119 protein-coding genes, 1 pseudogene and 1 riboswitch (2 of these 121 running past the window's edge) are annotated in these 109,587 nt (G+C 67.9%); of the genes and pseudogenes, 73 read left to right on the top strand and 47 right to left on the bottom strand.

Translation table 11 applies throughout. The features are described from left to right. The 4 genes in view from ABD648_RS11735 to manD are tightly spaced (at most 12 nt apart) and all read right to left on the bottom strand, a layout consistent with a single transcriptional unit that may run on beyond the window. Window positions 1–200 carry the beginning of an SDR family NAD(P)-dependent oxidoreductase gene (locus tag ABD648_RS11735; protein WP_282215140.1) on the bottom strand. Its footprint begins 658 nt before the window's first position, so 200 of the gene's 858 nt are visible here — the first part of the coding sequence; the start codon lies at window positions 198–200; its stop codon lies beyond the left edge, outside the window. Next, a complete protein-coding gene (locus ABD648_RS11730) occupies window positions 197–1,027 on the bottom strand; it encodes a hypothetical protein (protein ID WP_282215139.1) in 831 nt (276 codons plus the stop codon). Before ABD648_RS11730 ends, ABD648_RS11735 begins: the two co-directional genes overlap by 4 nt. Before the next feature lie 12 nt (window positions 1,028–1,039). Then, window positions 1,040–1,567, bottom strand: a complete 528-nt coding sequence (locus ABD648_RS11725) for a gluconokinase (protein ID WP_282215138.1) — start codon at window positions 1,565–1,567, stop codon at window positions 1,040–1,042. A gap of 11 nt (window positions 1,568–1,578) precedes the next feature. Further along, a complete protein-coding gene (gene manD, locus ABD648_RS11720; protein ID WP_282215137.1) occupies window positions 1,579–2,817 on the bottom strand; it encodes a D-mannonate dehydratase ManD in 1,239 nt (412 codons plus the stop codon). A gap of 97 nt (window positions 2,818–2,914) precedes the next feature. On the opposite strand from manD, the gene ABD648_RS11715 reads away from it, so the two are divergent. The 4 genes from ABD648_RS11715 to ABD648_RS11700 all read left to right on the top strand — a co-directional run bounded on the left by ABD648_RS11715 (window position 2,915) and on the right by ABD648_RS11700 (window position 6,277). Next, window positions 2,915–3,613 carry a GntR family transcriptional regulator gene (locus ABD648_RS11715; RefSeq protein WP_282215136.1) on the top strand — a complete coding sequence of 233 codons (699 nt, stop codon included), beginning with the start codon at window positions 2,915–2,917 and terminating at the stop codon, window positions 3,611–3,613. A gap of 37 nt (window positions 3,614–3,650) precedes the next feature. Continuing rightward, the gene (locus ABD648_RS11710; RefSeq protein ID WP_282215135.1) at window positions 3,651–4,178 is read left to right on the top strand and encodes a hypothetical protein; all 528 of its coding nucleotides are present in this window, start codon (window positions 3,651–3,653) and stop codon (window positions 4,176–4,178) included. A gap of 132 nt (window positions 4,179–4,310) precedes the next feature. After that, on the top strand, window positions 4,311–5,186 hold the full coding sequence (locus tag ABD648_RS11705) for an alpha/beta hydrolase (protein ID WP_282215134.1): 876 nt from the start codon (window positions 4,311–4,313) through the stop codon (window positions 5,184–5,186). Beyond that, complete coding sequence (locus ABD648_RS11700; protein WP_282215133.1) at window positions 5,183–6,277, top strand: M20 family metallopeptidase; 1,095 nt, start codon at window positions 5,183–5,185, stop codon at window positions 6,275–6,277. The genes ABD648_RS11705 and ABD648_RS11700 overlap by 4 nt, the downstream gene beginning before the upstream one ends. A 168-nt stretch (window positions 6,278–6,445) precedes the next feature. On the opposite strand, the gene ABD648_RS11695 is transcribed toward ABD648_RS11700, so the two are convergent. After that, entirely contained in the window at window positions 6,446–7,162 is a 717-nt protein-coding gene (locus ABD648_RS11695) for a TetR/AcrR family transcriptional regulator (protein WP_282215132.1), read from the bottom strand. A gap of 168 nt (window positions 7,163–7,330) precedes the next feature. Between ABD648_RS11695 and ABD648_RS11690 the strand changes: the two genes are divergently transcribed. From ABD648_RS11690 to ABD648_RS11660, 7 genes are all read left to right on the top strand, one after another. Next, window positions 7,331–9,190, top strand: a complete 1,860-nt coding sequence (locus ABD648_RS11690; protein WP_282215131.1) for a S9 family peptidase — start codon at window positions 7,331–7,333, stop codon at window positions 9,188–9,190. Window positions 9,191–9,297: 107 nt separating this feature from the next. Next, complete coding sequence (locus tag ABD648_RS11685; protein ID WP_282215130.1) at window positions 9,298–11,010, top strand: ABC transporter family substrate-binding protein; 1,713 nt, start codon at window positions 9,298–9,300, stop codon at window positions 11,008–11,010. Between the two features lie 46 nt (window positions 11,011–11,056). After that, entirely contained in the window at window positions 11,057–12,022 is a 966-nt protein-coding gene (locus ABD648_RS11680) for an ABC transporter permease (RefSeq protein WP_282215129.1), read from the top strand. Then, on the top strand, window positions 12,019–12,921 hold the full coding sequence (locus ABD648_RS11675; protein ID WP_282215128.1) for an ABC transporter permease: 903 nt from the start codon (window positions 12,019–12,021) through the stop codon (window positions 12,919–12,921). The genes ABD648_RS11680 and ABD648_RS11675 overlap by 4 nt, the downstream gene beginning before the upstream one ends. Further along, complete coding sequence (locus tag ABD648_RS11670; RefSeq protein WP_282215127.1) at window positions 12,918–13,979, top strand: ABC transporter ATP-binding protein; 1,062 nt, start codon at window positions 12,918–12,920, stop codon at window positions 13,977–13,979. The genes ABD648_RS11675 and ABD648_RS11670 overlap by 4 nt, the downstream gene beginning before the upstream one ends. Next, window positions 13,976–14,953: an ABC transporter ATP-binding protein gene (locus ABD648_RS11665; protein ID WP_282215126.1), complete on the top strand. Its 978-nt coding sequence runs from the start codon at window positions 13,976–13,978 to the stop codon at window positions 14,951–14,953. The genes ABD648_RS11670 and ABD648_RS11665 overlap by 4 nt, the downstream gene beginning before the upstream one ends. A gap of 132 nt (window positions 14,954–15,085) precedes the next feature. Further along, window positions 15,086–16,168, top strand: a complete 1,083-nt coding sequence (locus tag ABD648_RS11660) for a tartrate dehydrogenase (protein ID WP_282215125.1) — start codon at window positions 15,086–15,088, stop codon at window positions 16,166–16,168. A 40-nt stretch (window positions 16,169–16,208) separates the two neighbouring features. Here ABD648_RS11660 and ABD648_RS11655 read toward each other — a convergent pair whose 3' ends face one another. The 10 genes from ABD648_RS11655 to ABD648_RS11610 form a co-directional block, all read right to left on the bottom strand. Further along, on the bottom strand, window positions 16,209–16,832 hold the full coding sequence (locus ABD648_RS11655) for a hypothetical protein (RefSeq protein ID WP_282215124.1): 624 nt from the start codon (window positions 16,830–16,832) through the stop codon (window positions 16,209–16,211). A 90-nt stretch (window positions 16,833–16,922) separates the two neighbouring features. Further along, on the bottom strand, window positions 16,923–17,360 hold the full coding sequence (locus ABD648_RS11650; protein ID WP_282215123.1) for a VOC family protein: 438 nt from the start codon (window positions 17,358–17,360) through the stop codon (window positions 16,923–16,925). Continuing rightward, window positions 17,255–17,656 (bottom strand): cupin domain-containing protein, encoded by a 402-nt coding sequence (locus tag ABD648_RS11645; protein ID WP_282217541.1) that lies wholly within the window; start codon window positions 17,654–17,656, stop codon window positions 17,255–17,257. The genes ABD648_RS11650 and ABD648_RS11645 overlap by 106 nt, the downstream gene beginning before the upstream one ends. 114 nt (window positions 17,657–17,770) lie before the next feature. Beyond that, the gene (locus tag ABD648_RS11640; protein WP_282215122.1) at window positions 17,771–18,121 is read right to left on the bottom strand and encodes a TraR/DksA family transcriptional regulator; all 351 of its coding nucleotides are present in this window, start codon (window positions 18,119–18,121) and stop codon (window positions 17,771–17,773) included. A gap of 71 nt (window positions 18,122–18,192) precedes the next feature. Further along, window positions 18,193–18,915: a DUF2786 domain-containing protein gene (locus tag ABD648_RS11635; protein ID WP_282215121.1), complete on the bottom strand. Its 723-nt coding sequence runs from the start codon at window positions 18,913–18,915 to the stop codon at window positions 18,193–18,195. Between the two features lie 144 nt (window positions 18,916–19,059). After that, window positions 19,060–19,206: a hypothetical protein gene (locus ABD648_RS11630; RefSeq protein ID WP_282215120.1), complete on the bottom strand. Its 147-nt coding sequence runs from the start codon at window positions 19,204–19,206 to the stop codon at window positions 19,060–19,062. After that, window positions 19,203–21,533 (bottom strand): phosphoribosylformylglycinamidine synthase subunit PurL, encoded by a 2,331-nt coding sequence (purL, locus tag ABD648_RS11625; protein ID WP_282215119.1) that lies wholly within the window; start codon window positions 21,531–21,533, stop codon window positions 19,203–19,205. The genes ABD648_RS11630 and purL overlap by 4 nt, the downstream gene beginning before the upstream one ends. Before the next feature lie 81 nt (window positions 21,534–21,614). Next, the gene (locus ABD648_RS11620; protein ID WP_282215118.1) at window positions 21,615–22,043 is read right to left on the bottom strand and encodes a type II toxin-antitoxin system RelE/ParE family toxin; all 429 of its coding nucleotides are present in this window, start codon (window positions 22,041–22,043) and stop codon (window positions 21,615–21,617) included. Then, window positions 22,043–22,285, bottom strand: coding sequence for a type II toxin-antitoxin system ParD family antitoxin (locus ABD648_RS11615; protein WP_282215117.1), 243 nt, complete (start codon window positions 22,283–22,285; stop codon window positions 22,043–22,045). The genes ABD648_RS11620 and ABD648_RS11615 overlap by 1 nt, the downstream gene beginning before the upstream one ends. Window positions 22,286–22,408: 123 nt before the next feature. Next, window positions 22,409–23,368 carry a helix-turn-helix transcriptional regulator gene (locus ABD648_RS11610; RefSeq protein WP_282215116.1) on the bottom strand — a complete coding sequence of 320 codons (960 nt, stop codon included), beginning with the start codon at window positions 23,366–23,368 and terminating at the stop codon, window positions 22,409–22,411. A 100-nt stretch (window positions 23,369–23,468) separates the two neighbouring features. Here ABD648_RS11610 and ABD648_RS11605 point away from each other — a divergent pair, with 100 nt between their 5' ends. Beyond that, on the top strand, window positions 23,469–23,924 hold the full coding sequence (locus ABD648_RS11605; RefSeq protein WP_282215115.1) for a VOC family protein: 456 nt from the start codon (window positions 23,469–23,471) through the stop codon (window positions 23,922–23,924). Between the two features lie 125 nt (window positions 23,925–24,049). Here the strand turns inward: ABD648_RS11605 and ABD648_RS11600 are convergent, their stop codons facing one another. Genes ABD648_RS11600 through ABD648_RS11590 form a run of 3 tightly spaced genes read right to left on the bottom strand, consistent with a single transcriptional unit; the run spans window position 24,050 to window position 26,743 of the window. Continuing rightward, window positions 24,050–24,667: a hypothetical protein gene (locus ABD648_RS11600; protein WP_282215114.1), complete on the bottom strand. Its 618-nt coding sequence runs from the start codon at window positions 24,665–24,667 to the stop codon at window positions 24,050–24,052. Beyond that, the gene (locus ABD648_RS11595; protein WP_282215113.1) at window positions 24,664–25,608 is read right to left on the bottom strand and encodes a CPBP family intramembrane glutamic endopeptidase; all 945 of its coding nucleotides are present in this window, start codon (window positions 25,606–25,608) and stop codon (window positions 24,664–24,666) included. Before ABD648_RS11595 ends, ABD648_RS11600 begins: the two co-directional genes overlap by 4 nt. A 1-nt stretch (window position 25,609) precedes the next feature. Continuing rightward, on the bottom strand, window positions 25,610–26,743 hold the full coding sequence (locus ABD648_RS11590) for a PrsW family intramembrane metalloprotease (protein WP_282215112.1): 1,134 nt from the start codon (window positions 26,741–26,743) through the stop codon (window positions 25,610–25,612). A 116-nt stretch (window positions 26,744–26,859) separates the two neighbouring features. On the opposite strand from ABD648_RS11590, the gene ABD648_RS11585 reads away from it, so the two are divergent. From ABD648_RS11585 to ABD648_RS11560, 6 genes are read left to right on the top strand one after another with little or no spacing between them, the layout of a single operon-like run. Next, complete coding sequence (locus tag ABD648_RS11585; RefSeq protein WP_282215111.1) at window positions 26,860–27,600, top strand: helix-turn-helix domain-containing protein; 741 nt, start codon at window positions 26,860–26,862, stop codon at window positions 27,598–27,600. Window positions 27,601–27,609: 9 nt separating this feature from the next. Beyond that, complete coding sequence (locus ABD648_RS11580) at window positions 27,610–28,323, top strand: response regulator transcription factor (protein ID WP_282215110.1); 714 nt, start codon at window positions 27,610–27,612, stop codon at window positions 28,321–28,323. A 5-nt stretch (window positions 28,324–28,328) separates the two neighbouring features. Next, on the top strand, window positions 28,329–29,798 hold the full coding sequence (locus ABD648_RS11575) for a sensor histidine kinase (protein WP_282215109.1): 1,470 nt from the start codon (window positions 28,329–28,331) through the stop codon (window positions 29,796–29,798). A 35-nt stretch (window positions 29,799–29,833) separates the two neighbouring features. Beyond that, window positions 29,834–31,036: an efflux RND transporter periplasmic adaptor subunit gene (locus ABD648_RS11570; RefSeq protein WP_282215108.1), complete on the top strand. Its 1,203-nt coding sequence runs from the start codon at window positions 29,834–29,836 to the stop codon at window positions 31,034–31,036. Then, window positions 31,033–31,731: an ABC transporter ATP-binding protein gene (locus tag ABD648_RS11565; protein ID WP_282215107.1), complete on the top strand. Its 699-nt coding sequence runs from the start codon at window positions 31,033–31,035 to the stop codon at window positions 31,729–31,731. The genes ABD648_RS11570 and ABD648_RS11565 overlap by 4 nt, the downstream gene beginning before the upstream one ends. After that, a complete protein-coding gene (locus ABD648_RS11560) occupies window positions 31,728–32,921 on the top strand; it encodes an ABC transporter permease (protein ID WP_282215106.1) in 1,194 nt (397 codons plus the stop codon). Before ABD648_RS11565 ends, ABD648_RS11560 begins: the two co-directional genes overlap by 4 nt. 57 nt (window positions 32,922–32,978) lie before the next feature. On the opposite strand, the gene ABD648_RS11555 is transcribed toward ABD648_RS11560, so the two are convergent. Next, window positions 32,979–33,851, bottom strand: a complete 873-nt coding sequence (locus tag ABD648_RS11555; RefSeq protein WP_282215105.1) for a serine/threonine-protein kinase — start codon at window positions 33,849–33,851, stop codon at window positions 32,979–32,981. Between the two features lie 201 nt (window positions 33,852–34,052). Here ABD648_RS11555 and gnd point away from each other — a divergent pair, with 201 nt between their 5' ends. The 7 genes from gnd (at window position 34,053) to ABD648_RS11520 (ending at window position 39,179) form a co-directional block, all read left to right on the top strand. Beyond that, window positions 34,053–35,117 (top strand): phosphogluconate dehydrogenase (NAD(+)-dependent, decarboxylating), encoded by a 1,065-nt coding sequence (gnd, locus tag ABD648_RS11550; RefSeq protein WP_282215104.1) that lies wholly within the window; start codon window positions 34,053–34,055, stop codon window positions 35,115–35,117. Between the two features lie 82 nt (window positions 35,118–35,199). Beyond that, window positions 35,200–36,387 (top strand): MalY/PatB family protein, encoded by a 1,188-nt coding sequence (locus ABD648_RS11545; RefSeq protein ID WP_282215103.1) that lies wholly within the window; start codon window positions 35,200–35,202, stop codon window positions 36,385–36,387. A 91-nt stretch (window positions 36,388–36,478) separates the two neighbouring features. After that, complete coding sequence (locus ABD648_RS11540; RefSeq protein WP_282215102.1) at window positions 36,479–36,706, top strand: hypothetical protein; 228 nt, start codon at window positions 36,479–36,481, stop codon at window positions 36,704–36,706. A gap of 3 nt (window positions 36,707–36,709) precedes the next feature. Next, on the top strand, window positions 36,710–37,483 hold the full coding sequence (locus tag ABD648_RS11535) for a 3-keto-5-aminohexanoate cleavage protein (protein ID WP_282215101.1): 774 nt from the start codon (window positions 36,710–36,712) through the stop codon (window positions 37,481–37,483). A gap of 37 nt (window positions 37,484–37,520) precedes the next feature. Beyond that, window positions 37,521–37,856: an ArsR/SmtB family transcription factor gene (locus ABD648_RS11530; RefSeq protein WP_282215100.1), complete on the top strand. Its 336-nt coding sequence runs from the start codon at window positions 37,521–37,523 to the stop codon at window positions 37,854–37,856. After that, window positions 37,853–38,344: an SRPBCC domain-containing protein gene (locus ABD648_RS11525; protein ID WP_282215099.1), complete on the top strand. Its 492-nt coding sequence runs from the start codon at window positions 37,853–37,855 to the stop codon at window positions 38,342–38,344. The genes ABD648_RS11530 and ABD648_RS11525 overlap by 4 nt, the downstream gene beginning before the upstream one ends. A 400-nt stretch (window positions 38,345–38,744) precedes the next feature. Next, entirely contained in the window at window positions 38,745–39,179 is a 435-nt protein-coding gene (locus tag ABD648_RS11520; protein ID WP_282215098.1) for a hemerythrin domain-containing protein, read from the top strand. Window positions 39,180–39,182: 3 nt separating this feature from the next. Here the strand turns inward: ABD648_RS11520 and ABD648_RS11515 are convergent, their stop codons facing one another. The 4 genes from ABD648_RS11515 to ABD648_RS11500 all read right to left on the bottom strand — a co-directional run bounded on the left by ABD648_RS11515 (window position 39,183) and on the right by ABD648_RS11500 (window position 42,565). After that, complete coding sequence (locus tag ABD648_RS11515) at window positions 39,183–39,569, bottom strand: VOC family protein (RefSeq protein ID WP_282215097.1); 387 nt, start codon at window positions 39,567–39,569, stop codon at window positions 39,183–39,185. A gap of 66 nt (window positions 39,570–39,635) precedes the next feature. Then, a complete protein-coding gene (locus tag ABD648_RS11510) occupies window positions 39,636–40,415 on the bottom strand; it encodes a hypothetical protein (RefSeq protein WP_344709115.1) in 780 nt (259 codons plus the stop codon). 16 nt (window positions 40,416–40,431) lie between these two features. Continuing rightward, window positions 40,432–41,451 carry a type IV toxin-antitoxin system AbiEi family antitoxin gene (locus ABD648_RS11505; RefSeq protein ID WP_282215095.1) on the bottom strand — a complete coding sequence of 340 codons (1,020 nt, stop codon included), beginning with the start codon at window positions 41,449–41,451 and terminating at the stop codon, window positions 40,432–40,434. 112 nt (window positions 41,452–41,563) lie between these two features. Further along, a complete protein-coding gene (locus ABD648_RS11500; RefSeq protein ID WP_282215094.1) occupies window positions 41,564–42,565 on the bottom strand; it encodes an SDR family NAD(P)-dependent oxidoreductase in 1,002 nt (333 codons plus the stop codon). 75 nt (window positions 42,566–42,640) lie between these two features. Here ABD648_RS11500 and ABD648_RS11495 point away from each other — a divergent pair, with 75 nt between their 5' ends. Beyond that, window positions 42,641–43,219, top strand: a complete 579-nt coding sequence (locus ABD648_RS11495; RefSeq protein WP_282215093.1) for a TetR/AcrR family transcriptional regulator — start codon at window positions 42,641–42,643, stop codon at window positions 43,217–43,219. A 77-nt stretch (window positions 43,220–43,296) separates the two neighbouring features. Beyond that, complete coding sequence (locus ABD648_RS11490) at window positions 43,297–43,587, top strand: hypothetical protein (RefSeq protein WP_282215092.1); 291 nt, start codon at window positions 43,297–43,299, stop codon at window positions 43,585–43,587. 51 nt (window positions 43,588–43,638) lie between these two features. Here the strand turns inward: ABD648_RS11490 and ABD648_RS11485 are convergent, their stop codons facing one another. The 5 genes from ABD648_RS11485 to ABD648_RS11465 form a co-directional block, all read right to left on the bottom strand. After that, window positions 43,639–44,067 carry a phosphatase domain-containing protein gene (locus ABD648_RS11485; RefSeq protein ID WP_282215091.1) on the bottom strand — a complete coding sequence of 143 codons (429 nt, stop codon included), beginning with the start codon at window positions 44,065–44,067 and terminating at the stop codon, window positions 43,639–43,641. A 42-nt stretch (window positions 44,068–44,109) separates the two neighbouring features. Beyond that, on the bottom strand, window positions 44,110–44,394 hold the full coding sequence (locus ABD648_RS11480) for a hypothetical protein (RefSeq protein ID WP_282215090.1): 285 nt from the start codon (window positions 44,392–44,394) through the stop codon (window positions 44,110–44,112). A gap of 12 nt (window positions 44,395–44,406) precedes the next feature. Next, complete coding sequence (locus tag ABD648_RS11475) at window positions 44,407–45,564, bottom strand: Cmx/CmrA family chloramphenicol efflux MFS transporter (RefSeq protein WP_282215089.1); 1,158 nt, start codon at window positions 45,562–45,564, stop codon at window positions 44,407–44,409. 182 nt (window positions 45,565–45,746) lie between these two features. After that, entirely contained in the window at window positions 45,747–45,977 is a 231-nt protein-coding gene (locus ABD648_RS11470) for a hypothetical protein (protein ID WP_282215088.1), read from the bottom strand. Between the two features lie 23 nt (window positions 45,978–46,000). Then, window positions 46,001–46,237 carry a hypothetical protein gene (locus tag ABD648_RS11465; RefSeq protein WP_282215087.1) on the bottom strand — a complete coding sequence of 79 codons (237 nt, stop codon included), beginning with the start codon at window positions 46,235–46,237 and terminating at the stop codon, window positions 46,001–46,003. A gap of 533 nt (window positions 46,238–46,770) precedes the next feature. Between ABD648_RS11465 and ABD648_RS11460 the strand changes: the two genes are divergently transcribed. From ABD648_RS11460 to ABD648_RS11445, 4 genes are read left to right on the top strand one after another with little or no spacing between them, the layout of a single operon-like run. Beyond that, window positions 46,771–47,040, top strand: coding sequence for a ubiquitin family protein (locus tag ABD648_RS11460; RefSeq protein WP_282215086.1), 270 nt, complete (start codon window positions 46,771–46,773; stop codon window positions 47,038–47,040). Between the two features lie 60 nt (window positions 47,041–47,100). Beyond that, window positions 47,101–47,862 (top strand): HesA/MoeB/ThiF family protein, encoded by a 762-nt coding sequence (locus tag ABD648_RS11455; RefSeq protein WP_282215085.1) that lies wholly within the window; start codon window positions 47,101–47,103, stop codon window positions 47,860–47,862. After that, complete coding sequence (locus ABD648_RS11450; RefSeq protein WP_344709109.1) at window positions 47,850–49,070, top strand: MFS transporter; 1,221 nt, start codon at window positions 47,850–47,852, stop codon at window positions 49,068–49,070. Before ABD648_RS11455 ends, ABD648_RS11450 begins: the two co-directional genes overlap by 13 nt. Further along, window positions 49,060–49,728, top strand: a complete 669-nt coding sequence (locus ABD648_RS11445) for a class I SAM-dependent methyltransferase (protein ID WP_282215083.1) — start codon at window positions 49,060–49,062, stop codon at window positions 49,726–49,728. The genes ABD648_RS11450 and ABD648_RS11445 overlap by 11 nt, the downstream gene beginning before the upstream one ends. 63 nt (window positions 49,729–49,791) lie before the next feature. Here the strand turns inward: ABD648_RS11445 and ABD648_RS11440 are convergent, their stop codons facing one another. Further along, on the bottom strand, window positions 49,792–51,063 hold the full coding sequence (locus ABD648_RS11440) for an MFS transporter (protein ID WP_282215082.1): 1,272 nt from the start codon (window positions 51,061–51,063) through the stop codon (window positions 49,792–49,794). Continuing rightward, window positions 51,057–51,164: riboswitch (TPP riboswitch) on the bottom strand. (Overlaps the previous gene by 7 nt.) 6 nt (window positions 51,165–51,170) lie before the next feature. Next, entirely contained in the window at window positions 51,171–51,701 is a 531-nt protein-coding gene (locus tag ABD648_RS11435; protein WP_282215081.1) for a DUF4188 domain-containing protein, read from the bottom strand. A gap of 72 nt (window positions 51,702–51,773) precedes the next feature. Here ABD648_RS11435 and ABD648_RS11430 point away from each other — a divergent pair, with 72 nt between their 5' ends. Next, complete coding sequence (locus ABD648_RS11430; RefSeq protein ID WP_282215080.1) at window positions 51,774–52,391, top strand: MerR family transcriptional regulator; 618 nt, start codon at window positions 51,774–51,776, stop codon at window positions 52,389–52,391. Between the two features lie 8 nt (window positions 52,392–52,399). Here ABD648_RS11430 and ABD648_RS11425 read toward each other — a convergent pair whose 3' ends face one another. After that, window positions 52,400–52,636 carry a hypothetical protein gene (locus tag ABD648_RS11425; RefSeq protein WP_282215079.1) on the bottom strand — a complete coding sequence of 79 codons (237 nt, stop codon included), beginning with the start codon at window positions 52,634–52,636 and terminating at the stop codon, window positions 52,400–52,402. A gap of 274 nt (window positions 52,637–52,910) precedes the next feature. On the opposite strand from ABD648_RS11425, the gene ABD648_RS11420 reads away from it, so the two are divergent. From ABD648_RS11420 to ABD648_RS11390, 7 genes are all read left to right on the top strand, one after another. Beyond that, window positions 52,911–54,059, top strand: coding sequence for a DNA cytosine methyltransferase (locus tag ABD648_RS11420; RefSeq protein ID WP_344709104.1), 1,149 nt, complete (start codon window positions 52,911–52,913; stop codon window positions 54,057–54,059). 134 nt (window positions 54,060–54,193) lie between these two features. Further along, a complete protein-coding gene (locus ABD648_RS11415; protein ID WP_282215077.1) occupies window positions 54,194–56,953 on the top strand; it encodes a Z1 domain-containing protein in 2,760 nt (919 codons plus the stop codon). A gap of 17 nt (window positions 56,954–56,970) precedes the next feature. Next, entirely contained in the window at window positions 56,971–57,921 is a 951-nt protein-coding gene (locus ABD648_RS11410) for a PD-(D/E)XK motif protein (RefSeq protein ID WP_282215076.1), read from the top strand. Then, window positions 57,918–59,825: a hypothetical protein gene (locus ABD648_RS11405; RefSeq protein ID WP_282215075.1), complete on the top strand. Its 1,908-nt coding sequence runs from the start codon at window positions 57,918–57,920 to the stop codon at window positions 59,823–59,825. The genes ABD648_RS11410 and ABD648_RS11405 overlap by 4 nt, the downstream gene beginning before the upstream one ends. Before the next feature lie 55 nt (window positions 59,826–59,880). Then, window positions 59,881–60,708: a hypothetical protein gene (locus ABD648_RS11400; RefSeq protein ID WP_282215074.1), complete on the top strand. Its 828-nt coding sequence runs from the start codon at window positions 59,881–59,883 to the stop codon at window positions 60,706–60,708. A gap of 2 nt (window positions 60,709–60,710) precedes the next feature. After that, window positions 60,711–61,451 (top strand): DUF6339 family protein, encoded by a 741-nt coding sequence (locus ABD648_RS11395; RefSeq protein ID WP_282215073.1) that lies wholly within the window; start codon window positions 60,711–60,713, stop codon window positions 61,449–61,451. Window positions 61,452–61,477: 26 nt separating this feature from the next. Next, window positions 61,478–61,921, top strand: a complete 444-nt coding sequence (locus ABD648_RS11390) for a very short patch repair endonuclease (RefSeq protein ID WP_282215072.1) — start codon at window positions 61,478–61,480, stop codon at window positions 61,919–61,921. 340 nt (window positions 61,922–62,261) lie between these two features. Here the strand turns inward: ABD648_RS11390 and ABD648_RS11385 are convergent, their stop codons facing one another. From ABD648_RS11385 to ABD648_RS11375, 3 genes are all read right to left on the bottom strand, one after another. Beyond that, window positions 62,262–62,762: an HNH endonuclease gene (locus ABD648_RS11385; protein WP_282215071.1), complete on the bottom strand. Its 501-nt coding sequence runs from the start codon at window positions 62,760–62,762 to the stop codon at window positions 62,262–62,264. A gap of 134 nt (window positions 62,763–62,896) precedes the next feature. Then, the gene (locus ABD648_RS11380; protein ID WP_282215070.1) at window positions 62,897–64,141 is read right to left on the bottom strand and encodes an AAA family ATPase; all 1,245 of its coding nucleotides are present in this window, start codon (window positions 64,139–64,141) and stop codon (window positions 62,897–62,899) included. A 369-nt stretch (window positions 64,142–64,510) separates the two neighbouring features. Then, window positions 64,511–66,013: a SulP family inorganic anion transporter gene (locus ABD648_RS11375; RefSeq protein ID WP_282215069.1), complete on the bottom strand. Its 1,503-nt coding sequence runs from the start codon at window positions 66,011–66,013 to the stop codon at window positions 64,511–64,513. Window positions 66,014–66,285: 272 nt separating this feature from the next. Between ABD648_RS11375 and ABD648_RS11370 the strand changes: the two genes are divergently transcribed. Then, complete coding sequence (locus ABD648_RS11370; RefSeq protein ID WP_282215068.1) at window positions 66,286–67,200, top strand: DUF2510 domain-containing protein; 915 nt, start codon at window positions 66,286–66,288, stop codon at window positions 67,198–67,200. Between the two features lie 243 nt (window positions 67,201–67,443). Here ABD648_RS11370 and ABD648_RS11365 read toward each other — a convergent pair whose 3' ends face one another. After that, window positions 67,444–67,629: a hypothetical protein gene (locus tag ABD648_RS11365; protein ID WP_282215067.1), complete on the bottom strand. Its 186-nt coding sequence runs from the start codon at window positions 67,627–67,629 to the stop codon at window positions 67,444–67,446. Between the two features lie 135 nt (window positions 67,630–67,764). On the opposite strand from ABD648_RS11365, the gene ABD648_RS11360 reads away from it, so the two are divergent. From ABD648_RS11360 to ABD648_RS11350, 3 genes are all read left to right on the top strand, one after another. Then, complete coding sequence (locus ABD648_RS11360; RefSeq protein WP_282215066.1) at window positions 67,765–68,274, top strand: hypothetical protein; 510 nt, start codon at window positions 67,765–67,767, stop codon at window positions 68,272–68,274. A 155-nt stretch (window positions 68,275–68,429) separates the two neighbouring features. Next, window positions 68,430–68,939: a hypothetical protein gene (locus ABD648_RS11355; RefSeq protein ID WP_282215065.1), complete on the top strand. Its 510-nt coding sequence runs from the start codon at window positions 68,430–68,432 to the stop codon at window positions 68,937–68,939. 3 nt (window positions 68,940–68,942) lie between these two features. Continuing rightward, window positions 68,943–69,539 carry an HAD family hydrolase gene (locus tag ABD648_RS11350; RefSeq protein ID WP_282215064.1) on the top strand — a complete coding sequence of 199 codons (597 nt, stop codon included), beginning with the start codon at window positions 68,943–68,945 and terminating at the stop codon, window positions 69,537–69,539. A gap of 174 nt (window positions 69,540–69,713) precedes the next feature. Here ABD648_RS11350 and ABD648_RS11345 read toward each other — a convergent pair whose 3' ends face one another. The 4 genes from ABD648_RS11345 to ABD648_RS11330 all read right to left on the bottom strand — a co-directional run bounded on the left by ABD648_RS11345 (window position 69,714) and on the right by ABD648_RS11330 (window position 72,411). Continuing rightward, a complete protein-coding gene (locus tag ABD648_RS11345) occupies window positions 69,714–70,283 on the bottom strand; it encodes a dihydrofolate reductase family protein (RefSeq protein ID WP_282215063.1) in 570 nt (189 codons plus the stop codon). 140 nt (window positions 70,284–70,423) lie between these two features. Then, on the bottom strand, window positions 70,424–71,104 hold the full coding sequence (locus tag ABD648_RS11340) for a hypothetical protein (RefSeq protein WP_282215062.1): 681 nt from the start codon (window positions 71,102–71,104) through the stop codon (window positions 70,424–70,426). A gap of 13 nt (window positions 71,105–71,117) precedes the next feature. Beyond that, a complete protein-coding gene (locus ABD648_RS11335) occupies window positions 71,118–71,780 on the bottom strand; it encodes a stage II sporulation protein M (protein WP_282215061.1) in 663 nt (220 codons plus the stop codon). A 73-nt stretch (window positions 71,781–71,853) separates the two neighbouring features. Beyond that, a complete protein-coding gene (locus ABD648_RS11330) occupies window positions 71,854–72,411 on the bottom strand; it encodes a MarR family winged helix-turn-helix transcriptional regulator (RefSeq protein WP_282215060.1) in 558 nt (185 codons plus the stop codon). A gap of 90 nt (window positions 72,412–72,501) precedes the next feature. Between ABD648_RS11330 and ABD648_RS11325 the strand changes: the two genes are divergently transcribed. After that, window positions 72,502–73,431 (top strand): NADP-dependent oxidoreductase, encoded by a 930-nt coding sequence (locus tag ABD648_RS11325; RefSeq protein WP_282215059.1) that lies wholly within the window; start codon window positions 72,502–72,504, stop codon window positions 73,429–73,431. A 165-nt stretch (window positions 73,432–73,596) separates the two neighbouring features. Here the strand turns inward: ABD648_RS11325 and ABD648_RS11320 are convergent. Continuing rightward, window positions 73,597–74,152: pseudogene (locus ABD648_RS11320) on the bottom strand (dihydrofolate reductase family protein). 265 nt (window positions 74,153–74,417) lie between these two features. Here ABD648_RS11320 and ABD648_RS11315 point away from each other — a divergent pair. From ABD648_RS11315 to ABD648_RS11240, 16 genes are all read left to right on the top strand, one after another. Continuing rightward, window positions 74,418–76,118, top strand: a complete 1,701-nt coding sequence (locus ABD648_RS11315) for an ABC transporter substrate-binding protein (protein ID WP_282215058.1) — start codon at window positions 74,418–74,420, stop codon at window positions 76,116–76,118. A 2-nt stretch (window positions 76,119–76,120) separates the two neighbouring features. Next, window positions 76,121–77,101, top strand: coding sequence for an ABC transporter permease (locus ABD648_RS11310; RefSeq protein ID WP_282215057.1), 981 nt, complete (start codon window positions 76,121–76,123; stop codon window positions 77,099–77,101). Then, complete coding sequence (locus ABD648_RS11305) at window positions 77,098–78,096, top strand: ABC transporter permease (protein ID WP_282215056.1); 999 nt, start codon at window positions 77,098–77,100, stop codon at window positions 78,094–78,096. Before ABD648_RS11310 ends, ABD648_RS11305 begins: the two co-directional genes overlap by 4 nt. 8 nt (window positions 78,097–78,104) lie before the next feature. Then, complete coding sequence (locus tag ABD648_RS11300; protein WP_282215055.1) at window positions 78,105–78,989, top strand: ABC transporter ATP-binding protein; 885 nt, start codon at window positions 78,105–78,107, stop codon at window positions 78,987–78,989. After that, on the top strand, window positions 78,986–79,879 hold the full coding sequence (locus tag ABD648_RS11295; RefSeq protein WP_282215054.1) for an ATP-binding cassette domain-containing protein: 894 nt from the start codon (window positions 78,986–78,988) through the stop codon (window positions 79,877–79,879). Before ABD648_RS11300 ends, ABD648_RS11295 begins: the two co-directional genes overlap by 4 nt. Continuing rightward, window positions 79,876–81,183 carry an alpha/beta fold hydrolase gene (locus tag ABD648_RS11290; protein WP_282215053.1) on the top strand — a complete coding sequence of 436 codons (1,308 nt, stop codon included), beginning with the start codon at window positions 79,876–79,878 and terminating at the stop codon, window positions 81,181–81,183. Before ABD648_RS11295 ends, ABD648_RS11290 begins: the two co-directional genes overlap by 4 nt. Next, window positions 81,180–82,637 carry an aminopeptidase P family protein gene (locus ABD648_RS11285; RefSeq protein WP_282215052.1) on the top strand — a complete coding sequence of 486 codons (1,458 nt, stop codon included), beginning with the start codon at window positions 81,180–81,182 and terminating at the stop codon, window positions 82,635–82,637. Before ABD648_RS11290 ends, ABD648_RS11285 begins: the two co-directional genes overlap by 4 nt. Further along, window positions 82,634–85,417, top strand: a complete 2,784-nt coding sequence (locus ABD648_RS11280) for a beta-L-arabinofuranosidase domain-containing protein (protein WP_282215051.1) — start codon at window positions 82,634–82,636, stop codon at window positions 85,415–85,417. The genes ABD648_RS11285 and ABD648_RS11280 overlap by 4 nt, the downstream gene beginning before the upstream one ends. Before the next feature lie 87 nt (window positions 85,418–85,504). Then, complete coding sequence (locus ABD648_RS11275; RefSeq protein ID WP_282215050.1) at window positions 85,505–86,413, top strand: dihydrodipicolinate synthase family protein; 909 nt, start codon at window positions 85,505–85,507, stop codon at window positions 86,411–86,413. Window positions 86,414–86,426: 13 nt separating this feature from the next. Continuing rightward, a complete protein-coding gene (locus ABD648_RS11270; protein ID WP_282215049.1) occupies window positions 86,427–87,428 on the top strand; it encodes a proline racemase family protein in 1,002 nt (333 codons plus the stop codon). After that, entirely contained in the window at window positions 87,425–88,420 is a 996-nt protein-coding gene (locus ABD648_RS11265; protein ID WP_282215048.1) for an ornithine cyclodeaminase family protein, read from the top strand. The genes ABD648_RS11270 and ABD648_RS11265 overlap by 4 nt, the downstream gene beginning before the upstream one ends. Continuing rightward, window positions 88,407–89,114: a GntR family transcriptional regulator gene (locus tag ABD648_RS11260; protein WP_282215047.1), complete on the top strand. Its 708-nt coding sequence runs from the start codon at window positions 88,407–88,409 to the stop codon at window positions 89,112–89,114. Before ABD648_RS11265 ends, ABD648_RS11260 begins: the two co-directional genes overlap by 14 nt. Then, a complete protein-coding gene (locus tag ABD648_RS11255) occupies window positions 89,111–90,277 on the top strand; it encodes an NAD(P)/FAD-dependent oxidoreductase (RefSeq protein WP_282215046.1) in 1,167 nt (388 codons plus the stop codon). The genes ABD648_RS11260 and ABD648_RS11255 overlap by 4 nt, the downstream gene beginning before the upstream one ends. Further along, entirely contained in the window at window positions 90,274–90,588 is a 315-nt protein-coding gene (locus ABD648_RS11250) for a (2Fe-2S)-binding protein (protein WP_282215045.1), read from the top strand. The genes ABD648_RS11255 and ABD648_RS11250 overlap by 4 nt, the downstream gene beginning before the upstream one ends. Further along, window positions 90,581–92,068, top strand: a complete 1,488-nt coding sequence (locus tag ABD648_RS11245) for an NAD(P)/FAD-dependent oxidoreductase (RefSeq protein ID WP_282215044.1) — start codon at window positions 90,581–90,583, stop codon at window positions 92,066–92,068. The genes ABD648_RS11250 and ABD648_RS11245 overlap by 8 nt, the downstream gene beginning before the upstream one ends. After that, window positions 92,065–93,522: an aldehyde dehydrogenase (NADP(+)) gene (locus ABD648_RS11240; protein WP_282215043.1), complete on the top strand. Its 1,458-nt coding sequence runs from the start codon at window positions 92,065–92,067 to the stop codon at window positions 93,520–93,522. Before ABD648_RS11245 ends, ABD648_RS11240 begins: the two co-directional genes overlap by 4 nt. 124 nt (window positions 93,523–93,646) lie before the next feature. On the opposite strand, the gene ABD648_RS11235 is transcribed toward ABD648_RS11240, so the two are convergent. After that, the gene (locus ABD648_RS11235) at window positions 93,647–95,542 is read right to left on the bottom strand and encodes a glycoside hydrolase family 127 protein (RefSeq protein ID WP_282215042.1); all 1,896 of its coding nucleotides are present in this window, start codon (window positions 95,540–95,542) and stop codon (window positions 93,647–93,649) included. Between the two features lie 151 nt (window positions 95,543–95,693). Between ABD648_RS11235 and ABD648_RS11230 the strand changes: the two genes are divergently transcribed. The 6 genes from ABD648_RS11230 to panB all read left to right on the top strand — a co-directional run bounded on the left by ABD648_RS11230 (window position 95,694) and on the right by panB (window position 99,796). Beyond that, window positions 95,694–96,374: a DUF433 domain-containing protein gene (locus tag ABD648_RS11230; RefSeq protein WP_282215041.1), complete on the top strand. Its 681-nt coding sequence runs from the start codon at window positions 95,694–95,696 to the stop codon at window positions 96,372–96,374. Then, a complete protein-coding gene (locus tag ABD648_RS11225) occupies window positions 96,374–96,787 on the top strand; it encodes a PIN-like domain-containing protein (RefSeq protein WP_282215040.1) in 414 nt (137 codons plus the stop codon). Before ABD648_RS11230 ends, ABD648_RS11225 begins: the two co-directional genes overlap by 1 nt. Before the next feature lie 159 nt (window positions 96,788–96,946). Next, a complete protein-coding gene (locus ABD648_RS11220; protein ID WP_282215039.1) occupies window positions 96,947–97,684 on the top strand; it encodes a Rossmann-like and DUF2520 domain-containing protein in 738 nt (245 codons plus the stop codon). Further along, window positions 97,681–98,538 (top strand): pantoate--beta-alanine ligase, encoded by an 858-nt coding sequence (gene panC / locus ABD648_RS11215; protein ID WP_282215038.1) that lies wholly within the window; start codon window positions 97,681–97,683, stop codon window positions 98,536–98,538. Before ABD648_RS11220 ends, panC begins: the two co-directional genes overlap by 4 nt. Continuing rightward, a complete protein-coding gene (gene panD, locus ABD648_RS11210; protein ID WP_282215037.1) occupies window positions 98,538–98,930 on the top strand; it encodes an aspartate 1-decarboxylase in 393 nt (130 codons plus the stop codon). Before panC ends, panD begins: the two co-directional genes overlap by 1 nt. Beyond that, a complete protein-coding gene (gene panB / locus ABD648_RS11205) occupies window positions 98,927–99,796 on the top strand; it encodes a 3-methyl-2-oxobutanoate hydroxymethyltransferase (protein ID WP_282215036.1) in 870 nt (289 codons plus the stop codon). The genes panD and panB overlap by 4 nt, the downstream gene beginning before the upstream one ends. A gap of 149 nt (window positions 99,797–99,945) precedes the next feature. On the opposite strand, the gene ABD648_RS11200 is transcribed toward panB, so the two are convergent. Then, a complete protein-coding gene (locus tag ABD648_RS11200; protein WP_282215035.1) occupies window positions 99,946–100,161 on the bottom strand; it encodes a helix-turn-helix domain-containing protein in 216 nt (71 codons plus the stop codon). After that, complete coding sequence (locus tag ABD648_RS11195; protein ID WP_282215034.1) at window positions 100,161–100,649, bottom strand: DUF2975 domain-containing protein; 489 nt, start codon at window positions 100,647–100,649, stop codon at window positions 100,161–100,163. Before ABD648_RS11195 ends, ABD648_RS11200 begins: the two co-directional genes overlap by 1 nt. 181 nt (window positions 100,650–100,830) lie before the next feature. Here ABD648_RS11195 and ABD648_RS11190 point away from each other — a divergent pair, with 181 nt between their 5' ends. Both ABD648_RS11190 and ABD648_RS11185 read left to right on the top strand, forming a co-directional pair. After that, window positions 100,831–101,397, top strand: a complete 567-nt coding sequence (locus ABD648_RS11190; protein ID WP_282215033.1) for a TetR/AcrR family transcriptional regulator — start codon at window positions 100,831–100,833, stop codon at window positions 101,395–101,397. 80 nt (window positions 101,398–101,477) lie between these two features. Next, on the top strand, window positions 101,478–102,899 hold the full coding sequence (locus tag ABD648_RS11185; RefSeq protein ID WP_282215032.1) for an MFS transporter: 1,422 nt from the start codon (window positions 101,478–101,480) through the stop codon (window positions 102,897–102,899). 132 nt (window positions 102,900–103,031) lie between these two features. Here the strand turns inward: ABD648_RS11185 and ABD648_RS11180 are convergent, their stop codons facing one another. Beyond that, window positions 103,032–104,273 (bottom strand): MFS transporter, encoded by a 1,242-nt coding sequence (locus ABD648_RS11180; RefSeq protein WP_282215031.1) that lies wholly within the window; start codon window positions 104,271–104,273, stop codon window positions 103,032–103,034. Between the two features lie 80 nt (window positions 104,274–104,353). On the opposite strand from ABD648_RS11180, the gene ABD648_RS11175 reads away from it, so the two are divergent. Next, window positions 104,354–104,659 carry an ArsR/SmtB family transcription factor gene (locus ABD648_RS11175; RefSeq protein WP_282215030.1) on the top strand — a complete coding sequence of 102 codons (306 nt, stop codon included), beginning with the start codon at window positions 104,354–104,356 and terminating at the stop codon, window positions 104,657–104,659. Window positions 104,660–104,700: 41 nt separating this feature from the next. Here the strand turns inward: ABD648_RS11175 and ABD648_RS11170 are convergent, their stop codons facing one another. The 3 genes from ABD648_RS11170 to ABD648_RS11160 form a co-directional block, all read right to left on the bottom strand. Beyond that, entirely contained in the window at window positions 104,701–105,093 is a 393-nt protein-coding gene (locus tag ABD648_RS11170; RefSeq protein ID WP_282215029.1) for a type II toxin-antitoxin system VapC family toxin, read from the bottom strand. Beyond that, window positions 105,090–105,323, bottom strand: a complete 234-nt coding sequence (locus tag ABD648_RS11165; protein ID WP_282215028.1) for a FitA-like ribbon-helix-helix domain-containing protein — start codon at window positions 105,321–105,323, stop codon at window positions 105,090–105,092. Before ABD648_RS11165 ends, ABD648_RS11170 begins: the two co-directional genes overlap by 4 nt. Before the next feature lie 139 nt (window positions 105,324–105,462). Further along, entirely contained in the window at window positions 105,463–105,744 is a 282-nt protein-coding gene (locus ABD648_RS11160) for a helix-turn-helix domain-containing protein (RefSeq protein ID WP_282217540.1), read from the bottom strand. 65 nt (window positions 105,745–105,809) lie between these two features. Between ABD648_RS11160 and map the strand changes: the two genes are divergently transcribed. The 4 genes from map to ABD648_RS11140 all read left to right on the top strand — a co-directional run. Continuing rightward, window positions 105,810–106,583 carry a type I methionyl aminopeptidase gene (gene map, locus ABD648_RS11155; protein ID WP_282215027.1) on the top strand — a complete coding sequence of 258 codons (774 nt, stop codon included), beginning with the start codon at window positions 105,810–105,812 and terminating at the stop codon, window positions 106,581–106,583. Between the two features lie 68 nt (window positions 106,584–106,651). After that, a complete protein-coding gene (locus ABD648_RS11150; RefSeq protein WP_282215026.1) occupies window positions 106,652–107,140 on the top strand; it encodes a hypothetical protein in 489 nt (162 codons plus the stop codon). A gap of 80 nt (window positions 107,141–107,220) precedes the next feature. Next, entirely contained in the window at window positions 107,221–107,841 is a 621-nt protein-coding gene (locus ABD648_RS11145; RefSeq protein ID WP_282215025.1) for a PadR family transcriptional regulator, read from the top strand. A gap of 27 nt (window positions 107,842–107,868) precedes the next feature. Then, on the top strand, window positions 107,869–109,587 hold the 5' portion of the coding sequence (locus tag ABD648_RS11140; protein ID WP_282215024.1) for an ABC1 kinase family protein. It continues 63 nt past the right edge of the window; only the first 1,719 of its 1,782 coding nucleotides appear in the window; the start codon lies at window positions 107,869–107,871; its stop codon lies off the right edge, out of view.

Below are 109,587 nucleotides of genomic sequence, written 5' to 3'. Positions count from 1 at the left end.
TCGTCGAGACGGGCGAAGTCGGCGGTGAGGTGCTCGGCGCCCGTCTCCCGCGCGATCGCCGCGGTCTTCTCCGGCGATCGGCCGACGAGCAGCAGGCGATCATCGGATGCCGCGAGCTGTCGCGCGGCAGCGGCTCCGATCCCGTCGGATGCCCCGGTGATGACGATCGTCCGGCGGCGCGCAGCGCCGTCGGGTGTCATGCGCCCTCTCGGTGCGCGGGCGGAGCGGGGCGCAGCGGCTCGGCGACCGGCATCCGCTCGGGCTCGGGCTCCGGCACGGGCGCAGGCGCCGGTTGCACGACCGGCGCGGCGATCTCCCGCGCGACCTGCTTCTCGAGCACCGTGACGGCGTCGTCGGAGAGCAGGATGAGTCCGTCGAGCTCTTCGCGCACCCGCTTGTAGGCGACGTTGCGCTCGGCCTGCGTGGCCGACTCGTCGACCGCGACCTTGAGCAGCTGCTGTGCGCGATCGAGGCGCTTGCGCTCCGGCTCGGTGAAGGTCGAGTCGCGCAGGCGCCGGGCGTCCTTCTCCGCGATCTCGAACGCGACCGCGTAGTCGCCGACGGCCTGCAGGTACTCGGCGACCTGATGCTCGGTGACCTTGCCTTCGGCGGATGCCGGGCGCAGAGCATCCGCGGTCTTCTTGGCCCGCAGGAATGCGGCGGTCAGCGGCTGACGGCCATCGCTCATCGCGGGGAACGCGATCAGCTTCGCGACGTCGAGCTCGTAGTCCAGCCAGCGCGCGGTGATCTCGTCGTGCTCGGCGAACAGGCGCACGAGCAGATCGTTCGGAGCGACGGATGCCGTGGTGTCGACGATCGACGGCCCGCGGCGCTTGGCCTGCTGGGTCAGGGCACGGGCCTCGATCTCGGCCGTCTTCAGCTGGGCCTTGATCTTGAGGGTCTCGAGGCGCCGCTCATGACGGCGTCGAGCGCTCCGCTCCCACGCCTTGGCGACGCCACCGGCCATCCCGAAGAGGGGGAAGATGAGCCACCAGTAGCTGCCCGCCCACTGCCAGAACTCTTGCATGATGGGATCAGCCTACTTCTCGGACCGCTCCCGCTCACCTGCCAGAAGACCCAGGATGCGATCGACGAGGTCATCGGGGCCTGCATCCACGATGACTGTGATGCCCGGCTCGTCCTCGTCGAGCGGCTCGAGCGTGGCGATCTGCGACCGCAGCAGCGCCGGCGGCATGAAGTGGTCCTCGCGTGCGGCCGCCTGTGCCGCCACTCTCTCGGGCGCCGCGGCGAGGTGCACGAACAGGGTCGCAGGCGCGTTCGCCCGCAGGCGGTCGCGGTAGACCCGCCGCAGCGCCGAGCACGCCATGACGACCCCGGGCTCCGCCGCGAGCACAGCGCCGACGCGATCCAGCCAGGGCCAGCGATCGTCGTCGACCAGCGGGATGCCCGCGCTCATCTTGGCGATGTTCTCCGGTCCGTGGAGGTCGTCGGCGTCGACGAAGCGAGTGCCCTGCCGGCGAGCCAGCTCCTGGCCGATGGTCGTCTTGCCGACGCCGGAGACGCCCATCACGACGAGGGGCGGTGCGGAGTGGGATGCGGCGTTCACCCCTCCATCCTTCACCAGTCGTGGACCGTGCCGTCGAGGAGACGGTTGTAGGGCAGGTACGCCTGCTCGTACGGGTATCTGCCGGCTTCGTCGACGTCGAGCTCGACACCGAGGCCGGGCTTGTCGCCGGGGTGCAGGTAGCCGTCGGTCCAGGTGAACGACTGCTGGAAGACCTGGTCGGTGCGGGATCCGTGCTGCATGTACTCCTGGATGCCGAAGTTGTGGATCGCGAGACCGAGGTGCATCGCGGCGGCCATGCCGACCGGCGAGATGTCGGTCGGCCCGTGCATGCCCGACTTGATCTGGTACATCGCGGCGTAGTCGAGGGTCTTCTTCAAGGCGCTGATACCGCCCATGTGGGTGACGGCCCCGCGGACGTAGTCGATGAGCTGGTCGCGGATGATGTCCTTGAAGTCCCAGACCGTGTTGAAGATCTCCCCGATCGCGAGTGGGGTGGTGGTGTGCTGGCGCACCAGGCGCAGCGCCTCCTGGTTCTCGGCCGGGGTGCAGTCCTCCAGCCAGAACAGGTCGTACGGCTCGAGGTCCTTGCCCAGGCGTGCGGCCTGGATGGGCGTCATCCGGTGGTGGCCGTCGTGGAGCAGGGGGATGTCGGGGCCGAACTCGTTGCGCACCGCCTCGAAGACACCGGGGAGGTGGTTCAGATACGCGCGGGTGTCCCAGTCCTCCTCCACCGGCTTCGCCCCACGGCGGGCCGGCTCGTGGTCGTAGCGGGCCTCGCCGCCCCCGGTGTCGGCGGACTGCGACGCGATGCCGTAGATCGCCTTCAGGGTCGGGACGCCGGTCTGCACCCGGATCGCCCGGTACCCCTGCGCCTGGTGCGCGCGGATCGAGTCGAACAGCTCGGGCAGCTCCTTGCCCGACGCGTGTCCGTACGCCATCAGTCCGTTCCGGGACGCGCCGCCGAGCAGCTGGTACACGGGGAGACCCGCGACCTTGCCCTTGATGTCCCACAGCGCCATGTCGACCGCGGCGATCGCCGCCATCGTGACCGGACCCCGCCGCCAGTACGCCGACCGGTACAGGAACTGCCAGGTGTCCTCGATGCGCGACTCGTCCGCCCCGATCAGCAGCGGCACCACGTGCTCGGACAGGTACGCGACCACCGCGAGCTCGCGCCCGTTGAGGGTGGCATCCCCCAAGCCGGTCACTCCGTCGGCGGTCGTGATCTTCAGCGTGACGAAGTTGCGATCGGGACTGGTCACGATGACCTCTGCCCTGTCGATGGTCATCGGATGCTCCTCGGGTGCAGGGCGACAGTGGGGATCACCTCGCCGACACCTCCATGGAATCACTGCCATACAAGTTGTGTCAAGCTATCGTGACGGTATGCCCGCCCCCGTCGCCCGCACCTCCGCGCGTGAACTCGCGTACGGACGCGTGCGCGACGACATCATCGGCGGTCGATTCGCCCCGGGCGCACTGCTCTCCGAGAACGAGCTCGCCGTGTCGCTCGGACTCAGCCGGCAGCCCGTGCGCGAGGCGCTGCTGCTCATCGCGCAGGAGGGGCTCGTCGAGGTGCGGCCGCAGAGCGGAACCTACGTCACGCGCATCGATCCCGACCGCGTGTGTGAGGCGCAGTTCATCCGCGAAGCCATCGAGCTCGCGTCCCTCGGGGCCTGCGCGCAGCCGTCGGCCGACGAGGAGCGGATGCTGCGCGACCTCATCCGCCGGCAGCGCGGCGCCCGCGACCGCGACGCCTTCTATCCACTGGACGAGGAGTTCCACCGCGCGCTCCTCGGCCTGGCAGGACACGCGAACGCCTGGGCCGCGGTGAGCGCCGCGAAGGGGCACCTCGACCGGGCGCGCTACGTCGGCATGAGCGCCACCCGTGCCGTGCAGGACTACGTCGACGACCATGAGCGCGTGGTCGACGCCCTCGCGGGCGGAGATTCGGATGCCGCCATCGCCGCGCTCCGCGCGCACCTCCGGTTCGTGTTCGCCGATCTCGAGGCTGTGCAGGCGCAGCATCCGGAGCTCTTCGCGGGTCCGGCGCCGGCGCGCACCGGGCGGGCATCCCGGCGTTGAGCGCCGTCGTGGCCCCGGCGCTTGATACCGTCGGAACATGATCCCCGCCTTCGTGCTGAAGATCGTCCTCTTCGCCGCGGCGCTGGTCTTCGTGGTGGTGCTCGTGCGCTCGTTCTTCGGCCGCTCGAACCGCGCGAAGACCCGGGATCCCCGTGTCCGCCTGCCGCGGTCCGTCGCCATCGCCGCCGCGGTGCTGCTCGCCCTCGCTGTCGTGGCGTCGCTCCTGGGGTTCGGCAGCGGTGACATGCGCGACCCGGTGCCGTTCCGCATCGCGTCGGCGGTGCTGCTCGTGGTCGGCCTGCTCGTCCTGCTCGCCTATCGCAATCGGTACGTGCTGCCCGGTGCCGACGCGGTCGTGTTCCGGACGATCTTCGGCGCGGAGCGCAGCATCCGCTATCGCGACATCGTCTCGCATCGCACGATCGACCGGCGGGGAAGACGGATGCTGGTGGTGCGCTCGTCCGACGGCACGACCCTGCGCGTGCACACGTCGGCGCCCGGGATGTCGCGGTTGGTCGCCGCCGCGGCTGCCTCTTCTGCGACCGCTGTTCGGGCGCCCGACTAGCCTGCGCCGCCGCGGGGTTCGCCGCACTCTGACGCCGGGTTCGTCGGATCCCGGGCTATCCCGGCGCACTGGTCATTGCTATAGTCAACGGGATTGACTTGTTGACTGGACTTCTTCGAGAGTGGGACGACGATGACCACACCCCGCACGCAGGTAGCGGTGGGCTGCGACGGCATCAGGATCGCGGCCGAGGTGCGCGGATCCGGATCCCCGGTGCTGCTGCTCCACGGGTATCCCGAGACCAAGGCCATGTGGGACGACGTCGCCGAGGCGCTCGCCGCGGACCACACGGTCGTCGCCGCCGACCTGCGCGGCTACGGCGACTCGGCGAAGCCGCGCGGTGACCACTACGCCAAGCGCGAGATGGTGCGCGACCAGGTGACGCTGATGCGCGAGCTCGGCTTCCCTCGCTTCGCCGTGGCCGGCCATGATCGCGGCGGGCGCGTCGCTCATCGGATGGCGCTGGATCATGCGGATGCCGTGTCGGCGCTGGCCGTGCTCGACATCGTGCCCACTCTGCACATGTTCGAGAACGTCGACCGGGCGATGGCGACCGCGTACTTCCACTGGTTCTTCCTCGCACGGGACGACGGGATGCCGGAGGCGCTGATCGGCGCGGATCGGGAGACCTGGCTGCGCAGCAGGTTCACCGGCCGGCGCCATGACGGCGATCGACTGCCGGACGCATACGATGAGTACCGGCGCTGCTTCGACATCGACACCGTGTTCGCCTCGGGGGCCGACTACCGCGCCGCGGCGACCGTCGACCTCGATCATGATCGCGCGGACCGGGAGGCCGGACGCACGGTCGCCTGCCCGACCGTCGCGCTCTGGGGTGCGCACAGCTACGTGGGCCGCAACTTCGATGTGCTCGCGACGTGGGCACCGTATGCCCCGGGTGTCACAGGGGCGCCGATCGAGGCGGACCACTACCTGGCGGAAGAGGCGCCGGAGGCGACCGCCGCCGCGTTGCGGGAATTCTTCGCGGCGACCGAGGTCGCCGCATGAGCGCGCGATCGCTCGCGGTCGAGCGTCTCGCCGAGCTCGTGTCCATCGAGACGCCCACGGGCGACGCCGCAGGTCTCGAGGCCGCGCAGCAGCTGGTGCGCTCGTGGCTCGAGCCGATCATCGGCGAGCCGGGGATCATCGAGACCGTCGACGGCATCGCGCATCTGCGCTGGACCGGCGGCGATGCGCCGGCCGTGCTGCTGATCGGCCACCTCGACACGGTCTTCCCGAAGGGCACGATCGTCGACCGTCCGTTCCGCATCGACGGCGACAGGGCGACGGGCCCCGGGGTCTTCGACATGAAGGCCGGCATCGTGATCATGGCGGCAGCCCTCGCCCGGATCGCGCGGCCCGGTGAGGTCGCCGTGCTGCTGACCAGCGACGAGGAGGTCGGCTCACTGACCTCGCGCGCGCTCATCGAGCGGGAGGCCCGGCGCGCCGGCACCGTGCTGGTGCTCGAGCCCAGCCTCGACGGAGCGCTCAAGATCGCCCGTCGCGGCGGCAGCATCTATCGGATCGCCTTCACCGGGCGCGCGGCGCACGCGGGCCTCGAGCCGTGGAAGGGGCGGAGCGCCCTGGCCGAGCTCGCGCATCACGTGCTCGCGCTGCCCGAACTCGCCGACGACGCGGCCGGCACGACCGTGAGTCCGACCGTCGCGCAGGCGGGGACCGTAACCAACGTGATCCCCGAGCATGCGGAGGTGCGGGTCGACGTGCGGGCCTGGACGCTCGGCGAGCTCGAACGCGTCGACGAGCGGATGCAGGGGCTGAGCGCGCACACCGAAGGAGTCTCCGTCGACGTCACGGGCGGTATCAACCGCCCGCCGATGGAGGAGAGCTCCTCCGCCGAACTTCTCGACTGCGCCCGTCGGGTGGCCGCGCGCCTCCGGCATCCGGAGATCGAGGCGGTGTCCGCCGGCGGAGCATCCGATGGCAACTTCACCGCCGCTGTCGGCGCCCGCACACTCGACGGCCTCGGGCCGCGCGGCGCGGGCGCGCACGCCGACCACGAGTGGGTGTCGATCGACTCGATGATGGAGCGGATCGACCTGCTCGCAGGGATGCTCGACGACCTCACGGCGCGCGGTTGATCGCAGCGCACGTCGTGAAGGAGATCTCACGCAATGAAGGAGGTTTGAGGCCGGATGCTCCTTCGAAGCGTGAGATCTCCTTCGTAGTGCGTGCTCACAACGTGTGCCTGCTCAGAACGGGGTGCCAGATCGCGGCGGCTGCCCGACCACAGGCCAGCCCCGCAAGCCTCAGGCGCCGGGCGCGTGCCGCTCGATGCTCTCCAGCAGCAGGTCGAGCGCGGACTCCCAGGCCCGCGGGTCGCGCACGCCGGGAAGGCTGTCGCCGGCCCAGACGATGTTCGGGAACTCGTCGGGGTCGAGCCGTCGGTAGTCCATCTGCCAGGTGAGCTCGTCGGAGTCCTGCACGTCGGCGGGCAGCGCCGTGAGTGCGGCCTGGATGCTGGATGCCGAGCGGATCAGCTGCCCGAGCGCGCGGGCGTACAGCGCCGCCTGCTCCTTGTCGTAGCCTCCGCGTCGGAGGGCGCCGATCGAGAACTCCATCGAGGAGAAGTCCGTGGGGCGGCGCAGCGCCATCTGCAGCGCGAACTCGGGGTAGCGCATGTAGTGGTCGTGGATCAGGTGCGCCTGGGTGCGCAGGTCGGCGAGCCAGTCGTCGGTCGCGACCATGCCGCCGCTGTAGGAGCGGGCGCGAAGGGTGTCGATCAGGGCGAGAAGAAGCTCGTCCTTGTCGCGGAAGTGCCGGTAGATCGATGTCGGGTGCGCGCCGAGCTCCTCGCCGATGGCCTGGAACGTCAGCCGGTCCAGCCCTTCGCGTTCCACGACGCGGTCTGCGGCGGCGACGATGATGTCGCGGCTGAGCGAGTCGCGTGCGCGGCGGGGGCGTGCAGTGTTCCCGCTCGTGCGGGCCGGCGCCTTCGCCTGACCTGCGGCCTTCCGAGTCGCCATCGAGTCACTCCTTCGCTGTCGTCACCGTGCGTCGGTCACGCAGAGATCACGGTACCCCACCATGATCACGGCTCCTGTCATGCCCGTCGACAATGCCGGAATCCCTGGCCCGATCAGCATAGCCAATGCTATAGTCAACGGCATTGGCGATGACGAGGAGAAGCAAGGATGCTGCACACCCCGGAAGACGCGACGACAGCGATGATCGACCAGCGCTTCGCCGTTCCGTACCTCATGACAGTGCGCCCCGCCGCGGGTGCGGCCGATCGCGCGCTCGTGATCGAGAACCACCCCGAGGGTGCGCGTGCACGACTGTGGCAGGCGCCGAACGCCCCCGAGGGTCTTCTCCCGTTCGATGTGAGCACGGGCGCGATCGTCACGCCGGACGGCCGCTGGATCGTCGACCTCGACGACGGCGGCGGCTCGGAGGTGGGCGCCCTCGTCGCGATCTCCCTCGACGGCTCCGAGCGCGTAGCCCTCACCCCCGGTCGCGAGCCCTACGTCCTGCGCGGGCTGGTGTTCTCGTTCGACGGCTCCACGCTCATCGCCACGGTCGTCGACGAGGAGGGCTTCCACGTACTGGCGATCCCGGCAGCCCCCTGGGGCGAGCCGAGAGTCGTGTACTCGAACCCGATCGAGGCCTGGTTCGGGATGCCGTCGGCCGACGCGACGCTGGTCTCGATCGACACGACCGACCACAATCCCGGCATCCGTCGTCCTCGCATCACGGTCGTGGATAGCGCGAGCGGCGCGACCGTCGCGACGCTCGACGACCTCCCCGACGGGCCGGTTCGTGCCGTGCGGTTCTCCTCCATCGCGGGGGACGACCGCCTGCTCCTCAACACCGAGCGCAGCGGATTCTCGCGCCCGGCGATCTGGAATCCGCGCACCGGGGAGCGGCACGACTTCGACCTGCCCGACATCGCCGGAGAGGTGATCGCGCTCGACTGGCACGCCCCGAGCGGCCGCATCCTCGCGCTGCACGTCGACGGCGGCATCCATCGTCTGCTCGAGATCGAGGAGGCGGACGGCGGGGTGCGGACTGTGCTCGACGGCGGCAGCTTCGCTGAGCCCGACATCGCCAACCTGCATCCGTTCTACTGGACGTCGTACTACGCGCCGGACGGCGCCGTCCGGGCGATGCGCTCGACCTGGGACGTTCCCCTGCGCGTCACGGAGGTCGCCGCCGACGGCGCCGAGAAGACGCTGATCGCCCCCGCAGCCGTGCCGCCGGGGCAGCCGCTGACCTCGACCCTGGTCACGAGCGCCGACGGCACCAGGGTGCAGCTGTGGTCGGGCCGCCCGGCCGATCGTGAGCCGCTCGGCACGATCCTCGAGATCCACGGCGGGCCGATGCTCGTGGCAGTGGATCACTACAACCCCTCCGCCCAGTCCTGGCTCGATGCCGGTTTCGCGTACGCCTCCCTGAACTACCGGGGGTCCGTGACGTTCGGACGCGCGTTCCGCGAGGGATTCTGGAACGTCGGCGGCGACCGCGAGATCGAAGACGTCTCCGCGGCGATCGACTGGTTGCGCGCGCAGGGCCTCGCCGACCCGGCATCCACCTTCGTCACCGGAGCGTCCTACGGCGGGCACATGACCCTGCTCAGTGTGGGGCGACTCCCTGAGCTGTTCGCCGGAGGCTTCGCGCACGTCGCCGTGGCCGACTGGTCGGTGACGATCGACGCGATGAACCCCGCGGTCCGGAGCGTCTGGAGCTCGTGGGTTCCGCCGGAGCTCGTCGAGCGCTTCTCGGCCATCTCGTACCTCGACGACGTCACGGCATCCGTCTGGATCAATCAAGGCTCGATCGACACCCGCACACCGGTCGTCGGTGTGCAGGGCTACGTCGACCGGCTGCGCGCTCGCGGCGGCGACGCCGTGCTCGAGATCTTCGAGGGCGGACACGAGCCCACGGGCCTCCGCGGGGCCGCTCACGACCAGCGCCGCATGCAGGAACTGGCCCTCCGAACGCTCGCAGGAGACCGCTGGGACGCTCCCGGCATCGCCCCTAGTCAGGAACATTGACTAAAACACTTGCTATCTTTTCCACTCGGTTCTAGAGTCGGACCACCACCCGCATCACAGCACCTCTTGCACTGTTCCTTCGTCGCACGCTCACTGGAGATCCGTCCATGTCGAAATCACTGCTTCGCACCGCTGTACCCTCTTCCCGACTGTCCCGACGCGGCATCCTCGCGGCTCTCACCGCCGCCGCGCTCATCGGCTCGCTCGCAGCCTGCACCCCGTCGCCCACCCCCGCGGAGACGAACGAGGAGGTCGCCGTCGTCGACGGCGGCGAGCTCGTCATCGGCGCCGAGCAGGAGCCCGACTGCGCCGACTGGATCGCCACCTGCGGCGGCTCCATCTGGGGCACCTACGTGATGCAGATCCCCACCATGCCGAGCGTGTTCCAGACCCGCCTCGTCGATGACGAGTGGGTGCCGGTGCCGTCGGATCTCGTCACGGGAGAGCCGACCGCCGAGGTCGCCGAGGACGGCACCCAGACGGTCACCTACGAGATCAACCCGGATGCCGTGTGGTCGGACGGCGAGCCCATCACCTCAGCCGACTTCGCCTACACCGCCCTGCAGATCCGCGACGGCGACGACATCTTCGACAAGACCGGATACGACCGGATCACCGCCGTCGACGTCAGCGACCCGCAGAAGGCCGTCGTCACCCTCGACTCCGCGTTCGCCGGATGGCGCACGCTGTTCAGCGTCTACGGCATCATGCCGGCGCACATCCTCGAGGGTCAGGACCGCAACGCCATGATGGCCGACGGCTACGACTTCAGCGGCGGACCGTGGAAGATCGAGAAGTGGACCCGCGGCACGTCGGTCACGCTCGTGCCGAACGAGAACTACTGGGGAGAGAAGCCGCACCTCGACAAGGTGACGTTCCTCTTCCTGCCCGACACGACGGCCGCGTTCCAGGCGCTCAAGAGCGGCCAGGTCAGCGTGCTCGCACCCACACCGCAGCTCGACGCGCTCTCGCAGATCGAGGCCGGGCTCCCCGGGGTGAAGTCGCAGGTCGATGCCCGCAGCGGCAACCTCGAGGCGATCTGGCTGAACAACGCCGTCGCCCCCTTCGACTCGGTCGCGGTCCGTCAGGCGCTCGCCTACTCGATCGACCGCGACGCCATCGTGAAGCGCCTCTTCGGCAGCCTCGGCATCGACAAGGCGCAGCAGAGCTTCAACTCGCCGATGGTCGCTCCGTTCGCCTCCGACGACTTCTCGCAGTACACGCTCGACCTCGACAAGGTCGACGAGCTGATGGAGGGCGACGGCTGGAAGAAGAACGGCGACGGCGTCTGGGCCAAGGGCGGCGAGACCGCGACCTTCTCGATCAAGACGCTGGCCGGCAACAAGCGCCGCGACCTCACCGTGCAGGTGCTGCAGTCGCAGCTGGCGGATGCCGGATTCGAGATGACCATCGACCAGGTCACCCCCGCCGACCTGTTCGGCACGATCGCGCCGGAAGGCGACTTCCAGGCCGGTATCTGGGCGCTCGTCGACACGTTCCCGGACCCCACGCTCAGCGCGACGTTCTCCTCGGTGAACATCCCGAGCGACGCCAACGGGTTCTCGGGCATCAACTTCTACCGGGCGAACATCCCCGGCCTCGACGACCTGCTCACCCAGGTCGACAGCGAGATCGACACGGATGCGCGCATCGCGGCATCCCACGAGGGCGATGCGCTGATCGCCGAGAACGTCCCGTCGCTCCCGCTCGACGCCGTGCCGAACGTGCTGCTGTGGAGCGAGAAGGTCGGCGGTCCGCTGCAGATCAACCCGATCGAGGGTCCGTTCTGGAACCTCGCCGAGTGGGGTCTCGCGGGCTGACGCCCGCGGGTGCGGCCAGGAATTCGCAGAGGAAGGAGGCGACGACATGATCACGTTCATCACACGACGGGTGCTGTACTCGATCCCGGTGATCCTCGTCGCCTCCTTCGTGCTGTTCTGGGCGGTGCGTGCGACGTTCGATCCGCTCGCGAAGCTCCGGCTGGCACAGGACCCGACGGCGCTCGCCCGCGAGGTGGAGCGGCTCGGGCTCGACCGTTCCGTACCCGAGCAGTACTTCCTCTGGCTGCGCTCCATGGTGGTCGGCGACTGGGGTCTGAGCACCCGCACCGGCACCCCGGTGCTGCCGCTGATCGGCGAAGCGCTGTGGCCGACGCTGCAGCTGGCGTTCTGGGGGCTGCTGATCGCGATCCTCATCGCCGGCGGCATCAGCGTCTACTCGGCCGTGCGGCAGTACTCCCTGGGCGACAACCTGCTCACGGGGGCCTCGTACCTCGGCATCGCGATGCCGGCTTTCTGGTTCGGCCTCATCCTCATCCAGACGTTCGCGGTGTGGCCGAAGGAGGCGTTCGGGCTCAGCGAGCCGCCGCTGTACTTCATCGGTCTGAACTCGCCGGGGCAGACCGGCGTGCTCGACTACATCCGTCACCTGATCCTGCCCGTGGCCGCGCTCATGATCGCCCTCATCGCGTCCTGGAGCCGGTTCGGCCGCGCCGCCATGCTCGACGCGCTGTCGAGCGACTACGTGCGCACCGCCCGCGCGAAGGGCGTGCCGCGCCGGCAGGTCATCTGGCGGCATGCGGTGCGCAACTCGCTCGCGCCGTTCGTCACGGTCGTCGCGCTGGACGCGGCGATCCTCATCGGCGGCCTCGTGGTCACCGAGCAGATCTTCGCGATCCCCGGCATGGGGCGTCTGTTCCTGCAGTCGCTCGTGGCCGGCGACGTGTTCGTGCTGCTGCCCTGGATGATCGTGGTCGCCGTCGCGGTCGTGATCTGCAACCTGATCGCCGACATCGCCTACGCGGTGCTCGACCCGAGAGTGAGACTGTCATGAGCGGTGCCGGCATCGCGGGGCGCGAGGAGCTGCTCGCCGAGCAGGAGCCGCAGAAGGCGCCCACCCGTCAGCTGCTGAAGGGGTTCCTGCGGCACCGACTGGGCGTGGTGAGTCTGATCGTGCTGGTGATCCTGCTGATCGCCTGCTTCGGCGCGGGCTGGATCGCGCCTTACCCGCAGGGACAGCAGGACCTCCTCACCGGACCGACCCCGCCCTCGGGTGCGCACTGGCTCGGGACCGACGAGCTGGGTCGCGACTACCTCAGCGAGATCCTCTTCTCCGGACAGATCTCGCTCGCGATCGGACTCGCCGTCGCCCTGCTCGCGACGGTCGTCGGCACCGCCCTCGGCGCGATCTCGGGCTACGTCGGCGGCTGGATCGGCGAGCTCATCATGCGCATCACCGATCTCTTCCTCATCGTCCCGGCGATCGCGCTGCTGGCCGTGATCCTGCAGGGCCTCGGTCCCTCGCCGACCACGATCGTCCTGGCGCTCACCGCCCTCGGCTGGACCTACATCGCCCGGGTCGTGCGGGCGCAGGTGCTGTCGCTCCGGGAGAAGGACTTCATCGACGCGGCGCGCGGCATCGGAGCATCCGGATTCCGCATCGTCGTCTCGCACCTGCTGCCGAACCTCGCGGGCGTGATCGTGGTCGCGATGAGCCTGGCCGTGGCCTCTTCGATCATCGCCGAGTCGACGCTGAGCTTCCTCGGGTTCGGCGTGCAGCCGCCGCAGACCAGCTGGGGCTCGATGCTCAGCCAGGCCGCCGGCTACGTCGGCACTCCGCAGGTGTACCTGCTGTACTTCCCCGGACTGTTCATCCTCGTCACGGTGCTGTGCGTGAACTTCATCGGCGACGGCCTGCGCGACGCGCTCGACCCGCAGGGGAAGAACCTGTGAGCGGCGCGGTGCTTCTCGAGGTCTCGGATCTGTCGGTCAGCTTCCCGACGGATGCCGGACTCGCCCGGGCGATCGAGGGCGTCTCGTTCGTGCTGCGCGAGGGGGAGACGGTCGGGATCGTCGGGGAGTCGGGCTCGGGCAAGTCGTTGACCGCGATGGCGATCATGGGGCTGCTGCCGAAGAAGGCCGTCGTCACCGGCTCGATCAGGTTCCGCGGCCAGGAGCTCGTCGGGATGTCGGATGCCGCGCTGCGCGAGATCCGCGGCAAGGACATCGCCGTGGTCTTCCAGGACGCGTTGACCGCCCTCAACCCGGTGATGCGCGTCGGCGAGCAGCTGATCGAGGCCGTGCGCGTGCACCGCCCGGACACCACGACGGCCGAGCGGAAAGCGCGAGCGATCGAGCTGCTCGACGTGGTCGGCATCCCCTCGCCCGAACTGCGCGTGGACCGCTATCCGCACGAGTTCTCGGGAGGCATGCGCCAGCGCGTGATGATCGCGATGAGCATCGCCAACGAGCCCGACCTGCTGATCGCCGACGAGCCGACGACCGCGCTCGACGTGACCGTGCAGGCGCAGGTGCTCGAGGTGCTGCGCGAGGTGCAGCGCCGTACCGGCACGACCGTGCTGCTCATCACGCACGACCTCGGCGTGGTCGCCGGCACCGCCGACCGCGTCCTGGTGATGTACGCGGGCGGGGTGGTCGAGACGGCCGACGTCGATCCGCTCTTCTACGAGACCGCGCACCCCTACACGGCAGGGCTCCTGGCGTCGCTGCCGCGGATCGACCGGCGGGCGTCGCGCGACGAGCGGCTGTACCAGATCGCGGGTCAGCCGCCGGTGGCGACCGCGTGGCCGAGCGGATGCCGGTTCGCCCCGCGCTGCGCGCATGCGGTCGCCGGGCTGTGCGATGCGGCGGTTCCGCCCGCGGTGCCGGTGGGAGTCGGGGCCGGTGCTGCAGATGGCGGTGCTGCAGATGTCGATGGGCCGACGGCATCCGGCATCCACACCGCCGCGTGCGTGCGGCTCGACGAATGGCAGAAGGAGGCGGCGTCATGAGCACGAGCCTGACCGTGCAGAACCTCGTCAAGGAGTACAAGGTCGGCGGTGGTCTCTTCGGCCGGACCCGCGACGTCGTGCAGGCCGTGTCGGACGTCAGCCTCTCGATCGACGGCGGACAGACCTTCGGGCTGGTGGGCGAGAGCGGATGCGGCAAGTCCTCGCTCGGCCGCAGCGTCGCCCGACTGCAGTCCAGTGACGGCGGCTCGATCCGACTGGACGGCGACGACATCACCGGCGTCGAGGGCGGCCGGCTGCGGGCGCTGCGCCGGCGGGTGCAGTTCGTGTTCCAGGATCCGTACGCCTCGCTCAATCCGCGCAAGTCCGTGCGGGCGACGCTGACCGAACCCCTCGTGATCCACGGGCTGCATCGGGGGAACCACGAGCGCCGGGTCGAAGAGCTGCTCGCCCAGGTCGGGCTGAACCCCGCGCACGCCGACCGCTTCCCGCACGAGTTCTCCGGCGGTCAGCGGCAGCGGCTCGGCATCGCGCGGGCGCTCGCCGTGGAGCCCGAGGTCATCGTGCTCGATGAGCCGGTCAGTGCTCTCGATGTGAGCGTGCAGGCCGGGGTGCTCAATCTGCTCGACGACCTGCAGCGCGACCTCGGACTCACGTACCTGTTCATCGCGCACGACCTTTCCGTGGTGCGGCACCTGAGCGACCGCGTCGGAGTCATGTACCTCGGCAAGCTCGTCGAGGAAGGGCCCGTCGACGAACTGTACGAGCGGCCACGGCATCCGTACACCCAGGCGCTGCTGTCGGCGATCCCGGTACCCGATCCTCGGGCCGAGCGGGCGCGCGAGCGCATCGTGCTCACCGGCGATGTGCCGAGCCCCGTCTCGCCGCCCAGCGGATGTCGTTTCCGCACACGTTGCTGGAAGGCCACCGAGATCTGCGCCGAGGTGGTTCCCGAGCTCGAAGACCACGGTGGCGCGCATCGCGTCGCCTGCCATCACCCCGTCGAGCTCGACTGACCGCCGCCCGCGTTCCGGTCGCACTTTCGGCCGCTGGAGCGCGCGGCAGGCGGCAGATACTGCGACCGGAACGGCCACGAACAACACGAAGTGCGACCGGAACGCCCACCGCAACGGAAGGAACCTCCCCCCATGACGACCACCCACCGCATCGCCGTGATCGCCGGAGACGGCATCGGCACCGAGGTCATGCCTGAGGGGCTGCGCGTGCTGCGCGCCGCGGCATCCCGCTTCGACATCTCGCTCGAGTTCACCGAGTTCGACTTCGCGAGCGCGACGTACTGGCAGCAGCACGGGCGGATGCTGCCGGACGACTGGTTCGAGACGCTGCGCGGGTTCGACGCGATCTACTTCGGAGCGGTCGGCTGGCCCGACGTCGTGCCCGACCACGTGAGTCTGTGGGGGAGCCTCATCCAGTTCCGGCGGGCGTTCGACCAGTACGTGAACCTGCGGCCGGTGCGGCTGATGCCCGGCGTGGTCTCACCGCTCGCCGGTCGTGAGCCCGGCGACATCGACTTCTACGTCATGCGCGAGAACACCGAGGGAGAGTACTCCTCGATCGGCGGCCGGATGTTCGAGGGCACCGATCGCGAGTTCGTGTTGCAGGAGACCGTGATGACCCGCACCGGCGTCGACCGGGTGCTGCGCTACGCGTACGATCTGGCGCAGCGCCGCGAGGCCAAGCACTTGACGTCGGCGACCAAGAGCAACGGCATCTCGATCTCGATGCCCTACTGGGACGAGCGGGTCGCGGCCGTCGGCGCCGACTACCCCGACGTGCGGCAGGACCAGTTCCACATCGACATCCTCACCGCGAACTTCGTGCTGCACCCCGACTGGTTCGACGTGGTCGTGGCGAGCAACCTGTTCGGCGACATCCTCTCCGACCTGGGCCCGGCCTGCACCGGTACGATCGGCATCGCGCCCAGCGCCAACATCAACCCCGAGGGGGCGTTCCCCAGCCTGTTCGAGCCCGTGCACGGCTCGGCGCCCGACATCGCCGGCCGCGGCATCGCGAACCCGATCGGCCAGATCTGGTGCGGGGCCATGATGCTCGAGCACCTCGGACACCCGGATGCCGGAGCCGCCGTCCTCACCGCGATCGAGGACGTGCTCGCCCGAGGAGCGGATGCCGCGCCCTTCACCCCCGACCTCGGGGGCACGGCCACGACGGTCGAGCTCGGCGCCGCGATCGCGGAGGCCGTCGCGGGGTAGGGGCTCGACTCCTCCCGACGATGCGTACGGCTGACGGCGATCAGCGCAGCTGCGGCACTGCCGTGCTCGGGTCGTTCACGATCGCCTCGAGGTCCGCGCGCAGAGCGGTCGCGCGCTCGGGCACGCTCGGAAGGGCGACCTCGGCGCAGCGACGGGCGAGCTCGAGGTCACCGGCCAGCGCCGAGACCCGCGCCCAGGTGAGCAGGTGGGCCGGATGCGGAGGATCGATCACTGCCGCGCGAGCCGCCTCGTGGAAGTCCTGCGGCCAGGTGGCGAGCCGACCGAAGAACGCGCTCGACTGCCGGTCCCACTCCGAGACGAGGAACGACACCGACTCCTGTGCTTCCTCGGCGGTCGAGCCGTAGACGAAATCGGGGTCGTGGTCGTTGCGGAACCCGGGGATGATCGACGACCGCCAGGCGCAGTCCGCTTCGCGGATCTTCGTCGGATCGATGACGTGGCCGGAGACGTCGCCCAGCAGCGTCAGATGCACGCCGAGGTCGATGCGGAAGACACCGCGCCGTGGCTGGTGCACGACCTCGACGACGTGCACGACCGGGTCGTCGGCGCGGCGCAGCACGTCCCCGTTGCGCGCGAACCCCTGCGCCTTCAGGGGCGGGAAGAAGTGCTCGCGGAGGAGCGCGGTCGTCGTCTGCTTGTCCACACGGGAATCGTAGCCAGACCGCGGCGTCATCCGCCGTTCATGGAGCTGTCCATTCGGACTGCGCGATCGAGGTGATCTGGCGCGGGATGGTCAGCTCTTCGTGAGGTCCTGCGCGAACATCACGAGGATGCCGCTGGGCCCGCGGAGGTACGTGAGCTTGTAGACGCCCTGGTAGTCCGCGACGCCGCGCAGCGGGTGGCAGCCGTGGCGCGCGGCGATCGCCAACGACTCGTCGATGTCGTCGACGGCGAAGGCGATGCGGTGCATCCCGATCTCGTTGGGGAGTGTGGGTTCGGTCTCGATCGCGTCGGGGTGGATGTACTCGAAGAGCTCGATCTGCCCCTGGCCGTCGGGCGTCTGGAGCACCGCGATCTTGGCGTGGTTCCCGTCGAGACCCACCGCCGTGTCCGCCCATTCGCCGCTCACCTCATCGCGTCCGAGCACGGTGAGCCCGAGGTCGGAGAAGAAGGAGATCGTCGCCTCCAAGTCGCGCACCGCGATGCCGACGTTCTCGAGTCTGATAGCCATGAGGTGGATGCTACTCGCAGGCGCCGACGTCGGGTTCGGGCCGAGCTACTCGAGCCACTCCGTGATGAAGCGGTCGCTCGCATGCACGTGGGTCGCCTCGTAGGTGCCGCCGTCGAGAGAACCTCGAAGCGATGGTCGACGAGCGAGGGGACGACGAGGATCTGCCCTCCCACGCCCACGACCTGCTCCTCCCCGACCGTGAACAGCGCCCGGCCGTGGTGGATCACGAACGTCTCGGCGTACGGATGCCGGTGCAGCCGCGGCCCGCGCCCCGGAGTGGCGATGTACTCGCGCATGATGCTCACGGGCGACCCGAGCAGACGACCCTCGATGTCTTCGTCCCGGCCGACGTCTCTGGGCAGGATGGTCATGGTTCCTCCGTTCTCGCCCTCAGGGTACGCCGACCGGATTCAGCGACCGAGCTTCTCGGCGCAGCTCACACAGTGGACGGCGAACGGACGCACCTCGAGACGGCCGGCGGGGATCGGTCGACCGCAGTTCGCGCAGATGCCGTAGGTGCCGGCATCCATCCGCGCGATCGCCTCGTCGACCTGTCGGAGTTCGGATGCCGCTGCCTCCGCGAGTCCGGTCAGGCGTGACCATTCGGATGACAGCGTCACCCCCTCGGGGTCGTGTTCGTCGTCGTCGTTCGACCCCTCCCGGTCATGAGTGAGCTGGTCGAGGGTCGCGGCCGTGGCGTCCACGCGCGCGACCGCCTGCGCGCGCAGGTCTTCCAGGAGTTCGCGCAGGTCGGTGGCCATGCCCTCACACTAGACAGCAGCCCCGACATCACGGAGACGCCGCGGTCACTCCCGGCTGCGGAGGATGGCATTCATCGCGCGCCGCCGCTGCCCGGGGTCACGGTACGTTCACCGGTTCGCGCTTCGCGACCCGAGCGGTGCCCATGGACGTAGGCCCCGGCATCCGCCCTCTGACGCCCACGGGCTCTGCGCGTCGCCATCCGGTCGATCACGGCGTCCACGCGGTCGCGGCGCGACGCCAGAACGAGATCGGTTCCGCTCGCGGCCTCCTCGATGATCCGGCGCCGGCTGTCGTCGATGCGCTCGGCCGCGCCGGCGGCGAACCCACGGATGAATCCGCTACGCGCGCGCCGGCGGTCTCCCTCCGTGCACCACCGGTAGCTCTCGCGCTGGGCGGCCCACCACGCCCGCATGGCCACCATCGCCTGCACCTCGAGGCTCGCGGTGAGCACGCGCGCCTGCTGCGCGTCAGACGCGTAGCCCACGAAGTACAGGAGCGAACCGGCCGCATGGTCGGCGTGCAGCGGACGCACCGTGTCGAGCGCCAGCGCCACCCGCGTGCCGAGCTCACGCATGTCGCGCGCGTAGACGCCGGTGAAGATGATCCGCTCCTGGACGATCTCTTCGCCGGCCTGTCCTGATCGCGCCCGGCGCTCGTCGAGGCGCGCCTGCTCGATGCCATATTTCACCATCAGCCGCTCGGCGTGCTCGGTGAGCGCCTCGGCCTCCTCGGGCGTCGTGCTCTCCGCCTTCGCCAGCAGCTTGGCGATCAGGTCCAGCTTCGCTTCGGTCATGGAATCCCCTTTGCTCGTGATGCTCTGCATCCTCCGAGGGGGTTCTCCCATTCCGACGCCCTTTTCCGGGGTCGGTGGAGAAGGTCGTTCAGCGGTTCGCTGTGCACGACAAGTCGCGGGCTATCACGGCCCGGCGAGCCCGTCCTAGCCGAAGATCAGCGTCAGCACGGTCGCGCCGCCGCCGCCGAGGATCAGCGCGACGATGACCGTCCAGGCGATGATCCGGATGCGGCGGTTGTGGGGTTCGCCCAGGTCGCCGTAGTCGTCGTCGGGCCTGCTCAGTTCGCTCATGCGTCGGTCGGCTCCGTGACGGTCGGGCCGAAGTACGACGGCAGGGTGGCGTTCGAGCGCTCGCGCAGCTCGGCGACCGAGACCGTGAAGACGTCCTGCACCTCGAGCTGCGGTTCGCTGTCGGTCACGCCGACGCGCAGCACCGGGTAGTTGCGACCCTCGCACAGGCCGCGGAACTTCACGTCGTCCTCGCGCGGCACGGTCACGATGACGCGACCGGTCGACTCCGAGAACAGAGCGGATGCCGCATCCACGCCGTCGCGCTCGATGATCTCGTTCAGCCACACGCGGGCCCCGACGCCGAAGCGCGAGACGCCCTCGGCGAGTGCCTGGCCCAGGCCGCCCTCGGACAGGTCGTGCGCCGAGGAGATCAGCCACTCGTCGCGTGCCGCCGAGAGCAGACCCGCGAGGCGCTTCTCGCCCGCGAGGTCGACCTTGGGGGGCAGTCCGCCGAGGTGCTGGTGCACGACGTCGGCCCACGCCGAGCCGGAGAGCTCGGTGGAGGTGGTGCCGAGCAGATAGATGTTCTGGCCGATGTCCTGCCATCCCGAGGGGATGCGGCGCGAGACGTCGTCGATGATGCCGAGCACGCCGACGAGCGGGGTCGGGTGGATCGGCACGTCACCCGTCTGGTTGTAGAACGAGACGTTGCCGCCGGTGACCGGGGTGCCCAGTTCGTAGCATCCGTCGGCCAGGCCGTCGACCGTCTGCCCGAACTGCCACATGACCTCGGGGTTCTCGGGGGAGCCGAAGTTCAGGCAGTCGGTGATCGCGGTGGGCACAGCACCCGTGACGGCGACGTTGCGGTACGCCTCGGCCAGGGCGAGCTGCGCACCCGCGTAGGGGTCGAGCTGGCAGTAGCGGCCGTTGGCGTCGGTGGAGATCGCGAAGCCGAGGCCGGACTCCTCGTCGACGCGGATCATGCCGGCGTCGTCGGGGAAGCTCAGCGCGGTGTTGCCGAGCACGTAGTAGTCGTACTGGTTGGTGATCCAGCTCGTGTCGGCCAGGTTCGGCGAGGCGACCAGGTCGAGGAACTGCTGGCGCAGCACGTCGGGCTCGTTGGAGCGGGGCAGCTTCTCGGCGGCATCCGCCTGCAGCGCGTCGATCCACGTCGGGTATGCGACCGGGCGGTCGTAGACCGGGCCGTCGACCGCGACGGTCGAGGGGTCGACGTCGACGATGCGCTCGCCCTGCCAGTCGATGATGAGGCGTCCGTCGCCGGTGACCTCGCCGAGCACGGAGGTCTCGACCTCCCACTTGTTCACGACGGCCAGGAACGCGTCGAGCTTCTCGGGAGCCACGATCGCCATCATGCGCTCCTGCGATTCCGACATGAGGATCTCCTCAGCCGTCAGCGTGGGGTCGCGCAGCAGCACGTTGTCGAGCGAGACCTTCATGCCGCTGTTGCCGTTGGCCGCGAGCTCGCTGGTCGCGCAGGAGATGCCGGCGGCACCGAGGTCCTGGATCGCCTCGACGAGCTCGCCGCGATACAGCTCGAGGCAGCACTCGATGAGCACCTTCTCGGCGAAGGGGTCGCCGACCTGCACGGCGGGGCGCTTGGTCGGGCCGGTCGAGTCGAAGGAATCGGATGCCAGGATGCTGGCGCCGCCGATGCCGTCGCCGCCCGTGCGCGCTCCGAAGAGCACGACCTTGTTGCCGACCCCGGTCGCGTTGGCGAGCTTGAGGTCTTCGTGGCGCAGCACGCCCACCGCGAGCGCGTTCACGAGCGGGTTCGCCTGGTAGACGGAGTCGAAGACGGTCTCGCCGCCGATGTTCGGCAGGCCGAGGCAGTTGCCGTAGAAGCTGATGCCGCTCGTCACACCGTGCACGACGCGGGCGGTGTCGGGGTGGTCGATCGCGCCGAAGCGCAGGGCGTCCATGACCGCGACGGGGCGAGCGCCCATCGAGATGATGTCGCGGACGATGCCGCCGACGCCGGTCGCCGCACCCTGGAACGGCTCGATGAAGCTGGGGTGGTTGTGCGACTCGGCCTTGAAGGTGACGGCCCAGCCCTCGCCGACGTCGATGACGCCCGCATTCTGGCCCATGCCGACCATGAGGCGTTCCTTCATCTCGTCGGAGACCTTCTGGCCGAAGCGGCGCAGGTAGTTCTTCGACGACTTGTAGGAGCAGTGCTCCGACCACATGACGGAGTACATCGCCAGCTCGCCCGAGGTGGGGCGGCGGCCGAGGATCTCCTTGATGCGCGCGTACTCGTCGTCCTTGAGGCCGAGGGCGCCGTACGGCTGCTCCTTCTCGGGCGTCGCGGTCGCGTTCTCGACGGAGTCGGGGACGTGCTTGTGGACAGGTGCAGGGGCGGTGGTCACGCGCACTCCAAAGGAAGGGGCCGGCGGGGCGCTTCCAGTCTACCGGCGGTCGCGTGAGCGCGGATTCGGGGTGTGTGGCCTTCAGAGCCGGTCTCGCCGGAGATCGTCCAGGATGTCGGTGGTCGACTCGATCTCGGTCACCGGCGGGTACTTGAGGGCTCCGATGCGCGCAGGCGGCGAGATTCGGCTGGCAGCGGTGGCGGCGAGCTCAGCCGGAATGTCTCTGCTCGTATGCAGGAATCGGTGGATGCGGACGGCATCCGGATCATCGGTGTGGATCAGTACATAGGGGTGGTGTCGCAAGGGGAGGGTTCGGAGGTCAGGGATACCGATGAGCGCCTCCCATCGTGCGGAACCGATGGACGGATGCCCGACAAGGAGCTTGAGTGCGGCGGCGAGTGCATCGACGATCGCTTCAGCGACCGCATGTTCCCCGGCCAGTACGTAGTACTCGACCGCGAGATCGATGTCTTCATCCGCTCGTCGGGTGGTGACGACGCGTCTCGTCATCAGGCGTCCGGAGCGGCAGCTCGGATACGGTCGCGAAGGCGCTCGAAGTAGTGCTCGTCGACCTCGGAGCCTCGACCCGATGTCATCCCATCCACGATCATCGCGCGCAGCTGCGAGCGCGATTGCTCATGGCGGATCAGATCGCGAACGAACTCACTGCTGTTGCCGTAGCCCCGTTCGGACACCTGCGTCTCAACGAATTCCTTCAGGGCATCGGGAAGGGAGATGTTCATGGTCGCCATCTCCTCACGGTAACGCTGTTGGCAAAGTTTGTCATCGGTCCAGACAACCACGATCGCCGTCCCGGCTCTGTTCGATGCGAGGATCCGCCCGGAAACTGGGGACAACTCGTGGAGTAGGCCCGATCAGGAGGAGGAGGAGTCATCCACGGCCGCGGCGAAGCGCCCTGCCAACACCCCCGTGGCCTCTCGCAACTCCTCCGGCCCGACGACCTCGAACGGTGCATCGAAGCGCGCGACCGAGGCCACCACACCGACCCAGGACCACGAGCCCACAGTGATCCGGCACGACTCCTCGTCGAGCTCCTCGAGCGTGCCGTCGCCGATGAAGGGTGCGACCTCCCGCGCCGGCATCCGGATGATCACCTCTCCCACGCACGGCCAGCGGTCCTCCGAGACGGAACCCTTCGACCGCGCCGCGAGGTACGTCGCGGCGTCCTTCGCCGGCAACTCGCGCGGCGTGAACGTCGGACCGGTCGGGATGCGCGGCTGCATCCGGTCGAGCCGGAACGTCCGCCAGTCGTCGACCTCGAGGTCCCACGCGATCAGGTACCACCGCCCCTCGCGGGCGACGACGGCATGCGGCTCGGTCCGGCGGGCCGGCCGATCCGCAGAAGAGCCGTAGTCGAAGCGCAGCATCCGCTTCTCCCGCACCGCAGCGCTCACCGCCTCGAGCACGGCCGGATCGACCCTCGTCGTGCTCTCCGTGCCCGAGAAGCGGATGCCGTCCACGCGGTGCCGCAGCCGCGACGGCATCACCTGCCGGACTGTGGCGAGGGCCCGGCTCGCGGCCTCCTCGATGTCGATGCCGCTCGAAGCGACGCTCTGCAGGGCGACCGCGATCGCCACGGCCTGGTCGTCGTCGAACAGGAGAGGTGGCAGCTCCGATCCGGCGGCGAGGCGGTAGCCGCCATCCGGTCCCTTGATCGCGCCGATGCGATAGCCGAGCTCCCGCAGCCGGTCGACGTCGCGGCGCACGGTGCGCGGACTCACCTCGAGGCGCTCGGCGAGCACGTGGCCGGGCCAGTCGCGCGGAGTCTGCAGCAGCGACAGGAGTGCGAGCATGCGCGAGGAGCTTCCGGACATGCCTCCATTGTGCGCCGAGAAGAGGACTGAAACTGACCTCTTCTGCTGTGATCGTTGGTCCCGACGGCGTCACCGGGCGCCGGGAATCCAGGAGAACGACATGACCCTCACGACCACCACGCACCTCAACTTCCGCGGGACCGCACGCCACGCGCTCGACTTCTACCGGTCGGTCTTCGGCGGCGAGGTCACGCTCGCGACCTACAGCGACTTCGGCATGCCGGCCGGCGTCCCCGGCGCCGACAAGGTCGTGTTCGGACGGATCGAGAGTCCCGCCGGCATCCGCCTGATGGCCTACGACATCCCCGGTCAGGACGACCCGGATGCCGCCGCCACCGCCGGCTCGACCCGCCGCGAGAACGGCACCACGGTCACCGATCGCACGTTCTTCCAGTCGCTGCAGGCGGAGTCGCTCGACGAACTCACGCGTTACTGGGATGGCCTCGCCGATGGCGCCGTGATCGTCGAGCCGCTCGCGGCCTCGGCATGGTCCGCCGGTTTCGGCATGCTGACCGACCGCTTCGGCGTGACCTGGGTGCTCGACGTGCAGGAGTGACCGACGCGGCGCGTGCACAACTCCGCAAGAACACCTCGCATCCGCCCCGAACCAGGTGTTCTGGGACGTGCGGCGCATGTTCTTGCTGAGTTGTGCACGCCCCTGGCCGCGCCCCTGCCCCAGGATCACCCCAGGATCACGATGAACTCGATCGCTTCGTATATCGCTCCCGCGACCAGCACGACGAGAGCCGGAACATACAGCCACGCGCTCTCGACGAGACCGCGGACGTACCCCGCCCGGCGGGTCGCAAAGCCGTGAGCGCGCGGGCGAAGCCAGTACCGCGCGAGGATCACCGACCCGAGCAGCACGAGGATGTAGCCCTGCAGCTCGAGCACGAGGGTCGGCAGATGAGCCCAGAAGACGACCCATCCGTCGGAGTCCTGCGGTGCGTACGTCAGGCCGAGCAGGAACGCGAACGCGACGTGCACGAACACGCCGGCGCAGGGGACGAGCAACGAGGGGATCGTCGCCATGCCCAGCGCCCCGAACACGATCGTCGAGACCAGGATGACGCCCGTCAAGGCCAGGATGCTGCTCTCCGGCGCGCTCTCGACCTGCTCGCCCAGCGGGCTCGTCGAGGCGAACGCCGTCATCACCCCGAGGCCGGCCTCGGCGAGGCGGGGGAAGGCAACGCCCAGGATGAACGCCAGGAAGAGCGACCCGTAGATCACGACGTTCACCGCCGCGTAGGTGCGGACATTCGCCCTGATGATCCCCAGCGGACGTCGGATGACGATCATCGGAGCTGACTCCCTTCGACCGCCGCTGCGGGCGTCACGGCCGGCCCACGGCGTCGCGTGATGATCCACACGACGGCTCCCACGGCGAGCGTCACGACCGTCGGCAGGAGCATGACCGGACCGGTGGAACCTGCCGATCGATCGAAGCTCGCACCGAAGTCGTCGTGCAGCACGATGAGATAGATGAACGCGATCGTGTTGTTCACGGCGTGCGCGACGATCGAGACCTCGAGGCCGCCCGTGCGCCAGGTGATCACGGCCCAGCTCACCCCGAGCGCGAGGTAGTACTGGATCAGCCAGACATCTCCGGCACCGTGCACCGCGGCGAAGGCGATGGCCGACACCACGATTCCGATGATCAGGCGCGTCACCGGGCGGCGACCCCAGCTCGCTGCGGCGCGGAAGACCACGCCGCGGAAGCCGAACTCCTCGGCGGCAGACTGCAGAGGTGCGACCACGATCGTGATCGCGACCATCAGAAGCAGATCGAGACGCGACCAGGTACCCGTGGCGCGATCGAGCGTCACGAAGATCAGGAGCACGGCGTAGATCGGCGCGAGGAGCACCAGGGCGCGGCCGATCACGTCCATGCGGAGGCGGCCGGCCACCGAGAACAGCGAACGCATCGAGACGCCGAACGCCCAGCGCTGCACGAGCATGCTCCACGGGATGAGGAGGGCGACGCCGAGCAGCCCGGACAGGTGCGAGATCGGGGTGAAGCCGACTTCGCCGGCCTTCAGCAGCCCGAGCGCGTCGTTCGCGATCGCCCCGACCGTCTGCAGGACGATTCCGATTCCGAACAGGCCGATGAGGATCAGGACGATGGCGAGGACGCCGCGCCACCAGGACGGGCGCGTCGCCGCGAGTACCTGCTGGTATTCGAGGCCGGCGGGAATCGCGGCCAGCGAACCGCGGCGTGGGTCGTGTCTCGACGCGACCATGTCACACTCCTCTCTCAGCAGCGATCAGCATCCGCTGTCGTGCGATCTCGAGTTCTCTGCGCTGGGCCTCGACGTCGCTCGCGTCGTCATTCCGCTCCTGCATCAGCGCGAGAGCGCTGACCTCGGCCTGGTATCGCCCGAGCAGCTTCGCCGCCGTGCGGCCTCGGGCGCGACGGTGATCAGCGCGCCACCGACGACGCCGGTGCAGACTGTCGAGGCTCGATGCCTCTTCGTAGGCGATCCGTCCTTCGGCGGCGAGCAGCGGCAGTCGGCGTACGATCGCCCGACCTTCCCGACGACGCAGCACGATCGCGAGGACTGCCATGGCGATCATCAGCGGCAGGATCACGACACCGAAGAATTTGAAGACGGCGAACCCGTCGGAGGTGCGCCCGACGATGGCGGCCCAGTCGTACACACCATGAAGGATCAGCGAGGCGACGAGTCCGGATGACGCGACGAGCACCCGGGAGGCGCCGGGAGGCCGGCGGGTCGACAGCGCGATCGTGAGTCCGAACAATGCGACCCAGAACGGATGCAGGAACGGCGCCATGAAGCCGCGGAGCACGAAGGTGCCGATGAACTCGACCATCATCGCGGGGTCGGTCGGGGCTGCCGTGAACTTCACGAAGGCCCGACCGAAGTAGAAGATGTTCTCGGAGAAGGCGAAGCCGGCGCCCGCGAGCCCGCCGAACACGATGCCGTTCAGCAGTCCGCGGATGCGCTGGCGGTGGAAGCGGAACAGCCAGATCAGGAACAGCCCCTTCAACACCTCCTCGGTGATCGGGGTCACGATGAGCGCACTGGCCCACTCCTGGAAGGCAGGTCCAGCGAGAGCGATCGCGAGCTTCTCGAACCCCGCCTGGAAGACGATCGCTCCGAGTCCGGCGAAGGACGCGCCCCAGACGAAGGCGGACAGCAACAGGGAAGGCCGTTCCCGCTCCCAGCGGTCGAGCCACAGGAATGTTCCTCCCGTGACGACGGCGAGGACCACCGCGGGACCGAGGCCGACGACGAAGCCCACGGGTCCGATCTGCGAGAGGCTCCAGGTGTTCGTCAGGATGAGAGCGAACAGGGCGGCCGGGGGCCAGACCCGGTTCCATGGAATCCTGCGCGATGAATGAGGGGTGGTCATGTCTTCCTTCCCGCATCTCGCCGGCGGCAGCGATGCGACATAGAGTGTGTGCGACCAGCAGACACTGTGCCGTCGCGGCATACTCAAATCGGCTGCGTCGGGAGGGGATGGCGACGATGGCCTGGAGCACACGAGAACTCGCCGAACTCGGGGGGACGAGCCTGCGGGCGGTGCGCCACTATCACGAGCAGGGTCTGCTCGAGGAGCCGGAGCGGCTGACCAACGGGTACAAGGTCTACAGGACCGAGCACCTCGTGCGGCTCGTGCAGATCCGTCGCCTCAGCGCGCTGGGGCTGTCGCTCAAGCAGATCGCGGCGATCAACGAGGGCCTCCCCGAAGACAACGAGGCGGCGCTCGACCTGGCCGATGACGAGCTCCGCGCGGCGATCGCCAGACTGGAGAAGGCTCGGGCCGAACTCGCGGACTTCCGACGCCTGCTGGTGCCGGCTGACATGCCGCCGCGCCTGTCTGCGGCGGCGAACACGGCCAAGATCTCTCCGCAGGACCGCGCGCTCTACTCCGTGCTCGCGCAACTCTACGGTGACGAGAGCGCCGACTACTGGCAGCAGATCATGGAGACCTCGACGCGCGATGCGACGGCTCAGGAGTTCGACGCTCTCTCCGCGGATGCGAGCGAGTCGACCCGCGAACGGATCGCCACGCACTTCGCCGAGCAGGCGTCCACGCTCAGCCGCGAGCTCGTCCACCCGGAATCGGTGTCATCTCCCGCCCGCCCCGGAGCGGCGGCGGCCGTCATCGATGTGCTCGTCGACGTCTACACGCCCGTGCAGCTGGATGTCCTGGAGCGCATGTGGAGGAAGATGGCTGCCACGGGAGAGAAGCCGGGGCGCGTCTAGGATGACGGGATGATCGAGGCGACCGGCGACGTACGTGTCCTCGTCGTCGACGATGAGCAGGGCATCCGTGATCTGCTCGCGACGGTGCTCGGTGCACAGGGCTGGGCCGTGCGCACGGCGGGCACGGGGCGTGCCGCCATCGATGAGGCCCTCGCCTTCCGGCCGGAACTGGTCGTGCTCGACATCGTGCTGCCCGATCTCGACGGGCTCAGCGTGCTCCAGCGCATCCGCGCTGTCCTCCCGAGTGTGCGGGTGCTGTTCCTCACGGCGAACGACGCGGTCGAAGACCGGATCGCGGGGATCACGGCCGGCGGCGACGACTACGTGACCAAGCCGTTCAGCGTGGAGGAGGTCGTCGCGCGCCTGCGTGGTCTGCTCCGCCGCGTCGACTGGGACTCCGTTCCCGAGGACGAGGTGCTTCGCGTCGGTGACCTCGAGCTCGTGCCCGGCGGCCACGCGGTGCGACGCGACGACGTGGACATCCGGCTCACCGCGCGCGAGTTCGAGCTGCTGCAGTACCTGATGGCGAACGCCGAACGGGTGCTGTCGAAGGAGCAGATCCTCGAACGGATCTGGGGCTACGACTACGGGCGCGAGTCGAACATCGTCGAGCTCTACATCTCCTACCTCCGCCGGAAGATCGACGACGGCCGCCCGCCGATGATCCACACCATCCGCCGGGTCGGCTACGTGCTCCGCCCGCCTGTCTCCGTGCGGGCGTAGCCGTGATGTCCGATCGCCCGGGGCGTTCGCTCCGCGTCCGCCTCGTCGCCGTCATCGCGGGGCTCATCCTCGTCGCCACGGCGATCGTCGTCACGACCCTGACGTTCATCCTGACCGCCAGCCTCAATCGCCAGCTCGATCGCAGCATCGAGACGGCCTTGAACGCCAGCCTGACGACGATCTACGCCGCGGGCGACGCCTCCGTGAACCTCGCCGAATACAGCGTCGAGAACATCTTCCCCTCATCGGCAGGCAGCTTCCAGGCGATCGTGGTCGACGGAGCCGTGACATCGGCGATGGTGCTCGATCAGGACTACGTCTACCGCCCGCTGAACGACGGCGAGCAGCAGCGACTCCTCGAGGCGCTCGACCGTGACGACGGCGACTACTTCGTGCTGTCGTTCGGCGACGATCGCTACCGTTCGCTCGCGATCACCATCGAGGAAGGCGACGGCACCACCGCGCTCTTCGTCACGGGTGAGCAGGAGAATCCGATCGACTCGACGATCACGGTGTTCCTCCTCTCCGCGGGGGCGGTGACGTTGCTCGTCGCCGCCGGGGCGGTACTGATCGGCTCTCGCATCGTGCGGCGTGCCCTGCTCCCGCTCGATCGCGTCGTGGAGATCTCGGATCAGGTCGCGGACATGCGGCTCTCGGAGGGCGCGATCGTGCTCGACCGGCGCGTGCTCGGTGCCGACGTCGACGAAGGCACCGAGGCCGGTCGCGTGGGACTCGCGCTCAACAGACTGCTCGACAACGTCGAGCAGTCGCTCGACGCCCGCCATCGAACAGAAGAGGCGATGCGCCGCTTCGTGGCAGAGGCCAGTCATGAACTGCGCAATCCGCTCGCGTCGATCCGGGGCTATGCCGAGCACTACGCCGCGACATCCGGAGTGCCGGACGACGCCCGCGGCGGCTTCGAACGCGTCGCCGCCGAGTCCGAGCGCCTGGGCGCCCTCGTCGATGAACTGCTGACCCTCGCGAAGCTCGACGCCGGGCGAGTCCTCCGCCGAGACACCATCGACCTCTCTCTGCTCGTGATGGAGACGGTGGCCGATGCGCGCATGGCGATGCCCGACCACGAGTGGCGGATCGTGCTCCCCGACGAACCGGTCCTCGCCGACGCCGACGAGGCCGCGGTCCGCCAGGTCCTCGTCAACCTCTGCGCCAACGCGGGCGCACACACTCCGCCCGGCACCACGGTCACCGTGTCAGCCCGCACCGAAGACCGCAGCGCTGTGATCGAGGTCAGCGACACCGGCCCCGGCATCCCGCCGGAGACGCTCCCCATCATCTTCGACCGCTTCAGCCAGGGCGACCCCTCTGTCTCGCTGCGCTCACGGAAGTCAGGCTCCATCGGACTCGGGCTCGCGATCGTCGCCGCGATCGCGAAAGCATCCGACGGGGAGATCACGGCGCGAAGCGTTCCGGGTGTGACGGTCTTCCGGTTCACCGTCCCGGCTCACGACGCTTAAGTTGGGCTTAGCTTGGCCGCCTATGGTCTGGCGACATGAGCAAGAAGACATGGATCATCAGCGGATCGTGCCTCACCGCGGTCGTGGTCGCCGCCGTGATCATCGCCTTCACGAACCCGTTCGCTGCGCCGCCCGTCGCCAAGGCGGCAACGGTGACGGCCGAGGTCGGCACCGTCACGACAGTCGTCAGCGGCAAGGGGGCGATCGCCGCGGCGGCGACGTCGAACGCGTCCTTCGTGAAGCCCGGGACCATCACGGGCATCGCTGTCACCGTCGGGCAGACCGTCGCGGTCGGTCAGGACCTGGCCACGACCGATCCGGCCGACGCCGACCGTGAGCTGAACAAGGCGCAGAGTGCGCTCTCCGCCGCAGAGAGTGCACTCGAGAACGCTCGCAGCTCCTATTGGACCGCCTCGAAAGCGCTCGACTCCGCCCGCGCTGCATTCGCCGCCGCCCCCGCGGATGCACCGGAACGCGCGACCCTGGGCGATGCCGTCCGCGAGCAGGAGATATCGCTCCCGTCCAGGGACACGGAGGTGGTCGCCGCCGCGAAGACCCGCGATGATGCCGCGGCCGAAGTCGCAGCGGCGCAGGCGGCACGCGACCAGACCGTGCTGAAGGCGCCGATGGCCGGTGTCGTCACGGCGATCAACGGCACGGTCGGCTCTGTCGCCTCGGGCGGCGGCAGCTCCAGCGACTCCGCTGGCTCCGGATCCGAGAAGCCGCCGGCCGGCCTCATCACGATCTCCGACGTCTCCGCGCTGCGCGTGACGGCGTCGATTCCCGAGGCCGACATCGCGAAGGTGGTGCTCCAGCAGACGGCCGTCGTCGCGCTCGCGGCCTCGGGCGACGCACCGATCAGCGGGACGGTGATATCCGTCGCGCCGACCCCGCAGACGACGACGGAGGGCGTGGTCACCTACGCGGTCACGATTCAGCTCATCGATCCGCCCGCGGGGATCAAACTCGGCCAGACCGGGTTCGTGAGCATCGCGACGGCGGAGGCGGCCGATGTGGTCACACTCCCGAGCGAAGCGGTCAAGCTCACCGCACCGGGTGAGGGCACCGTGCAGCTCGTGGTGAAGAAGGGGGCGCCGGCGAAGACCGTGAAGGTCAAGACCGGTCTCACCGGCAACGGGCTCGCCGAGATCACCGACGGAGTCTCTGCGGGCGATGTCGTCGAGATCGGTTCGGCGACTCCGAGCGAGGATCCCGGGACGGAGGAGCCCGTCTCATGAGCATCGCCATCGAACTCACCGACGTCCGCCGCAGCTATGGCAGCGGCACCGGTGTCGTGCATGCCCTCGACGGCGTCGACCTCGTCGTGCCCGACGGAGAGTTCCTCGCCATCGTCGGACGCTCCGGCGCCGGGAAGTCGAGCCTCCTGAACATCCTCGGCTGTCTCGACAGGCCGAGCTCCGGTTCGCTCGCCATCGCGGGGCAGCGGGTGTCCGAGCTGCCCGAGAGAGAGGTCGCGCGCATCCGGAACATGCAGATCGGGTTCGTCTTCCAGTCTTTCAATCTCATCCCGGCTCTGACGGCCGTCGGCAACGTCGAGCTGCCCATGGCGTATGCCGGCGTCGGACGGGCGGAGCGGCGCGAGCGCGCCCTCGAAGCGCTCGCCCGGGTGGGGCTCGACGGCCGCGAGCATCATCGGCCCAACCAGCTCTCCGGAGGGCAGCAGCAGCGCGTCGCGGTGGCTCGTTCGCTCGTCAACCGCCCCGCGTTCATCCTTGCCGACGAGCCGACCGGCAACCTCGACTCCCGTGCGACCGACGATGTGCTCGGAATCTTCGAGGAGCTCCACCGCGACGGTGCGACCGTCGTCATCATCACGCACGAGGATGATGTCGCGGCCCGCGCCGAGCGCGTGATCGTGATGCGCGACGGGCGCATCGAGAGCAGTCGCACCAACGAGGAGGCGGCCGCATGAACATCCTCGAAACCGTCGTCGTCGCCTCGCGGGGGATCGCCGGCAACCTCACCCGCTCCATCCTCACCGTGCTCATGGTCGTCATCGGCGTCGGCTCCGTCATCACGCTGGTCGCGGTCGGCAACGGCACGACGAAACAGGTGAACGATCAGATCGCCTCCCTCGGTGCGTCGGCCGTCGACGCCTATCCGGGCTTCGATCCGCAAGGCTTCATGCCGGCACCGCTCACACAGGAGGATGCCGATGCCCTCGCGAAGAGTCCGCTCGGGCCGGACATCACTCTCGTCGCCCCCATCTCGGCCGCCACCGCCAAGGTCGTCGCCGGTGACAAGTCGAGTTCGGCCTACGCCACGGGGACGACCCCGGACTACTTCACGATCAAGAACTCCCGAGTCGTCGAGGGGCGGGTGTTCTCCCCGTCAGACGTCTTCGGCGGCGAGGCGGTCGCCGTCATCGACGGGACGCTCGCGAAGATCCTGTTCCCCGACCAGCCCTCGGTCGTCGGCAAGACGATCCTCGTCGCGGGCAGCCCGATGAAGGTGATCGGTGTGCTCGCGCCCACGGCTGTCGACAAGAAGTTCGGCACGGGGGGATCCGAAGGCAACCTGTTCGCTCCCATCGATCGTGTGCGGGCGACCATCAGCGGCTTCGGACCGCTCGCGGGTGTCGTCTTCAGCGCGAAGTCGCCGGAGACCGTGGATGCCGCGAAACAGCAGGCGACGGCCATCCTCACGGCACGCGGGTCGACGGAACCGAGCTTCTACTCCTCGGATGAGCTGCGCGAGACGCTCGGCGGCGCACAGGAGAGTCTGAACGGCATGCTCGCGAGCGTGGCGGGCATCAGCCTGCTCGTCGGCGGTATCGGCGTCACGAACGTCATGCTGCTCACGGTGCGCGAGCGCACGCGGGAGATCGGCATCCGCAAGGCGCTCGGTGCGCAACCGGGCTCCATCGCGGGGCAGTTCGTGCTCGAGGCGACCGTGCTGAGCGTCGTCGGCGGCGGGCTCGGTGTGCTGCTTGCACTCGTCGTGGCGTTGTTCCCGATCAACGGGGTGCAACCGCTCATCGACGGACCGACGGTGCTGCTGGCCGCAGGGCTCTCGGTCATCATCGGAGTGTTCTTCGGAACGTATCCGGCAGTGCGCGCGGCGCGGATGAATCCGGTCGAGGCGCTGCGGGTCGGTACCTGAGGCGCGCGTGGCCGGCTGCCGGTTCGCCGGAGGTGGCGGAGGCGTACGGACGCGACGTCAGGCGGCGCTGAGCTCCACGCGCCGGTCGCCGCGCACGAGGTCACGCGCAGCGCGGACGACCTCGACGGCCGTCGGCCGCTCACGCGGGTCGAGGCGCGTCATGTGCTCCAGCAGTCGTCGCCAGTCGCCGTCGACGGATGCCGGGATGAACGGCTTCGTGCTCAGGCGCCTGATCGCGGCCGCGCGGCCCGTGCCGAGAGCGGCGTATCCGGCCTCGCCGGTGAGGGCTTCGAGCATGACCAGGCCGAGCGCGAAGACATCGACCGCGGTGCCGGGGTCGGCGTCGCGCAGCTGCTCCGGCGCCATGTAGGTGAGGGTGCCCAGGACATGGCCCGACGAGGTCATCCGCGCATCGTCGAGCGCGCAGGCGATGCCGAAGTCGGCGAGCTTCGCGGCCCATTGCCCTCCGCGGCGTGTGCGACGCGGCGCCAGCAGCACGTTCGACGGCTTCACGTCGCGATGGACGATGCCGGCGGCGTGCACGGCGGCGAGACCCTCGGCGAGATCGCGGGTCAGGTGGGCGAGCTGCCGTGGCGGGATCGGTCCCGCGGTCATGCGCTCGGCGAGCGTCGGCCCGTCGACGAATTCCATGACCAGGTACTGGGGCCGGCGACGCCGCAGCTGCGCGTCGAACAGCGCGACCAGCGAGGGGTGGCTCAGCGAGGCGAGGAGGGCCTCCTCCGTGCGCGCGTTATCCGCCGATCGAAGCGCGCCTTCGCCGCGGTGGAGCATCTTGATCGCGACGGTGCGCCCCAGGTGCGTGTCCTCGGCGCGGTAGACGGTGGCGGTGCCGCCCTGGCCGACCCGGTCCTGCAGGACGTAGCGTCCGTCGAGCAGAGCGGACGTCGGAGAGAGAACCTCCAGCGTCATCACGCACTCCTCGTTCGCGGCATCCGGGTCTTGCCGTCCATGACAGTATCCCGCGCCATCCTGGGCGTAACCTGCCTTGACGCGCCGCCGAATCGGTGGATGAGAGGCCGATCGACGCCGAATGCGACACCGCGGAGGCGTACCATCGCCACCAGGCGCGCACGTCGCGCAGAGGTCGCACACGTACTCGGAGGGAATCCCATGCAGCTGGCGATGATCGGACTCGGACGGATGGGTGCGAACATCGTTCGCAGACTGATGCGGCAGGGGCATGACTGCGTCGTCTACGACGTGAACGCGGAGGCCGTGCAGGCGCTGGTCGCCGAGGGTGCGGTCGGCGCCGACAGCATCCCGGATCTGGTCTCGAAGCTGCAGGTGCCGCGCGCCGTCTGGATGATGGTGCCCGCCTCGCTCACCGGCCAGGTCGCCGACGAGGTAGCTGCCGTGTTGGAGCCCGGCGACGCGCTCATCGACGGCGGCAACTCGAACTACCGCGACGACGTCCGCCGCGCGGCCGTGTTCCGCGAGAGCGGCATCGACTACCTCGACGTCGGCACCAGCGGCGGCGTCTTCGGGCTGGAGCGCGGCTACTGCCTGATGGTCGGCGGACCGGATGCCGCGGTGCAGCGCCTCGAGCCGATCTTCCGCACGATCGCGCCGGGTCCCGGTGAGATCGAGCGCACGCCCGGACGCAGCGGCGACTTCGCTCCCGAGGAGCAGGGCTTCCTGCACTGCGGTCCCTCGGGTGCCGGGCACTTCGTGAAGATGGTGCACAACGGCATCGAGTACGGGATCATGGCGGCGCTCGCCGAGGGTCTCAACCTGCTCGAGAACGCGGATGCCGGCATCCGCGAGGCCCAGCACTCCGCCGAGATCGCCCCGCTCGAGGAGCCGGAGTTCTACCAGTTCCCGATCGACACCGCCAAGGTCTCGGAGCTCTGGCGGCGCGGATCCGTCGTCTCGTCATGGCTGCTCGACCTCACCGCGGCGGCGCTGAACCAGAACCCGACCCTCGACGGCCTGGCCGGGCGCGTGTCGGATTCCGGCGAAGGACGTTGGACGGTCAAGGCGGCCGTCGACGTGGGCGTGCCGGTGCCGGTGCTCGCGGCATCCCTCTTCGAGCGCTTCGCGTCGCGCGACGAGGATCGCTTCGCCAACCAGGTGCTGTCGGCCATGCGGCTGCAGTTCGGCGGGCACCAGGAGCTCCCGTCCGGCGACGTGCTGGAAGCTGGGAGCCGCCGGTCGGAGTCCGGCAAGGGCAGCTGAGCGGCACGAGTTCGATCCGCGTTCGCGTCATGCGCGGAAACGCGGCATGCATCGAACCCGGTTCGTCCGTATGTTGGGGCAGATGAGCGAGGACTGTCCGCCCCTCCCGTCGCATCCGTTCGACGCGCGTACGCGCCTGCACCTCGACCGGCCGCACAGCCGCAAGTGGAGCCTGCATCCCGGCCGGATCGGCGCCTGGGTGGCGGAGATGGACTTCGGGATCGCCCCCGAGATCGCCGCGGCGATGCATCGGGCCATCGACGAGGAGAACCTCGGCTACCTGTCGCCGCCGGTGGCTGCGGAGCTCGGCGAGGCGACGTCCGATTGGATGCGCGAGGAGTACGGCTGGACCGTCGATCCCGAGCGCGTGCATCCGGTCTCCGACGTGATGGCTGTTCTCGGCGTCGCGGTGCAGGAGTATGCGCCCGCCGGGTCGGCCGTGATCGTGCCGACGCCGGCCTACATGCCGTTCCTGACATATCTTCCTGCGATCGGGCATCCGGTCATCGAGGTGCCGGGCGTCGAGGTCGATGGGCGTTGGCAGCACGACCTGCAGCGCATCGACGAGGCCTTCGCCGCCGGTGCCCGCACGCTCGTGCTCTGCAACCCGCACAACCCCACCGGGACGATCGCGGATCGCGCCGAACTCGAGGCGATCGCCGAGATCGTCGAGCGGCACGGCGGTCGGGTGTTCGCGGATGAGATCCACGCGCCGCTGCGCTACGACGGTCGGCCGTTCGTCCCCTACGCGTCGGTGTCGGAGGCGGCGGCCGCGCACACCGTGACCGGCACGAGCGCCTCGAAGGCCTGGAACATCCCCGGACTCAAGACCGCGCAGCTGATCACCTCGAACGATGCCGACCAGGAGCGGTACCGGCGGTTCGGATTCGCGGTGCAGCACGGCGCGGCGACCCTCGGTGTCGTCGCGTCGACGGCCGCATATCGGCACGGCCGGCCCTGGCTGACGGACGTCATCGAGTACCTCGACGGATCGCGGCGGGTGCTCGGCGACCTCGTCGCGACGCATCTTCCCGGGGCTGTGTATCGCGTGCCGGAAGCGACATATATCGGTTGGATCGACGCCCGCGCGCTCGAACTCGAGGGGCCGCCGGCGGAGTTCTTCCGCGAGCAGGCCGGTGTCGTGCTCACCGAGGGGCGTCTGCTCGGCCGGGGATACGAGGAGTTCGTGCGGGTCGTGTTCGCCACGCCTCGCCCTGTGCTTGGTGAGGCCTTCGAATCCATGGGCGAGGCTCTCCGCCGCGTTTCCTGACGTCGGTGCGGCGGCGACGTATTTCTCTGTCAAGGGGCTCTCTCATGTCGGTGCCGCATCGTAGAAAGGAACGCGAGAGAAAGGACACGGCATGGCCGCAGGCGACATCGAGACTTTTCAGCGCGACGGGATCTGGTTCAACCGCATCGAGGGGGAATCGCGCACGTTGGGCGCGAGCTTCCTGAACGAGGCCGAGGCCGTCAAGGTCGGGCGGGGAGCGGCCGTCGCGCGTCAGGTCGTCCACACCGTGCGCACGGAAGAGGGTCCTTCGCCCGACAGCGGCGCCTATGCCGTCCATCCCCGCGACCTGATCGGCTGAGGGGTGCCTCTCGAGACCCATGCCGACGGTCAGCCGGACCGTCGCATGCTCCTGCAGGTATGCGTCAACGGCGCGCGAGATGTGGCGCAGCATCCGTGGTTGAGCACCGATGCGACGGTCGTGGCGGGCGACGCGGCGCAGGCGGTGGCTGCGGGAGCCGGTGCGATCCACGTGCATGCGAAGGACGAACGCGGTCGCGACAGCCTGGAGGGTGACGATGTCGCGCAGTGGCTCCGCGCGGTGCGAGCGGCCTGCCCCGGCATCGCCGTCGGCGTGACGACCGGCGCCTGGGCCGAACCCGACGTCGAGCGGCGCCTTGCCGCGATCGCCGGATGGACGGAGCTCCCGGACTTCGCCTCGGTGAACTGGCACGAGGCCGGTGCCGACGAGGTGGCTGCGCTGCTGCTCCGCCGCGGCGTCGGCATCGAGGCGGGGATCTGGGACTCCTCGGGCCTGGAGGCGTGGCGGCGGTCGCCCGTTCGCGGTGACTGCCTCCGTGTGTTGATCGAGCTTCCTGACGAGGCGGCCGACGTCGTGCGCGGTCATGCCGAGGGACTGATCGCACATGTCGCGGCCGAGGAGCCGGGCATCCCGATCCTCCTTCACGGCGAAGAGGGTTCCGCGTGGGCGGCTTTCGACCTCGCCGTCGAGCTGGGCCTGGATTCGCGGATCGGTCTCGAAGACGTGCTGACTCTGCCCGACGGGATGCCGGCCTCGACGAACGCCGCCATGGTGCGGGCCGCGGTCGGACGGATGCCGGTGCGTCCGACCGAATAGTTTGCCTTGTGGCATAGTTTCCGCAATACTGTTCCGCATGGCTAACCATTCGCAGCCGCTGGACGAGGTCTTCCTCGCCCTCGCGGATCCGACCCGACGCGAAGTCGTCCGCCGTCTCGGGCGCGGCCCCGTGAGCGTCGGCGACCTGGCGCGTCCGTTCCCGATCACCCTCCCGTCCTTCATGAAGCACGTGCGGGCGCTCGAGGCGAGCGGGCTCATCCGCACGGCGAAGTCGGGCAGGGTGCGCACCTGCACGCTCAACCGCGAGCGGCTGGCGGTCGTCGATGACTGGCTGGCCGAGCAGCGGAGCCTCTGGGAGGGGCGCACCGACCGCCTCGAGAACTTCCTCGCCAATCCTCAGGAGACATCATGACCGACATGACCATCGACCCCGACCACGACCTCAGCCTGCAGCGTGTGATCCGCGCATCGCCGTCAGACGTCTGGCGCGCATGGACGGAGCCCGCGCGGCTCGAGAAGTGGTGGATCCCGGCCCCCATGGTCACCCGGGTCGACCGACTCGACGTCACTCCGGGCGGCGGCTTCGTCACGCGCATGAGCGAGAACGGGGGCGAGTTCGTGCCGCACACCGATTCGGTGTTCCTGGTCGTGGAGGACGGGCGGCGGCTCGTGTTCACCAATGCGGTGACGAGCGCGTGGCGTCCGGCCGATCCGGAGCCGGTGGCGATGACCGCGGAGATCATCCTCGGCGACCACCCCGAGGGCACGGACTACCGCGTGGTCGTGCGCCACGGAACCCCCGCGGCGCGCGCGCACCACCAGGAGCTGGGCTTCTTCGATGGCTGGGGTTCGGTCACCGCGGCGCTCGCGGAACTGGTCGAGAAGGAGGCTTCGGCATGAAGCTCAGCGTCCCCGGCGGTCCTGCGTTGGTCTGACTCGTTCGGGAGTCTGGCGGGGGAGTCGGCGCGGACGAATCGCGGATGGAATGACGAATCTCGGAGACTTCTCCGGACTTTCCTCCGTGATTCGTCTCTTTCTCCGCGAATCGTCGGGCCCGTCGCCCACCGGCGCGGTCCTCTCCCTCCCCGGTCGTTGAGCGAGCGCCAGCGAGACGAAATGAGCCCCGCCGGGTTCCTCATCGGTAAGAGGGGTCGTGCTAGTTTTTCGGGAGCGTCGCGTGTCGGTGGCAGGCTGTGTCAGACATGGAGGCGTGGGATCCGAAGGAGCACGACGATGAACACGTCGACCCCTTCGCCCTCACGTGACTGAGGGCGAGAAGACCAGGCTCGTGGCCTGGAGTATGGAACTGCGCAGCGTCCACGAGCGGTTGCGCAAAGCACTGTCGGTCACGCAGGAGGCTCTCGCTTCCGGCGAACCACCTGGCGGATCGGCAACTCGCGATCTGCTGCTGTTCTGCCATGGCTTCTGCGCGGCGTTGACGGGGCATCACGAGGGTGAGGATCGGGAGCTCTTCCCGGCGATCGCCGCGGCGCACCCGGAACTGCGCGACACGCTGCGCAAGCTCGAGCAGGATCACTCGATGATCGGGCACCTGATCGGCGGACTGCAGGCCGCGGTGGACTCGGCCGCATCACCCGACGAGCTGTCGAGGCATCTCGAGGGCATCGCGGCGATCATGGAGAGTCACTTCCGTTTCGAGGAGCGGCAGCTGCTGTCGGTGCTCGAGACGCTGGAGCTGGATGCTGATCCGGGGAGGGTGCTCGGGCCGCTGTGATGCTCAGCGCGCGGGGATGCGCTGCCAGCCCGGCCAGTGCGGGCGGTCGACGATGCAGAAGCGGTTGCCTTCGGGGTCTTCCAGGATGATGTAGTCGGCGTCGTCCGGTCGTCCGTCCCAGGGCACCTCGCGCGCGCCGAGCTCGACGAGTCGCCGTACCTCAGCGTCCTGATCCTCGGCGTAGACGTCGAGATGGATGCGCGGGGGCAGCACGCGTACGGAGTGATGAGCGTCGAGCGCGATGCACGGAGCATCCGCGTAGCGCGGCTTGAGCACGGCCCAATCGTCCTCAGGCGCATCGCGCTCGATGTAGTCGAGAGCGGCCTTCCAGAACTCGAGCTGAGAAGGCAGGTCATTCACGCGGATGACGATCGAGACGATGGCGAGCATAGGGCGAGCGTAGGCAATCGCCGATGAGGTGACCAGCCCCTTGCACGGCCAGCCCTCCGCGGTCGCTCAACCGCGTTCGAGTGCCCTTTCGGCGAGGCCGGCCTGAAGGGCACGCGACACCTCGACTCCTCGTGACGCATCCCACGACTCGGTGCTCAGGGCTGAGGTGAACTCCCGGGTTTCCGATTCGGCCAACCGTCGGGCCAAGTCCTCCGCGTTGCTCGTCGACAGCTGACCTCGAACATCGCGTCCGAGGAGATGCGCCGAAGCCAGATCGACATCGAACCCGTACTGTTCGGTGACGTCGATCTCGTCTCCGTAGATTCGATCCTGCACAGCGTCCGCCACCGAGTACCAGCTCAGGACTGTGGCGATGTCTTCGGCATCCTTGTACTCTCCGTATTCGGAACGGTCGACCCATGCGCGGAGCTTCAGCGCCGCGTATCCAGCCGGGGACGCGATCAGGATCTTGCGGCCTGTGCCGGGAAGATCGATGGGGAGCGCATGTTCGAACACGTCCTCGAAGCCGAAGACCACGAGGTCCTCTTCGCGCGCGCCCGGATTCGAGATGCCGATCGGGTCTTCGATCGCCGCGCCGAAGGGCATCACGTCGACCAGGACACCCGCGATCCGGTAGCGGATGCCGCTGCTGCCGTCGCGGGTGAAAGCGCGGTCGATCCGCTCGAAGGCATCCCAATCCGCGAGAGCGATCCCGAAATCGAGGTCCCCTGTGGTGCGGGTGACGCTCGTGTGCCCGAGCGCCCGATGCAGGATGTCTCGACACTGAGCCCCGACGAGCATGATGCATTCCGGTTCGACGAGTGCCGCCGCGGTGAGTTCATCCACGACGAGCTCTACGTCGTCAAACAGTCGGGGGCTTACGCGCGTGAAGTCCAACATGCTCCGAACGATAGCGCTCCGCGGCCTCGCGTTGGCGGGATTCCCCCGAGGCGATGAGGTCGGCATAGACCAGCAGGGGAGGAGCGATCCGAACGCGCCTCATCACATCGTCCTGCGGCGCGTTCCAGAACAGTGGACGCACGAAGATGTTGGGGTTGCTCGCGCGTGCCGTCCACCTCCCGGCAGCTGCTGCCTGACGGGGGATGTCGTCGCAGTAGAGGCTCCAGGTGGTGTGGCGCGGTATCCACTCGGCAGCTGCTTCGCCACTCAGGTAGATCTCCGGGCCGTCCTCCGAAAGCCCGTCCGGATCGAAACTCCCTTGAAAGGCGCGCGTGTTCTCCGGTGAACCCAGTCCTGCAGGGAACGAAGCGACCCAGCCGTCCACGAGGGCATCGACGTTGTTCAAGCGTCGGCCGTGCCGCCCGCCCCCGAACGCTTGGAGGTAGTTCGCCGCTTCCAGGTCGACGAGCGTCTTCTGAGCGAAGCCGACAGACACCTTTGCGGTGTCCGCGATCTCGCGAAGCTTGGCGTTGACGATGTCAGGCCAGCTGAGCAGGGCGAAGATCACCTGGGCTCGTTTCGGACTGAAGAGATTCGACGCGGCCGGCTTCTCTCGATGCAGCGCTGCGATGGGGTCTCCACTTCGGCCGCGGACGTCGATGAGCACGTCGTCGAACGCGAGATATGCGTTCCCGTTCGCGTCCAGGAAGTTGACGCCGAGCTGGCGTAGGCGATCAGCATTGCGCGGCGTGATCTTCGCCCCGAGGAGGAGCAGCGGGTGTCCGGTCCACCTTTCGCTCGGGTAGTTGGTGGGCATGCTCATGTGCGGGCTCATCACCGCGAGGTAGTCGCGGGCCTGGCGACCCCGACGAACCTCTGCGACCGTCATGTCCTCGCCTCGCGCAAGGGGCTCGAGTCCGGAGAGCCCGATGCCGTATCGGTCTGCGTGCGTGCGCAGCGCGTCGATCAGGTCGCCCTCCATCGCCCCTCCAATTATCCTCAACACCGATTTATCCTCCGAGCATAATCCTTAGTCGAGGAAAATATTCGATTTCGGGTCGAGGTTTTGGAACGGACGCGTTAGCGCACGCCGCTTACTGCACCGACCATCCCCCGTCGCTGGCGAGGATCGCGCCGTTGATGTTGACCGCGTCGTCCGACAGCAGGAACGTGATCGACGCCGCGAGGTGCTCGGCCGTCGCGACGGTCGGGATCGCCTGCTGGAACGGACCCAGGCGGCCGGAGCCGTACTCCGACATGTTCGGGGGCATCGGGATGCCGGTGGCGACGCCGCCCGGAGCGACCGAGTTCACGCGGATGCCCTTCGGCCCATACATGAACGCGGCGGACTTCGTGACGCCGATGATGCCGTGCTTGCTGGCGGTGTAGGCGTTGCCGGAGGAGTTGCCGCGCAGGCCGGCCTCGCTCGAGACATTCAGGATCGCGCCGCGACCCGCCGCCTCCATGACCGGGAGCACCGCACGCATGAGCTTGAACGGCGCGGTGAGGTTGATCGCGATGACGCGGTCCCACACGGCATCCGTCGTCTCGCCCGCGGGGGAGAAGTCGTCGTTGATGCCGGCGACGTTGGCGAGGCCGTCGATGCGGTCGCCCGCCGCGGCGAGGACGGCGTCGATCGCGTCCTGCTTCGTGAGGTCGCCGGGAACCGTGACGATGTCGGCATCCGCGAGCTCAGCCTTGAGGGCGTCGAGCTTGTCGGCGGCGATGTCGCTGGCGATCACGCGTCCGCCTTCGCGCGCGATGCGCGAGGCCGTGGCCCTGCCGATGCCGGAAGCGGCGCCGGTGACGATCACGGTCTTGCCGGCGAAGCGTCCGGAGGTGGGCTTCTCGGTCCAGCCCGTGGACTCGTCGTCCGCGGGGATCTCGCCGCCGTTGACCGCGCGCACGAGGTCGTCGACGATCGACTGCGGCATGGCGCCCTGGCTCATCGCGACGAGCTGCTGCAGCGGCAGGCCGAGCACGGGAGTCAGCAGGGAGGGGTCGGCGCCCGTCTTCTCGAACAGTTCGCGGATGAGCGGTCCGCCGGTCGGGTCGTTCATCCAGTCGCCGATGGTGGAGTGTGCGGTGAGGGCCATGCTCGTTCTCCTTGCTCGAGTTTCGCAACGGTGCGTCTACTTATATTTCAGTGTACGCCTGAGTACGCTCGGATGGTGCCTCGTCCCCGCAGTGAGAAAGCCCGCCAGTCGGTGCTCGACGCGATGCGCGCTGCGCTGTCGAGCCACGCGTACGAGGCGGTGACGATCGAGGGGCTGGCGGATGCCGCGGGCGTCTCGAAGCAGACCATCTACCGGTGGTGGCCGTCGAAGGCCGCGATCCTCGGTGAAGCACTGCTCGAAGGCGGGTTGCCCGGCGCGGATGTCGCCGTGCCGTTCACCGCGGACCTCGCCGCCGATCTGCGCGCCTGGTTCTCCGAGATGAGCGCGTCGCTGGCGGATGCCGACGGCGTCGCGATCGCGCGAGCGCTGATCGTGATCACGGCATCCGATCCCGAGCTCGGGCTCGCACTGAACGAGAAGCTCGCCGCGCCGATCCGCGAGTGGGTGTCGGGGCGGATGGCGCTGGCTGTCGACGCCGGCGATGTGCGGGCGGATGCCGATGCCGCCGCGATCGCGGACCAGTTCGTCGCGATGGCGAGCTACGCCGCGCTGCTGGGTCGTCCGTTGGACGAGGCGCGGGTCGAGGCGACTGTGGCGGTGCTGCTGCGGGGGATCGCGGCTCCCAGTCGTTGAGCACCCTCCCGGTCGTTGAGCGACGAGCGCAGCGAGGAGACGAAACGTCGGCTCCGCTCCGACGCTAGGCTCTGCCCATGACTGAGTCTGCAGACGAGCCGACGCTGTCACTGATCCAGCAGCGGATGGAGCTGCAGCGGCGCAGATCCTGGGCGACGTATCAGATCGTCATCTCGTCGGTCCTCGCCGTGTTCTGGGTGGTGTTTCTCATCATCGGCGGGCCCGACCTCATCCGTGCTGCACTTGTGCTCGTCGTGCTGATCGGCGCGGCGATGGGCGTGGTTCAGCGTCGCCGAGCTCAACGAGATCTTCGCGCGTTCGCGGAGCGATACGGCGCGGATGCGGGAGTGCAGAAGCGAATCGATTGACCTGCGGCGACCGTGAGCGGTTGCCTCGCACGAAACGCCTTTCCAGCCGTGCTAGAAGTTGCCCTCGGCGACCTGGAAGCACACCAGTCCGCGAGACCGCCACATCTTCACCACGCTGCGGCGATCGTCGACGACGCCGATGACGGTGAAGCGAGGCGCGATGCGGGAGTCGTAGATCTCGGCCTTGACGATGTGGTCGGGGCGCGTGTCTCCGGTGCGGCGGAGAAGAAGCCGATCGAAAGGGACGTCGTTGAATGTCAGCCAGGCTTCGGTCGCACGCCGCGCTGTCTCGTCGCGGCCCGAGACGACGATGAGTTCGTCGACGTCGGGGTGTGCGGCGAAGGCCTGGGCTGCGAGCACGACCGGATGATTCGGCGTGTCGATCGAGACCTTGCGCATGTCGTACGGCGAGCGGTCGCCGATGAGCGCAAGAGTGCCGTCAACGTCGAAGATCCAGGCGCGCGGACGATCATGAGGCATGGTGCGAGGGTAGTGGGTTGTCGTAATTCGTGGCGCGTGCTTTCAGTGCGTCCCCGACCTGTTGATCGTGAACTCCACGGTGCCGCTGACGGTCTGCACAGGGAACACGTCTTCGTATGCGGGGATGCGGACGAGGATCACGCCGATGCCGGTCGTGCCGGCGGTCGGCAGATCGACCTCGAGGAAGTGAGGACGATCGCCGGCCGGGACCGGCTGTCCGGACGCGTTGGTGGCATGGACCGGGCAGGTGCCGGGGATGAGGTCGTGGTGGCTGCCGTCGTCGACGATGACGGTGGTCCCTCTTGGGATCGTCACGGTGGCGCTCACTGTGTGATCCTCTCAGGCTTTCGGTCGGCGGTCGTGCACGCGTCGTGACAGCAACGCGACGACGAGTGCGGAACCTGTCAGCCCGGCCGCGACCCAGACCGGCCCGAGCAGCCCCGCGCCGGTCGCCAGCGCGAATCCGCCGAGCACCGGCCCGACTGCCGCCCCCACATTCAGCGCGGCCGTCGCGTACGACCCGCCCATCGTCGGAGCACCGGATGCCGCGTAGAGCACCCGTGCGATGAGCGTGCTGCCCACACCGAACGACAGCATCCCCTGAAGGAACACCAGGGCGAGCAGCGGCACCGGGTGCGATGCGACCAGGGCCATCGCGACCCAGCCGGCAAGCAGCAGCGGTCCGCCGATGCCGAGCACGAGACCCGGATGCCGGTCCGACAGTCGTCCCGCAATGGTCACGCCAAGGAACGATCCGACACCGAACAGCACCAGCGCGACCGAGATCCATCCGGCATCCAGGTGGGCGACGTCGGTGACGACCGGGGCCAGGAAGGTGAACGCCGCGAAAGTGCCGCCGTTGACGAGGGCTCCGAGAGTCATCGCGAGGAGGAGGCGCGGCGAGGTCAGCTCGCGCAGCTCCTGCCGAAGCGATGATGGTGCGTCACGCCCCGCTCGTGCCGGGATGCCGCGCAGCACCCCGAGCGCCGCCGGCAGGCAGAGGATGGCGATCGCCCAGAAGGTCGACCGCCATCCGAGCGCGGTGCCGAACAGCGCGCCCGCGGGGACGCCGGCGACGGTGGCGATGGTCGTGCCCGAGAGTAGGACCGCCAGAGCGCGCCCCTTCCGGTCGGCGGGGACGAGCGATGTGGCCGTGGTCAGCGCGACGGCGAGGAATCCCGCGTTCGCGAGAGCGCTCAGGATCCGCGTGAGCAGCAGGATCGAGAACGTCGGGGTGAGGGCTCCGACGACGTGGCATCCGGCGAAGATCAGCAGGCAGGCGATCAGCGTGAGCCGTGGCGGCCAGCGGCGGGCGAAGGCTGCCATGAGTGGTGCACCGACGACCATGCCGACGGCGAAGGCCGAGGTCAGCAGGCCGGCCGTGCCGACCGAGACGTCGAGGTCGCTCGCGATGGCGGGCAGCAGTCCCGCGAGCATGAATTCCGAGGTGCCCATGACGAAGACCGCCAGGGCAAGCAGATAGAGAGAGAAAGGCATCGAGTACTCCGAGGTGAAAGATCAAGAAATGGAGCTTCTTGGTCACCACGGCCATCGCCCGGGGACGACAGATCGGCGCCCGCACAGACAGCGGGCGTCGGGTTCAGCGGATCCGGGGGCTGGCGGTGTGACCGGCAGCCCCTGACCTGTCTGACTCAGGACTCGACATGGGGACGACTCTATTACGCGCGCGGCGCCCGTGCTCGACGGTAGTGCAGCGTCATGACGATGAACCAGGTCATCAGAATCAGGACGGCGGGCACCTGGAACCAGAGCTGATGTTCCGGGAGGGCCACGCCGAGCGCGATGCCGGCGAAGAATGCGACGAGCGTGAGAACCGTAAAGATCATCCGTGAGGCCGGTCGGGTGATGGTCCGGAACCAGGACTGCTCAGTGTCGACGGCCTTGGTCATGATCTCTCCTGAATCGGCATTTCTCAGACGTTCCTGCTCGAACGCCGCTGAAGCACAAGGGTCGACAACACGGTAGCGCCGATCGCGACCCCGTACAGGTACGGCATCCACGCGACGAATGGGACGGCTGCGCCGACGAGCATCGCCGGAACGGACAGAAGCGTGGCGATGACAAGCAGCATCGAGACCCCTGACGCGATCAGGACCGCGATCGTCGGCCAGCGAGTGGCTGGCGATTGCAGGTTCGTGCGGAGGGACATGGACCTATTGTCGCGAACATCCCGCAGTAGTGGGCCTGGTCGTTGAGCGACGAGCGAAGCGAGGAGACGAAACGCTGCAGGTGCTGCTACGCCTTAAACGCGTCGCAGACGCGTCGCAGACGCGCGCGAGATCGTGCCGGTCGGGCTCGACGGTGCGTCGGGTCTCGCGGCCGTGCTGGTTGGGCTGCGGGGATGCCGCAGGCGATGGCGGATGCCGTGCTCGGGACGTCGGCCGGGATGCGCGAGGGGTTCGTGCCGGAGCAGGCGAGGACGGTCGTGACGACCACTGAGACCGGGCTGCGTGAGCGGGTGCAGGAGGAGATCGTGCCGGTGATCTGCGATATGAGATTCGAGCACGACGAAGAGGCCTCCTATGGTGCCTCTCCAGAATATTGCAGTGTAGTCATATGTGTGATTTCGTCATCCATATGGACTCTTCGTGTGATGGTGACAACGAGTCGTCGTCATTCGAAGCACCGTCGCCGTGTTGGGCGTCGGCGCGAGTCCATCCATCCGATGAAAGGAGCATCACCATGCAGATCGAACTGCGGGGAGTCGCCGAAGCATGTCTGGATCGCAGCACGTTCGAGATCGAACGGCAGACACCGTTCTCTGTGGAAGACATCTTCCGCGACCTCGGTGAACTGGATAGCCGGATCGAACGGGCGTTCATCAATGCGGAGACCAAGCAGGTGAACAGCTATGCGCGCATTCTCGTCGACGGCAAAGTCGCCCGGCCTGACGATCAGGTCGACGACAGTTCACGCGTGATGGTGTGCGTCGTCGCTCCGTGTGACGGCTGAAAGAAGTAGCCAAGGGTGCGGTTGCTGGGCTCGGTGCTCGGCCACCGCACCCTTCCGGCCATGACCGTCGTACATTCTCAGCGGGAAGAAAGCATGAAGTTTCAGGACACGAGATACAACCGCCAGCTGTTGATGCCCCAGATCGGAGATGCCGGGCAAGAGCTCCTGTCCGAGGCCAGCGTGGTCACGGTGGGCGCCGGCGGTGTGAAATCTCCTCTGCTCTACTACTTGGCTGCCGCAGGTGTAGGACGCCTTCACATCATCGATTTCGACGACATCGAACTCAGCAACCTCAACCGTCAGATTCTCTACCGCACACACGACATCGGCAGGTTGAAAGCAGAAGCCGCGGCGGAAGAGTTGCGGGAACTGAACCCGTCCATCGAGGTCTCCTATTCGACCGACAAGGTCACGCCCGACAACATCGACGAGATCCTCGGAGGCTACTCCGTCCTACTCGAAGGCGGAGACGGGCCGGAGCAGCGCCTCCTCTGCAATGCGTTCGCTCTCCGCAACCGCACGCCGATGGTTCACGTCAGCGCCCAGTTCGGATACGGCTACGTGTTCACGATGGTGAGCGAGGAAGACCCCTGTCTCCAATGTGTGTATCCGGACCTGCCCGAGAGTCGCAGAGGACCTGTTCCTGTGTGGGGGATCGCCACCGGTCTTTCCGGAGTCATGGGCGCGAATGAAGTACTCAAGATCATCCTCGACAAGGGCGATCTCGCCCGCGGATATCTCATGTCCTTCTCGAACTTCCAGAACGACTTCATCCGCATTCCGATCGAGAAACGGGCCGAGTGCCCGGCATGCGGCGGATGACTGTCACGGCGAGAACGGTGCACCGCGCTGCTCTCATCGGCACCGGGGTGGATGCAGTAGGAACCGGGGCATTCGTCAGCGCCGCGGCCATCTTCTTCGCGACCCAGGGCGGCGTGAGCCCGGTATCCGTCGGGATCGGCCTCACCCTTTCCGCGGTGACCGGCGCGCTCGCTTCAGTTCCCGTCGCCCACCTCGCCGATCGGCTCGGACCGCTGCGCGTCTTCACCATCTCCTACGGGATGCGTGCCGCCGGAATGCTCGGGTGGATTCTCGTGAGCGGCGACACTGCATTCCTTGTGTACTCCGCAGTCTTCGGTGCCGTCGACCGCTCTGCGGCCTCGCTCACTCGCAGCATCATCGCTGCACCCCTCCAGAACGACGAGGCTGTCCGCCTCTTCGGTCGGATGGCGTTGCCTGCCAACGTGGGATATGCGTTCGGTGCAGGATTCAGCGGTCTCACGATGTTTCTCGGCTGGCCGCTCGCCCTCGTCCTCGTCGTGAACTCAGCGTCTTTCGTCGCTGTCATCGTCGTCTACCGTTCTGCTCTGCGCAGCCGAGACGTATCGGACGCGCGCGTGCGACCATCTGCATTGGCATCCTGGAGCTCGATCAAGATGGCGTTCGGTTCACCGAGACGACTGAACATCACGTGGGAGAACTTCGTGTTCTCCTTCCACCGAACGCTCCTCAATGTCTACCTTCCCTTGCTGGTCGTCACTCATTGGGAAGACTTCGCCTGGGTGGTCCCGGTCGCCTTCATCGTGAACGCCGCCGTTGTCGCGCTCATTCAAGAGAAGGTCAATATCTGGGTGACGGTCGGCGCTCGCCACGCCATCGCATGGGCGACATCCGGAATCATCCTCGGCACCTCCGTGCTGCTCTTGTCCACAACACTGCCGATGACGGCGAACGCGATGGGGATGATCGCACTGGTCGCTCTCATCCTGTTTCAGATTCTCGCTGAGATCCTCCACTCAGCTGCCCTGGCCGTCTACATGGTGAAACTGAGCCGACGTGACGCGCTCACCACCGACATGAGCGCGATGAATCTCGGCGGACAACTGCAGAATGTCGTGGGGCCCTCGATATTCGGTGCCATAGTCGGCCCCAGCGCATGGGGTCTCGGTGTCGCGGTCGGCTGCGGCATCGTCATCGCCGGACTGCGCGCGTCCAGGGTCAGCCGCCGAGGGTGGTTCGATGATGACTGATTCGCACGCACGTGACCGTTGGGACTGGGAGTACACCATCCACAACGGGCCCCCGCGCCCCTCCTTGCCGATTGTCGACAGAGTGCTCGAAATCGCTCACCCTGGGGAACGAATTCTCTATGTGGGCATCGGAGATGGCCGGAACTTTCTGCCACTTATTGCCGCCGGCCTCGATGTCGTTGGTTGCGAGTTGTCGAGGGTTGCCATGGATCGACTCACAGCAGAGCATCCGGGGGTGGCGAACCGCGCCTTCCTCGGAAGTTTCGAGGATGTTTTCTCGGACCAAGAGCATTTCGATGGCGTCGTGATCTCGCGGGTCCTGGTACATGGTGACCTCGGCAGGACCGCGGCTCAACTGAATCGAGTTCGAGACATGCTGCGTGCCGGCGGCTTCGTCGCTACTCAATGGACCGCCGCCGGCACCGACCCGTGGCCCGGGTGGACCCGGGCTGCCCTCGATGAACGAGCGAACGTGCATCTCACCTACGCAGACGACCGAGTGCACAAGGTCTATCTGTCCTTCGCGGGGTGCGTTGAACTGCTCGAGAGCGCAGATTATGAGATCGAAAGAGGGCCTATCGCGGTCGACTTACCGCGAACAGCGGTGCCAGGTGGCATCGTTCGAGACTGGATCACCATCGCCAGATCGAAGAGGTGACGTGCCAGATGCCGACCGCTCCCGGAGCCTTGCGCGCTCTCGCGGCCCCATCCCAAGCGCCCTTCACTCCAACGGCGCAGCGCGGTCGGGTTCGGGGCCGAGGAGCGCGCCGATGATGAGCAGCGAAGACGCCGCGGCGAGCACGACGGCCACCGCAGTGCCCGCGCCGAGCGTGCTCTGCAATCCGGGCAGCCAGAACGGGTAGAGCGCCGGGATCACCATGGAGAGCGAGTAGCCGACCCCGTATCCGCTCGATCGCACGGAAACGGGAAAGCGCTCGGCGAGATAGGCGCCGACCGGGCCGTAGGCCGACACGGTGACGAGCTGCACAACGGTGACGGCCAGCACAGCGCCAGCGCCTTGCGAGGACATCGCCCACATGAGGGCCAGCGGAGCGGCGATGATCGCGAGGCCTCCGAAGGCGACGAAGAAGCGGCGCCGTCCGATCCGCTGCGAGATTGCACCGCTGGCGATCATCGCCGCAGCCGAGACGAGGGTGGCGACCAGCATGATGAGCGGCACGGTGGTCGGGCCGATCTGGGGTGCTTTGCTCAACAGGCCGGTGAGCACGGGGATCGCCATCTGCGTGAACAGCCAGAGGCCGGTCATCAGCGTGAACACCTGCCAGAGCTGGCGGCGGAACGGTCCGACCAGAATGTCGGCCAGAGGTCGGGTGCGGTGGGGGACGCTCGTCGAGACCGGGGAGTCGTGGACCCCGACGGAGTAGTAGCCGAGCATCGCCACCGCGAGCAGGGCGCCGGCGATGAACGGCATCCGCCATCCCCACATCGCGTAGTCGTCGGCTCCGAGCACCTGCAGGAGCGTCAGAGTGAGCGCGGCGATGAATGAGTTCGCGAGGGGGGACATGGCCATGATGCCGCCGCTGAGCAGGCCGCGCTGGCGTGGGGCAGACCATTCCATGGCGAGCGGGATCGCCGCGGAGTATTCGCCGCCGAGAAAGATGCCGCCGACGAAACGGAGGGCGACGAACGCCCAGAGGGTTGCTTCACCACCGACGTCGTGGTTCGGGATCAGGGCGATCAAGAGCGTTGTGATCGCGATGCCGGCGATCGCGATCTTGGTGGTGCTCGTGCGGCCGTAGCGGTCGGCGAGGCTTCCGAAGATGGCGGCTCCGAGCGGGCGTCCGAACAGGGTGGCGACGAAGATCAGGCCAGTCTGAGCCGGGTCGGGACCGAGCACGACCGCGGCCGCCGGGGCGAGCGCGATCACCGGCAGGAAGATATCGACCTGGTCGACGAAGTTGCCGAGCAATCCGCCGCGAACGGCCTTTCGTGCTCGGGAGGACGTCTCGGGTTCGGTGAAGAGGCGCGACATATGACTCGAATTCCTACGGCGGCATGACCCGCATCAGGTGTGAGGGTCGGCGCTGCGTCAGCGCCCTCTCAGCCCCTGCCGGGACTCCCCTGTGGTTGGAAGGAAGTCTAGGGGAGGCGCGGTTCGCTCAAGATCTCCGGGGACTGCGCCTGGCCAGGCACCGTCCGCCCCTCCGCGAACCGCGCCTGCGCCCGGTCGTGCCGCTTGCCGACCTCGACCATCTCCGTCGCCTTCGGCAGCCCCATCGGTTTCGTCGACACGTACACGCTCTCGGCGCGGTCGACGAGGAAGGTCTCGTGCCAGATGCCGACCGCTCCCGGAGCCTTGCGCGCCATCTTGTTGAAGCGGGTCCAGGCGGGTCGGTGCTCCTGCGACGGGCTGGACGCGTAGGCGTAGAGCTTGTCGACCGACGACCAGTACTGCACGACGTAGGGTCCGCCGGATCCGAACAGCAGTTGGTATCCGAGCATGCCCGAGTCGGGGTCGGTGGAGAGTTCGCGCAGCATCGGCGGCATGGCGAAGAAGGTCGGCAGCCACAGGTCGGGTCGCCACCAGCGGTTGATCTGCATCCCGATGTGGAACACGACGAGCTCGCCCTCGTGGCGGTGGGTCATGCGGCCCGTGATGACTTTCGACATGATGACTCCTCCTGATTGGATAGCTTCACTATCTATAATGGATAGCGCTACTATCGAAGTCAAGAGGTGGCCATGAGAATTTCCGAACTGTCAGCCCAGACGGGCGTGACCGTGCCGACGATCAAGTACTACCTGCGCGAGGGGCTGCTGCCCGAGGGAGAGCGCACTGCGCCGACCCAGGCCGCCTACGGCGAGAAGCATGTGGAGCGGCTGCGGGTGATCCGCGCGCTGCTCGATGCGGGGGTGAGCATCGCCGAGACGCGGCGGGTTCTGGCGGCGCTGGATGATCCGCCGGAGAGTCCGCACCTGCTGCTGGGTGCCGCGCATGGGGCGATCACTCCGCCGGTGGATGAAGCGCTGGATCTGACGGAGGCCGAGCGGCTCGTCGAAGGACTCGGATGGAAGCCGGGGATGTGCGATCCAGCGGTGCTGAGCGCGGTTGCGCGTGCGCTGCAGGGGCTGGACAACGCGGGGTTCGTCGTGCCGGATGCCGCGATGGCGGAGTACCTCGCGAGCATGCGGCGGATCGCGGATGCCGAGATCGCGGGGGTGCCGGAGGAGTCTGCGGAGGCAGCGGTGCGGTATGTGGTGTTGGGGTCGGTGTTGGTGGAGCCGTTGTTGTTGGCGTTGCGGCGGGTGGCGCAGCAGGTTAGCTCGGGGGAGCGATTTGCGAAAGAGCCTGACTTGTAGGTATCGGCCTAGAGCGGGCCGAAGGCTTCCTCCAGCACTCTTTTGAACGCTCGAGCAGCATTGAGATCGAAATGCATGCTCTGCGTCGGGCTGTCCCCCGGAGCGGGGCCGCCCTCTTTGTAGTTGTAGAGATAAACGAGCAGCGATCCATCCGTGTCGTGGACCAGTTGCACGTACGCATCCACTTCTGACTGTGGTGGTTTGACTTCGCGGTCGCCTTGGATGAGCTTCAGGATCCGGGCCATCCCTCGAACCTAGCGGTGGGTACGGCTCCGGCCTAGGTCGGGGGTGAGACGAGTGCCGGATGACCGGCAACTTGCAATCAGACACGTCCGGTGCTCACCACGAGGTGCCTTGAGGTAACCGGTAGCGCGCCTGCGGCGGCCATGTCAGAGGCTCGAACTAATCTGCGAATGCGAGCGTTGGAGGCTGTCGCGCTGCTGGCGCCGCGGTTTCGCGGTAGGCTGCTGAAAGCACATCAGATTCAGAGGAGCAATTTTGTCCGAGCATCAGTTCCGCATGGGCGAACTGTTCAGTGGGCCCGGCGGGATGGCGATGGGCGCGCGCCGGGCGGCCGATGCCGTTGCCGGGGTCGACCTTCGACACGCGTGGGCGAACGACTACGACCTCGATACGTGCCGTACTTATCACCACAACATTCTTGTCCCTGAATACGGGCAGCGGGCCGTGGTTGTTGAGTCGTCTGACGCCTTGCCGCTTGGTGGCGGTGGTGTCGTTCATCAGAACGTTCACGATCTGGACATCGAGGCCCTCAGCCCTATTGACGGATTCGCATTCGGATTCCCCTGCAACGACTACAGCTTGGTCGGCGAGTGGAAAGGGTTAAACGGCGAATACGGTCCCCTGTACACATACGGCGTGAAGGTGCTGGCCACGAAGCGACCGAAATGGTTCGTGGCGGAAAATGTATCCGGCCTCCGAGGAGCTAACGAGGGAGAAGCGTTCAAACAGATCCTCGAGCACCTGCAGGAGCCCGCCGAGGGGCTGCGTTATCGTCTCGTGCCCCACCTCTACTCCTTCGACGAGTACGACGTCCCTCAACGGCGGCAGAGGATCGTCATCGTCGGAATCCGTGATGACCTCGACACCATCTTCCGGGTCCCATCCCCGGAGATCTACGCCGACCGTGATGTATCCGTCATGACGGCTCTGACAGCACCTCGTATTGAGGTTGGCGCTCCTAACCATGAGTACGCGAGGCAATCGCAGGATGTTATCGATCGCTTGAGCTATCTGCTGCCAGGCGAGAATGCGTTCTCTCCTCGGGCACTTGAGATCATGCCCAAGCGTTTGCAGATCAAGACGCGGACGACGATCAGTACCACTTACAAGCGACTCGAAGCCTCCAAGCCGGCATACACGGTGACCGGTGGTGGTGGGGGCGGTTCGCACATGTATCACTGGTCGCAGAATCGCGCTCTTACCAATCGTGAACGAGCGCGACTTCAGTCCTTCCCGGACAGCTTCGTGTTCCACGGCTTGAAGGACAGCGTCCGGAAGCAGGTCGGGATGGCAGTCCCGGTCAAGGGTGCGGAAGCGATCTTCACAGCACTCTTCAAATCCTTCGCGGACATCGACTACCCGGCGATCGAAGCAAACGTTGACGTGAACAAGATGCTGGCATCACGCCGTAGCAGAGCTGCATGAGTCTCTGGGCTGTAGTGGTCCTCCGGCGACGAGGAATTCAAGAGCGGATGTTGGCCGGCGGACCATAAGCTCGAGGGGAACGAGCGTTTCGGATAGGTCTCGTGATGTCAGAGCTTTCCGGTAGAAAAGGAGCCATGGGTGCTCGCTCGGAGCCTCGTGAACGTCAGGGGGACGTCGTGGTCGGATTTGGGTTTACGCAGCTGAAGACGATGTTCGAGGCGTTGCAGGCAGATCAGGCAGGACGCGATCCCGAGACGCGGGATGCCGAGCTCCTCGCCACCTTCGCGACGATGAATCCGGGTTTTCCCGACGAGTATCGCGCCTACCTCGCTGCGGAGCGTGAGCGGATTGAAGAGCTCGCAGTCAACAACAATCTGATCGGAGACTCCAGCCGCGCCGCGTGGTACAGCGGGCCCAAGACTTCAAAGGGCATATGGCCGACTTATCGCGCCAAGCTCGAGTCGCGCTTGCCTTCAGACGCGATCGGTGGGGTCGATGACTCTACCTCCCAGATTCTGTCGCAGAGCGCGAACCCGCTCAAACGAGGGGATAAGCGCAAAGGCCTCGTCGTTGGCTACGTTCAGTCGGGGAAGACTGCGAACTACGCGGGTCTGGTCGCAAAAGCAGTCGACGCCGGCTACCGAATCGTCATCGTTCTTGCGGGCATGCACTCGAACCTCCGAGCGCAGACACAAGCTCGTCTCGATGGAGATCTGAGGCTTCGAGAGCTCAAGGACGGCGGGGTGGCGTGGTACCCGCTCACCGATGTCAACTCCGATATCGCGCCAATCAATCCGGTCAGCCCGGTGGGCAATCAGGCCAACGCCATCGTCATGGTCGTGAAGAAGAACGAGAAGCGTCTGGCCAACGTTCTCAACTATCTACAGAGCATTTCGAAGAGCGATCCGCAGATTCTCCTTTCTCGCGCAGTGCTCATCATCGACGACGAATCGGATCAGGCGACCCCCAACACCAAGGGTGCGAAGAACCTCGTCTCGACGATCAATCAGCGCATTCGCGATATCTGGGCCGAAGTCAAGACCGGGACATACGTCGCCTACACCGCGACTCCGTTCGCGAATATCTTCACCGACCCGAACGATGAGAACGATCTGTACCCGGATGATTTCGCGGTGGTACTACCTCGCCCCATCGGATACATGGGTGCCGATACGTACTTCGACACGTCTAGCCTCGATGACGAAGAGGGCATCGCCTCCGATGCTCTAGCTCGCACGATCTCCGACGACGAAGCTGCAGTTCTCGCACCCTCGGGGCGGGACCTCAGTGACTACGACCCTCAGATCACTTCTGCTCTCGCCGAGGCGATTAGGTGGTTCCTCCTCGCGACCGCAATTCGACGCCTACGGACAGGCAAGGAGGAGCACTCTTCGATGCTCCTCCACACGTCGCATCGTGTAGAAGCGCACGCCCGTCTTCGTGACGCTGTTGTCGACTTCCTGAAAGATGTCGCGCTCGAGGGGGACCGTCGCCACGACAGTTTCGAATCGACCTTCCACGCCGAGATCGATCGTGCCGCGGAGCTTCGCGGCGAGGAGAGCGTTCCCAGTTGGTCAGATGTCTGGTCTGTCGTCGAGGACTTGATCTCGAACGTCCAGGTGCGCGTCGACAATGGGACTTCAGACAACCGGGTGTCCTACCCTGACGATGAGCCCCAGACCGTGATCGCGATCGGCGGTGGGACGCTCTCACGTGGCCTCACCCTCGAAGGGCTCGTCGTTTCCTTCTTCCTGCGCACATCGAATGCGTACGACACCTTGCTGCAGATGGGACGGTGGTTCGGTTTTCGGCCGCGGTACCGCGATCTTGCTCGTGTGTGGGCGGCGTCTGGAATGCTCGACGACTACGCTCATCTCGCCCTTGTGGAACGTGAACTTCGCGAAGACATCGCGGTGATGATCAGTGAAGGCATGACCCCTCGAGATATCGCAGTCCCGGTCAGAGCCCACAAAGGCAGGCTTCAGATCACGGGCGCCGGGAAGATGGACTTCGTCGACCTCGTGCACACCGGCCTTGGAGGGAACCGTAGGCAGACGATCTACCTTGACAGCTCGACGGAGGGCATCGAACGCACCCAGGGCGCAGCCCGACGGATCGTGGAGAATGCGATCGGCACGCGGGCCAGTATCGATTCGCTTGGCGGTGCTGCTGGCCAACCAGCTGCGCACCTTTTCGAAGGGCTCTCGCACGCCAACCTCATTGAATTTCTTGAGCGGTATGGCGTGTTCCCAGTCGATGTCGCCTTGCAGCCGGTGGCTATCAGGAGGTGGACCGGTGAGCACGGCGATGGTAAATCCTGGGACCTTCTCCTCATCTCTGGCCCGGCCAGCAACAACGCGACTTTTGAATACGCCGAGGGCGTCCGGGTGAACGTCGTGAGCCGTGCGCCGCTGAAGGATTGGGACCAGAGTCGTTTCGAGGATGCGATCAGGGCTGGCGCGAGCGTCGTGAACATCCGGGCACTAATGTCGAGCGCAGATTCGACGGCAGACCTCGCGATTCTCGATCGGAACGGGCTTCTCGACGATGCAACCCGTGCGGCATATAAAGAGCTGAAGAAGAGCGACGTCCAGGCGGTCAAGAGCTTCAGACGCGGATCTCGACCCGACAACGGGCTCGTGATCCTATACGCCATCGGAAAAGATTCAGAGCCAGCCACGGTCTCCACCACGACGCGTCGATCGATGGAAGCCCCGGATCATCCGATCGGAATCGCAGTGGTGTTTCCGCCTGCCGAGTTCGAGCGCGACGGAGATCACTACGCGGTCACACTCAAGTCGATCTTCGACCCCGGCGACGAGGAGATCGAGGATGGCGAGAGTGAGATCGTCGATGACGAAGCGGACTTTGCGGCGCAGGACACCGGGCTATGAGCCGCGGATCCTCGAGGGTGGAAGCTGCGCTGGCCGCGTTGCTTCAGGAGAGTCCCACGCTCGGATCAAACAAGGCTCGCCGTCTAGGCCCCGATTGGAACATGCGCGAGGCGTTCCTGGTGCTCGATTACGCGGACCAGTTGTCGTTCGTTGTGGACCGCCCCGAGGGCCTTCCACACATCGAGCCGAGGCTGGGAGACTTGCTACCTGTCAGCTGGATCGCGCCGTCTGAAGACAGCCTGCGCGAACGTATCAAGATCGACTGTCCTGATCCTGCGCTCCGGACGACATTTCTCTCACTCATCGGTGAGGTGCTTGACCGCGTCGAGGTTACGCACAGCTCCGTGTACCTCGAAGTCTCGAAGGTGGTGAATGACTGGCGTCGCGCACTTCAGGCGGCGCGGTCATCAGTGAGCCGTAGCGGAGTGATCGGACTCTTCGGCGAACTCACCGTCCTCCGCGACCTCGTCGCCCAGCGGGGGGTGGGTGCTCACGCTCTCTGGCGCGGGCCCGCCGGGCACCGGCACGACTTCGCGCAGGTGAATGCGCTTGAAGTGAAAACCTATAGCGGGACGGGCAGTCCGAGCGTGACCATCCACGGCGCATTTCAGCTCGATCCGCCCCACGGACACGACCTGCATCTCATCTCGTTTCGCGTCGAGGAGTCTGTAGATGGAGAGACGATCGCGGACATCGTCAACGCACTTGGGGCTGACGGCGTCGACATCGATGCCCTACGCGGACGAACTGACGACCACGAACCCCTGGATGTCGACGAGACGCTCCGATTGGTTATCGTCGAGCGCCGACTGCACAAGGTCGACGATGAGTTCCCCGGGATCCGCGCCTCCCGACTTGACACGATGTCATTGAAGGGTGTCGCCAGGCTTACCTACCAATTGCTTCTCGACGCCTGCCCGCGTCCGCTTGACGACGTCGAGTACTCGCGTCTTCTGGAGACACTGTGAGTTCCACGCTAACGATCGAACGGCTTTCCTGGTTCTCGAAGCAGTTCAAGGCCGGGGATATGGATGGCACCGGAGGCGATCGGCTGCTTGGGCGTACAGACTTGTCTCCGCTGGAGGTGCTGATTCGAGAGACAGCGCAGAACAGCTGGGACGCACGTACTGGCGAGAGGGCTCCCCGATACGGCGTCGACCTTCGGCGCGTTGACTTCCGTCTCAGGGCCGATATTGATCGACTCTTCGACGCAGGACGGCGCGTGACCGGAAAACACCGCGTGCCCAAAGTGGAGAACATTCACATTCTCGAGGTGTTCGATCGAGGCACTGTTGGACTCGACGGTCCAACAGATCTCTCGCCGACACGTAGCGGAGAGCCATGCAATTTCCAGGACCTCATCCTCAAAGTCGGTGTACCACGGGATGATGGGAAAGGCGGCGGCACGTATGGTTTCGGGAAGACGGCTGCGTACGCCTATAGCGGCCAGGGAACGGTGGTGTTCTGGAGCCGATGCAGGAATTCGGCAGGCGCCCTCGAGTATCGGCTAGTCGTGTCGGCGTTCCACGAGTCGTACGTGACGGAGGGGGAGCAGTTCACTGGACGGCACTGGTGGGGCGCGGGCCAGGGCGACTTGGTCACACCACTGGTTGGCGACGTTGCCCAAGCGTACGGAGAGCGGTTGTTCGGGCATCACTTCGAGGGGAGTGATACCGGCACGTCGTTGCTCATTCTGGATCCGCGCATCACGGTTGCTCGTGACGGTGACTTCAATGAACCCGATCTCGGTCAGCTGAGGCACGGTGACCCTTCAGCGCTCGAGATCCAGTTCGCGGATGAGGCCCGGCGAGCGATACGCCGTCACCTCTGGCCGAAGTTGATTGTGGAGCCTGGGTCCGAGCGTCCCCCGATGCCGGTCGAGCTTCGTGTCCACGACAGTGAGATCCAGATTGTCGCCGACACAGTGGGGGCGCTCGCGTTCTGGGGGGCGGGACTGAATGCCATCCGATCGCGAGTGCGCGGGGATGAGGCGCCCGTAATGGCACCGTCCGGTCTGCCTGTCGAGGTGCACGACGTGATACGCAACCGGAAGACGATCGGTCATCTCGCGGTAGTCAAGCGAATGAAAGCCCTCGAGACCGTGCTCATCGACGACGATCTAGATCCAGCACGCGATGAGGAATCAGTTCAGCGCATCGCGCTGATGCGCGACCAGGCCGAGCTCGTTGTCACTACTGACGACTGGTCCGATCACACAGCATCGCCTATCTTCGACTGGATGGCGGTGTTCAAATCGTCGAGGGAGTGGGACAGAACGTTCGCCGAGGCGGAGCCTCCGGCGCACGACATGTGGGTAAGCAACGCCGGCGGTGAGACTGGACTCGTGATCCGCGCGATGCGCAACCGCGTGCGTGCAATCCTCCGAGAGACCTTTGCGATCCCCGAGCCGACGTCGATCCACACGCCTGACGCTGCTCGTCGCGGTGTCGGAGCGCTGGCACGCATGTTCGGCATGCTTCTCCCGAGCGCGGTGGAAGAGAAGCGTCCTAGCGCTCCGCGAGCGAACCCTGGCGGAGCTCGCCGCGACATGCGCCGACAGCTGATCACTGTGGAACCGCCGCGCCTGGTGCAGACACTCGATGATGGCCGCCAACGTCAACAGACGACTTTCTCCGTAAACGGTTCAGGCGAGTTCCTCGTCGACATCAACGTCTCAGTAGTCGGCGATGACGGTGCGCGTACGCCGGTGCCAGCTGAGGAGCTGGCCGTGAGCTGGGAGTACGCGTTCGACCTTGGAGAAGGAAGCGCGAGAGCCGTTGGCGATGTCACTCAGAATGTCACGATTACAGGACCCGCCCGTCGGGCGCTGCTCATCGAGATGAATGCGAGTGCTATCGATGCCGGCGATTGAGTCGCGCCCTTTCAGGATTCCTGCTCCACACTCTGTGACGGCGCAGGTGCGAGCAGTGCAACCTGCTGTCGAGATCGATGAGCTCCCCGACGTATGGGAGCCGGGTCAGGATCTCGTACTGCGCGTCTCCGCTCAACTCGGTGATGGCTTCTGGGAGGAGAGCGGGATTCCGCAAGACGAGTCGGTGACGCTCGTCGGTACAATCACCTGTCTCGCCGCCAGGACGAAATGGCGGGCGGCGGCCCACTTCGTCCGCGTAAATGACGTGTGGGCGGCGGACGTCGACATCGAAGTAGACGGGTCGGCTGTAGCCGTAGAAGCGCTGGTCGACGTCGCGGTGATCGGCACCGGGCGAACAGGGCATCCTGATCCCGCTCGTGCCATTCACCGATCGGCGAGGCTCTGGCGCCTGCCGAGAGTCATAAAGGTGCCGTTTGAGAGACTGGGCGAGGACTTCCCCACTTCGGCCGTGAGCTTCGCGGAGACCGGAAGGCGGCGCGTCCCCTGGCGCGTGGATGTCTCTCACGATGCCGAACCAAGTTGGGGACTCACGTCGGCTGTTCGGCTCTATGTGAACACGGACCTCCCTGTCGCAGAACGAATCCTTGACGGGACAGCGGAGCGCTGGGTCTATCAATCGATACAGACCGACATCTACACCGCGACCCTGTTCCAGCTTGCCGCTATCCGAGACGGTTACTCGTCGACCTCGATCTCCGAATCGGCCGAATCGGACGTGTCCTCGTTCGCGGCCTTCTGCGTTCATGTATCCGCGATCCTGGGCTTTGATCTTGAGGTCGCTCTGCGTCTCGCAAGTGAGGACCCGATGCAACTCATCGAGCGTGCGCGCGAGGCCAGTGATTTCATGCGAGAAGAGGGCTGACGATGGGAGCGATCTATCCGCGCTTCTCGACAGAGGACGCGCGCCGAGCCTTTTCAGATCTCGAGGATGCCGTCGCGATCGGGCGGGAAGCGCCGCGGTTCACGAACGGCGCGCACCATCCTCGTGCCTACTTCGGAATCGGGGGGTCGGGCAAGGTCTCCGTCTCGGAGTTGGCGAGACTTCGCGAGGAGATGCACGCTCAGCTCTCGACAGTGTCTACCGCCCAACGCAACCACGATCGGAAGTTCGACCTGCTCGCGGGGGCAGGGCTCGCTCAGTGGTTCGCTGACGATCTCCGCGGACAGGCGGCAAACCCGGGGATGTGGTCCTATCTGACGATTGCGGTACTGCCCGATCTGGCTGTGCGAAGATTTCCTCTCGATCGAGGGGGTCGACTCTCGGCGGATCGCTTCTTGGCTGGTCGACGGAATGTCTTCTATCGGGCCTACTTGCGCGCCGTCGTTTTGGGATCGCTGCTGAACGATCCGGAGGTCGAACTTTTCGAGGATGATCTTGTGGGGCTCATCGACCGCAACCTATCGTCTGACCACCGGCTGGCGCGCGTCGTCAGCGAACAGATCGCCTCGACGCCGAAGGAACTTCCACGACGCGAGATCGTCCGCGACGGACTAAAGGCGGTCCAGTTCGAATCGAGGGTGACCGATCTAGGGTCACTTTCCGATGACGAGTTGCGAGAGATGATTGTGGCGCTTTTCGATGCTTCGAGACGAGTCACCACCTGAAGAGCGGTGCGTGCGCGTCGAAACCAATGCGGGTATGCTCGCCGATCGTGAGGCACTCCTGGGCATCGAGTGAGGCGTCGCGGCGGACCATGCAAGCGAATCGCCGACGAGATACATCGCCCGAGCTCGCCGTTCGAAAGCTCGTCCACGCTGCCGGCCTGCGCTACCGTGTCGACTTTCGAGTCGTGCCGGAGTTGCGCACTCGAGCTGACTTGGTCTTCACTCGGGCGCGCGTCGCCGTGTTCATCGATGGATGCTTCTGGCATTCATGTCCCGAGCATGGAACGCGTCCGAAGAGCAATGCGGAGTATTGGATTCCGAAACTGGCGCGCAACGTGCAACGCGATCGGTCGACGGATGACGCGCTCGAGTCTCTCGGGTGGCAAGTGCTGCGGTTTTGGGAGCATGAGGATCCAAACAAGGTCGCGACGCAGATAGCCGATGCCCCCTCCGCGGCCCAAACACCGTGAGCAGGTAGCCGGCGCCCGCGGCAACCCGAGCATCTGGCGTCGGGATGATCAACCGCAATTCAACAGCGGACGCGACTCCGAAAGCACTTGTTCCCTTGATCGCGCCATCGCTCCGTCAGCTTCGAACCCACGTCACACATATCGGGCACGGTAACGACAGAGTCTGCCTGATCCCCCATGAGCGAAGTTTGCCGTTCTCGGGTGTCAGCGCGGTCGATACCCGAGGCGCGCCCGTCCCAACGGCCTTGGACGGCTGCTATCGCACCCTCGACCAGCTACGTAGGCCGTTGAAAGCGCGCGCACATCGCTCGCGCTTGTCTTAAATGTCGCGCGCCAGCGCTCATGAGCCGGAGATAAATCCATGCTCCCGCAACATGGCGAGTGTCGCGAGGCTGTACTCCCCTTCGGTTGCATCGAGCATCAGCGCTCCGGCGAGTATTTCGCGTAGCGGAGAACTGCTGGCATTCCACCGTTCCAACATCTCCCGTATCTTCTCGATGCGTTTTGCTCGCGCCGTCAGCAACCCCCACCGATTTAAATCAATTTTTCGTACAGTTACTTCCGCGCGAATGTCTCCGAGCGTCCAGTCGATGAGAGGACCCTTGGCGCTGATGTGAGCCTCGATCTCATCGACGTACGGGTTGAGGAGCGGCGTCGATTCATCAAAATAGGTGTCTTTGTTGGTATTGCAGACTGGGCAGGCGCTGGTGAGGTTCTCCCACGAGTGCGCCAGGTCACGTCTGTTCATCTTAGGAACTATATGTTCTACATGTGGATAAGCGACATTATTGATCTTGCTCTCGCAGTAGGCGCACTTGCCCTTGGTCTCGGCGGCCAACACGTCGCGAATCTCTGGGTGTCTCCACTTTTCTCGCTTTTTTCGCTCTTCCTTGGTCGATGCCGCAACGTACGATTGGGACCAAGCCGCTCCCTTCTGTGTCAGGACCGCGGGCTCAGGGTGCTTTGTTAAACTTCTCACTGCGCGGTTCGATCATTCTGCTCATCGATAAAAGTCGACACAGCGTCCGGAAAATCGCCTTCGAGTCCGCTGGCTTTGAGGTCCTCCCGAAGTGCTGTTAGTTGCTCAAGGGTTAAGGAACCCGTCATGTGCTTGGCCAGGATCTCCTCATAACGGGATTCCGCCCAAATCGGTAGAGTGCTCTGCAGCCCGAGAACCCGTGTAAGCGTCTCGTCGGCGCTGGCGGACATGTTCACATAGTCGAGTCTCCGCGCGGTGATGCGTCGATCCTCGTCGTGGTCGAGCACGTACACGGTGGAGTCAGCGATCGCCGTCACTACGAAAGGGCTATGAGTCGCAACGATGAATTGGGCGCGCGGGAAAGCGTGAAGCAAACCAGGGAGCAACTCTCGCTGAAGGCTTGGGTGTAAATGGTTTTCAGGTTCATCAAGAAGTACTACAAAGTTCCTGTGATCTCGAGATTTCAGAAAGATTTGCCATGCAATATCGATCACAGCGGAGAGCCCGCCGGAGACTTCGTCGAGCACAAAGTCTCCGGTGGTCGTCTCGACAACGACCTCCGGCATGCGGACGTTGAGTCGCCGGAAGCCTAGTTCTTTCGGGAGCAGATTAGCAAGTACAGCCTGAAAGCCTTCCCAAATATTGGTCGCTTCTGGACTGCGGTCGACGTACAGGTTAAAGCCGCCAAAAAGGGCCGCAGCGATTAATCCTTCCTTCAACGCAAGTTGCGAAGGGCGTTTGCTGAACTGGCCCATCCATTGGTTGCGAAGCTCCGTCGTATATTGCTCGAGCATCTGCTCGGCACTGCCCATAGCGGTAGGAATAGATGGCACAACTACATAATTGCCGCGCAGGGTTCGATGAGAGTTGATGAACACGCCCGCGAGGTCTTGAGGTGTCCTGAGCTGTACCTCGTAACCCTGGCGTTCGGACGAGCCGGTTACTGGAACTTGGATCGCAGTTGAGCCGCCGTCGGCATATTGCAGACTTCCTACTTGAGCAATCTGGCCGCCCTCCGCCAGCCATCGATTCATACGGCGTGGGCCGAGGTTCGCCCATGATCGCGTCGCGTCGCTATCGCGAGCTGGCGACGAGGAATAGATTCTCGTCCAGCTGAAGTGCCTTGCGAGGATCGCGATCAGCGTGCTCTTGCCGCTAGCGTTTGCGCCGGTAATGGTCGTGAGCCTTGGATGAAAGCGTATCGATACTTCACCAAACTGGCGCCAGTCGGAGATACTCATATGAGTGAGCGCGTTGTTTTCGATGTCTCTCTCCTGACGTGCCGGATTCTTCCGAGGCTGGCGATCCGTGTGGACATACGCGAGGTGCCGCGCCAGCCTCCAGTTCAGACGATATCTCTCGCGCCTCCGGAACGGAACGGCGGGAGTGTCTGCGGCGGCGCGATGACCTGCCAGGAGCGTCACCCCTTGCAGTGCCTCACGAACTTGAGGAGTGTCCCAATTGACTGAACAGACTCGCCGTCAGCCCGACTGCTCCATGGTGATAGACCTCCATCGAAGCGAGCATCCTTCGCACCTGAATCGGTTCCTGTAGGACCCGTCTCGCTTCGATTTTCGCCTCCGCCCACGTTCTCGAGCATCAGCTTGGCCTCAATCGAACCCACCCGTCAGCCTCCCGCGCATCCGCTGACTGCTCTCATTCATCCCGACGATCTCCACCGACTTCCCCAACGCCGCATACTTCGTCTCAATCGCATCCAGCGCGGCAACGGTCGACGCATCCCACACATGCGACCCCGACAGATCAATCACCACAGACCCAGGGTCGGATGAGTACGAGAACAACGTCGTCAGATCATTGCTCGAGGCGAAGAACAGCTCCCCCTCCACGACGTACGTCACCAAATCACCGGCCTCCCCCAGCACCCGTCGAACCGTCACGAAGTGCGCCACCCGCCGCACGAACAGCACCGATGCGACCAGCACTCCACCGACCACCCCGACCGCCAGGTTGTGCGTCAGCAGAACCAGCACCACCGTGGCGATCATCACGAAGGTCTCGCTCTTCGGCATCCGCCTCAACGTCGAAGGACGCACGCTGTGCCAGTCGAACGCCCCGATCGCGACCATGATCATCACGGCCACGAGCGCCGCCATCGGAATCGTCCCGACGAAGTCCCCGAACACGACCACCAGCAGGAACAGGAACACCCCGGCGCAGAACGTCGAGATGCGCGTCCGCGCCCCGGACGCCTTCACGTTGATCATCGTCTGACCGATCACGGCGCAGCCGCCCATCCCGCCGAAGATGCCCGACAGCACGTTCGACACTCCCTGTGCCCACGCTTCGCGACCCTTGCGCGAGTGCGTGTCGGTGATCTCGTCGACGAGCTTCGCGGTGAGCAGCGACTCCAGCAGTCCGACCACCGCGACACCGAGTGCGAACGGCGCGATGATCGTGAACGTCTCCCATGTCAGCGGCACGTTCGGGATGAACAGCGACGGAAGGCTCCGAGGCAGCTCGCCCTGATCGCCGACGGTCGGCACGGTGATCGCGAACGCCAGCACGACGCCCGTCACGATCACGACCGACACGAGCGGAGCCGGCACGATCTTGGTGATCTTCGGCATCACGATCATCACGATGATCCCGAGCGCCACCAGCGGATACACCAGCCACGGCACATCGATCAGCTGCGGGAACTGCGAGCTGAAGACGAAGATCGCCAGCGCGTTCACGAACCCGACCATGACGCTCCGGGGGATGAATCGCATCAGCTTCGCGACGCCGAGCACCCCGAGGATCACCTGGAACACCCCCGCGAGGATCACCGTCGCGATGAAGTAGTCCAGTCCGTACGTCGGCGCGACCGGAGCGATCACGAGCGCCACAGCTCCGGTCGCCGCGGTCACCATCGCCGGACGCCCGCCGAGGAACGCGATCGACACCGCCATGATGAACGACGAGAACAGCCCCACCTTCGGGTCGACCCCGGCGATCACCGAGAACGCGATCGCCTCAGGGATCAGCGCGAGCCCGACGACGAGTCCGGCCAGGACCTCGCGGGTCAGCATCCGCGGATTCTTCAGCGCCTGAAGCACCGTGGGATTCGCCCGATAGCGGGCACGATCGTCGACCGTCGTTGCAGACATGGGAGCTCCAGGGGATGGCGCCCCGAGAATGAGGCAGACGTTCCAGCGTAGAGCGGATGCCGTGAGGCATGCGTCACGTGAGCCACGGGTATCCGTAGCTACATCCAATCGGATGTATCAGGGGCGCCGCCTGCGACTCCTTCCCTGCGAGCGCCGAGCATCTCGGCGCCGATAGCGCAGAGGAGCACCCCCATGCCGCACTCCGAAGCTTCGCTCGTAACGAACCAGCAACGCCGGCCTTCCGGCTCACAGCGTTCTGTCAGGATGAGCGCATGACGACACCGAATGACACTCCCGCCGGCTGGTACGACGACGGCTCCGGCCGTCAGCGCTGGTGGGATGGTCAGCGGTGGGGGACCTTCGCCGACGAGGTCCACACTTCGGCCCCCACGACGACCGCCGCCCCGATCGCTTTCGCAGGCGGTGGCCCGAAGAAGCTCAACGTCCTCGCCCTCGTCGCGGCCATCGTCGCCGCGGTCGGGTTCATCTTCGCCTGCATCCCCGGCGCCCTGATCGTCGGCTGGATCCTGCTGCCGATCGCATTCGTGCTGAGCATCGTCTCGCTCTTCCTCAAGGGCGACAAGAAGTGGCTCGGCATCGTCGGCCTGGTGCTCTCCATCGTCGGCACCATCGTCGGTGTGATCGTCTTCCTTGGAGTCGTCGCTGCATCCGTCGACGAGGCTTTCGGTAACGGTGACACGACAGTTACCCAGCCCGGCGACTCCGGCGACGCAGGCGACCCCGCCGAGGAGGCGGAGCCCGCCGACGACGCTCAGGGCACGCGCGAGAATCCGTATCCGCTCGGCTCCGAGGTCAGCAACAGCGACTGGTCCGTCGTGGTCAACTCGGTCAACCCCGACGGCAACGCCATCGTCTCTGAGGCGAACCAGTTCAACGAAGCCGCCCCGGCCGGTTCTCACTACGAGATCGTGAACTACACGATCACGTACAAGGGCGCTGAGTCCGCCACCTCCGCCGAAGTGACCGTCGATGTGGTGACCGCTGCCGGCAACGTAGTGAACAGCTATGACTCGCTGGTCGTTCTCACGGACGAATTCGGCTTCGAAGAGCTCTTCACCGGAGCGACTGTCACCGGCTCCAAGGCATTCCTGGTGCCCGACGGCGAGACGATCGTCGTTCGGGTCAGCCCCGGTTTCTTGTCGGACGAGTTCTTCGTCCACCCGTAACCCGCGGATGCGGAGGCCCTGGTCAGTGAGAACTGTTCAGGGCCTCTGTCGTCCTATCCCTCGTCGGCTGTGGCAGCAGTCACGCGGCAACCTTGAGGCAGATCTTCCAGCGTAGAGCGGATGCGGCGGGAGCGGTCCGCCGGTCGACGACTCGAACAAGCACGATCTAGAAAGAGATTTGACGTGTGGGTTGGACATGTAAAGAATTCGCTGCATTTTTTACACGTCTGTTCGACGTTCAACTCATCCGAGGCCCAGCCAGATGACGAGCTCGTTCGGCGTCCGCGGTTGCGGGATGAGGACGGTGGTCAAGACCACGATTGTGGAAAGCCCGACGGACACGATCGCCGTCTGGTCGTGTACAAACCTGCCGAGGCTCCACTCATCCTCGGTCCCGGCGACTCCTCGTGATTGCTCCAGTTCGGTCATGTCCGGGAAGGTAGCCGGAGGAGAGGACATCGCGAATCGGAACACACCAGGTTGCGCCGGAGTACACCGATATGCCGCCGCGCTTCCCCCGCCTGTCGTCCACGGGGAGCCGGATGCCGTTCGTACAGTGGCCGCATGCAGCTCGGATCCGTCGCAGACGTCATCACCGCTCTCACCGCAATCGGGGCGCTCTTGGCGGCCGTCCTCGGCGCGAAACACGCAGGTCGTCTCTTCGGCATTGAAGCGAAACGAGACGAAGCCGCGACTGCGCGCGAGATGCAGTCGCAGGCGAGCAAGGTGTTCGCCTGGGTCGCGTCCCGCATCGGGGAGGAGCAGACGACCTACGGAGTCGTGGTGGTGAACTCCTCCGAGCAGGCGATCTACGACGTCGAAGTGCGCGTGACCGACGCGTACGAGAGCGAGCGGCGTCCGATCCAGCTCACGATCCTCCCGCCGGGGGCCTACTACCTCGGCGAGAGCACCGAGGCCTACGCGTGGGAGTTCGCGTCACGGCTGCGCTCCTTCGACGATGAGATCCGTCCTGTCACGAAGTCGAGGAAGCGTCGCATCGTCGGGATGTCGTTCCGCGACAGCTCGAACCTCACCTGGGTTCGCGACGTAGAAGGGCTGCTCGCGCCCAGCTAGCTCACGCCGCGCTCGTCCTCCGCAGTACCACCGTCAGCCGCACCGCCGACACCAGGAAGAACACCGCACCCAGGACCGCGTACGTTCGCGCGCGCCCTTCCCTATCGGACGGATGCTGCGCGAGGATGAAGAGACCGCCGACGAAGGAGACCGCCGTGACGCTGCCCCAGGCCTCGCCGCCGAACACCGCTGTCGACGCTCTCCCCGGCGCGACCGTGATTGGACGCATCCGGCGCCTGCTGATCGTCGCGTTCGTCGCCGGGCTGTTGTTCCCCGCCTTCACGCGCGGCAGCAGAGGTGGCTGCCCCGGTGGCGTCAGCTCTGACGGCGGGTTCGTCGACGCAACCGGACAGGCGGTCGACGAAGCTCCGCGCTGCGTGAACCTCGAGCTCGGACCCAACCCCCTCGTCTTCGTCGGCATCGCGCTGATCGTGCTGCTCGCGATCGGACGGGTCATGAGGGCGGCCGACGAAACTGCGGCCGTGCGCATCCTCGACCGCGCGGCGATCCTCGTCGTCGTGCTCGTCCTGGTCGCCGCGGTGGTCTCGCAGGTGTGGTTCCGCCTGGTTTCTCTGGAGACTTTCGACAGTGACTCCTGGTCGCTCGTCAGCCCGTTCCCGTTCGCGATCATCGACGTCGAGATCACTCGCATGACGACGCGCTGATTGATGACCCCGATCCGCGCGGTGCTGTTCGACCTCGACGGTGTCGTCCGCCATTTCGATGCGGACTTCACCGCCGACATCGAGGCTCGGCACGGCCTCTCGCCGGGCGCGGTGCTGGACGCCGCCTTCGAGCCGGATCTGCTCGCACAGGTGACGACCGGCGCGATCTCGCGCCGCACGTGGGTTGAACGCGTCGGAGCCACGCTCGGCTCGGTGGCGGCGGCCGAGGAATGGGGGTGTCAGCCGTCTGAGGCCGACCCCGACGTGCTCGCCATCGTGGAGGCACTGCGTGCCGCCGGCATCCGCACCGCCATCCTCACCAACGGCACCGACACGATCCCCGCCGAGGCCGCGGAGCTCGGCCTCACCGCGCACTTCGACGCCATCTTCAACTCCGCGGAGATCGGCTGGGCGAAGCCCGACATCCGGGCGTTCCAGCACGTGCTCGACGCCCTCGGACTCGCGGGCGCGGAGGTCTTCTTCACGGATGACTCCGCCTCGAAGCTCGCTGGCGCGGAAGAGCTGGGGATGCCGACGCATCGGTTCACGTCGGCGGACGCGCTTCGTGTTGCTCTGCGGGCGGCGGGGGTCGGGGTCTGAGGCGCGTTTCGCGGCGCGGGGGTGGGGACGCTTCGACAAGCTCAGCGACCCAACGGGGCGAGGTCAGCGATGCACGTGGGGGCGCTTCGACAAGCTCAGCGACCCAACGGGTCGAGGTCAGCGACTCACGTGGGGGCGCTTCGACAAGCTCAGCGACCCAAGTAGCGGGGGCGCTCAACGACCGAGGGCGACCGGTCGGTACCTCTGCACGACCACGCCCGACCGGAACTCCTGGCGCTCCACGAGCTCGAGCTCGATCCTCTCGCGCAGCCCGTCGAAGAGTCTCGGGCCGCTTCCGGCGAGCACCGGATGCACGGCGAACGTGTACTCGTCGATCAGGCCGAGATCGGCAAGCGCGAGGGTGAGCGTCACGCCGCCCACGGAGAGACCCTTGCCCGGTTCCTGCTTCAGCGTGCGGATCGCCGCCTCCAGGTCGCCCTCGACCAGCTCGGCATTCCAGTCCACCGCCGTGAGGCTGCTCGATACGACGTACTTCTTCGCCCGGTCGATGCGCTCGGCGAAGCGGACCTCCGACTCGTCCATCCAGTCGGGCCAGACGCCATCCGCCGGCCGCCGCCAGGCGGACTCCATCATCTCGTAGGTCACCCGGCCGTAGATCTCGGCATCGGACCGATCCATCTCGGCGGTCCAGAAGTCCATGAACTCCTCATCGGGAGTGAGCCCCGCCTCGTGATGGACGCTGCCGTCGAGCGTGACGTTGATCGCATACCGCAGTGGTCTCATCTCGTCGCTCTCCTTCGATGCGCAGCGGACTCTCCCGGACGGTACCAGATGCTGATCGCGAGCGTTTCGTCTCGCTGAAGACCCGCACTGAGCGAGCGGAGCGAGTCGAAGTGTCGCTCAACGACCGGGTCGCCGATCGCTCAGTTGCCGAGGCCGTCGAGCGTCCAGTGATAGCGGAGGCGGAGGCCGCGCTCCATGCTGGCCAGCGCCGCACCGGTGCCGAGGGCGATGTTGAGCCACAGGGGGAGATGGATGGGCGAGACGAATGTTCCGAAGCGTTCCGCGATCGGTGGGATCTCGGAGATCACCTGCACCAGTTGCGGGACATTCACTCCCACACCGATGATCAGGACGACGATCGCGGTGGCGGCGATCCACCGGCTCGCCACCGGATGCGTCTGCTCGAGTCGCAGACGGCGGCCGACCGCCGACCTCGGATGCGGCGTGAGTCGGCGCTCGGATCGGTCGGGCGTGACGTAGTGCATCCGCCGGAGACCGTACGAGCCCGCCGCCACCTGGACCACGCCGCCTTCGACGGCGAACTTCGCCGGCAGCCTCGACACGACGGCCTGCGCCCCGTCGCGATAGAGGTAGGCGCGAGGGTCGCCGTCCTCATGGGACCGCACATCCACCGCATAGATCAGATCCGGCGCGCCCGGCCGCGGCACTGCCAACGAGAACAGCTTTCGACCTGACACCAGATGCCACCAGCGGAAAGGTTCGAGCGGACGCCCGTCTCCGCGCTTCTGGCGGCGGGGCATCGCGCCGTCGTCGGCATCGCCGAGCATGCCGAGCGCATCGGCATCGTCTTCATCGAACATGGAGCTGCTCCTCTCAGAGCAGCAGCTGCGCGAGCGGATGCACCAGGTAGCGCAGCGAATACGCCTCCCAGAGGGCTCCGATGATGAGCAGCACGAGCGCCGGGAGTGCGAGCAGGCCCAGCTGACGGAGGCCCCGCAGGTAACCCTGGCGCCGGTTCTCTGCCCCCGCCGTGCGCGGGAAGAGCCAGTACTTGCCGACCAGGAACGCTCCCAGCAGGAACAGCACGTAGGCCTGCAGTTCGATGAGGAACGTCAGCGAGTGCGGGATGAGCGCGACCCAACCCGTGTCCGAGGTCGGGACGAGAGTGATCCCCGTGGTCAAGGACCAGTACCCGAAGAACGCGAGCCCAGCGAACGGCACGATCAGCGACGGCAGCACGATGGTCAGAGCGCTGAGGCGGAACAGGTTCACGCCGAGGATCGTCAGCGCGAACAGCGGAGGCGTATTGACGAGCCAGCGCACGAGCTCGCCCGTCCCGTCCTCCTCCAGCCCTGCGGCTCGGGCGGCGACGAGATCGGGGAAGATGATCCCGATCGCGAAGCCGAGGAGCGCGAGCCCATAGGCAGCAGCGTTGAGGATGAGGTAGACGCGCATGTTCTCGCGCACGACCCGGAAGGGCCTGCGCCAGAAGCGGACGGGCTCGGGATGAGCGATGGAGATCTGCTGAGTGGACATCCTTCCATCGCACTCCATCGTCGATGGCGTGCACAGTGTCCCCGTGTCATGAGAATGGGTGACCGGTGTCACCTCAATCCGTGACAGAGCCTCGCGCACTCGACGCCCTCGACGCACTCGGGCTCGCGGGTGCCGAGGTCGGGGCCTTGCGCCGGCCGGCGGAGCGCGGGGGATTCGCCCGCAGGTGTCCGCTGACCTGCGTCATCATCCGCGCGAGCGCCTCGACGTCGGCATCCGTCAGTGACTCGAACAGCAGGCTCTTCACGGCCTCGATGTGCCCCGGGAACACCTTGGCCAGCACCTCGCGGCCCGCGGCCGTGATCGCGACGATCGTACTCCGCTCATCCTCGGGTGACGGGGCACGCGTGACCAGACCGCGCTCCTCGAGCGACTGCGCCTGGTACGTCAGCCCGCTGCGGCTGTAGACGACGCCGTCGGCGAGATCCGTCATCCGCTGACTGCCGCCGGGCGCATCGCCGAGCCGCGCCAGCAGCTGGAACTGCACGTAACTGAGCTGCCCGACATCCTTCAGCTGCTTCTCGACCGCGTGCCGCAGCAGGCTGCTCACCTCGGTGAACGCGAAGTAGGCCGCGAGCTCCGTGGCAGAGAGCCGAGGGGGTTGTGTGCTCATGCACCCAGTATATGTGTTGCTTCGAATTCGAAGCAGTGCTATCGTCTCCATATTGCTTCGAATTCGAAGCACTGACGAAAGGGAAAAATCATGAAGGCAGTACGGTTCCACGAAGTGGGCGGACCCGAGGTGCTCCAGTACGGCGACATCGAGCAGCCCGTCCCGGGTGCGGGGCAGGTGCGGCTGCGCGTCGCAGCATCCGCTTTCAGCGCCGCCGACAACGGCATGCGCGCGGGATTCCTGCCCATCCCGATCGTGCTCCCGCACGTGCCGGGGTACGACGTCTCGGGCACGATCGACGCGATCGGCGAGGGCGTCGACGGCTTCGCGGTGGGCGACGCCGTGATCGGCTTCCTGCCGATGGCCGAAGACGGCGGCGCGGCGGAGTACGTCGTCGCCCCGGCCGAGGCGCTCGTCGCAGCGCCGACCTCGGTGCCGCTGGCGGATGCCGCAGCACTCCCCTCCGTCGCCCTCACCGCGCGCCAGGCGCTCTTCGACGACGGAGACCTCCAGGCCGGACAGCGCGTGCTCATCGTCGGCGCCGGTGGCGTCGTCGGCAAGTACGCGATCGCCCTGGCCAAGCGCGCAGGCGCCTACGTCATCGCCACTGCGAGCCCCCTGAGTGCGGATGCCGTCCGCGCAGCCGGAGCCGACGAGATCATCGACCACACCGAGACCGGTGTGCTCGACGCGGTCTCCGAGCCGGTCGACATGCTCCTCAACCTCGCACCGATCGAACCGGACGAGTTCACCGCGCTCGTGCGGCTGGTCCGCGACGGGGGAGTCGTGGTCAGCACCACCGCCTGGATGCCCGCACCCGACGACGCCGAGCGGAATGTGCGGTCGGTCGTCGTCTTCGTCCGCAGCGATGCCGAGAAGCTCGCCGAGCTCGTGTCGCTGGTCGACAGCGGGGCCCTCCACCTCGAGGTCACGCGGCGCATCCCCCTCGAGGAGCTTCCGGCGCTGCACGCGGAGGCGGCCGCGGGGCGGATCGCGGGCAAGGTCATCGTCATTCCGTGATCAGGCCCGTCGGGGTGTGTGCCCCGGAAGGTGAAGTGCGCTTCGCAAGGTCGGTTTGTCGGCATCCGTCCTTGTGGAGCGCGCTTTGCCTTGCGGGGTGTGGGAAGGCGTTTCGTCTCGCTGCGCTCGCTCAACGACCGGAGGTGAGCGCGCGCGAGGGCTAGCTCACGCCCGCTGCCGGTACCGGTGCGCGACCACGCCCGACCGGAACTCCTGCCGCTCCACCAGCTCGAGTTCGAGACGCTCGCGCAACCCGGCGAGCAGCGTCGGCCCGCGCCCGGCGACGACCGGATGCACCACGAACAGGTACTCGTCGATCAGGCGGAGATCCGCCAGGGCCAGGGGAAGCGTCACGCCATCCACGGACAGCTCCCCGCCCGGCTCCTGCTTCACGTCCGAACAGCATCGCCCACGTCGCCCTGCAGCAGCTCGGCGTTCCAATCGACCTCGGTGAGAGTGATCGACACGACGTACTTCCTCGTCCGGTCTATGGCCTCGGCGAAGGGGATCGCCGACTCGCCCATCCAGTCGGACCACATGCCGCCGGCCGGCGCCAGGCCGACTCCATCATCTGATAGGTCACGCGGCCGTAGATCTCGGCATCCGACTGCTCGATCTCGGCGGTCCAGAAGCGCATGAACTCCTCGTCGGGTGGCAGCCCCGCTTCGTGGTGGACGCACCCGTCAAGCGTCACATTGATCCCGTATCGGAGTGATCTCATCTCGTCGCTCTCCCTCGATGCGCACGCGTCTCCTGGAAAGTGGCAGACCGCCCCGGCGCAGCCCACCCCATGTCGACAACGCCTGGTGGACGGCAAAAACCAGCCCCCGAAACCCTCATCAGCCGAATGACGATCGTGTTACGAGATCGGCGGATACGGCGAAGCTGCGGTAGGAAAGATCCACCAGTACAGTTGTACATTGCACTGTCATGGGGTTCTATGGAAACCATTCGCAATGGCGCTAACGACAGAAAGGTCTGGTCTCGTGACCACATCGAAGAGGCTCGCCGGGTTCATCGCCGCGGCCACCGCATCCGCTCTGTTCATCACCGGCTGTTCCGCCGGTGGAGGAGAGTCCGACCCGTCGCAGGCCGGCACCGGCGGCACCCCGAAGACCGGCGGCACGGTGCACATGCTGCAGAACGCCGACTTCTCCTACCTCGACCCGTCCCGCGGTTTCGACGGCGGCGTCAACGCCTTCTACCGCCTCATCTACCGCGGCCTCACCATGCAGGCCGCCGGTGACGCGAAAGACCCGAACGCCATCGTCCCCGACCTCGCCGAATCGCTCGGCGAGGCCTCGGAAGACGGCCTCACCTGGACCTACACGCTCAAGGACGACATCTTCTTCGACGACGGCACCCCCATCACGTCGCAGGCGATGAAGTTCGGCATCTCGCGCTCGTGGGACCCCCAGGTCGGCATCGGCTCGCCCTACCTGCGTCAGGTCATCGACGCCCCCGAGGGCTACCAGGGCCCGTACGTCTCGGGCGACCTGCCCACGATCGAGACGCCCGACGACAAGACGATCGTCTTCCACCTCAAGAAGCCGTTCCCCGATTTCGACAACGTGCTCGCGCAGCCCAACGCGGTGCCGTTCCCCGAGGGCACCGGAGCCGGCGACGAGTTCATCAAGGACATCATCGCCTCGGGCCCGTACACGCTCGCCGAGTACACCCCCGGCAGCTCGATCACGCTCGAGCGCAACGAGTTCTGGGACGAGGCGACGGATGACGTGCGCAAGGCGTACCCCGACAACTGGGAGTTCGAGATCGGCATCGACGCCGCGACGATCGACGAGCGCATGATCGCCGGTCAGAGCGACGACAAGAACGCCATCTCGGGCACCGTGAGCGCCGCGACCCTGCCGCGTCTGCAGACCCCGCAGCTGAAGGACCGCGCGATCACGGCGGATGCCTTCTGCACGACCTACATGTCGATGAACACCACCAAGGCGCCGTTCGACGACGTCAACGTGCGCAACGCCGTCAACTGGGCGATCGACCGTTCGGCACTGGTCAACGCGAGCGGCGGCACGCAGCTCGCCGACCCGGCGTTCTCGATCATCCCGCCGGTGGTCAGCAGCTTCAAGGACTTCAACCTGTGGGAGACCGAGGGCGACAAGGGTGACACCGAGAAGGCGCAGGAGCTGCTCGACGAGGCCGGTCTCTCCGACGGCTTCGAGTTCACCCTCGACATCCGTTCGCAGCCGCTCATGCAGGGGCGGGCCGAGGCCATCCAGCAGGCTCTCGAGCCCCTCGGCATCACCGTGAACCTCAACGTGATCGACACCTCGATCTACTACGAGACGATCGGCACGCCCGCGCAGCAGAACGACGCCGCGATCACCGGATGGTGCCCGGACTGGGCGTCGAGCGCCAGCACGATCATCCCGCCGCTGTTCGACGGCCGGAACATCTTCGAGAAGGGCAACTCCAACCTCGCCCAGATCAACGACCCGGCCATCAACGACCGCATCGACGAGATCACCGCGATGACCGACGTCGACGAGGCCAAGACCGCGTGGGGCGACCTCGACGAGCAGATCATGGGCTTGTCGCCCATCGCGCCGCTCGTGTTCAGCAAGGGGATCTTCCTGCCCGGTGAGAACATCGCCGGCTACTACCCGAGCACCAACCTGACGGACCTGACGATCATCGGTCTCAAGGACCCCGCGAAGGGCTGAGCATGACCTTCAGCTCGACATCGCTCGAAGCCGAAGCCGAAGCCACGCCGGCGGGTGACTCCAGTCTCCACGAGACCCTGGAGTCGCCCCCGGCCTCTGGCCGGCGGCTGCTGAGAGCCTTCCTGACCGACTGGGGCGCCATGCTCTCCAGCGCCTACATCCTGCTCATCATCCTGATGGCGATCTTCGCGCCGCTGCTGACGATGCTGAGCGGATGGGGCCCCTACGAGTTCGATCAGGCGGCGATCGACCCCAACCTCGGCGCCATCCCGATCGGTCCGTTCGGCGGCATCAGCGCCGAGCACTGGTTCGGCGTCGAGCCCGGCAGTGGCCGCGACATCTTCGCCCGCATCGCCTACGGTGCGCGGGTCTCGATGACGGTCGCCTTGTCGGCGACTCTCCTCACCACCGTCATCGGCGTGGTGATGGGGCTGCTCGCCGGCTACTTCGGCGGACTCGTCGACCTCGTCATCTCGCGCGTCATGGAGTTCCTGATGGCGTTCCCCGCCCTCATCTTCATGATCGCGATCCTGTCGGCCCTGCCCGCCGACAACCGCGTCTTCCTGCTCGTGGTCGTCATCTCGCTGTTCGGCTGGCCGTACCTCGCCCGCATCGTGCGGTCGCAGACCCTCTCGCTCAAGGAACGCGAGTTCGTCGAAGCCGCGAAGGCGTCGGGTGCATCGAGCCGCCGGATCATCTTCCGCGAGATCCTGCCGAACCTGCAGTCCACGATCATCGTGATGGCGACCCTCGCCGTCCCCGGCTACATCGGCACCGAGGCCGGACTCTCGTTCCTCGGCGTCGGCGTCGTGCCCCCCACCCCGAGCTGGGGGCAGATGATCGCCGCGGCGACCCCCTGGTACGCCGTCGACCCGATGTACTTCGTGATCCCCGGCGCGTTCCTCTTCCTCCTGGTGCTCTCGTTCACGACCCTCGGCGACCGCATCCGCACCATCGCCACCAGTGGGGAGGCCCGCTCATGATCCGCATCGTCGGCTCACGCCTGCTCGGCATGCTCGTCGTGCTGTTCCTGGTGACGCTGTTCACCTACGCGATCTTCTTCCTGCTCTCGGCCGATCCTGCCGTGCAGATCTGCGGCAAGAACTGCACACCAGAGCGCATCGAGCAGATCCGTCTCAACCTCGGGCTCGACCAGCCGTTCTGGACCCAGTTCTGGGGCTACGTCGGCGGCCTCTTCACCGGACGCACCTTCACGGTCGCCGGAGCAGCCGTCGAGTGCGCGGCCCCGTGCCTCGGCTACTCGTTCCAGACCAGCCAGCTCGTCGGCGACATGATCGTGCAGCGCCTGCCCATCACGGCGACCATCGCGATCGGCGCGGCCGTGCTCTGGCTTCTCGGCGGCGTCGTGGCGGGTGTGCTCAGCGCGGTGAAGGAGGGGAAGTTCCTCGACCGGTTCTTCGCCGGACTCACCCTCGGCTCCATGTCGATCCCGAACTACGTGCTGGCGCTCGCGCTGCAGTTCATCTTCGTGGTCGCGCTCGGCTGGCTCCCCTTCCCGCAGGCCGTGAAGTTCGCGGACGACCCCGGTCAGTGGTTCCTCAACTTCATCCTCCCGTGGGTCGTCCTGGCCGTCGGCTACGCGGCGGTGTACACGCGCCTCACCCGCGCGAACGTGATCGACACCCTGCAGGAGAACTTCGTGCGCACGGCGCGGGCGAAGGGGCTGCAGCCCGGCCTGGTATGGCGCCGGCACGCCCTGCGTCCGGCCCTCACGCCGATCGTCACGATCTTCGGCATGGACGTCGCCGGACTCCTCGGCGGCGCGGTCATCACCGAGACGGTCTTCGGCCTCAACGGCGTCGGCAAGCTCACCGCCGACTCCATCACCGCGAACGACCAGCCCGTCATCATGGCCGTCACCCTGCTGTCGGCGTTCTTCGTGATCATCGGCAACATGGTCGTCGACCTGCTGTACACCGCGATCGATCCGCGCGTCAGGACGGGGGCATCCGCATGAGCGAATCCGTGAGCACGCCAGGCGCCGTGAGTGGCGAAGGCAGCGGCCCGCTGCTGTCGGTGCGCGACCTCACCGTCTCGTTCCGCACCGCGCAGGGGCCGACCAGCGTGGTGAAGAACCTCGAGTTCGACGTGCCCCGCGGCGGCGCGCTCGGCATCGTCGGCGAATCCGGATCGGGCAAGTCGATGACGAGCCTGGCGATCCTCGGCCTCCTGCCCAAGGGCGGAACGGCCACCGGGTCGGTGCGGTTCGACGGCGCGGAGCTGATCGGGATGTCGGAACGCGAGAAGCGCCGCGTGCGCGGCGACCGCATCGCGATGATCTTCCAGGACCCGCTGTCTTCGCTGAACCCGTACTACAAGGTCGGCACCCAGATCGCCGAGGCGTATCTCTCGCACCGCAGCGGCGTCTCGCGCAAGCAGGCGCGGGCTGTCGCGATCGAGGCGATGGAGCGGGTGCACATCCGCGACGCCGCCCGCCGCGTCGACCACTACCCGCATCAGTTCTCCGGCGGCATGCGCCAGCGCATCATGATCGCCATGGCGCTGAGCATGGAGCCCGACCTGATCATCGCCGACGAGCCGACCACGGCCCTCGACGTGACCGTGCAGGCGCAGATCCTCGACCTGCTCGATGAGATCCGCACCGAGACCGGCGCCGGCCTCATCCTCATCACGCATGACCTCGCCGTCGTCAGCGAGGTGACCGACCAGATCGTCGTGATGCGCGCGGGCGAGACCGTCGAACGCGGTGCCGTGGAGCAGGTGTTCAGCGACCCGCAGGCCGACTACACCCGTCGGCTGCTCGACGCGGTGCCGCGCATCGACGACGCGATCGGCGTGCTGCGCACGACCGAGATCACGGTTCCGGACAACGGGAGGAGCGCTCGATGAGCACGCAGGCGCCGCTGTTCCGCGGTACGAATCTGGTCAAGGAGTTCTCCAGCGGGTCCTCCGGGCTCCTCGGGCGGGCGAAGCCCTTCCGAGCCGTCGACGACGTCTCGCTCGAGGTGCATCGGGGCGAAACGCTGGCCGTCGTCGGCGAGTCGGGCTCCGGCAAGTCGACGACCGCCCGACTGGTCGCACGCCTGATGGATCCCACCAGCGGCACGCTGGAGTTCGAGGGCACCGACGTCACGCACGCGAAGGGGGCGGCGCTGCGCGACTTCCGCGCCGCGGTGCAGGTCATCTTCCAGGACCCGTACTCGTCGCTGAACCCCAAGCACACGGTCGAGCGGCTCGTCACCGCGCCGCTGGTCTACCAGGGGCGGAAGATCCCCGGCGGTGCGCGCGCGTTCACCCGCGAGCTCATGGAGCGCGTGGGGCTGAACCCGCTGCACTCCGAGCGCTACGCCTCGCAGTTCTCCGGCGGACAGGCCCAGCGCATCGGCATCGCGAGGGCGCTCGCCGTCGGCCCGAAGCTGATCATCTGCGACGAGGCGGTCTCAGCCCTCGACGTCTCGGTGCAGGCCCAGGTCATCAACCTGCTGCGCGACCTGCAGGCCGACGAGGGCTTCGGCTACCTCTTCATCGCGCACGACCTGGCCGTGGTGCGTCAGATCGCGACGAGGGTGGCCGTCATGTCGCAGGGAGCCATCGTCGAGACGGGTCCGCGCGACGAGGTCTTCGAGCGCCCGGAGCACGAGTACACGAAGACGCTGCTGCAGGCCGTGCCGCGCATCAACCCGGAGTGGGATCGCCGGCGCAAGAAGGCCGAGGCGGCGCGAGCCGGTCGGGAAGCGGATGCCGCCACCGCGGCCGAGACCACGGAGGCAGCCGAATGACCCGCACCGCCACGGCGCAGCACATGCTCCCCGGCATCCGCGTTCGCGAATACCGCACGACCGTCCCGCTGGACTGGACCGCCACCGACGAGGATGCGACCGGCGGCGAGACGATCGAGCTGTTCGTGCGCGAGCTCGTCGACCCCGAGCACGACGACGCCGATCGCCCGCTGCTCACCTACCTGCAGGGCGGCCCCGGCGGCGCCAACCCGCGCCCGCTGGCCCGTGACGGCTGGATCGGCGAGGCGCTGCGCGACTACCGCGTCGTGCTCGTCGACCAGCGCGGAACCGGCCTCAGCACGCCGGTGGATGCCGCGATCGTCGCAGAACGCGGGGACGCGGGGGGCGACTACCTCGCCTGCTTCCGCGCCGACTCGATCGTGCGCGACCTGGAGCATGTGCGCACGACTCTGTACGACGGGCGGCGCTGGGCGACCCTGGCGCAGAGCTTCGGCGGCTGGATCACCATGACCTACCTGTCGTTCGCGCCCGACGGCCTGACGGCGAGCTACGTGTGCGGTGGCGTGCCCGGCATCCCGCCGCGGGCGAGCGAGGTGTACCGCCGCACGTTCGACCGCGTCGCGACGAAGACGGCCGAGTTCTTCCGCCGCTTCCCCGACGACGAGGCCGCCGTCGCGCGCATCGCCGACCGGCTGGCGGAGGGCGACGTGCGCCTGCCCGACGGCGACCTGCTGACGGTGCACCGCTTCCAGGCCCTCGGCATCGACTTCGGCATGAAGCCCGGCTTCGAGCGCCTGCACTGGCTGATCGAGAAGGCGTTCATCCGCCCTGACCGGCTCTCGGAGGCTTTCCTGCAGGACGTCATGGCGCTCTCCTCGAGCGCCGGCAACCCGCTGTTCTGGACGCTGCAGGAGTCGATCTACGGCGACCAGGAGAGCGGCGCGACCGCGTGGGCCGCGCAGGCCGAACGCGACCGGCGGCCGGAGTTCGACGAGACCCGTCGACCGCTGCTGTTCACCGGGGAGATGGCGTTCCCGTGGATGTTCGACGAGGTCCGGCTGCTCCGCGGCTTCCGCACCGCCGTCGACGCGCTCGCCGCCAAGACCGACTGGGCGCCGCTGTACGACCGGGCGGCCCTCGCCCGCAACGAGGTGCCGGTCGCGGCGGTCGTCTACTTCGACGACATGTACGTCGATGCGGCACTGCAGCTGGCGACGCTGAAGGGCGTCGGAGAATCCCAGTACTGGGTGACCAACGAATACGAGCATGACGGGATCGGATCGGGCCGCACGCTGACGCGCCTGCGAGAACTCGTCCGAGACCGTGGAGGAGAGCGCGCATGAGCGACACGACGACCGGAGCACGCCCGCCGTATGCGGGAACCCGCTACCCGAAGCTGGCCGAGATCCCCGCCTTCCGCGCGTTCATCGCCGAGGGGTGGCAGGACGTCCCGACCCGCCCCGACCTCCCCGCCGGCACCGCGGCGGCCGCCGCCGCGCATCGTGAGCGGTTGAGCGCGGCGCTGCCGGGGCAGACGCTCGTCCTGAGCTCGGGCATCGCCCCGGTGCGCAACGACGACGCGTCATATCTCTTCCGTGCCGACAGCAGCTTCGTCTGGGCGACCGGATGCCAGGCCGAGGGCGCAACCCTCGTGATGTGGGCGCGCCCCGGCGGACACGACGCCGTGCTGTACCTGCCGGCACCGTTCCGCCCCGGCGACGACGGCTTCTTCAGCAACGCCCTGCACGGCGAGCTCTGGGTCGGCCCCTCCGCCGGACTCGCCGAGTGGGCCGAGGCGCTGCAGGTCGCGGTAGAGCCGATCGAGGCGCTCGACGCCCGCGCCGCCGACCTCCGCGGCGCACTCGCTGCCCGCGCCGCCGCCGCCCTGGCCGTCGCGCACGGCGCGGAGGTGTCGGCCGACCTCGAGCGCACGCTCTCCCGGCTGCGCATGGTGAAGGACGACTGGGAGATCGGGCAGCTGCGCGAGGCCATCGACGCGACCGTGTCGGGCTTCGCGGCCGTCGTGGGCGAGATCCCGCGCGCCATCGCCGAGGGTCTCGGCGAGCGCTGGCTGCAGGGCACCTTCGACCGCCACGCGCGCACGCACGGCAACGGCCCCGGCTACTCGACGATCGTCGGCTCCGGGGCGCACGCCCCGATCCTGCACTGGGTCCGCTGCGACGGCCCGATCCATCCCGACCAGGCCCTCCTGCTCGACATGGGCGTGGAAGCACGCTCGCTCTACACGGCCGATGTGACGCGCACCGTGCCGGCGCAGGGCACCTTCAGCGCGGCGCAGCGCGAGGTGCACGACCTCGTCGAGCGTGCGCACCGCGCGGGCCTCGACCAGATCCGCCCCGGCACCGCCTACCTCGACTTCCACTTCGCCTCGATGCAGGTCGTGGCGCAGGGGCTGCACGACTGGGGCCTGCTTCCGGTGTCGGTCGATGAGGCGCTGTCGCCGCGGGGCCAGCAGCACCGCCGCTACCTCGCGTGCGGAATCGGCCACCACCTCGGCCTCGACGTGCACGACTGCAGCCAGGCGCACTACGAGGACTACATGGGCGCCGACCTCGAGCCCGGCGTCGTGATGACGGTCGAGCCCGGACTGTACTTCCATGCGCACGACCTCACCCTCCCGCCCGAGCTGCGGGGCATCGGCGTGCGGTTGGAAGACGACATCCTGGTCACCGCGACCGGGTCCGAGGTGCTCTCGGGAGCCCTCCCGATCGACGCCGCGGGCATCGAGCAGTGGACCCGCGCGCAGTGGTCGCCGGAACAGGGGGCCACGCGATGACGGCGGCCACCGGCATCCGCATCGCCCCCGCTCTGCGTCCGTTCCCCCTGGATCGGGTGCGCCTCGGCGACGACAGCGTCTTCGCGCGAGCCCGCGAGCAGATGCTGCACCTCGCCCGCGTCTACCCGGTCGATCGGCTGCTCGCCGTCTTCCGGGCGAACGCGGGCCTCGACACGCGTGGCGCCGCCGCTCCCGGCAACTGGGAGGACTTCGGCCACCCTCGGGAAGAGGCATGGGGCGAGGCCGACTACCCCGGCCGCGAGAACGCGCAGACGGCCAACCTGCTGCGCGGGCACTACGCCGGCCACTTCCTCTCGATGCTCTCCCTCGCCTCCGCGGGCGAGCAGGACGAGGCGCTGCGCGCGAAGGTCGACGAGTTCGTCTCGGGTCTCGGCGAGGTGCAGCGCGCGTTGGCCGCGACCGGACGCTACTCGCACCCCGGCTTCCTCGCCGCCTACGGCGAGTGGCAGTTCTCGCGCCTCGAGGACTACGCGCCCTACGGCGAGATCTGGGCGCCGTACTACACGACCCACAAGATCATGGCCGGGCTGCTCGACGCCTACGAGCTCGTCGGCAACGACGAGGCGCGCGACATCGCCGTCGCGATGGGCCACTGGGTCGCGCACCGGCTGACCCGCCTCGAGCACGCCCGCATCCAGCGCATGTGGTCCCTGTACATCGCCGGCGAGTACGGCGGCATGAACGAGACGATGGCCCGCCTGAGCGTGGTCGCCGACGAGCCGCTGTTCCTCGAGGTCGCGCGCCTCTTCGATCAGGACGACCTGCTCGAGGCCGGTGCCGAGCGACGCGACGTGCTCACCGACATGCACGCCAACCAGCACCTGCCCCAGCTGATCGGCTACCTCCACGAGTACGAGCTGACCGGCGAGAGCCGCTACCTCGACGCCGTCCTCGGACTGTGGGATCAGATCGTCCCCGGCCGCATGTTCGCCCACGGCGGCACCGGCGAGAGCGAGCTGTGGGGTCCTCCCGGCGCGGTCGCCGGCGACATCGGCCACCGGAACGCCGAGACCTGCGCCACGTACAACCTGCTCAAGCTCGCGCGGCTCCTGTTCGCGCACACCCGGGATCCGCGCTTCATGGCGTACTACGAGCGCGGAGTGCTGAATCACATCCTCGCCTCCCGCCGCGACGTCGACTCGGACACGAGCCCCGAGGTCGCCTACATGTTCCCGGTGCACCCCGGGGCGCTGGCCGAGTGGGACAACATCGGCACCTGCTGCGGCGGCACCGGCCTCGAGAACCACGTCAAGTACCAGGACACCGTGTTCTTCCGCACGGCGGATGCCGACGCCGAGCTCTGGGTCAACCTCTTCGTGCCGTCGACCCTGGACTGGCAGGAGCAGCACGCGACCGTGCGGCTGCAGACGACCCTGCCCTTCGGCGGCACCACCGAGCTGCGGATCGACGGCGGCGAGGGCTTCGTCGACGGGACGCCGCTGACGCTGCGGATCCGCGTGCCGGAGTGGATCGTGGGCGACCCCGTGCTCCGCATCGGCGGCGACGCCTTCACCGCCTCGATCGAGGACGGCTATCTGGTCGTGGCCCGCCCGTGGTCATCGGGCGACGTGATCCACATCGAGACGCCGCTCGCCCTGCGTGCTCTTCCGACGCCCGACGACCGGGCGCTGCAGTCGATCGAGTACGGGCCGTCGCTGCTGGTCGCCCGATCGGACGCCACGACGGCACTCGACCTGGCGCTCGCGCAACGCCGGCGCGTGGACGGCTCGCTGCGTCCGGACGACGCCGATTCGACGGATGCCGTGGATGCCGTGGGGGATGCGCTGCGCGCCGACGGGGCCGTGCGCATCGCCGGCGTGCCGTTTGAACCGGTCTGGACCGGTCGCGACGCCCGGTACCACATGTACGTGCGGGATGCCGGGGCGACGGTCGGCTTCGTCGGCGCCGAGACGGCCGTGCCGCTGCGCGTCCGACAGGACGGCGGCTCGCTCCTCGACGATGTCTGGCGCGACCCCGCTCCCGCGACACGCGCCGCATTCCTCGACCGGGTCGGCGAGGCGGCGGGCGCCGCACGCCGCGGAGGACTGCTCGCGCAGAGCGAGCTCGTCCAGGTGCTCGAGGCGGCGGCATCCGCCGATGTCGACGGCACGGGCGTCCGGACGCGGGGAACGCTCGTCGAGACGGATGCCGCGGACCTGACCTGGAGTGAGGAGGCGGATGCCGACGGCATCCGTCTCACCGAATGGTCGGTGCCGAGATCTCTCGCCGACGCCCCCACGGCGCCGTCCGTCGCGATCACGACCGCGATCCTCCCTGCGCCCTCGGGCTGGTACACCGAGATCCCGACGATCCGGGTGGATGCCGAAGACCTGGCCGGCGTCGGCGGGTTGAGCGTCGAGGTGGCGCTGGGCGAGGGGGAGTGGATGCCGTACGACGGGCCGTTCCCGCTGCCGGGCGACGGAGCGCACCAGGTCAGGGCGCGCGCGACCGATGCGTCCGGAGCCACCGGCCACGCGTCCCGCGACTTCGCCGTCGATGTCGAGGCTCCGGTGTCGCGGGCCACCCTGCGGCGACTGGGCTCGAGCGTCGAGATCACGTTCACCGCCACCGACGAGGTGTCGAGCGTCGAGCGCATCCAGTGGGAAGGTCCCGGCACGTTCTGGGCCACGTTCCAGGAGGCGTTCGTGCGAGCCCTGTCGGATGAGGAGCAGGTCATCCAGTTCGCGGCCACCGACCGCGCCGGCAACGAGGAGGCCAGGCAGATACTGGTCCTGCCGCCGCGCGACGAGATCTCGTGACCGGCGGGAAGACGCCCATGGACAGAAGCTTGTCCCGCCCACTAGCATTGCAATTGTACTCAAACGAAACCACAGGAGTTCTGATCCATGACTGAAAAGAAGCCGTGGCACGGCGTCAACCTCGCGACCACTCTGCCGATCAACCCGGACTTCTCCGTCAACTACGACGCGTACGCCGAGCACATCCGGTTCACCACCGACAACGGCGTGACGGGCATCATTCCCAACGGCTCCCTCGGCGAGTACCAGACGCTGACGGACGAGGAGCGCAAGCGCGTGTACCTCACCGCCGTCGAGGCCGCCCCCGAGGGCGTCGCCGTGATCCCCGGTGTCGGCGCCTACGGTGCCATGGAGAGCGTGCGTCTCACCGAGCACGCCGCCGAGCACGGCGCACCGGCCGTCATGCTGCTGCCGCCCAACGCCTACCGCGCGAGCGATGCCGAGATCATCGACCACTACCGCCGCGTCGCCGCGGTCGGCCTGCCGATCCTCGCGTACAACAACCCGATCGACACCAAGATCGACCTGCGTCCCGCGCTGCTCGCGCAGCTGTTCGACGAGGACCTCATCGTCTCGGTCAAGGAGTTCTCCGGCGACGTGCGCAACGCGTACGAGATCCGCGAGCTCGCCCCCGGCCTCGACATCTCGATCGGCTCCGACGACGTCGTGCTGGAACTCGGCATCAACGGCGCCATCGGCTGGGTCGCCGGATACCCGAACGCGATCCCGGCATCCACCGTCGAGCTCTACAACCTGGCGACGTCGGGCGACCCGGCCAGCTGGGCCAAGGCTCACGAGATGTACCGCGACCTGCACGCCCTGCTCCGCTGGGACTCGAAGACCTGGTTCGTCCAGGCGATCAAGCTCTCGCAGGAGGTCGCCGGCGTCGCACCCGCCGGCATCACGACGCGTCCGCCGCGCCTGCCGCTGCCGGACGAGGTCCGCACGCGTATCATCTCCGACACCGAGGCCGTCCTGGCCAAGGGCTACCGCTGATCCGGAGGCATCGATGCGAGCACAGCGCGTCTTCCACGCCGTCGACTCCCACACCGAGGGGATGCCGACGCGCGTGATCGTCGGCGGCGTCGGGGTGATGCCCGGGGCGAGCATGGAGGAGCGCCGGCAGTGGTTCATGGCGAACAGCGATGACCTGCGCACGCTCTTGATGAACGAGCCCCGCGGTCACAGCGCGATGAGCGGAGCGATCCTGCAGCCGCCGACGCGGCCGGATGCCGACTTCGGCGTGCTGTTCATCGAGGTGTCCGGCTGCCTGCCGATGTGCGGGCACGGCACGATCGGCGTCGCGACCGTGCTCGTCGAGACGGGTATGGTGCCCGTCGTCGAGCCGGTCACGACGATCCGCCTCGACACCCCGGCCGGTCTGGTGATCGCCGAGGTGCAGGTGTCCGACGGCCACGCCGACAGCGTGACGATCCGCAACGTGCCGTCGTTCGCGGTCGCGCTGGACCAGGTCGTGGAGGTCCCGGGGCTCGGGACCGTCGAGTACGACCTCGCCTTCGGCGGCAACTTCTACGCGATCGTCTCGCTCGAGCAGATCGGCCTGCCGTTCGACCGGGCGCACAAGGACGAGCTGCTGAAGGCCGGCCTGAGCATCATGGCCGCGATCGAGGAGGCCGGGTCGCCGGTGCATCCGATCGACCCGACCATCCGCGGCTGCCACCACGTGTATCTGAAGGCGCCGGGCTCCACGGCGCTGCACTCGCGACACGCGATGGCCATCCACCCCGGCTGGTTCGACCGCTCCCCCTGCGGCACCGGCACCAGCGCGCGCATGGCGCAGCTGCATGCCCGCGGCGAGCTGCCGCTCAACCAGGACTTCCGCAACGAGTCGTTCATCGGCACGAGCTTCATCGGGCGGCTCGTCGAGACGACCGAGGTCGCCGGCATCCCCGCCGTCATCCCGACCATCACGGGCCGCGCCTGGGTGACCGGGACGGCGCAGTACATGCTCGACCCCAGCGACCCGTTCCCGCGAGGTTTCGTGCTGTGACCTCCGTTCCCGTCATCGGCGTCGACGCGATCGACGCCGCGCTCGACCGCCAAGGCGCCGTCGCGGCGATCGAGGCGGCGCTGCGCGACGGCGTGGACGTGGAGTCGGACTCGCCGCGGCTCTTCAGCCCACTGGACCGCGGCGAGTTCCTGCTCATGCCGACCCAGTCGCCGGAGCATGCCGGGATCAAGGTCGTCACGATCGCCCCGCACAACAGCGAGCGCGGGCTGCCGAAGATCCAGGCCTGGTACCTGGTGTTCGATGCCGAGACGCTCAGCCCTCTCGCGATCCTCGAGGGCGCGCACCTCACCACGCTCCGCACGCCGGCCGTGACCGCCGTCGCGGTGCGCGGGATGCTCCGCGCCGACCCCCGTGGCCCGCGTGAGCACATCGACACGCTCGCCGTGCTCGGCTCGGGTCCGCAGGCCGAGGCGCATGTGCGCACGCTCGCCGCGCTGATGCCGATCGGCGCGGTCAGCATCCGTGGTCGCAACAGCACCAGGGCGGCCGAGCTCGTCGCACGGCTGCGCGCCGACGGCATCCCGGCGCAGCCCGGCGACGGACACGACCTGCGCGATGCGGACGTGATCGTCACCGCGACCTCGTCGTCGGAACCGGTCATCGCGCGCGCGGACGTCGACGACGACGCGGTCATCGCGGCGGTCGGCTCGCACGGCGCCGACCACCGGGAGCTGGCCGCCGACCTCGTGACCGACGCCGATCTGGTCGTGGAGGCGAGGGCCTCGGCGTTCCGGGAGAACGGCAACCTGCTCCAGGCCAGAGAGCTCGACGCGTGGCAGGCAGGTAGGCAGGCCGTGGCCAATCTGCCAGAGTTGGTCACGGGTGCGTTCGCGCGCCGTGAGGGGCATCCCGCCGTCTACACCGGCGTCGGGATGAGCTGGGAGGATCTCGCCGTGGTGGCGGAGATCCTGCGGGCGGCGCAGAGCGCCGACGCGATGCCTCGGGAGGGGGACTCAGATGTCCGGAAGTGATGTGCGGAGCCTCGTGCGGCTCAGCAAGCAGCCCAGCATCCGCGACACCGTGACACGGGCGCTGCGGTCCGCGATCATCAGCGGGGAGATGCAGCCCGGCCGGGTGTACTCCGCGCCGAGCCTCGGCGAGGAGTTCGGCATCTCGGCGATGCCGATCCGCGAGGCCATGCTCGATCTCGTCCGCGAGGGACTGGTCGTCGCCATGCCGAACCGCGGCTTCCGGGTCACCGAGGTGTCGTCGCACGACCTCGCCGAGGTCACCGAGCTGCGCCTCTTCCTCGAGCCGCCGGCCGTCGAGAAGGCGACGCCGCTCATCCCGGAGAGCGCCCACGCAGGCCTTCGCCGTCAGGCCGACGCCATCGTCGCCGCGGCCGAGCGCGGCGATCTCGTGGAGTACCTGAGCGCCGACAGCGACTTCCACCTCGCGATCCTGAACTACGCCGGCAACGCGCGCCTCACCCAGCTCGTCCAGTCGCTGCGATCGCAGACCCGGCTGTTCGGCCTCTCCGAGCTGTACGAGCGCGGTCATCTGACCAGCTCCGCCAAGGAGCATCACACGATCATGGATGCGATCGAGGAGGGCGACGCGGTGCGCGCGCGAGACCTCGTGTTCGCGCACATCGAGCACGTCCGCGGCGACTGGTCCGGGCATGCCGTGGAGGAGCCCGACCCCGCGGAGGCGATCGGGAAGTGAACGGATCGACCGCACGCGCCGACGTCGTCATCGTCGGCGCGGGAGTCGTCGGTGCCGCGACGGCGTACTTCGCCGCCGCCGCCGGCCTCTCCACCATCGTCGTCGAGCGCGGTTCCATCGCCTCGGGCACAAGCAGCCGCTGCGAGGGGAACATCCTCGTCTCGGACAAGGAGGTCGGCCCGGAGCTCGAGCTGTCGCTCTACTCGCAGCGCGTGTGGCGCGAGGATCTCGCCGAGCACGCGGCCCTCTGGGAGTTCGAGTCGAAGGGCGGGCTCGTCGTCGCCGGCAGCACCGCGAGCATGAGCGGCCTGGTCGACCTCGTCGCCCATCAGCGCGAACTCGGGATCCGCGCCGAGATCATCGACGACTACGCCGGTCTCCGCGAGCTCGAGCCGTACATCAACCCCGCCCTCGCCGGCGGTGCGTTCTACCCCGACGACGCGCAGGTGCAGCCGCTGCTCGCCACGCACCACCTGCTGCGGCTCGCTCGGGAGCACGGCGCGCAGCTGCACACCGGCACCACGGTGCACGGCATCCGCACCTCCGGCGGCAGAGCCGTCGGCGTCGACACCTCCATCGGACACATCTCCGCCGGCGCGATCGTCAACTGCGCCGGCCCCTGGAGCGGCGAGATCGCCGCGCTCGCGGGTGTGCACCTCCCGGTGCTGCCGCGTCGCGGATTCGTGCTGGTCACGGAGCCCGTGCCGGTGACGGTGCACCACAAGGTCTACGCGGCGGAGTACGTCGGCGATGTCGCCAGTTCGGATGCCGGGCTGCAGGTCTCCCCGGTCGTCGAGGGCACGCCCAGCGGGACGATCCTCCTGGGCGCGAGCCGCGAGCGGGTCGGCTTCGACTCCTCGTTCTCCGCCGAGGCCGTCGCTCGCATCGCGAAGAGCGGCCTCGGTCTGTTCCCCGCGCTGCGCGATGTCGGTGTGCAGCGCGCCTACTCGGGGTTCCGCCCGTACTGCCCCGACCATCTGCCCGCCATCGGCGAGGACGGCCGTCTGCCCGGTCTCTGGCATGCGGCGGGTCACGAGGGCGCGGGTGTCGGACTCTCGGTGGGTACGGGCAAGCTGCTCGCGCAGGCGCTGCGGGCTGAGACGACCGACCTCGACCTCGCCCCCTTCCGACCGGATCGACTCGAGGGACTGGTCGCGGCATGATCCGCGCGCAGGCCACCGGAGCGGATGCCGAGAACACGCTCACGTTCGACGGCACGCCTGTGCCGTTCGCGCCGGGGCAGACCATCGGGGGCGCGCTCGCCGCGGCGGGCATCGTCTCGTGGCGCACGACCCGTCGTGACCGGGCCCCGCGCGGCCTCTTCTGCGGTATCGGCGTCTGCTTCGACTGCCTCGTCACGGTCGACGGCATCCGCACCCAGCGCGCGTGCCTCGCAGAGGCCTGCGACGGACAGGACGTGCGCAGCTCCGACCCCGACGAACCGCTTCCGCTGCCGGAGGGATCCCATGACTGAGTCGGATGCCGCGACCATCGCCGACGTCGCCGTCATCGGTGCCGGCCCCGCGGGCCTCAGCGCCGCGGTCGCCGCCGCCGAGCACGGTCTGCAGGTCGTGCTGATCGACGCGGGCGCGCAGACGGGCGGCCAGTACTGGCGGCACCCGGACGAGCGGCACCGCGACGCTTTCGCTGCTCCGGAGGACACCGGGCATCACCACTGGCGGCACTACACCGACCTTCGCGATCGACTGGCCTCGGCGGTGGCCGCCGGGCGTCTCCGGCATGTCGCCGGGCGGCAGGTGTGGCGCACCGACAGCTTCGGCGACAGGGTGGCCCTGCGCACGAGTGCGGTCACCGGCGCGGATGCCCTTCCGCTCCTCGAGCGCACGACCTGGGCGCGTCGGCTCGTGATCGCGACCGGAGCCTACGATCGTCAGCTGCCCGTTCCCGGATGGACGCTGCCCGGGGTCATGGCCGCCGGCGGCGTGCAGGCGATGCTCAAGGCGAACCAGGTGAGAGCCGGTCGACGCGCGGTCGTGGCCGGCACCGGCCCGTTCCTGCTGTCGGTCGCCGCCGGGCTCGCCGCCGCCGGAGTCGAGGTCGTGGAGGTCGTCGACGCGAACGCCCTGTCGCGCTGGGCGGCCACGCCGCTGCGCGCACTCGAGGAGCCGGGGAAGCTCTGGGAGGGGGCGCAGTACGCGGCCACGTTCCTCCGCCATCGCGTGCCGCTGCGCACGCGGACCGTGGTCACCGCCGTGCGCGGCGGAGGCCGGGTCTCCGAGGTCGAACTGTCGCGCGTCGACAGCTCCGGCCGCGTGCGGCCCGGCACGTCCCGCACGGTCGCTGCGGACCTCGTCGCTTTCGGATGGGGATTCACCCCGCAGCTGGAGATCGCCGTCGGTCTCGGGCTGCGCACGGTCGTCGACGTCGACGAGTCGCTCGTCGTCGAGGTCGACGACGACATGCGCACCTCCGATCCGCTCGTCTTCGCCGCCGGCGAGGTCACCGGGATCGGCGGGGCGATCGCCTCGTGCGCCGAGGGCGAGCTCGCAGGGGCCGCCGCCGCGCAGGACCTCGGCGCCCACGTCGACCGGGCGAGCATGACCCGGCACCGTCGGCGGCTGCGGCGCGGGCGACGCTTCGCCGTCGGAATGCACCGGGCGAGTCCCGTCCCCGCGGCCTGGAGCGAGTGGCTGACCCCCGAGACGCACGTCTGCCGGTGCGAAGAGGTCACCGCCGCCGAGGTGTCGGATGCCGTGGGAACGCTGCACGCCGACGACGCCCGCGACGTGCGCGTCACGGCCCGGCCGGGGATGGGGCTGTGCCAGGGCAGGGTCTGCGGCTTCGCGCTCTCGAAGCTCGTCGCCACCGGGACCGGCCGCGACGTCGATGCCGCCGCACTCGAATCATTGACCAATCGACAGGTGGGCGTGCCCGTCTCGCTCGGCGATCTCGCCGCGCTCGAGCCGCACCACCGTTCTCAGGAGGAGACATGAGCATGCAGGACACGACCGCGACCGACGTGGACCGGATCGTCACGCGCGCCGCGCGCGCATCGGAGCAGTGGAAGCGCACCGCGATCGCCGAGCGCGCGCGAGTGCTGGTCGCCGTGGCCGACGCCCTCGACGCGCACGCGGACGAGCTGATCCCCGTCGCGCAGCGCGAGACCCACCTCGCCGAGCCGCGACTGCGCGGAGAGCTGCGTCGCACCAGCTTCCAGCTGCGGATGTTCGCCGAGATGCTGCCCGAGGGCCTCTGGCTCGACGCACGGATCGATCATGCGGATGCCGAGTGGCCGATGGGCGCTCCGCGTCCCGATCTCCGTCGCCAGCTGGAGCCGATCGGACCGACCCTCGTCTTCGCCGCGAGCAACTTCCCGTTCGCCTTCTCGGTCGCGGGCGGCGACACCGCGAGTGCGCTCGCCGCGGGGAACGCGGTCGTGCTCAAGGCCCACCACGGGCATCCGGACCTCTCGGCGGCGACCACGTCCGTCGTCGTCGATGCGCTCGCTGCCGCCGGCGCCCCCGACAGCCTGTTCCAGACGATCTACGGCACCGAGGCCGGCGTGCAGGCGCTTCAGGCGCCCGCGATCAAGGCTGCGGGCTTCACCGGGTCGGTGCGGGGCGGACGTGCGCTGTTCGACATCGCCAACGCCCGGCCGGAGCCCATCCCGTTCTACGGCGAGCTGGGGAGCACGAACCCCGCGTTCGTCACGCGGCGGGCGGCGGAGCAGGATGCTGCGGGCATCGCGCGCGACTTCGTCGCCTCCGTCACCGGCAGCGCCGGGCAGCTCTGCACCAAGCCGGGCGTGCTCTTCGTCCCGTCGGATTCGTCGGTCCTCGCCGAGCTCGAGGCCCAGGAGCTGCCGGCGGCGGCACCGCTGCTGAACGGCGGGATCGAGAACGGTTTCCGTGAGTCGCTCGCTTCGGCGCGAGCCGTCGACGGGGTGCGCACGGTCGTGACCGGAGCCGACGGCGAGGCGCCGGTGCCCGTGCTCCTCGCCACGACGGCCGAGACGCTCCGCGCGCAGATGGACACGCTGATGTCCGAGATCTTCGGCCCCGCCGCTCTCGTCGTGACCTATCAGGACGAGAGCGAGCTGGTGGAGATCGCGGCGCGGCTCGAGGGGCAACTGACGGCCACGGTGATCGGCCGGGACGACGACGAGATCGCACCGGAGCTCATCGCGGCGCTCTCGGAGCGGGCGGGGCGTGTGCTCTGGAACCAGTGGCCGACCGGGGTCTCGGTGACCTGGGCCCAGCAGCACGGAGGACCGTATCCTGCGACGACCGCGGTGGGTTCGACCTCGGTGGGCATGGCCGCGATCACGCGATTCCTGCGGCCCGTCGCCTACCAGAACGTGCCGGAGAGCCTGCTGCCGGATGCTCTCAAGGAGGCGAACCCGCTGCGCATCGTGCGTCGTGTGGACGGGGTCGTGGTCCTGCCCTGAGTCGTCAGGGCGCCGCCGGCGCGGGCTTGGCGAGGGAAAACCCAGAGCAAGCGGATGCTGCCCGGCGTGCCGCCGGCGGACACGCCGTGTCCGGTCATGGTGGTCTGGGTTTCCCCACCCGCCCTCAGGCGGTCGGCAGCCACACGCGCATCGCGGCACCGCCGTCGAACTCTGCGAACGGGCGGAGCTCGACGGTGACCGGTGTGCTCGCGGGATCCGACGCGCTCGACGAGTAGAGCGGTGCCGACGCGGCCGCGTCGCGGTGCGCGGCGAGCTCCAGCCGAGGTCCGAGAGCGATGCGCCCTTCGCTACCCTGAGCGGATTCGGCGGCGGTGATCCTTGCCTCCGCGACGCTCGCGGGGTCGATCGTGAGGCCGTCGACGTCGCCGACCGCGCAGTAGACGACGGGGCCACGACGTACGGCCACGGTACCGCGCACCGCGTCGATGCGCGGGTTCGGGTGGATGACGGTGGTCTGCACCGGGAGCCGCAGCTCCAGTGTCGTGCCGTCGAGGAGGGCATCGTCGATGACGATCCACCCGTCCTCGATGTGCGGCTCGATCTCGACGCCGTTCTGGCTCAGCGTCACGGATTCACCGGTCGCCCAGCCGGGCACGCGCAGCGCGAGCCGACGGCATCCGTCATCCGCATCCCCGTGCACGCGGATGCGGATGAGTCCGTCGGCGGGGTAGGCCGTGTCGATCTCCACGGTCGCGCCGTGCGCCTGCACGGTGGCGGAGGCGTAGAGGGCGATGTCGAGGCCGTCCGTCCGCTCCGCGGCGAGGTGATGCTCGAGCGTGGCGAAGGTGCGCATCAGGTTCGGCGGACAGCAGGCGCAGCTGAACCAGCGGCGCCGTGCGTCGGGGGCGGCTCCGCCGTACGGGCGCTCGTCGCGCACCTGGAGCGGGTTGACGTAGGTGAACGAATCTCCGTGTGCGGAGATCCCGGCCGCGACGACGTTGTACAGGGCCGTCTCGGCGACGTCGAGGCACGAGGCCGCCCCGGTGGCCAGGTACATCCGCCATGCCCAGCCGAACAGGGCGACGCCCGCGCACGTCTCGGCGTAGGCGCGATCCGGCGGCAGCTCGAATGCCTCGCCGAAGGCCTCGTCCTCATGGCGGGCTCCCGTGCCGCCGGTGACGTACATCCGCCGATCGACGAGGTCGTCCCACTGCGTGCGGATTGTGTCGAGCATCGCCGGGTCGCCGGTCTCGAGGTACAGGTCCGTGATCCCCTGGTTCAGGTAGAGGGCCCGGACCGCGTGGCCGCGCATCGTGGTGGCCTGGAGGGCGGGCTGCTCGTCCTGGTAGTAGGCCGCGCCGAAGGTCACGCCGCCGAGGAAACCTGCGCCGCGGCGGCGCACGAAGGCCTCGGCCAGGCGCAGCGGAGCCTCGGCGCCCGTCGTGCGGTGAAGCTCCACGAGTGCCGCTTCGACGAGCGGATGCCCGCAGTACTCGACCGCGTCATCGGAGCCGATCCTGTCCACGACGTGCGCGACGAAGCGCTCGGCGACCCCGAGCAGGCGATCGTCGGCGATGGCGCGATGCGCGGCGACCGCTGCCTGGATCAGGTGACCGAGGCAGTAGAGCTCGTGTCCCTGGGCGAAGTCGCTCCACGGAAGACGGTCGTCTCTGCCGAGGTAGGCCGAGTCGAGGTAGCCGTCGTCCTGCTGTGCGCGCTCGATCAGGTCGACCGTGCGGTCGAAGAAGGCCCGGAGTCCGGCATCCGCTTCTCTGCCCATCTCCCAGGCGGCGGCTTCCAGCGTCTTGTAGATGTCGGAGTCGGCGAACAGCATGCCGCGAAAGTCGGCATCGGTCTCGCCGGTGAGGCGCCGCAGGTTGTCGAGGTTGCCGTACTCCTCGAGCATCGCCATACCGTGGGGCAGGGTGACCTGCCGATTGCGCTGATGCCAGGCGTGCACCTGGCCGCGGTCGATGGCGGGCGGTGCGGGGAGGGGACGGCGCACACCGTGCCTGGTCTGTCCGAGGGGTCCGCGACTGATCCTGCGGTCGTCGGGCATGTCCGGGCCTCGCTTCGTGTAGTGCTCGCGCCGTGGTGCGACGAGTGGTGCAATTGTACTTGTACCGGGTTCGCGGGTGCGAGAAGTTTCACTCATCCACAGATGCGAGCAATCTGCTTCCCTTGCCGTGCTGGATGTCATGATGGTCCACATGGCCATCTCGCTGCTCGATCGGGCGATCTACTCCTATGCGGACGTCGATCGTCTCGTCGGGTTGCGCGGCGGCACCTCGCGTCGCTGGCTCGAGGGATACGTGCGGGCGGGGAAGTACTACGACCCCGTGCTGCGTGAAGCGCCGACCGGTGTCGAGACGGTGACCTGGGGTGAAATGGTCGAAGCGAGAATGCTCGCCGAGTTCCGTGACCAGGACGTTTCTGTGCAGCGGCTCCGCCCGGCGATCGAGAAGCTCCGGACTGAGTTCGGCCCCTATCCTCTGGCGCAGGCGAGCCCGTTCCTCGATGTGGAGGGGCGAGAACTCGTGAGAGTCGTGCAGGAGAGTGTCGGACTCGACCGATCGCTGCAACTCGTCGTCGCGCGCAACGGTCAGAGCATGATGGCGGCGGCCACGGAGCGCTTCCGTGACGCTGTCGACTACGAAGCGGGTTCGGTCGGACGTTTCCGCCCCGACCCGCGGACTCCCGAGGTCGTCATGGATCCCGAGCGGACCTTCGGTCAGCCGGCGATCCGCAACGTGCGCACCGAGGTGCTCGCTGAGGACTACCGAGCGGGATCGACGCGCGAAGAGCTGGCCGAACTGTATGAGCTCACTCCGGCGCAAGTCGACGCTGCCATTCGGTTCGAGCTGATCGCCGGCAGCGACCGGGCGGCGTGATGAACGGTTTCTCGCCGGTGTACTTCGCCGACGAGAACACGCTGGGCATGGCCAAGGTGCTGATCCGGCTCGGCCGAGCCGATGTCGTTCATCCGGGGCATTCCCGTTTGCCCGCAGTGCCCTTGGGTGCGCGTGACCTGGATTGGATGCCCCTTGTGGGTGCCGCCGGGTTCATCGTCGTGACCCGGGACCGACGAATTCGCACCAGGCCCGCCGAACTCGCGGCGTACAAGTCCTTCGGCATCCGCTCCGTCTGGATCGGCGCAAAGCAAGACCTCCGTCCACAGGAGCAGGCCGACTTGTTTCTCGCACACGAAGAACGGCTCAAGCGAGAGATCATCAAGCGAGGTGCAGGGCCTTGGGCGCTGGCGATGAACGTGTCGGGTTTGCGCCCTGTGCGGCTTCCTGATTGACCGCGGGGTCAGCATGCAAATGCTGGGCGAAGAAATCTCATGATTCTGCTGAGTTCAGTCCGCTAGTGTTTGTCTGAATGCTCCCAGATTTGGAGCGGATGCGCCTCCGGGCGGATACTTCTGGCAATGCGGCCATCTCATTCCGGCCCGAGAATCGACATGCAGACCACCTCCTCCCTCGCGCCTGAGACGACCATCGCCGTGATCGGCGCCGGACGTCTCGGCGGCGTCCTCGCCCGGGCGCTCCGCACGGCGGGGTACCAGGTGCTCGGGCCCCTCCGGCGCGAGCAGGCGATGCCGACCGTCGACATCGCGCTGCTCTGCGTTCCGGATGCCGCTATCGCCGCAGTCGCGTTCGTCGCCCGCCCGCACGCGCGGCTGGTCGGCCATGTCTCGGGTGCGACCCCGCTCGACGACGTCGACTTCAGCATCCACCCGCTGCAGACCTTCGCCGGCTCCGAGACGCCCGATGTGTTCCACGGCATCGGCGCCGCGGTCGCCGGCCGCACCCCCGACGCACTCGCGACGGCCGAGCAGCTCGCCCGCGGCCTCGGAGCCCGCCCCTTCGGAGTCGACGACGACGACCGCGCGACCTATCACGCGGCAGCATCCTTCTCCTCGAACTTCGTGCTCGCCGCGCTCGACGCCGCCGAGCAGCTCGCCTCCGAGGCCGGCATCCCCGCCGACGAGGCGCGTGACCGCCTCGCCCCGCTCGTGCGCCGCACCGTCGACAACTGGGTGGCCGGCGGCGCCCGGGCCGCGCTCACCGGACCCATCGCCCGCGGCGACGAGGCGACGGTCGCGCGGCAGCGCGCGGCATCCGGAGGGTTCCAGGACCTCTTCGACGCACTCGCCGTCGCCACGCGAGCGATCGCAGCAAGGGAAGAAACCGCATGAGGATCGTCCGTACGATCGCCGAGGTGCGGGCCGCGGTGCGCGACGCACGGCACACCGAAAAGAGCGTCGGTCTCGTCCCCACGATGGGTGCCTTCCACGAAGGTCATCTCTCGCTCATGCGCCGCGCGCGCGAGCAGAACGACCTCGTCGTCGTCTCGCTCTTCGTCAACCCGACGCAGTTCGGTGCGAACGAAGACCTCGGCGCCTACCCGCGCGACGAGGCCCGGGATGCCGCACTCGCCGAGGCCGAGGGCGTCGACATCCTGTTCGCGCCCGCGGCATCCGAGATCTACCCCGACGGATTCGCGACCACGATCCATGTATCGGGCCTCACCGAGGTGCTCGACGGCGCGAGTCGCGGCACGCACCACTTCGATGGCGTCGCCACCGTCGTCACGAAGCTGTTCGGCATCGTCCGCCCCGAAGTCGCGTACTTCGGGCAGAAGGATGCGCAGCAGATCCTCGTCGTCCGCCGCGTCGTGCGCGACCTCGACCTCGACGTGCGCATCGAGGCCTGCCCGATCGTGCGCGAGGGCGATGGACTCGCCATGAGTTCGCGCAACGTCTACCTCGACGCGGATGCCCGCGCCCAGGCGACCGCGTTGAACCAGGCGCTCGACGCCGCGGCATCCGTCTTCGAGGCGGGGGAGCGCGACGGCGACAGCATCCTGTCCGCCGCCCACCGTGTGCTCGCCGAGGCCGGGATCACGCCCGACTACCTCGAACTCCGCGACGCGGGGACCCTGGAATCCGTCACGCGCGTCCAGAGCGATGCCCTCCTCGCGGTCGCCGCCCGCGTGGGCGCGGCTCGACTGATCGACAACCACACCCTCTCCGCTACGAAGGGCCGCTGATGCGACGCACCATGCTGAAGTCGAAGATCCACCGCGCGACCGTCACCGGCAGCGACCTCCACTACGTCGGCTCGATCACCGTCGACCCCGACCTGCTCGAGGCCGCCGACATCCTCCCGCACGAGCAGGTGCACGTGGTCGACGTCGACAACGGCGCGCGCTTCGAGACCTACACGCTCGTGGGCGAGCGCGGATCCGGCGTGATCCAGGTCAACGGCGCTGCCGCCCGCCTCGTGCACACGGGCGACACGATCATCGTCATCTCCTACGCCGACTACTCCGCAGAAGACCTGACGGAGTACTCGCCGACCGTCGTGCACGTCGACCGGGCGAACAGCATCATCCAGGTCGACGATGCCGTCGACCGGCTGCTGACGGAGGCAGCGCTGTGAGCGCGCACGCGGCACCCCGTAAGCGCGTCACGCTCGCGAGCCTCGCCGCGAAGAAGGATGCCGGCGATCCGATCGTCATGGTCACCGCCTACGACCACCCGAGTGCGCAGATCGTCGAGGAGGCTGGAGTCGACATGGTGCTCGTCGGCGACTCGGCCGCGATGACCGTGCTCGGCTACGAGAGCACGGTCCCGGTGACGGTCGACGAGATGCTCATGCTGACGAAGGCGGTCCGGCGCGGGCTGACGGTGCCGCTGCTCGTCGGCGACCTGCCGTTCGGGTCGTATGAGGCATCGGACGAACTCGCGATCACGACCGCGCAGCGCTTCATCAAGGAGGCCGGGTGCGACCTCGTCAAGATCGAGCGCGGCGGAGCGACCGTCGACCGGGCGCGGGCTCTCGTGCGGGCCGGCATCCCGGTGGTGGGTCACGTCGGCCTCACTCCGCAGACCGCCACGGCCCTGGGTGGCTACCGCGCGCAGGGACGCACCGCGGATGCCGCGCTCGCCGTGATCGACGATGCCCTCGCCCTGCAGGATGCCGGCTGCTCTCTGCTCGTCGTCGAGGCGGTGCCGTCGGAGGTCACCGCGGCGCTCGTGCCCCTGCTCGACATCCCGGTCATCGGGATCGGAGCGGGAGCGGATGCCGACGGCCAGGTGCTCGTGTTCCACGACCTGCTCGGGCTGTACGACGGCGGCGCGGCGAAGTTCGTGAAGCGCTACGCGGAGCTGCGCGACTCGGCGGTCGCCGGGGTGTCGGAGTATGCGGCAGAGGTGCGCGGCGGGGTGTATCCGGGGGTCGAGCACGGGTACGCGATGCCGGCGGACGAGGCTGCGCGCCTGCGGGAGCTGCTCGCTGGGAGATAGCGCGCGCCGCGGCATCCGTCTGTTCGGCGCGGTCTGCGGTCTGCCGGTACCTGTGCAGGCAGAAATCACGGATGCAGGTCCAGAACACGTCTTCTGAACCTGCATCCGAGAATCCTGCCGACAACTGGGCCGAACGGAGACCGGCCGGGTCAGTCGGCGCCCTCGGCCTCCCAGCGCAGCAGGTCGCCGGGCTGGCACTCGAGCACCTCGCACAGAGCATCCAGGGTCGTGAAGCGCACCGCCTTCGCGCGTCCGTTCTTGAGCACCGCGAGGTTGGTCGGGGTGATGCCGATGCGCTCGGCCAGCTCGCCGACGCTCATCTTGCGCCGGGCCATCATCACGTCGATGTCGACGACGACGGGCATCAGATCACCTCGTTGTCGAGCTCGGAGCGCAGCGACTGCGCCTCGGTCTCGCTGGCGACCGCCTGACGCAGCAGCGCCTTCATCACGACGACGAGCAGCGCCATGCCGCCGAGGACGAGCGATGCCCCGCAGATCAGGCCCACGACTCCGGGCGCCGCATCGCCAGGGGCGAGTGCGATCGCCAGTGCCAGCGCCAGGATCGCGGCGACGAGGATCGCCGCGATGATCACGTCGACGTAGAGGAACGACGACTCCGAGAAGATCGATCCGCGCCGCACCCGGTTGAGCAGCAGCCACACGCAGATGCCGAACACCTGCAGCGTGCCGACGCCGAGGACGACGACGCCCACGAGGAAGATCCGTCCCAAGAGCTCGCCTTCGCCGAGATCGAGCCAGAGCAGCGGGGCGATGAGTGCCTGAACGGCCACCGACCCGACCAGCGCGATCGCGATCACGACCTGCAGCACGACGATCGTCGCTTTCCGCATGGTTTCACCTTTCATCGAAGAACAGTAGGAATCTATCGTTTATCGACAGATACGGCAAGTTGTGCGGCGGTGAGGAGTCACGGAATGCCGCGTCGCACGCAGGTCAGGCGACAATCTATGACTCTTCACGCCCAGCGTTCGACTCTTGCACGCGCAGGAGAGTGAGTGTACAGTCACTCATATGTCCACGACGCGTAGCTCGATCCTCTCCACGGCCGACGCCCGTCGCCCCCTCGTGGCGTCGGCGGCGCTCGCCGAGTTCGCTCGCGGCGGCTATCACGGCACGACCGTCGCGGATGTCGCACGTGAGGCGAAGATCTCGCCGGCTTACGTCTTCAAGCTCTACTCGGGCAAGGAGGCGCTGTTCATCGCCGCGCTCGAGGCCTGCTTCGAAGCGATCCTCGTCGCCCTCGAAGAGGGAGCGGATGCTGCTGCCGAACAGACGCCCGAGGCGATCCTCGACGCCATGGGTGACGCGTACGCGCACCTGATTTCGGACCGGAAGCTGCTCATGCTGCAGGTGCATGCGCAGTCCGTGGCCGAGATCCCGGAGGTCGGCGCGGCACTTCGCACCGGGCTGGGTCGCGTGACCGCCTTCGCGCAGAGTCGCTCCGGCGGCTCCGACGAAGATGTGCAGCGCTTCATCGCCTTCGGCCAGCTGTGCCACCTCATCGTCACCGCCCAGCTCGACGGGCACCCGGAGCAGTGGGCGAAACTGCTGACCCGCGGCATCCGCCACCCCGACTGAATCACCGGCCCGGCTCGTCCGGGCTCTCGTGTGGCCGCAAGAGTGAGTGAGCAATCACTCATCACCCCGAAAGGAAGATCATGTCCACTCTCACCGTTCCCACCGCGCAGGATGCTGCGCCGCGCAGTTCGCGCCGCTGGCTCGCGCTCAGTGTTCTCGCGCTCGCGCAGTTCCTCGTGGTGCTCGACGCCTCGATCGTGAACATCGCGCTCCCCGTGCTCGGGCAGCAGCTCGGCATGGACACCGGCGCGCTCGCTTGGGTCATCACCGCGTACGTCCTCGCCTTCGGCGGGCTGCTGCTCCTCGGCGGACGACTGGCCGACCGCTACGGCCACCGCCGGGTGTTCCTCGTCGGGACGGCCGGATTCGTCGCGGCATCCGCCCTGGCCGGTCTCTCGTTCTCGGCCGAGATGCTCCTGGCGGCTCGCGCGCTGCAGGGCGCGTCGGCGGCACTCCTCGCCCCGGCGGCTCTGGCGCTGCTCACCCACCTCTTCCCCGACGCCAAGGAGCGCACCACGGCGCTCGGCGTGTGGGGCGGCGTGGCCGGCATCGGATCCGCGGCCGGTGTGCTGCTCGGAGGCGTGCTCACCGCGACCCTCGGCTGGCAGTCCGTGTTCTTCGTGAACGTTCCGATCGGCGCGATCGTGTTGATCGCGATCCCGCTGCTCGTCACCCGCGACGGTGCGCGCACCCCCGGACGTCTGGATGTCGCCGGCGCCGTCACTGTCACGGCCGCGCTCGTCGCCCTGGTCGGCGGCTTCAGCGCCGTCGAGCAGCTCGGGTTCCTGCATCCGCTCCCTCTCGTGCTCTTCGCGGGCGCGCTGGTGCTGGGAGCCGCCTTCCTCGTGATCGAGCGTCGGACTGCCGAGCCGCTCGTGCCGCTGTCGGTGTTCCGCAACCGCAGCCTCGCGCTCGGCAACGTCGTGATGGTTTTGGGCGGCGCTGCGATGGTCGCGCTGTTCTTCGCGCTGTCGGTCTACATGCAGGCGGTGCTCGGATACGACGCGCTCGCCGCCGGGCTCTCGCAGCTTCCGCTCGCCGGTGCCCTGGTGCTCGTGGCCGGAGCGGTGCCGAGCCTGATCGGACGGCTCGGTGTGCGCCCCGTGCTCATCGGGTCGCTGCTCGTGCTCGCCGGCGGCCTGGTCTGGCTCGCTGCGGCGCCCTCGGATGCCGCGTTCGTCGCGCAGCTGCTCGGCCCGACGCTCCTGATCGGCATCGGCCTCGGCGGAGCCTTCGTCGCCACGACGCAGCTCGCGGTCGACGGCGTCGAGGGTGGCGAGGCGGGACTCGCCGGTGGACTCATCAACACGAGCCAGCAGATCGGCGGCGCCGTCGGTCTGGCCGTGCTCGGGACCATCGCCGGACTGCGTACCGCCGCTCTCGAGGCGGACGGCGCGACAGCGGCGGATGCTCTCACCGGCGGCTTCGCCTGGCTCTTCCTCGGAGCCGCCGCGCTGGCCGTGGTCGGTGCGGGGGTCGTGGCGGTGTGGCGGCGGGGGTGAGGTTCGCGGCTTGAGGGTGCACTCGGGAGGAGAACTCTCTCAGGGGCGGAGGATTCCTGCGGATTCGTCAGCCCGAGAGCGAGTTCTCCTCCCGATGCGGTGCGGGGGTGGGTCGTGCGGGCGGGGTTCGCCTCAGTCCGCGCGGCGCACGCGCGACACCAGCGCCACGACCGCCAGGGCGATCACGACGATCCCGTATCCGATGCAGACCGTCTCGAGGCCGACGATGCCGACGAGCGATCCGGCGATCACCGCAGGGACTCCGAAGGCCAGGTAGGCGAGCAGGTAGATGACGGCGAATGTGTCGGCGCGCTGGGTCGCGGGGATGCGCGGGGCGAGCGAGGCGACGACCCCCGAGAATCCGGTGCCGAAGCCCATCCCGGTCACGGCGGTCGCGGCGAGATAGAAGGGCAGCGATCCGAGTCCCAGCGCCGCGAGCGACAGGGCGGTGCCGATGGCCAGCGCCGTGGTCCCGAACACGACCGACGTGCGTGGGCGCCGATGACGCATCAGGAATGCGGTGATCGCGCCGACGCCGGCGAGCATCGCGACCGCGAGTCCCTGCCAGACGTGCGCGGAGCCGCCGAGCTCGTTGTGCACGATGTTCGCGCCGAGCGACAGGAACAGTCCGCCGGTGGCCCAGCCCGCCACCACCGCCGGAGCGCCGCGCCAGAAGTCCGCCCTGATCGCAGGCGGGATCGACAGCCGGAAGCTGAGCGAAGCCCACACGCCGGGCTTGCGCGGCGCGGTCTCCGGCACGAGGAAGAACAGCACGGCGAGCAGGAGGTACGCGGTGCTCAGGGGCGCGAAGACGTCGAGCAGCGCGTCGCCGCTCAGGTCGAGCACCATTCCGGAGGCGAGTGCTCCGAGGGCCAGCCCGATGCCGGGGCTCAGCGCGTTCCACAGGGCCGCGACGCCCGCGCGCCCGCCCGGTGCGAAGTCGAGGGCGGTCGCCGAGAGTGCCGAGATGAGCAGACCACTCGCAATGCCCTGCAGAATTCGGGCGAAGAACAGTGTCGCCACGGCATCCGCGTGCCAGAACAGGAACATGCTGCCCGCCAGGAGCAGGAGACCCGCGATGACGACCGGTCTGCGACCGATGTGGTCGGACAGGGAGCCGGCGGTCAGGAGCGTCAGCAGCAGGGAGACGGCGTACACGGCGAAGACCGCAGCGATCACGATCGCATCGAAGCCGATGTCCTGTGCGAGCACCGGGTAGAACGGCGAAGGCGCGCTCGCCGCGATCATCATCGCCACCTGCGCGACGATCGCCAGCCCGAACCCGAACCGGGCGCGGGGGATCTGAGAGCCCTGGGCCTGCGGAACGGCAGCGGCATCTGCCGGCGGGCGGACGATCGGCTCGGTGGTGGTCATGCGTGCTCCTCTGGGTTCGAGAATCATCGAACTATCGGAGCGTACTCGCTATCTCGCAATTGTTCAACTATTCTCGAACCATGCCTGGCGATCTTCCCCACCCGGAGCGCTCCGAGATCCAGCTCACGGACGTGCTCTTCGCGCTCAGTGACCCCGAGCGCCTGGCCATCGCCCGTCAGCTCGCCGACGGCCCGCTCGACATGGCCGCCTGCCACGCCACTGACCCGAATCTGCCGAAGTCGACCAAGTCGCATTTCATGAAGGTGCTGCGCGAGGCCGGTGTCATCCGCAACGAACCCAACGGACGGCGACGGATGCTGACGCTCCGACGAGACGACCTCGACACGCTCTTCCCCGGGCTGCTCGAATCCGTGCTCCGGGGTTGAGGGGGAGCGCGCCTGAGCCGGGCGCTCCCGCGCGCGCCCGCTCAGCGTGCCGGTACCTCCACGGCGCAGTGCGCCGCGGCCGCACGAGCCAGGCGCTGGTCGAGAGTGAGCAGCGCCGACCTCGTGACCTCGGCGAGGACGACGTAGGCGGCGTCATAGGCGCTGAGGTTCTGGCGCAGGTCGAGCACGCGCGGCACGAGCGGCAGTGACGGATACAGCTCGAGCCGCAGACGGCGCAGGTCGGATGCCGCACGGTCGAGGCGTTCGTCGCTGACCACGCCGCCGCGGTTCAGACCGCGCAGGGCCGAGGCGACCTCGATCGGGAGGATCTCGGGCGCGATCAGATGCTCGGTGACCAGCCGTTCGTGGAGCCGCGACGGTCCGCCCGTCGTGGTCAGCAGATCGACGACGACGGAGGCATCGACGACGATCATCCTGTGCGACGGCCGTCGTGGATCGCCGACACGATCGCGCTCGCCGGAAGGGAGGCCTGCGGTGGGCGACTCGCGAGCTCGGCGAACAGCTCGCCGAGCGTCGGCTGCCCGGCAAGGCGTGTGAGCTCAGCGGTCAGATACTGCTGCAGCGACTGGCCGTGCGCCTCGGCCCGCGCCGTGAGCACGGCGTGGACGCCGGGATCGAGGTCGCGGATCAGCACGTTCGGCATGCTTACAGTATGCATGCGTTCTCCGACGGAAGGGAAGGGTTTCTCATGCGTCCAGCCTGGGGGAATCACCACCGCAGTCCGCGCCGGGAAGACGCAATCCGTGGGCGGATTCTCGCGGACACCGACTGTGCAGAAATGGTCAGGACGCGATGCGTCCCGCGTTCGTCCGCCCCGCGGCATCCGTCCCGATCTCGGCCCAGACGGCGTCGAGCGAGATGCCGAGCACGCCGCTGATCGCCGCGATCGTCGAGAAGGCGGGCGTCGCCACTCGGCCGGACTCGATCTTGCGCAGGGTCTCGGGCGAGACGCCGGCGTCCAGGGCGACAGCGAGCATCGACCGCTCGCCGCGCGCCTGTCGCAGCAGGGCGCCGAGGCGCTCGCCGCGTTCGACCTCGGCGGGGGTGAGCGGCATCCGGACCATCATGATGCCCATACTAATCCCGGGATAGTATTACCGGGATAGTTATCGGAATCGGAGAGAGAACCATGATCGAGATCCTGAACGACGACGAGCTCGTCCGTGCGCGCGACGCCGGTGCACTCGTCGGCGGCATCCTGCAGAGCCTGAAGAAGCGCGCGGTCGTCGGCGTGAACCTGCTCGACCTCGACCGGTGGACGAAGCAGATGATCGAGGATGCCGGAGCCGAATCCTGCTACGTCGACTACGCGCCCTCGTTCGGACGCGGACCCTTCGGCCATTACGTCTGCACCGCGGTCAACGACGCGGTCCTCCACGGCATGCCGCACGACTACGCCCTCGCCGACGGCGACCTGCTGACCCTCGACCTGGCCGTCACCCTGCGCGGCATCTCGGCCGACGCGGCGATCAGCTTCATCGTGGGCGACACCCAGGCGCCCGAGGATCTGGCACTGATCGACGCGACCGAGCGCGCACTCGCCGCCGGTATCGCGGCCGTGCGACCCGGCGCCCGCATCGGCGACCTGTCGCGCGCGATCGGCACGGTGCTGCGCGGCGCCGGCTACTCGGTCAACCTCGAGTTCGGCGGGCACGGCATCGGATCGACCATGCACCAGGACCCGCATGTCGCGAACGACGGGCGTCCTGGTCGCGGCTACATCATGCGCCCCGGGCTGCTGCTGGCGCTCGAGCCGTGGGTCATGGCCGACACCGACGAGCTGGTCACCGACGCCGACGGCTGGACCCTGCGCAGCGCGACCGGATGCCGCACCGCGCACACCGAGCACACGATCGCGGTCACCGCGGAGGGCGCCGAGATCCTCACCCTTCCGCGGGTCTGAGCCGCAGCATCCGCCTGCGGTCAGCAGAGGATCTGCCGGCTCCGCCGACCGCCGCCTAGAGTGGCAGCATGCCCGGCACCGCGCCTCCCGAGTGGACGCAGATCGACCTGACCAGTCGCCGCGGCGGCGCGGGGCAACGGATCACGGCGGTGATCCTCGCCGTGGTCGGGGTGGCCGGCTTCGCCCTGAGCTTCCGCTCGCTGGCGCCCTGGTGGTGGGAGTTCGCGCTCATGGCCTTCGGATGCGCGGTCATCGTGCTGCTCGCCGCGGGGCTCTGGATCAACGCCGGAACGAGCGTCGCCTCGACGGTCGCACTTCAGGAGACCGGCGCTGCCGTCGTGCTGCCGGTCGTCGCCGCGTTCGAGACCAGCGATGAGAGCCTCCGATACCAGCTGCAGCTGCGCCTGCCCACGGTCGACGAGGAGTTCGTCGTGCACGCCTGCGGCGATCGGCGGTGCGTCGCCGCCGGACGCGCGGCGCCGGATGCCGAACTGCCCGTGCTGCTCGACGCGGCACACAAGACCTGGGGTGTCGTCCACGATGCCCAGGGGTCGTGAACGCGATGAAACTCCCACCCGGCGTTCAGGGTTAACGATATATCGTTGAGTATCGTTCACCGCAGACCCGGGAGGTCATCATGAACAACTCATTCCCCTTCGGTGCAGCCGGCAGCAGCAACGCCGACAACCCGCTCACCAGCATCTTCGGCACCGGCGGCCTCGGCGGTGCCAACGGTCCGGCCGGCGCACTCTTCGACGCGTTCGACCAGTTCCGCAAGTCCTTCGAGCAGCGTCCGTCCGGCGGCTCGCGCATGGCCCGCGGCGACGTCCGCACGGCGGTGCTCTCTCTGCTCGCCGAGAAGCCGATGCACGGTTACCAGATCATCAACGAGATCGCCGAGCGCAGCGGCGGATCGTGGAAGCCCAGCGCCGGATCGGTCTACCCGACCCTCCAGCTGCTTGCCGACGAGGGCCTCATCTCGGCCGAGGAGCAGAACGGTCGCAAGACCTACTCGCTCACCGAGGCCGGTCGCGCCGTCGCCGACGAGTCGTCCGAGACGAAGGCTCCGTGGGAGTCGTCCGACAAGGACGGCCACCGCAACGACCCGCGCTTCACCGCGCTCCCCAAGGCGGGCGTCGACCTCGCCGGTGCCGCTGCCGCGGTCGGTCGCAGCGGTTCGCCCGAGCAGGTGCAGGCCGCGATCGAGATCCTCGACGACGCGCGCCGTAAGCTCTACTCCATCCTCGCTCAGGACTGATACCGGGGTGATGAAGGAGACCCACCGATGACGGATGCCGCGGCCCAGGGCGTGCACCGCGCCCGCTACCGTCGCATCCTGTCGTTCGCGGCACGCGAGTTCCTCAAGGTCTGGTGGTACGAGCTCGTGCTGCCGCGCCTCGGCATGACGTCGGTCGCGGAGCGCACGCGCGGACCGCGGATGCAGAGGTTCGCCCGGCGTTTCCATGTGCTCGCCGTCGAACTCGGCGGACTCATGATCAAGGTCGGGCAGTTCATGTCGTCGCGCCTCGACGTGCTGCCGCCCGAGATCACGGCCGAGCTGGAGGGGCTGCAGGACGAGGTCCCGGCCGTGCCGTTCGCCGACCTCCGTGTGGTCGCCGAAGCCGAGCTCGGGATGCCGCTGGCCCGCGCCTACGCCTGGTTCGACGAGACTCCGGTGGCCGCGGCATCCCTCGGTCAGGCGCATCGCGCCCGGCTCTCGGAGCAGGACGCCGCCGACACGGGACTCGACACGGTGGTCGTGAAGGTGCAGCGTCCCGGCATCGACGAGATCGTCGCGGTCGACCTCGCTGCCCTCCGCCGCGTGGCGCGCTGGGCGATGCGCGTGCGGCTCGTCTCGGATCGGGTCGACGCCCCCGCGCTCGTCGAGGAGTTCGCGCAGACGAGCCTCGAGGAGATCGACTACCTGCACGAGGCCGCGAGCGCCGAGCGGTTCCGCGAGAACTTCGCCGCCGATCCGCGCGTCGACACCCCCGAGATCGTCTGGGAGCGGTCGACCCGGCGTGTGCTCACGCTGTCGGATGTCACGGCGATCAAGATCAACGACATCGACGCGCTGCGCGCCGCCGGCATCGACCCCTCCCAGGTCGCCGACGTGTTCGCCGAGGTGATGTTCGACCAGGTGTTCACGCACAGCTTCGTGCACGCCGACCCCCATCCGGGGAACATCTTCGTGACACCGGTCTCCGAGGCGGGCCCTTCGACAGGCTCAGGGACCCAGGGTGCGGATTCAGGGGCCCAGGGTGCGCGCGCAGGGACCCAGGGTGCGGATTCAGGGACTCGGGAGCGGAACTTCCGGCTCACATTCATCGACTTCGGGATGATGGCCGAGGTGCCGGACAACCTCCGCAACGGCCTGCGCACGCTCCTCATCGCCGTCGCCGGGCGCGACAGCCGGGGACTCGTCGCGGCCGCGAAGGAGATCGGCGTGCTGCTGCCGTCGGCCGACACCAACGAGCTCGAGCGCGCGCTCTCCGCCCTGTTCGCGCGATTCGGGGGGATGGGGTTCGCGGAGCTCAGCACCGTCGATCCCCGAGAGTTCAAGGACTTCGCCGACGAGTTCGGCGACATGGTGCGGTCGCTCCCGCTCCAGCTGCCGGAGAACATGCTGCTCCTCATCCGCGCCGTCTCGCTGACGTCGGGCATGTGCAGCGGCCTCAACCCCGCGTTCAACGTGTGGGATGCCGCCGAGCCGTATGCGGCGCGGCTGCTGCGCGATGAGTCGGGCAACCTCATCCAGGACGTGGCGAAGCAGGCCATGGAGACCGCGGCCCTCACGATGCGCCTGCCGAAGCGCATCGACAACATCATCACGCGCATCGACGACGGCAACGTGTCGTTCGACACCTCGCGCCTCGAACGCCGCCTCGACCGGCTCGAGGGCATCGCCCGTCGCATCGCGTCAGGAGTGCTCTTCGCCGCGATGCTCGTGGGCGGAGCCCTGCTCGTCACGCCGCTGCCTCCGCTCGGCATCACGCTGATCTGC

The sequence above is a fragment of the Microbacterium luteolum genome (assembly GCF_039533965.1).
GTDB classification, from domain to species: domain Bacteria; phylum Actinomycetota; class Actinomycetes; order Actinomycetales; family Microbacteriaceae; genus Microbacterium; species Microbacterium luteolum.
Note: the sequence above shows the minus strand (reverse complement) of the source record. Positions and strands in the feature narration are given on the sequence as shown.

What these genes read in the sequence shown, in the direction of transcription:
- ABD648_RS11730 (WP_282215139.1), bottom strand. Translation starts at nt 1,027, where the DNA reads ATGCAAGAGTTCTGGCAGTGGGCGGGCAGCTACTGGTGGCTCATCTTC.
- manD (WP_282215137.1), bottom strand. Translation starts at nt 2,817, where the DNA reads ATGACCATCGACAGGGCAGAGGTCATCGTGACCAGTCCCGATCGCAAC.
- ABD648_RS11715 (WP_282215136.1), top strand. Translation starts at nt 2,915, where the DNA reads ATGCCCGCCCCCGTCGCCCGCACCTCCGCGCGTGAACTCGCGTACGGA.
- ABD648_RS11710 (WP_282215135.1), top strand. Translation starts at nt 3,651, where the DNA reads ATGATCCCCGCCTTCGTGCTGAAGATCGTCCTCTTCGCCGCGGCGCTG.
- ABD648_RS11705 (WP_282215134.1), top strand. Translation starts at nt 4,311, where the DNA reads ATGACCACACCCCGCACGCAGGTAGCGGTGGGCTGCGACGGCATCAGG.
- ABD648_RS11700 (WP_282215133.1), top strand. Translation starts at nt 5,183, where the DNA reads ATGAGCGCGCGATCGCTCGCGGTCGAGCGTCTCGCCGAGCTCGTGTCC.
- ABD648_RS11695 (WP_282215132.1), bottom strand. Translation starts at nt 7,162, where the DNA reads ATGGCGACTCGGAAGGCCGCAGGTCAGGCGAAGGCGCCGGCCCGCACG.
- ABD648_RS11690 (WP_282215131.1), top strand. Translation starts at nt 7,331, where the DNA reads ATGCTGCACACCCCGGAAGACGCGACGACAGCGATGATCGACCAGCGC.
- ABD648_RS11685 (WP_282215130.1), top strand. Translation starts at nt 9,298, where the DNA reads ATGTCGAAATCACTGCTTCGCACCGCTGTACCCTCTTCCCGACTGTCC.
- ABD648_RS11680 (WP_282215129.1), top strand. Translation starts at nt 11,057, where the DNA reads ATGATCACGTTCATCACACGACGGGTGCTGTACTCGATCCCGGTGATC.
- ABD648_RS11675 (WP_282215128.1), top strand. Translation starts at nt 12,019, where the DNA reads ATGAGCGGTGCCGGCATCGCGGGGCGCGAGGAGCTGCTCGCCGAGCAG.
- ABD648_RS11665 (WP_282215126.1), top strand. Translation starts at nt 13,976, where the DNA reads ATGAGCACGAGCCTGACCGTGCAGAACCTCGTCAAGGAGTACAAGGTC.
- ABD648_RS11660 (WP_282215125.1), top strand. Translation starts at nt 15,086, where the DNA reads ATGACGACCACCCACCGCATCGCCGTGATCGCCGGAGACGGCATCGGC.
- ABD648_RS11650 (WP_282215123.1), bottom strand. Translation starts at nt 17,360, where the DNA reads ATGGCTATCAGACTCGAGAACGTCGGCATCGCGGTGCGCGACTTGGAG.
- ABD648_RS11645 (WP_282217541.1), bottom strand. Translation starts at nt 17,656, where the DNA reads ATGCGCGAGTACATCGCCACTCCGGGGCGCGGGCCGCGGCTGCACCGG.
- ABD648_RS11640 (WP_282215122.1), bottom strand. Translation starts at nt 18,121, where the DNA reads ATGGCCACCGACCTGCGCGAACTCCTGGAAGACCTGCGCGCGCAGGCG.
- ABD648_RS11635 (WP_282215121.1), bottom strand. Translation starts at nt 18,915, where the DNA reads ATGACCGAAGCGAAGCTGGACCTGATCGCCAAGCTGCTGGCGAAGGCG.
- ABD648_RS11630 (WP_282215120.1), bottom strand. Translation starts at nt 19,206, where the DNA reads ATGAGCGAACTGAGCAGGCCCGACGACGACTACGGCGACCTGGGCGAA.
- ABD648_RS11620 (WP_282215118.1), bottom strand. Translation starts at nt 22,043, where the DNA reads ATGACGAGACGCGTCGTCACCACCCGACGAGCGGATGAAGACATCGAT.
- ABD648_RS11615 (WP_282215117.1), bottom strand. Translation starts at nt 22,285, where the DNA reads ATGGCGACCATGAACATCTCCCTTCCCGATGCCCTGAAGGAATTCGTT.
- ABD648_RS11610 (WP_282215116.1), bottom strand. Translation starts at nt 23,368, where the DNA reads ATGTCCGGAAGCTCCTCGCGCATGCTCGCACTCCTGTCGCTGCTGCAG.
- ABD648_RS11605 (WP_282215115.1), top strand. Translation starts at nt 23,469, where the DNA reads ATGACCCTCACGACCACCACGCACCTCAACTTCCGCGGGACCGCACGC.
- ABD648_RS11600 (WP_282215114.1), bottom strand. Translation starts at nt 24,667, where the DNA reads ATGATCGTCATCCGACGTCCGCTGGGGATCATCAGGGCGAATGTCCGC.
- ABD648_RS11595 (WP_282215113.1), bottom strand. Translation starts at nt 25,608, where the DNA reads ATGGTCGCGTCGAGACACGACCCACGCCGCGGTTCGCTGGCCGCGATT.
- ABD648_RS11590 (WP_282215112.1), bottom strand. Translation starts at nt 26,743, where the DNA reads ATGACCACCCCTCATTCATCGCGCAGGATTCCATGGAACCGGGTCTGG.
- ABD648_RS11585 (WP_282215111.1), top strand. Translation starts at nt 26,860, where the DNA reads ATGGCCTGGAGCACACGAGAACTCGCCGAACTCGGGGGGACGAGCCTG.
- ABD648_RS11580 (WP_282215110.1), top strand. Translation starts at nt 27,610, where the DNA reads ATGATCGAGGCGACCGGCGACGTACGTGTCCTCGTCGTCGACGATGAG.
- ABD648_RS11575 (WP_282215109.1), top strand. Translation starts at nt 28,329, where the DNA reads ATGTCCGATCGCCCGGGGCGTTCGCTCCGCGTCCGCCTCGTCGCCGTC.
- ABD648_RS11570 (WP_282215108.1), top strand. Translation starts at nt 29,834, where the DNA reads ATGAGCAAGAAGACATGGATCATCAGCGGATCGTGCCTCACCGCGGTC.
- ABD648_RS11565 (WP_282215107.1), top strand. Translation starts at nt 31,033, where the DNA reads ATGAGCATCGCCATCGAACTCACCGACGTCCGCCGCAGCTATGGCAGC.
- ABD648_RS11560 (WP_282215106.1), top strand. Translation starts at nt 31,728, where the DNA reads ATGAACATCCTCGAAACCGTCGTCGTCGCCTCGCGGGGGATCGCCGGC.
- ABD648_RS11555 (WP_282215105.1), bottom strand. Translation starts at nt 33,851, where the DNA reads ATGACGCTGGAGGTTCTCTCTCCGACGTCCGCTCTGCTCGACGGACGC.
- gnd (WP_282215104.1), top strand. Translation starts at nt 34,053, where the DNA reads ATGCAGCTGGCGATGATCGGACTCGGACGGATGGGTGCGAACATCGTT.
- ABD648_RS11545 (WP_282215103.1), top strand. Translation starts at nt 35,200, where the DNA reads ATGAGCGAGGACTGTCCGCCCCTCCCGTCGCATCCGTTCGACGCGCGT.
- ABD648_RS11540 (WP_282215102.1), top strand. Translation starts at nt 36,479, where the DNA reads ATGGCCGCAGGCGACATCGAGACTTTTCAGCGCGACGGGATCTGGTTC.
- ABD648_RS11530 (WP_282215100.1), top strand. Translation starts at nt 37,521, where the DNA reads ATGGCTAACCATTCGCAGCCGCTGGACGAGGTCTTCCTCGCCCTCGCG.
- ABD648_RS11525 (WP_282215099.1), top strand. Translation starts at nt 37,853, where the DNA reads ATGACCGACATGACCATCGACCCCGACCACGACCTCAGCCTGCAGCGT.
- ABD648_RS11520 (WP_282215098.1), top strand. Translation starts at nt 38,745, where the DNA reads ATGGAACTGCGCAGCGTCCACGAGCGGTTGCGCAAAGCACTGTCGGTC.
- ABD648_RS11515 (WP_282215097.1), bottom strand. Translation starts at nt 39,569, where the DNA reads ATGCTCGCCATCGTCTCGATCGTCATCCGCGTGAATGACCTGCCTTCT.
- ABD648_RS11505 (WP_282215095.1), bottom strand. Translation starts at nt 41,451, where the DNA reads ATGGAGGGCGACCTGATCGACGCGCTGCGCACGCACGCAGACCGATAC.
- ABD648_RS11500 (WP_282215094.1), bottom strand. Translation starts at nt 42,565, where the DNA reads ATGGCCCTCACCGCACACTCCACCATCGGCGACTGGATGAACGACCCG.
- ABD648_RS11490 (WP_282215092.1), top strand. Translation starts at nt 43,297, where the DNA reads ATGACTGAGTCTGCAGACGAGCCGACGCTGTCACTGATCCAGCAGCGG.
- ABD648_RS11485 (WP_282215091.1), bottom strand. Translation starts at nt 44,067, where the DNA reads ATGCCTCATGATCGTCCGCGCGCCTGGATCTTCGACGTTGACGGCACT.
- ABD648_RS11475 (WP_282215089.1), bottom strand. Translation starts at nt 45,564, where the DNA reads ATGCCTTTCTCTCTCTATCTGCTTGCCCTGGCGGTCTTCGTCATGGGC.
- ABD648_RS11470 (WP_282215088.1), bottom strand. Translation starts at nt 45,977, where the DNA reads ATGACCAAGGCCGTCGACACTGAGCAGTCCTGGTTCCGGACCATCACC.
- ABD648_RS11465 (WP_282215087.1), bottom strand. Translation starts at nt 46,237, where the DNA reads ATGTCCCTCCGCACGAACCTGCAATCGCCAGCCACTCGCTGGCCGACG.
- ABD648_RS11460 (WP_282215086.1), top strand. Translation starts at nt 46,771, where the DNA reads ATGCAGATCGAACTGCGGGGAGTCGCCGAAGCATGTCTGGATCGCAGC.
- ABD648_RS11455 (WP_282215085.1), top strand. Translation starts at nt 47,101, where the DNA reads ATGACCGTCGTACATTCTCAGCGGGAAGAAAGCATGAAGTTTCAGGAC.
- ABD648_RS11450 (WP_344709109.1), top strand. Translation starts at nt 47,850, where the DNA reads ATGCGGCGGATGACTGTCACGGCGAGAACGGTGCACCGCGCTGCTCTC.
- ABD648_RS11445 (WP_282215083.1), top strand. Translation starts at nt 49,060, where the DNA reads ATGATGACTGATTCGCACGCACGTGACCGTTGGGACTGGGAGTACACC.
- ABD648_RS11440 (WP_282215082.1), bottom strand. Translation starts at nt 51,063, where the DNA reads ATGTCGCGCCTCTTCACCGAACCCGAGACGTCCTCCCGAGCACGAAAG.
- ABD648_RS11435 (WP_282215081.1), bottom strand. Translation starts at nt 51,701, where the DNA reads ATGTCGAAAGTCATCACGGGCCGCATGACCCACCGCCACGAGGGCGAG.
- ABD648_RS11430 (WP_282215080.1), top strand. Translation starts at nt 51,774, where the DNA reads ATGAGAATTTCCGAACTGTCAGCCCAGACGGGCGTGACCGTGCCGACG.
- ABD648_RS11425 (WP_282215079.1), bottom strand. Translation starts at nt 52,636, where the DNA reads ATGGCCCGGATCCTGAAGCTCATCCAAGGCGACCGCGAAGTCAAACCA.
- ABD648_RS11420 (WP_344709104.1), top strand. Translation starts at nt 52,911, where the DNA reads ATGGGCGAACTGTTCAGTGGGCCCGGCGGGATGGCGATGGGCGCGCGC.
- ABD648_RS11415 (WP_282215077.1), top strand. Translation starts at nt 54,194, where the DNA reads ATGGGTGCTCGCTCGGAGCCTCGTGAACGTCAGGGGGACGTCGTGGTC.
- ABD648_RS11395 (WP_282215073.1), top strand. Translation starts at nt 60,711, where the DNA reads ATGGGAGCGATCTATCCGCGCTTCTCGACAGAGGACGCGCGCCGAGCC.
- ABD648_RS11390 (WP_282215072.1), top strand. Translation starts at nt 61,478, where the DNA reads ATGCGGGTATGCTCGCCGATCGTGAGGCACTCCTGGGCATCGAGTGAG.
- ABD648_RS11380 (WP_282215070.1), bottom strand. Translation starts at nt 64,141, where the DNA reads ATGAGTATCTCCGACTGGCGCCAGTTTGGTGAAGTATCGATACGCTTT.
- ABD648_RS11375 (WP_282215069.1), bottom strand. Translation starts at nt 66,013, where the DNA reads ATGTCTGCAACGACGGTCGACGATCGTGCCCGCTATCGGGCGAATCCC.
- ABD648_RS11370 (WP_282215068.1), top strand. Translation starts at nt 66,286, where the DNA reads ATGACGACACCGAATGACACTCCCGCCGGCTGGTACGACGACGGCTCC.
- ABD648_RS11365 (WP_282215067.1), bottom strand. Translation starts at nt 67,629, where the DNA reads ATGACCGAACTGGAGCAATCACGAGGAGTCGCCGGGACCGAGGATGAG.
- ABD648_RS11360 (WP_282215066.1), top strand. Translation starts at nt 67,765, where the DNA reads ATGCAGCTCGGATCCGTCGCAGACGTCATCACCGCTCTCACCGCAATC.
- ABD648_RS11350 (WP_282215064.1), top strand. Translation starts at nt 68,943, where the DNA reads ATGACCCCGATCCGCGCGGTGCTGTTCGACCTCGACGGTGTCGTCCGC.
- ABD648_RS11345 (WP_282215063.1), bottom strand. Translation starts at nt 70,283, where the DNA reads ATGAGACCACTGCGGTATGCGATCAACGTCACGCTCGACGGCAGCGTC.
- ABD648_RS11340 (WP_282215062.1), bottom strand. Translation starts at nt 71,104, where the DNA reads ATGTTCGATGAAGACGATGCCGATGCGCTCGGCATGCTCGGCGATGCC.
- ABD648_RS11335 (WP_282215061.1), bottom strand. Translation starts at nt 71,780, where the DNA reads ATGTCCACTCAGCAGATCTCCATCGCTCATCCCGAGCCCGTCCGCTTC.
- ABD648_RS11330 (WP_282215060.1), bottom strand. Translation starts at nt 72,411, where the DNA reads ATGAGCACACAACCCCCTCGGCTCTCTGCCACGGAGCTCGCGGCCTAC.
- ABD648_RS11325 (WP_282215059.1), top strand. Translation starts at nt 72,502, where the DNA reads ATGAAGGCAGTACGGTTCCACGAAGTGGGCGGACCCGAGGTGCTCCAG.
- ABD648_RS11310 (WP_282215057.1), top strand. Translation starts at nt 76,121, where the DNA reads ATGACCTTCAGCTCGACATCGCTCGAAGCCGAAGCCGAAGCCACGCCG.
- ABD648_RS11305 (WP_282215056.1), top strand. Translation starts at nt 77,098, where the DNA reads ATGATCCGCATCGTCGGCTCACGCCTGCTCGGCATGCTCGTCGTGCTG.
- ABD648_RS11295 (WP_282215054.1), top strand. Translation starts at nt 78,986, where the DNA reads ATGAGCACGCAGGCGCCGCTGTTCCGCGGTACGAATCTGGTCAAGGAG.
- ABD648_RS11290 (WP_282215053.1), top strand. Translation starts at nt 79,876, where the DNA reads ATGACCCGCACCGCCACGGCGCAGCACATGCTCCCCGGCATCCGCGTT.
- ABD648_RS11285 (WP_282215052.1), top strand. Translation starts at nt 81,180, where the DNA reads ATGAGCGACACGACGACCGGAGCACGCCCGCCGTATGCGGGAACCCGC.
- ABD648_RS11280 (WP_282215051.1), top strand. Translation starts at nt 82,634, where the DNA reads ATGACGGCGGCCACCGGCATCCGCATCGCCCCCGCTCTGCGTCCGTTC.
- ABD648_RS11275 (WP_282215050.1), top strand. Translation starts at nt 85,505, where the DNA reads ATGACTGAAAAGAAGCCGTGGCACGGCGTCAACCTCGCGACCACTCTG.
- ABD648_RS11270 (WP_282215049.1), top strand. Translation starts at nt 86,427, where the DNA reads ATGCGAGCACAGCGCGTCTTCCACGCCGTCGACTCCCACACCGAGGGG.
- ABD648_RS11260 (WP_282215047.1), top strand. Translation starts at nt 88,407, where the DNA reads ATGTCCGGAAGTGATGTGCGGAGCCTCGTGCGGCTCAGCAAGCAGCCC.
- ABD648_RS11250 (WP_282215045.1), top strand. Translation starts at nt 90,274, where the DNA reads ATGATCCGCGCGCAGGCCACCGGAGCGGATGCCGAGAACACGCTCACG.
- ABD648_RS11245 (WP_282215044.1), top strand. Translation starts at nt 90,581, where the DNA reads ATGACTGAGTCGGATGCCGCGACCATCGCCGACGTCGCCGTCATCGGT.
- ABD648_RS11240 (WP_282215043.1), top strand. Translation starts at nt 92,065, where the DNA reads ATGAGCATGCAGGACACGACCGCGACCGACGTGGACCGGATCGTCACG.
- ABD648_RS11235 (WP_282215042.1), bottom strand. Translation starts at nt 95,542, where the DNA reads ATGCCCGACGACCGCAGGATCAGTCGCGGACCCCTCGGACAGACCAGG.
- ABD648_RS11230 (WP_282215041.1), top strand. Translation starts at nt 95,694, where the DNA reads ATGGCCATCTCGCTGCTCGATCGGGCGATCTACTCCTATGCGGACGTC.
- ABD648_RS11225 (WP_282215040.1), top strand. Translation starts at nt 96,374, where the DNA reads ATGAACGGTTTCTCGCCGGTGTACTTCGCCGACGAGAACACGCTGGGC.
- ABD648_RS11220 (WP_282215039.1), top strand. Translation starts at nt 96,947, where the DNA reads ATGCAGACCACCTCCTCCCTCGCGCCTGAGACGACCATCGCCGTGATC.
- panC (WP_282215038.1), top strand. Translation starts at nt 97,681, where the DNA reads ATGAGGATCGTCCGTACGATCGCCGAGGTGCGGGCCGCGGTGCGCGAC.
- panD (WP_282215037.1), top strand. Translation starts at nt 98,538, where the DNA reads ATGCGACGCACCATGCTGAAGTCGAAGATCCACCGCGCGACCGTCACC.
- ABD648_RS11200 (WP_282215035.1), bottom strand. Translation starts at nt 100,161, where the DNA reads ATGCCCGTCGTCGTCGACATCGACGTGATGATGGCCCGGCGCAAGATG.
- ABD648_RS11195 (WP_282215034.1), bottom strand. Translation starts at nt 100,649, where the DNA reads ATGCGGAAAGCGACGATCGTCGTGCTGCAGGTCGTGATCGCGATCGCG.
- ABD648_RS11190 (WP_282215033.1), top strand. Translation starts at nt 100,831, where the DNA reads ATGTCCACGACGCGTAGCTCGATCCTCTCCACGGCCGACGCCCGTCGC.
- ABD648_RS11185 (WP_282215032.1), top strand. Translation starts at nt 101,478, where the DNA reads ATGTCCACTCTCACCGTTCCCACCGCGCAGGATGCTGCGCCGCGCAGT.
- ABD648_RS11180 (WP_282215031.1), bottom strand. Translation starts at nt 104,273, where the DNA reads ATGACCACCACCGAGCCGATCGTCCGCCCGCCGGCAGATGCCGCTGCC.
- ABD648_RS11175 (WP_282215030.1), top strand. Translation starts at nt 104,354, where the DNA reads ATGCCTGGCGATCTTCCCCACCCGGAGCGCTCCGAGATCCAGCTCACG.
- ABD648_RS11170 (WP_282215029.1), bottom strand. Translation starts at nt 105,093, where the DNA reads ATGATCGTCGTCGATGCCTCCGTCGTCGTCGATCTGCTGACCACGACG.
- ABD648_RS11165 (WP_282215028.1), bottom strand. Translation starts at nt 105,323, where the DNA reads ATGCCGAACGTGCTGATCCGCGACCTCGATCCCGGCGTCCACGCCGTG.
- ABD648_RS11160 (WP_282217540.1), bottom strand. Translation starts at nt 105,744, where the DNA reads ATGGTCCGGATGCCGCTCACCCCCGCCGAGGTCGAACGCGGCGAGCGC.
- map (WP_282215027.1), top strand. Translation starts at nt 105,810, where the DNA reads ATGATCGAGATCCTGAACGACGACGAGCTCGTCCGTGCGCGCGACGCC.
- ABD648_RS11150 (WP_282215026.1), top strand. Translation starts at nt 106,652, where the DNA reads ATGCCCGGCACCGCGCCTCCCGAGTGGACGCAGATCGACCTGACCAGT.
- ABD648_RS11145 (WP_282215025.1), top strand. Translation starts at nt 107,221, where the DNA reads ATGAACAACTCATTCCCCTTCGGTGCAGCCGGCAGCAGCAACGCCGAC.